The sequence below is a fragment of the Streptomyces changchenzhani genome, assembly GCF_039766235.1.
Classification (GTDB): Bacteria; Actinomycetota; Actinomycetes; order Streptomycetales; family Streptomycetaceae; genus Streptomyces.
Genome location: NZ_JBDHNH010000010.1, coordinates 1 through 113,853, shown reverse-complemented (window position 1 = coordinate 113,853; position 113,853 = coordinate 1). Strand labels below are relative to the sequence as shown.

Below are 113,853 nucleotides of genomic sequence, written 5' to 3'. Positions count from 1 at the left end.
GCCGCCCATGCCCGTGTAGAAGGACCGGCCGCCGTCGTAGTCACGGCACCAGGAGACCGGGTGGTCGGCGCCGTTGGCGCTTGTTCCCGGCTGGTACGTCCCCTCCCGTACTCGGGCCACGGTGTGCACGTCACCGGACGGATTCTTCGTCCAGTTCAGCCACTTGTCGGGCCGCTTCCACTCCAGTGGCAGGCTTTTGGTGGCCGGGTGCTGCCGGTCGCCGATCTCCACGGTCGCACGCTGCGCGGTCGTGGGACCGCCCGCGGCCGGCCGTGCGCCGATCAGACCGGTGAACCAGTCCGAGTACGGCTCGGTGCGCGCCGCGTCGTGGAGCCCGAGGAACCCGCCCCCGGCCTCCATGTAGGTCTCCAGGCCGGCTTCCTGCTCCGGGTCGAGCACATCGCCGCCGCCGGTCAGGAAGACCACGGCATTGAACTTGCCGAGCTTCGCCTGGGTGAAGACGGACGCGTCGTCGGTGGCGTCGACGCGGAAGCGCTGCGCGGCGGGCCCCGACTGGCCGATTTTCTCGATCGCCTCGATGCCAGCGTTGACGATGGGGGACTCCTCGCCGGCCGAGGCGTGGAAGACGAGTACCCGGACATTGGCGCCACCGGGCGGTGACGGCAGGGACAACGTTGTCTTGGGAGGCTCGGGATAGGGCCTGGCGGCGGCTGTGGTGCCGCCGAGCCCCCCGAGCAGGGACGCGGTTACGGCGGAGGCCAACAGGCCCGCCGCCAGAGCGCGTCGAGGCCTTGGCCGTCTGGGCCGCGAATGTGGTGTGCGGAGCATGCGTTCACCCACCCCTCTCAGGTCACAGCAACAGCCGCTGAAACTAGACCCCTTTTCGCGGTCCGCCAATAGATATGACCGGGATCCCGTCAACTTTGTCCTGGGTGTGGATAAACGAAGATCGGCCCGTTACCGTGTGGCGTCCCAGTGGCCACCGTGGTCACTGCGCAAGCCACAGTCTCCGTTCCACAGTGGGGAGTCCGGCATGGACCGACGCAGTTTCAACCGACGCATGCTGGTCGGTGGTGGCGTGGCCGCCGCGACCGGAGTGACATCGTTGTCCGTCGCCGGAATCGCCGAATCGGCCCCGGCCGCGGAGAACCCGCCGCCCACCGCGCCCGCCGGTGGGCAGGTGAAACACCTGAAGATGTACGCCGAGAAGCTCCCCAACGGCCAGATGGGCTACGGCTTCGAAAAGGGCAAGGCGTCGATCCCGGGCCCGATGATCGAGCTGATCGAGGGCGACACCGTACACATCGAGTTCGAGAACACGATGGACGTACCCGCCAGCCTCCATGTCCACGGCGTGGACTACGACGTCGCCAACGACGGCACCAAGCTCAACAAGAGCCATGTGGAGCCGGGCGGTACCCGCACGTACACCTGGCGCACCCATGTCGCAGGCAAGCGCAAGGACGGCACTTGGCGGCCGGGCAGCGCGGGCTACTGGCACTACCACGACCATGTGGTGGGCACGGACCACGGAACGGGCGGCATCCGCAAGGGGCTCTACGGGCCGGTGATCGTGCGCCGCAAGGGCGACATCCTGCCGGACAAGACCTTCACGATCGTCTTCAACGACATGTCGATCAACAACAAGCCCGGACACCAGAGCCCCAACTTCCAGGCCACGGTGGGCGACCGGGTCGAGATCGTGATGATCACGCACGGCGAGTTCTACCACACGTTCCATATCCACGGTCACCGCTGGGCGGACAACCGGACGGGTCTCCTGGAGGGCCCCACCGACCCCAGCCGGGTCATCGACAACAAAATCACCGGACCTGCCGACTCCTTCGGTTTCCAGATGATCGCCGGTGAACACGTGGGCGCCGGCGCCTGGATGTACCACTGCCACGTCCAGAGCCACTCGGACATGGGGATGGCCGGACTGTTCCTCGTGGCCAAGCCGGACGGCACGATCCCCGGCTACGAGCCGCACCACCCGGCGGAGCACGGACACTCCTAGGGGTATCAGTTCCGGGCCTCTCGGGGGTGAACATCCCCGGAACCGCGATGGGTTCTCCCCGCGTATTGAGTCAATACAGGGCAAGGAACGTACTCCCTTGCGAGGCCATCGAATTGGAGGTGCGCCATGTGTCAGCACCAGCCCCCGTGCCCGTCCGCCGACCGCATCGACCGGGGCGCCGCGCGCACCGTCGAGTTCCACCCCGAGCAGGGGTGGAGCCGGCTGTGCAACGGTGCGATCGTTTTCGACGACCTGGGGCAACTCCTGCCCGACGGCCGTGTCTTCCCGCCCGGAGGCCCCGCGCCCCGGCAACTGCTCACGGCGGTCTGAGGAGATGGGTGCGATGAAGGTGACCCGTATCCGTATCGCCAGGACGACAGCCCGTCCGAGGGAGGTGCGCGAGCTCGATCTGCGTACGCCCTCGGGCCGCGTGCTTCCGTACTGACCCGCCACCGCCATCGTTACTGCCACCGGCGAAGGCGATCGTTGATCGGACGTTCAACGGATGTTGATCGCGCCGGGGCAGCGTGTCCGGCATGCCGATCAACATCACTACCGAACACGAACTCTCCTGGCAGGAGACAGCGTTGTGCGCCCAGACCGGGCCCGACTTCTTCTTCCCCGCCCCCGGCAGCTCCACCCGTGAGGCCAAACAGCTCTGCGGGGCGTGCCCGGGGCGGGTGGCCTGCCTGGACTACGCGATGAGGAACGACGAACGGTTCGGCGTCTGGGGTGGTCTCTCCGAGAAGGAGAGACTGCGCCTCAGGCGCGGCCGAGGCTGAGCACCGCCCCTCGCTCCTCCAACTGCCCACGCCCCCTGGCCCCGTCGCGTCACGCCGAGCATTCCGGGTCCGCACCGGCCCGCGTTCGTGGACATGTCCCGGAGACCGCCCGAGGGGATCTCGTCAGGCGCACGCGAACGCCGGACAGGCTGAACATTCCAGCCTGTCCGGCGTTCGATGGACCACGTGCGGGGGACCAGGGGTCCGGGGCGAGCCCCGGATCAGGACGCGGCGGCCGCCCGTGCGGCCATCCGCTCCTTGCGCGCGGCCAGCTTCGCGTCGAGCTTGCTCGCCTCCGCGTCCAGCCCGCCCATGTACAGGCCGAGCTCCTCCTGCGCCTTGAGACCGTCGGGGCCGAGCCCGCCGATGTCCATGACCTTCAGGTAGCGAAGGACCGGCTGCAGTACGTCGTCGTGGTGGATCCGCATGTTGTAGATCTCGCCGATCGCCATCTGGGCGGCGGCGCGCTCGAAGCCGGGCATGCCGTGACCGGGCATCCGGAAGTCGACGACGACATCACGCACGGACTGCATCGTCAGGTCGGGGGCGAGCTCGAAGGCCGCGCCCAGCAGGTTGCGGTAGAAGATCATGTGCAGGTTCTCGTCGGTCGCGATCCGCGCCAGCATGCGGTCGCAGACCGGGTCGCCCGACTGGTGTCCGGTGTTGCGGTGCGAGACGCGCGTCGCGAGCTCCTGGAAGGCCACGTACGCCACCGAGTGCAGCATCGAGTGGCGGTTGTCGGACTCGAAGCCCTCCGCCATGTGCACCATCCGGAACTGCTCCAGCCTGTCCGGGTCGACGGCCCGCGAGGTGAGCAGGTAGTCGCGCATCACAATGCCGTGCCGGCCTTCCTCGGCGGTCCAGCGGTGCACCCAGGTGCCCCAGGCGCCGTTGCGGCCGAAGAGGGAGGCGATCTCGTGGTGATAGCTCGGGAGGTTGTCCTCGGTCAGCAGGTTCACGACGAGCGCGATCTTGCCGATCTCGGTGACCTTGGACTGCTCGGGCTCCCAGGCCTTGCCGTCCTCGAAGAGTCCGGGGAAGTTGCGGCCGTCGGTGAACGGGACGTACTCGTGCGGCATCCAGTCCTTGGCGACCTTGAGATGGCGGTTGAGTTCCTTCTCCACCACCTCCTCCAGTGCGAACAGCAGTCGGGCGTCGTTCCACGCGTCCGAACTGCCGAGTTGGGGAGAGGCGATCGTCACGGGTGCTCCTGGGGACGGGGGCGGGGGATACCTACGGCTTCGTAGGTTACGTGACCGTAGGTTAAGCGCGTCGTAAGAGCTGAGCCAAGTCCAGGATTGTAATGTCCCGTTACGTTAAGTTATGCGTACAGGTCACGGAGGCGTACCGAGAGGCATGTCACGCAGCCTTCCAGCTTCTCGAACTCGCTGATTTCCACCAGAACGGGCTCGTGCCCCAGATCGGCGAGCAACTCGGCCGTCCTCGGCGCGCTCGCCGCCATCAGCAGCTTCCCGCCGCCCAGCAGCACCACGTGCGCCCCCGACTCCTCCGGCACGGGCAGAAAGCGCGGAAACAGTGAGGGGGTGTCCACCAGCGGCTCGTAACCGATGACCGTGCCGTCCGGCAGCGCGGTCACGGCGGACTTCAGGTGCAGCGCCTTGCTCATCGGCACGGCCACCACGCGCGCGCCGAGCGGCTCGAAGGCGGCCCGCAGCTGCAGCACGCCCGCCGCGTTCGTCCGGCCGCCACGCCCGACGTAGACGGTGTCGCCGATCTTGAGGACGTCGCCGCCCTCCAGGGTGCCCGGCTCCCACACCCAGTTCACCGAGCACCCGAGCCGGGCCACCGCCTCCTCCACGCCCGCCGTCTCCGGCCTGCGTGTCTCCGCCCCAGGCCGGGCGATCAGGGCCACATTGCGGTACATCACCACCGCGTCCTCGACGAACACACCGTCCGGGCAGTCGTCGGCCGGATCCACCTCCACGGTCTCCCAGCCGTGGGCGCGCAGCGTCGCGACGTACGCCCCCCATTGCTCGACGGCCAGTTCCTGATCGACGTGACTGCGCCCGATGTGGGTGACGAGCCCTTCGGCCAGGCGCGGGCTCGGGCGGCGGACGAGTGCTTTGCTGCTGGGCACGGCGGACTCTCCATCTCGGATCGGCGACGGGGTAACGGCTGTCGCCCATCATGGACCGTCGTACCCGGGCCTGGCCCGGGCCGGGCCGGGCCGGGAGCAGACGGCCGGCGCGAGGTGCGGGGAGCCGACTGTTGTTCTGGTGACCCGGCTGTTCTGGTCACCCCGCTGTGCTGGCGACCCCGTACCCGCACGGCTCCGTCACTCCCGTTCCGCTGCCGCCCCCATCTCCAGCCGGCGGGTGATGCCGATCGACTCCAGGAACGGCTCGTCGTGGCTCGCCACGATCAGCGCCCCCTCGTACGACTCCAGGGCCTGGGTGAGCCGCCGTACGCTCGCCATGTCCAGGTTGTTCGTCGGCTCGTCGAGCATCAGCAGCTGCGGCGCGGGCTCCGCGAGCAGCAGCGCGGCCAGCGTCGCGCGAAAGCGCTCGCCGCCCGACAGCGTCCCGGCCGGCTGATCGGCCCGCGCCCCCTTGAAGAGGAAGCGGGCGAGCCGCGCCCTGATGGCGTTGTTGGTCGCCGAGGGGGCGAACCGCGCCACATTCTCGGCGACGGTCAGCCGGTCGTCCAGCACATCGAGCCGCTGGGGCAGGAACCGCAGCGGTACGTGCGCCACCGCCTCGCCCGACACCGGCTCCCACTGCCCTGCGATCGTCCGCAGCAGGGTCGTCTTGCCCGACCCGTTGCGCCCGACCAGCGCGATCCGCTCCGGACCGCGCACCTCGAACTCGCCGCCGACCGCGGCTCCGTGGCGCAGTCCGACATCGCGCAGCGTCAGCACCCGGCGGCCCGGATGCACCGTGGTGTACGGCAGCTCGACGCGGATCTCGTCGTCGTCGCGTACCGCGTCCGCCGCGTCGCTCAGCCGGTTCCTGGCCTCGGCCAGCTTCTCGGTGTGCATGATGCGGTGCTTGCCCGCGGACTCCTGCGCGGCTCGCTTGCGGGCACCCATGACGATCTTGGGCTCGCGTTTGTTCTCGAACATCTTCTGCCCGTACCGCTTGCGGCGGGCCAGCTTCACCTGGGCATCGGCCAGTTCCTTCTTCTGTCGGTGTACGTCGGCCTCGGCGACCCGCACCATGCGCTCGGCCGCCTCCTGCTCGACGGCCAGTGCCTCTTCGTACGCCGAGAAGTTCCCGCCGTACCAGTGGACTTCGCCGTCGCGCAGATCGGCGATCTGATCGACCCGCTCCAGGAGTTCACGGTCGTGGCTGACCACGACCATCACGCCCTGCCAGGCCTCGACCGCCGCGTACAGGTGCTGCCGTGCGTGCAGATCGAGATTGTTGGTCGGCTCGTCGAGCAGGAGCACGTCGGGGCGGCTCAGCAGCAGCGCGGCGAATCGCAGCAGCACCGACTCGCCGCCCGACAGCTCCCCGATGGTCCGGTCCAGGCCGATCCCGGTCAGCCCGAGCTGGTCGAGGGTGGCGCGGGCGCGCTCCTCGACGTCCCAGTCGTCGCCGACCGCGGAGAAGTTGGCCTCCGTCGCCTCGCCCGCCTCGATCGCGTGCAGTGCGGCGCGTGCCTCCCGGACGCCCAGCGCCTCGTCGACGCGCAGCGCGGTGTCGAGGACCAGATTCTGCGGCAGGTACCCGATCTCGCCGGACACCTGGATCTTTCCTCCGGTGGGGACGAGTTCACCCGCGGCGAGCCGCAACAGGGTGGATTTTCCCGAGCCGTTGAGCCCGATGAGCCCGGTCCTGCCGGGGCCGACCGTCAGCTGGAAGTCGTCGAACACGGGCGTACCGTCCGGCTGGCCGAAGGAGAGCGCGGTGGCGGTGACAAAGGTGGGGAAGGTAGACACAGGGGCCTCCCGGTTGCTGAGAAAAGATCAGGGGCAACGGGTGGAGACACCGCGAAACAGGTACGACGACACGACAGCGAAAAGGCCCCGGGCGGGGGAGTGGGGACAGCTCAGGCGTCGAGGTCGCACACGGCGCGCACGGACTTGTCGGTCCGTACAGCACGGTGACTCAGAACCTCAGACGCGCAACGTCCCACTCCGATCGACGACAACAGGGCCACCGCCAAAGTACAACGCGGCGGTGAGGGTGCCAAACGATTTAACGCGCGACAGGCTGCGGTACGGCCGGGCGGACGTGCGTACCTCCGGACGTTGTGCCGGACTTCAGGCGGCGTCGCGCAGCAGCTCGGCGAGATCGTGGTCCACGTCGAGATGCAGGTGCTCGCCGCCCACCGGGACGATCTCGTGGGTGCGCTTGAGGAAATGGCGCAGGTCTGAGGTGCGGATGTGGACCATCGCGGTGCCCTCGGCCGCGTGGAACTCCAGCACGGTCCTGCCGTACCCGTAGGGCCGCACCTGTACGTCGCCCACTCCGGCTCGTGCGTCCACGCCTTCTTCCAGCAGCTCGCGGGCGAACGCCCAGGACACCTCGATGCCCTCCAGTGTCGCCGGCGGCGGGAAGCACATGCGCACGGCGAAGGGATCCTCGCGGTCGTACCGCAGGGTCGCGGGAACGGTCTCCATCCGGGGAGTGGACGAGACCAGGCGGGCCTGCACCGCTTGTTCGATCATGATCGCCAATGCCTGCTCCCTCTCATGCGTCCTGTCACAGAGACAGACGACGGAATGCATGATTCCGTGCATGCTCGGGGTGCGTGACCTACGTCACTATTCAGACGGCCAGAGCGCAATTCAGGCCACTTACGTCACTCGCGCCGCTTACGTCACTTCCCGCCGCACGGGCCCGCATGATCGCAGTACGGCTGATTCCCGCTCGCCCCGCATCCGCACAGCATCACCCGCGTCTCGTGCCGGGCACCCTGCGCCGTGTCCACCACCAGCTCGCCGCGGAGCAGCAGTTGGCCCGCCGGATTGCGGCTGACGACGGCCGGATGCTCGCCCGCCTCGGCGGGACCCTCGGGGAACCGGTACTGCAGGGCGCCGGTGGGGCAGCGGCGGACCACTTCGGCGACCAGGTCGGCCGGCCCGCCGTCGGGCTGGATCCACGGGCGTTTCTCCAGGTCGAAGACGTGCGGCAGGCCCCTGATGCACTCCGCCGTGTGCAGGCACCGACCGGGCTCGAAGGTGACGTCGACGAGCCTGCCCGTGTACTGCTTGACCTTCGCGGGCTCCGCGCTCATGGCGGCGCTCCTTCCTGCCGCTCAGTCCGAGACCTGGCTGCGGCTCTGGTAGGCGAGATCGGCGTACTCCGGATCGCGGGCGAGGTATCCGCCGTAGAAGGGGCACACGGCCAGCACCCTCAACCCTGCCGCGCGTGCCGCGTCCAGGGACTCGCGGGCGAGGGCGGAGCCGACGCCACGGCCTTCGTGGGCGGCGCCGACCTCGGTGTGGACGAAGGCGATCAGCTCGGGCGTACGGATGTACTGCGCGATCCCCGCGACGGTGTCCGAGCCGTCCAGCCGGGCCTCGTAGCGGTCCGCCTGCGGGGCGTCGGTGACCGTGACTGTCATGAACAGCTCCTTGCGCGCGTCCGAGGTCCACCGCACCCCACCTTAGGAACGTGCGGTGCGAGGCGCACGCTGGACGGCATGGGAGCGGTGGGCTAGCTTCCAGCGCTATGAGGCCCATGGGGAGTTTGCGACGCGTGATGTCGGCGGGACTGTGCGGGATGGCGGTGACCGCGGCGCTGGTCACGCCGGCCGAGGCACGGACGGACGGATCCGCTGATGCCGCTGGTACCGCCGGTTCCGCCGGTTCCGCGACCGGAGCGAAGCTCGGCTGGCAGCTGACGGACACCGGCACGGACGCACGGTTCAGGGGCCTGGCGGCGGTCAGCAGGAAGACCGCGTGGGTGGCCGGATCGAAGGGCACCGTACTGCGTACGGGAGACGGGGGTCGCAGCTGGCGAAACGTCTCTCCGCCGGGCGCGGGCGAGCTGGAGTTCCGCGACGTCGAGGCGTTCGACGGGCGGCGCGCGGTGGTGCTGGCCATCGGGGAGGGCGAGGCGTCGCGGGTCTTCCGTACGGACGACGGCGGTGCGACCTGGAGCGAGAGCTTCCGCAACACCGACCCGAAGGCGTTCTACGACTGCATCTCCTTCTTCGACAGCCGCCACGGCCTGGCGATGAGTGACCCGGTGGACGGCAAGTACCGCATCCTGTCCACCGGTGACGGCGGCAGGTCGTGGAAGGTGCTGCCGAGCGCGGGCATGCCTGCCGCGCAGCCCGGCGAGGCGGGGTTCGCGGCGAGTGGGCAGTGCCTGGTCAGCTCGGGGTCGCGGGACGTATGGCTGGCCACGGGGGGCGCGGCCACCGCGCGCGTCCTGCATTCCAAGGACCGCGGCCTGACCTGGACCGCCACCGAGTCGACGATTCCCGCCGGCGACCCGGCCAGGGGCGTATTCGGGCTCGCCTTCCGCGACCGCCACCACGGCATCGCGGTCGGCGGCGACTACCGCGCGGGCCAGGCCTCCCCGAAGGCCGCAGCGATCACCGGCGACGCGGGCCGCAGCTGGCACCAGGCCAAGACACCGCCGCCCGCGTACCGCTCGGGGGTGGCCTGGCTTCCCCGTAGCAGGAACGCGGCGCTCGCGGTGGGCCCGGAGGGCACGGATCTGACGACGGACGGGGGGCGCAGCTGGCGGACGATCGACGGCGGGTCCTACGACACGGTCGACTGCACGCAGGACTTCGGCTGCTGGGCGTCGGGGGAGAAGGGCCGCGTAGCCCGCTTCGGGGGGTAGTTCCGCCAGGCTCAGGGGCTCCGCCCCGGACCCCGGTCCTCAATCGCCGGGCAACTTCAGCCCGTCCGGCGTTTGAGGACATGCCCGCAGGGCGTCCCGGGGGTCTGGGGGCTTACCCCCAGTTTCGGGAAGGGGCGGGGTAGGGGACTAGCGCCGCAGGCACCCCGCACCCGCACCCACGCACCCCGCCCCCCACCCAAGGCCCCGCCTACGAGGGCAACTGCTCCCGATACCCGGCCAGTTCCTCCGCCGTCTTCGTCGCCACGAACTCCGTGATCCGGTACACACAGACGCCCGCCACGGTGAAGGGATCCTCCGCCGCGATCCGCTCGACCCGCGACCGGTCGACCCCGACGGCCAGGATCACGCCGCCGTCCCGCGGCACCTTCCGCCCCGAGGCGATGAAGACGCCCGCCGTGTACTGCGCGTCCAGCCATGCGACGTGCGCGTCCAGCAGCTCGTTGACGCGCTCAAGAGGCTCGGTGTAGGTCAATTCAAGTACGAACATGATCGGCAGGTTACCGTTCAGCCCGCTCTAGGGTGGTCGTCACCATGACGACCATAGAAGCCCCCGCCGACGAGGCCGAAGCCCGAGCAATTCAGGACGCACTGCGCACCCGAGTGGTGCTCGACCAGCCGGGGCCCCCGCCCGGCACCGGCCGGGTGACAGGTGTGGATGTCGCGTACGACGACGAGCGTGACGTCGTCGTCGCAGCGGCCGTCGTCCTCGACGCCGCCACGCTCACCGTGCTCGACGAGGCCACCGCCGTCGGCCGGGTCGCCTTCCCGTACGTACCGGGGCTGCTGGCCTTCCGGGAACTGCCGACGGTGCTCGCCGCGCTCGAATCCCTGTCGGCGGACCCCGGCCTGGTGGTCTGCGACGGCTACGGGCTGGCCCACCCGCGCCGCTTCGGCCTGGCCAGCCACCTCGGCGTGGTCACCGGACTCCCGACGATCGGCGTCGCCAAGAACCCCTTCATCTTCCGGTACGAGCAACCGGGCACCCGGCGCGGCGACGCATCACCACTGCTCGACGACAACGAGGAAGTGGGCCGCGCGCTGCGCATCCAGGACGGTGTGAAGCCGGTCTTCGTCTCCGTCGGGCACCGGGTGAGCCTGGACAACGCCTGCGCCCACACCCTGCGCCTGGCCCCCGACTACCGCATCCCGGAGTCCACGCGCAGAGCCGACACCCTGTGCAGGCAGGCCCTGCGCGAGGCAACGGCCTGACCCGGCGGCCCACACCAACCGCCCCTACACCTGACGCACGTCCGCGACCCGGAAGCGGATCCCCGCCCCCTGCAACCGCTCAAGCAGCGCGTCCCCCATCGCCTCCACCGTCGTCACCTGCCCGGACGTCTTGGGCAGGTCGTCGAAGGCGAGGCACAGCACCGACTCCGCGAGCATCTTCGCGGTCTCGTCGTACCCGGGGTCGCCGCCGGACACCTCGGTGAAGACCCGGCGCCCGCCGCCCTCGCCCACGAAGCGCACCGAGAACCAACTCCGGTCCCTGCGCTCGGCGTCGGGCCCCGCGCCCGCCCCGTACCGGCCCATCAGCCAGGCACGCGCGGCCGGTATCTGCGCGATCGCGAACAGGGCGCCCATCGCGGCCACACTCGCGCCCGCTACCGGCAGCCACTTCACCGACGCGTAGTGCCGGTAGCGGAAGTCGGGTCCGTACCGATCGAGCGCGGCCGCCGAGCGGGCCACCACTTGCGGGTCCAGGGTGCTCAGCGGCAGCGCCCAGGTGCCGGTCTCGCGGCTGCGCCGCGGGGTGCCGAACGGCGCCCGCGCCCGCCGGCCCACCAACTGCGGTTCGTGCTGCCGCCGTTCCTTCGCGGCCCGCAGGATCTGCGGGCCGCGACTGAACGCGGTGAGCGCCGAGGCGAAGGTCCCGCCGGAGAACATCGCGCCCGCGCGTACGAACCCGTCGATCCGCAGCGGTACGCCCTCGGGCAGCTGCCGCACCGTGTAGTACACGCCGAGGTCGTGCGGGATCGAGTCGAAGCCGCAGGCGTGCACGATCCGCGCTCCGGTCTCCCGGGCCCGTGCGTCGTACCCGACGTACATCCGGTCGGCGAACTCGGACTCGCCCGACAGGTCCGCGTAGTCCGTCCCCGCCTCGGCGCACGCGGCGACCACGCCCTCGCCGTACCACACGTAGGGGCCGACCGTCGTCGCCAATACCCGGGTGCTCACGGCGAGTTCGCGCAGCGATCCCGGGTCGGACACATCGGCGCGCAGCAGGGGAAGCGTCGCGCAGGCCGGGTCGATCGCGGTGAGCCGCTCGCGCAGCTTCTCCAGCTTCGCTGTGCTGCGCCCCGCCAGCGCCCACCGGCAGTCCCGGGGGGCGTGCCGCGCGAGGTACTCCGCCGTCAGCTCTCCGACGAAGCTTGTCGCCCCGAAGAGCACGATGTCGTATGCGCGACCGTTCGCGCGCCCTGATCCGCCTGGCACTGTCTCGCCCATGCACGCCTCCGCAGTCGGTACCGAGTCACTGTGGGTCGCCGAGGTTAGCGTGATCCGTGAGGAAAAAGAACTAAGCGCTTGCTCGCCCGAAGGGCTTGTGCAGAGTGGAACACGTTCTTAGCATCATTGCTGTTACATCGGTTGTGTCACAGTGCTGGGGGCTTGATGGCAGCGTCAGTGAACGGCCCGCTCGCCGGGGTGCGCGTGGTGGAGCTGGCGGGAATCGGCCCCGGCCCGTTCGCCGCCATGCTCCTCGCCGACCTGGGCGCGGATGTGGTCAGGGTGGACCGGCCGGGCGGCGGAGCCCTGGCCGTCGACCCGGCGTACGACCTCACCAACCGCAACAAGCGCTCGGTCCTCGTCGACCTCAAGTCCGAGGACGGCCCGGCCCGGGTCCTCGACCTGGTCGAGCGCGCGGACATCCTCATCGAGGGCTACCGGCCCGGAGTCGCCGAGCGGCTCGGCGTCGGACCCGATGTGTGCCTGGCCCGCAATCCGAAGCTCGTGTACGGGCGGATGACCGGCTGGGGGCAGGACGGCCCGCTCGCGCAGAGCGCCGGGCACGACATCGCGTACATCGCGGTCACCGGGACCCTCGGCATGTTCGGCAGGCCCGAGGAGCCGCCGACGGTCCCGGCGAACATTGTCGGCGACTACGCGGGCGGCTCGCTCTACCTGGTCGTCGGCGTACTCGCCGCGCTGCGGCACGCCGCTGCGCCCGGCGGCGCGGGACAGGTGGTCGACGCGGCGATCGTGGACGGCGCAGCGCACCTCGCCACGATGATCCACGGAATGGTGGCCGCGGGCGGCTGGCAGGACCGGCGCGGGGCGAACCTGCTCGACGGCGGCTGCCCCTTCTACGGCAACTACGAGACGTCGGACGGCCAGTACATGGCGGTCGGGGCGCTGGAGCAGCAGTTCTACACCGAGTTCGTCCGGCTCCTCGGCATCGAGGACCAGGCCCCGGCGCGCAAGGACATCGCCCGCTGGGACGAGCTGCGCGGCGCGATCGCCGCCCGCTTCAAGGAGCGGACCCGCGAGGAGTGGACAGCGGTCTTCGAGGGCTCGGACGCCTGTGTGGCCCCCGTCCTGTCACTGCGCGAAGCCCCCTCGCACCCGCACCTCGTGGCCCGCTCCACCTTCGTCGAGCACGGCGGGCTCACCCAGCCCGCGCCCGCGCCGCGCTTCTCGGCCACCCCGGGCTCGGTGCGCCTGCCACCCGCGCAGCCGGGCGCGGACACCGCGGAAGTGGCCCGCGACTGGGACGTACCGAGCATCGGCAATTCAGAAAAGCCAGCGTCGGCGCCACAGACACCGACGGACAGGGCCGGCTCCAGGAGGCAGAGTTGAAGCGTCAGATCTTCACCGCGGAGCACGAGGCCTTCAGGGAGACCGTGCGTACCTTCCTGACGAAGGAAGTGACACCGCACCACGAGCAGTGGGAGCAGGACGGCATCGTCAGCCGCGACGCGTGGCTGGCGGCCGGCCGGCAGGGGCTGTTGGGGATCGCCGTGCCCGAGGAGTACGGGGGCGGCGGCAACGCCGACTTCCGCTACAGCGCCGTACTCGCCGAGGAGTTCGTCCGGGCGGGGGCCTCCGGGCTCGCGGTCGGGCTGCACAACGACATCATCGGGCCCTATCTCACCGGGCTCGGCACCGAGGAGCAGAAGCGGCGCTGGCTGCCGGGCTTCTGCAGCGGCGAGACCATCACCGCCATCGCGATGACGGAACCGGGCGCGGGCTCCGACCTTCAGGGCATCCGCACCACCGCACAGGACCGCGGCGACCACTGGCTGCTCAATGGATCCAAGACCTTCATCTCCAACGGCATCCTCGCCGACCTGGTGATCGTCGTGGCCAGGACCACCCCCGATGGCGGGGCCAAGGGCCTGTCCCTCCTTGTCGTCGAGCGCGGCGCGGAGGGCTTCGAGCGCGGTCGCAACCTCGACAAGATCGGCCAGAAGGCCCAGGACACCGCCGAGCTGTTCTTCAACGACGTACGCGTGCCCAAGGAGAACCTGCTCGGCGAGCTCGACGGCGCCTTCATCCACCTCATGACCAACCTCGCGCAGGAGCGGATGGGCATCGCGGTCGCCGGGATCGCCGCCGCCGAGTACCTGCTTGAGATCACCACGCGGTACGTCAAGGAGCGCGAGGCGTTCGGCCGGCCCCTGTCCAAGCTTCAGCACATCCGCTTCGAGATCGCGGAAATGGCCACCGAGTGCGCTGTTACGCGCAGTTTCCTCGACCGCTGCATCGCCGATCACTCGAACGGGGAACTCGACGCGGTACACGCGTCGATGGCCAAGTGGTGGGCCACCGAGCTGCAGAAGCGGGTCGCGGACCGCTGCCTCCAACTGCACGGCGGCTACGGCTATATGACCGAGTACCGCGTCGCCAAGGCATTCACGGACGGCCGCATCCAGACGATCTACGGCGGCACCACCGAGATCATGAAGGAGATCATCGGCCGTTCCCTGCTGGCCTGACCGCCACAACCTCTCATGTACGTCACCCTCGAAAGGCAGTTGTCTTGAGTACCGAAGCGTTCGTGTACGACGCGATCCGCACCCCGCGCGGTCGCGGGAAGGCCAATGGCGCCCTGCACGGCACCAAGCCGATCGACCTCGTCGTCGGTCTGATCCACGAGATCCGCCGCAGGTTCCCCGACCTGGACCCCGCCGCCATCGACGACATCGTGCTCGGCGTCGTGGGGCCGGTCGGCGACCAGGGCTCCGACATCGCGCGGATCGCGGCCATCGCGGCAGGGCTGCCCGACACCGTCGCGGGCGTCCAGGAGAACCGCTTCTGTGCCTCCGGCCTGGAAGCGGTCAACATGGCGGCCATGAAGGTCCGTTCGGGCTGGGAGGACCTGGTCCTCGCGGGCGGCGTGGAGTCCATGTCGCGAGTGCCGATGGCCTCGGACGGCGGCGCCTGGTTCGCCGACCCGATGACCAACTACGAGACCGGCTTCGTCCCGCAGGGCATCGGCGCCGACCTCATCGCCACCATCGAGGGCTTCACCCGCCACGACGTCGACTCCTACGCGGCGCTCTCCCAGGAGCGGGCCGCCGAGGCATGGAAGGACGGCCGCTTCAAGCGCTCCGTCGTCCCCGTCCTGGACCGCAACGGACTCACCGTCCTCGACCACGACGAGCACCTGCGCCCCGGTACGACGGCCGAGTCCCTCGGCGCGCTCAAGCCGTCCTTCGCGATGATCGGCGAGCACGGCGGGTTCGACGCCGTCGCGCTCCAGAAGTACCACTGGGTCGAGAAGATCGACCACGTCCACCACGCGGGCAACTCCTCGGGCATCGTGGACGGCGCGGCCCTGGTCGCCGTCGGCTCGGGCGCGGTCGGCGAGCGATACGGCCTCACACCCCGGGCCCGTATCGTCTCCGCGGCGGTGTCCGGCTCCGAGCCGACCATCATGCTGACGGGCCCCGCGCCCGCCACCCGCAAGGCACTCGCCAAGGCGGGCCTGACGATCGGCGACATCGACCTCGTCGAGATCAACGAGGCCTTCGCGGGCGTCGTCCTGCGCTTCGCCAGGGACATGGACCTCCCGCTGGACAAGATCAACGTCAATGGCGGCGCCATCGCCATGGGGCACCCGCTGGGCGCCACCGGCGCGATGATCCTGGGCACGCTCATCGACGAACTGGAGCGCCGCGACCAGCGCTACGGCCTCGCCACCCTGTGCGTCGGCGGCGGCATGGGCATCGCCACCATCATCGAGCGTCTCTGATCCCGTCCCTTCCCTCACGGAGTAGCCACCACATGAGCGAGTCCACCACCATCCGCTGGGAACAGGACGAGACCGGTGTTGTCACCCTCGTCCTCGACGATCCCAACCAGTCCGCCAACACCATGAACCAGGCCTTCAAGGCCTCCATCGCGGCGATCGCCGACCGCGCGGAGGCCGAGAAGGACTCCATTCGCGGCATCATCTTCACCTCCGCCAAAAAGACCTTCTTCGCGGGCGGCGACCTCAAGGACATGATCAAGGTCGGTCCCGAGCACGCGCAGCAGGCCTTCGACACCGGCACGGCCATCAAGAAGTCCCTGCGCCGTATCGAGACCCTCGGCAGGCCGGTCGTCGCCGCGATCAACGGCGCGGCGCTCGGCGGCGGTTACGAGATCGCGCTGGCCTGCCACCACCGCGTCGCGCTCGACGCCCCGGGATCCAAGATCGGCCTGCCCGAGGTCACCCTCGGTCTGCTCCCGGCGGGCGGCGGAGTCACCCGCACCGTACGGCTGATGGGTATCGCGGACGCCTTGCTGAAGGTCCTCCTGCAGGGCACCCAGTACAACCCGCGGCGCGCCCTGGAGAACGGTCTCGTCCACGAGGTGGCCGCGACCCCCGAGGAGATGCTCGCCAAGGCGCACGCGTTCATCGACGCCAACCCCGAGTCCCAGCAGCCCTGGGACGTCAAGGGGTACAAGATCCCCGGCGGCACCCCCGCCAGCCCGCGCTTCGCCGCGAACCTGCCCGCCTTCCCGGCCAACCTCAGGAAGCAGACCGCGGGCGCCCCCTACCCCGCCCCGCGCAACATCCTGGCGGCGGCCGTCGAGGGCTCCCAGGTCGACTTCGAGACCGCGCTGACCATCGAGGCGCGGTACTTCACCGAGCTGGTCACCGGGCAGATCTCCAAGAACATGATCCAGGCGTTCTTCTTCGACCTGCAGGCCGTCAACGCGGGCGTCAGCCGCCCGCAGGGCATCGAGCCGCGCCCGGTCCGCAAGGTCGCGGTGCTCGGCGCCGGAATGATGGGCGCGGGCATCGCGTACACCTGCGCCCGCGCCGGCATCGACGTCGTACTCAAGGACGTGACGGCCGAAGCCGCGGCCAAGGGCAAGGCGTACTCCGAGAAGCTCCTCGACAAGGCGCTGTCGCGCGGCCGTACGACCGAGGCCAAGCGCGACGAGCTCCTCGCCCGCATCACGCCCACCGCCGACCCCGCCGACCTCGCGGGCTGCGACGCGGTGATCGAGGCGGTCTTCGAGGACACCGCGCTCAAGCACAAGGTGTTCCAGGAGATCCAGCACATCATCGAGCCCGACGCACTGCTCTGCTCCAACACCTCGACGCTGCCCATCACCGGCCTCGCCGAAGGGGTGTCGCGCCCGGTCGACTTCATCGGGCTGCACTTCTTCTCGCCCGTCGACAAGATGCCGCTCGTCGAGATCATCAAGGGCGAGCGCAGCGGCGACGAGGCACTGGCCCGCGCCTTCGACCTGGTGCGCCAGATCAAGAAGACGCCGATCGTGGTGAACGACTCGCGCGGCTTCTTCACCTCGCGCGTGATCGGCCAGTTCATCAACGAGGGTGTGGCGATGGTCGGCGAGGGCATCGAGCCCGCCTCGATCGAGCAGGCCGCGGCCCAGGCCGGCTACCCGGCGAAGGTCCTGTCACTGATGGACGAGCTGACCCTCACCCTGCCGCGCAAGATCCGCAACGAGACGAAGCGGGCGGTCGAGGAGGCGGGCGGCAGCTGGCCGGGGCACCCGTCGGACGTGGTCATCGACCGCATGGTCGACGAGTTCGGGCGCCCCGGACGCAGCGGCGGCGCGGGATTCTACGAGTACGGCGAGGACGGGAAGCGCACGCGGCTGTGGCCGGGCCTGCGGGAGCACTTCACCAAGCCGGGCGTCGAGATCCCCTTCGCCGACATGTTGGAGCGGATGCTGTTCTCCGAGGCGCTGGACACCGTCCGCTGCTTCGAGGAGGGCGTGCTGACCTCGGTCGCCGACGCCAACATCGGCTCCATCATGGGCATCGGCTTCCCCGCCTGGACGGGCGGCGCGATCCAGTACATCAACGGCTACGAGGGCGGCCTGCCCGGCTTCGTAGCACGCGCGCGTGAGCTCACCGAGAAGTACGGCGAGCGCTTCACCCCGCCCGCGCTGCTGCTGGAGAAGGCCGAGCGGGGCGAGAAGTTCAGCGACCCCGACCGGACCTGACCGGCCCGGAGGGCGTACGACGCGGCGGGCGGGGCACTGCCCGCCGCGTCGGGATGGGCCAATGCCCGGTCAGCTGTCTGCCCGGTCAAGTGTCTGCCCGGTCAGGCGACGACCTGGTCCACGAAGCCGTGCACATTGCCGAGCGTGCGGGCGATCTGCTCCTCCGGGGTCAGCGACTCCTCAAGCCGCTTCGCCAGCGCGTTCTTCTTCCTGCCGCGGACATAGAGCGAGCAGGCCAGGTCGGCGCAGACGTAGATGCCGAGCGTGTCGCCGTTGCGCCCTGCCGGGCCCGCCTTACGGGCGCTGAGCAGATCCACGCCGGACCCCGAGTGCGAGGTCACGCAGAAGGAACACAGGCTGGTCCTGAGCAGCGACCGCCGGCTGCCCGGCGCCGCGCGCAGGGTGAGGCCGACGAGTCCGCCCGCCCGCCCGATCACCAGATAGCCGCGGTCGGCCGCACCCGGATCGCGCCAGCCGAGGAAGTCGAGGTGCTCCCAGGGCACGTCGGCGAGATCCCGGGGCAGGTTGATCCGGCGTGCCTCGCCCTTGGAGCAGTTGACGAAGGACGTACGGATTTCTTGTTCGGTGAGCTGTTCCACGGTGCCGGAAACTAGCACGCCGACCAAGTACGTGTCGTACGAATATATGCGGGCGGGGGCGGGGACAGGGGCGGGTGGCGTCCGTGTACCGGCGCCGCTCACTCCGCGACGAAGGCGGCCCGCAGCTCTTCCTTGAGGGACCGCTGGAACGCCGTGACCAGCGCCTGCAGCACCATCGGCTGCATATGGGCCGACAGCGACTTCATCGCCTCCACATGCTCCGGGTCCGACTCGCGCTCCCGGTAGGGCCCCCACACCTCGTCCTTGAAGAGGTGGGTCAGGGCATGGGCCGCCGACCTGGTGTGCTCCAGCAGAATCGTGCGGGCGGCCAGGATCGTCTCGTGCGCGATCGGTACGCCGAGGAGTTGTACGCCGAGGGCCAGCAGCCCGGGGTCGACGTGGAAGGTGTCGGGGGTGTCGGCGCGCCGCAGGACGTTCATCGCGGCGAGCCGGTCGATGTCCCCGTCCGACAGGTGACGCCCGGCCCGGCGCTCCAGCTCCGCGCGGGTCGCGTCCTCGGCCGAGTCGGGGACCCAGGACGCCACCAGGGCGCGGTGGATCGCCAGATCGTGCGCGCTCAGGTCGGGCGGCAGCTGCTCCAGATACCGCTCGATCGCGGCCAGCGTCATGCCGTGGTGCTGGAGCTCCTCGATGAGCGCCAGCCGGGAGAGGTGCGCGGGCCCGTAGTGGCCGACACGGCGAGCGCCGATCGCGGGGGGCGGCAGCAGCCCGCGGGTGCTGTAGAAGCGGATCGTACGCACCGTGACACCGGCCCGTGCGGCCAGCTCGTCAACCGTGAGCGTCTGCTCCTCGGTGTCCGTCGTCATACCTGCGCCTCGCTTCCACTGCTGCTGTCGCTGCCGTGCTCCAATTCAGTGCAACAGTATTGCTGTCTCACCACTGTTGTGAAAGCGTCCGGCCATTCCATGGCGACATTGCATGGCGACCGGAGGCGGTCATGACCACGATCCTGCGACTTCCCGCGGAGCAACGACCTGGGCGGCTGGGGCAAGGGCTCTACGATCACGGAGGGTGATCGCCCCGGAGCTTCGCGGCCTCTCCCGGCCCGCCCGGCCCGGCCCGCCCGTCCCGGTCTCCTGCTCCCGGGGCGGACGAGCCGGTGCGCGAGGTGGTGTCGGCCCGCGCCGTGCGGTCAGCGGCCGCTCGCGATGACCGGGTAGTGGTCACTCAGATTTGTGTACGTGTAGTTCTTGCCCCAGCTGGAGACCGTCCAGGGAGCGCTCTGCTCCTTGATTACGTCGTTCTTCCAGGTGGCCGGCTTGGCGTGGCCCGCCCGGTGCAGGACGTAGTCGAGGTCCTCGCGCGGGTCGTCGGGATAGCGCTCCGCGGCGATCGAGTTGTCCGCCGTGTCGAAGGAGTACGGGTGGCCGGTGCGTGAGTCGGCGGCGGCGAGGCCCGCGTCGCTGAGCATCGAGGCGTACTCGGGGCTGTGCGAGTCGACATTGAAGTCGCCCGCCACAAGGACCTGCTCCGAGGCGGGGATGTTCTTGCCGTCGAGGAAGGTGTCCATCGCCTTGAACTGCCGGCTGCGCATCTGCGCGGCCTCGCCCGCCCCGCAGCCCGGGTCGGTCGACTGCGCGTGCGTGCCGACGACGTGCACCTTGGCGCCGTTCACATTGAGGACGGCGTATACGAAGCCCTTGTTCGAGTACCAGTCGGAACCGCACGCGTCCTTGTAGACGTACTGCTCCTTGCGCACGACCGGCCACTTGCTGAGGATCGTGACGCCGCCGTCCTCGGGCGTCGTGGCGGAGTAGGACCCGCCGGTCATGTCCCAGCCGTTCTTGCTGCGGCCCATCACGGGCGTCTGGTACGGGTACTGCGCGGCGGCATTGCTCTTGAGCGCGTCGGAGGTGCCGTTGTCGAAGGCCTCCTGCACGACCACCACGTCGTTGCCCTGGAAGAAGGAGGCCTCCGGGATCGCCTTCGCCCGGTGGTCCTGGCCCCAGTTGGGGTAGAGGGTCTTGCTGAAAAGAAATGCGTTGTACGACAGGACCTTCAGCGACGGCACGTCGGCCGCGGGTGCCGCCGGTGCCGCGGGTGCCGCCGAGGCGGACGGGCCGGTCGTGGCCAGAGTGACGGCTGCGAGGGCGGTGGCCAGGGCTGCGCCAGGAATACGGCGGAGCGCGGAGTGAGGCACTGGATCTCCCGTTGCTGGTGTGGGGGTTGGACCGGCGCCGCACATCAAATCAGCCAGAGTTACTTCCCGGTAGCCATTGGGCACCATGGAGTCGGCCGCTTGCCTGCGATCAAGCAAACTCTCACCCGGAAGGGCCGGGGAAGGGCCGGGGAAGGGCCGGGAAAGGGGGCCGGGAAGCGCCGGAAAAGGGGCCGGAAAAGCACTGGGACGGCCTCGGAAAGGCAAGGAAACAGGGCTCGGCTCGCCCGGGTGCGGCGGCCCGAGGCTCGCCGGGCCGCCCACGATCGCATACTGGATCACACGCCCGCCGACCCTTGGAGTCACCACATGAAGACCGGTGGACAGGATCCGGCGCCGCCCCCGCCCGGCGGTGTGCTGTGGAGCGTCGCGGGTGACGTGCGCGCGCTGCTGATGCTCCCCGCCGCGCTGACCATGCAGGTCGCGCACCCGGCCGTCGGCGCCGGAGTCGACGAGCACTCCGTCTTCCGTACGGACCCCTGGGGACGCGGGGAGCGATCCGTGCGCTCCGTACAGCTGTGGGTGTACGGGGAAGAGGCGGCCGCCGAAGAGGGCCGCAGGCTCCGGCAGCTGCACAGGAGCATCCAGGGCACCGACGCGCACGGCCGCCGCTATCACGCGCTCGACCCGCACCACTACGCATGGGTCCACGCCACTGGCTTCCCCTGCTACCGGCACTCCCTGCGCTACCTCGCCCGCCCGCTCACCGACGCGCAGGAGCGGCAGCTGTACGCGGAGTGGCTCCAAGTCGGCCGGATCCTCGGCATCAACGACCGGGACATGCCGCAGACCGTCGAGGAGTTCTGGCCGTACTACCGCAAGATGCTCGCCGACGAGATCGAAGCGACCGTGGTCGTACGCGAACTGCTCGCCCCCGACAGCCCGGTGCCCGCACCCGCCCGCGGCCCCCTCCTGGTGCGCCTGCTGCTGCGGGCCCTGTGGCCCGTACTGCTGCCGCCGCTCGCCCGCTTCCGGGCCTTCGTGACCGTCGGCTACCTGCCGCCCGACGCGCGCGAGGCGATCGGTCTGGAGTGGAGCGACGCGCAGGAGCGCAGGCTTCGGCGGTTCAGCCGCATCGTGCGGGTCGTGGTGCCGCTGCTGCCGGAGCGGCTGCGCTATCTGCCCCGGGCCCGGGCGGCGAGGGCACGGTACCGCGCCGCACAGTCGGCGGGGCAGCAGGCGTGAGAGCGCTCTCACGAAGTTGAGTCAGAGAATGCCCTGATTGCTCTCGATCCGTCAAGATTCAGCAATCCGTCAAGACTCGAACGCATGGCGACGACGGGTAGTCCCAACTGCCGTGTGTGTCACAAGTATTGACACTCCCGTTACAGGAGTTTTACGTTCCCTATCATCTGAGAGCGCTCTCAGACGCCCGTTCCTCCACGATTTCGAGGTGCCGTCCATGCCAGCCCCCCGCCTCAGATCGGCCTCCGCGCTGATCCTGGTTTCCGCTCTGGCCGCAGTCGGTCTGGGCTCCGCCGCCACACCGGCGGCAGCCGCCACCATCCCCGTCGGGTCGGGCAGTTACTCCGATGTGCGCCCCGCCGGCACATCGGGCCCCACCACCAACACCGGCGCACCCGTCACACCCAAGCTGACGCCGGCCGCGAAGGACAAGCCGGTGCCCACCAACGACTGGTGGTCCTCCCTCGCCTTCCAGCGCTACGGCGACAACCCGCACTCCACGCCCATGTACGGCCACCCGCTCACCTACCAGGCCACCCGCGGCGGCCTCGAAGTCGGCTACCCGACGAGCCCCGCCATCGTCGGCGACGGCCGCCAGTACGAGTACGCCCACAAGGCCGACCTGACCCTCGGCCTGACCGGGCTCAACTCCCCGGACACCAAGGCCGACGACTGGTCCGACTGGACCGTCACGCCCTACTGGTCCGACGGCACCCGCACCCTGCGGACCACCATCGGCCACGGCATGCCCTACGTGTACGCCAAGGGCTCCGGCGGCAACGCCCAGATCACCACCGCCGCCGCGCCCACCGTCTTCGCCGACCAGGGCAACGTCCTTGGCATCACCGTCGCGGGCCACCACTACGCCCTCTTCGCGCCGACCGGCAGCGACTGGAACGTATCGGGATCCACCGTCACCGCCGGCCTCGGCTCCAAGGACTACTTCTCGCTCGCCGTGCTGCCGTCCACCGACGCCCTCGCGACCTTCAAGAAGTACGCGTTCAGCTTCGTCACCGGTTCCAAGGCGACCTGGAGCTCGGCGGCCGGCACGGTCAAGGCGACGTACGCCCTCACCACCGAGGCCAAGGAGGGCACCGAGAGGGGCACGCTGCAGGCCCTCTACCGCCACCAGTGGCTGCACACCACCGACCCGCTCACCCCGTACACCTACGTATCACCGCGGGGCACGATGAAGGTCCGCGAAGCGGCCTCCTTCAGCACCAGCCAGCGGGCCTCGGGCGTGCTGCCTGCGCTGCCGAAGTCGAGCGGCGTCGAGACGGCCAGACTCAGGGGCTCTCTGAACGAGGTGGCGAACGCCTCCGACCCGTTCTCCGGCGCCACCGACACCTACTGGACCGGCAAGGCGCTGGGCCGCCTCGCCCAACTCGTCCCCGTGGCCGACCAGATCGGTGAGACCGCCACCCGCGACAAGCTGCTCGGGCTCATGAAGGGGCGCCTCCAGGACTGGTTCATAGCGGGCGGCGTCAGCGAGTTCAGCTACGACAAGGACTGGAAGACGCTGACCGGCTACCCGGCGTCGTACGGCAGCGACACCGAGCTCAACGACCACCACTTCCACTACAGCTACTACGTCTACGCGGCCGCGATCGTCGCGCAGTACGACCCGGCCTGGGCCGCCGACTCCGCCTGGGGCGGCATGGTCAAGACCCTGGTCCGCGACGCCGCCAACCCCAGCCGCACCGATGCCGCGTTCCCGTTCCTGCGCGGCTTCGACGTCTACGCCGGGCACAGCTGGGCCTCGGGCCACCAGGGCTTCGCTGCGGGCAACAACCAGGAGTCGTCGTCGGAGTCCACCAACCTCAGCGCGGGACTCGTCCTGTGGGGCGCCGCGACCGGCGACACCTCGCTGCGCGACCTCGGCACGTTCCTGCTGACCACCGAGGCGGAGGCGATCTCGCAGTACTGGTTCGACGCCGACGAGCAGGTCTTCCCGTCCTCCTACGGCCATGACACGGTCGGCATGGTGTGGGGCAGCGGGGCGGCATACGCCACCTGGTGGACCGCCAACCCCGAGGAGATCCACGGCATCAACGCCCTCCCGGTGACGGGCGGTTCGCTGCACCTCGGTCGTAAGAAGGACGCGATCAGGCGCAATATCGCGGAGATGGAACGTGAGAACGGCGGCCCGGCCGTCGAATGGCGCGACATCCTCTGGGAGTTCCAGTCGTTCGCCGACCCGGGAGCGGCGAAGGCCAAGTGGGACGCGGGCCACGCGGGTTACACCCCGGAGCAGGGTGAGTCCAAGGCGCACACCTACCACTGGCTCAGCACGCTCGACACGCTCGGCGCCCCCGACGCGTCGGTGGCCGGTGACATCCCGACCTCCGCGGTCTTCACCAAGGGCACGGTACGGACCTACGCCGCGCACAACCACGGCTCCACGGCCCGCACGGTGACCTTCTCGGACGGCGGCAAGCTCACCGTCCCGGCCCGCTCCACGGCGACCGGCACGGGCACCGGTGGCGGCGACCCGGACCCGGATCCCGATCCGCCCACCGGCAACACCTTCCAGCTGCGCACCGGAGGAGCTCTCACCACCGCCATCGGCACCACGGCGGGCAGCGACACCATCGCCTCCGCGGGCGGCGGCAACTACGACGGCACCCCGCACACCCCGCAGACGTACGAGGTCGAGAATGTCACCGGCGCGCTCAAGGCCGGCGCGTCCACCTCGTTCCGCCTCCAGCTGGATGCGGGCTCCGCGGTCGGTCTCGGCCAGCAGGCCAGGATCAGCTACGACCTCACGGGTGACGGCACCTTCGAACGGACCGAGACCTACAACTACTTCGCGACCGACCCGGTGGCGGGCTGGGAGGAATACGGGCAGGCCCGCGGCCTCAAGTCGGCGACCGGCACACTCGGCGCCCTCAAGGGCGGCATCGTACGCCTGGAGGTCTGGAACGCGATCGGCAACGGAACGGCGAAGATTCTGACCGGCACGGACCGTTCGGCGCTGGTGATCCCCTTCCAGTGAACAACCTTCCGCCACCGGTCCGTTGACCGGTAACACCCACGCGGCGGGTCCCGGCCCTCAGGCCGAGGCCCGCCGCACCAGTTCGGTCGGCATGATCACCGAGGCCGGCGCGACCGACTCTTGGCTGCCTTTCTCGCTCAGCACCCGCATCAGCAGCCTGACCATCAACCGGCCCATGCCTTCGATGTCCTGACGGACCGTCGTCAATGGCGGCTCCGCCGACTCCGCGAGCGGCATCACGTCGTCGAAGCCGACCAGCGCGACATCCTGGGGCACCCGCCGGCCCCGCTCGCGCAGCACCCGCAGGGCGCCCGCGGCCATCAGGTCGTTGGCGGCGAAGACCGCGTCCAACTCCGGTCGGCGTTCGAGGAGTTCCGACATGGCGAGGGCCCCGCTCTCCACGGTGAAGGCGCCCTGCGCGATCAGCGCCGGATCCGCGTCGAGCAGCACATCGCGGTAGCCGTCGATGCGGTCGAGGGCGGAGGTCTGGTCGCGCGGGCCCGCGATGTGCGCGATGTGCTCGCGGCCCAGGGCGACGAGATGGTGCACGGCCTGCCGGGCGCCGCCGCGGTTGTCGCAGTCGACGTACGGGACCGCGCGCTCGGAGTCGGTGCCCGCCCAGCCGGGGCGCCCGCCGAAGACGGTCGGGAGCTTCACTCGGCGGATGACGGCGGGCAGTTCGTCGTCGTTGTGCAGGGAGAAGGCGAGCGCGCCGTCGACATGGCCGCCGCCGAGGTAGCGCGCGATGCGGTCGTAGTCGCCGGGCCCCTCGACCCACAGCAGCACCAGCTGGGAGTCGTGCGCCGTCAGTTCCCTGCTGATCCCGCGCAGCTGCTGCTCGAAGAACGGGTCGGAGAAGATCCGGAACTCCGGCTCGGCGATGATCACGCCCACCGCGCCGTTGCGCCGGGTGACCAGGGAGCGGGCCGCGTGGTTCGGGACGTACCTCAGATCGTCGACGGCCCGGCGGACCTTGTCGACCAGCGGCTGCCGCACCCCGGCGCCACCGTTGACGACGCGGGAGGCCGTGGCGCGGGAGACGCCCGCACGGGCCGCGACAGCTTCCAGAGTGGGGCGGGACCCAGGGGACTGCTCGGGCAAGGCGGACGCTCCTCTGGCTCTTGGCGCGACAGCGGGAGAGGGCTGCCGGATGGCAGGCTACCGGGTCGCACCGATCTTCAGAGAGCGCTTCCAGGAGCCTGGCCGCCCACGGTACGCGGGAGTGCGTACCGCGCGCATAGCGGGTGTGTACGAGGTGTCTACGACGACAACCGCGCCGTCGCCCCTTCTGAAGGGGCGACGGCGCGGTGTCCACCGGTCAGCGGTGGCCGTGCCCGTGACCCTTGCCGTGATCATGGACCGAGTTGGTCGCGGCGATCTTCTTCCACGACTTGGGCTGCGCGGGCTTCGCGTCCGCGCCGCTCGCGCGGGCGATCCGCGCGTCGGCGGCGGCCGGGACGGCCGGCTTCGACGGCTCGTACAGCCAGGTGTCGAAGAGCTCGGCGAGGGGCTTGCCCGAGACCTTCTCCGCGTACTTCACAAAGTCGCCCACATTCGCGTTGCCGTAGGCGTACTTGGCCGTCCAGCCCTTGAGGATCCTGGAGAAGTCCTCTTCGCCGACCTCGTTGCGCAGCGCCTGTACTGCGAGCGCGCCCCGGTCGTACACGGCGATGTCGAACTGCTTGTCCGCACCTGGGTCGCCCGGCTTGACCGTCCAGAAGGGGTCGTCGGCCGCGCGCGTCTCGTAGACATAGTCCGCGAGCTCCTGCGCGGTGCCCTCGCCCTCCTTCTCCGACCACAGCCACTGGCTGTAGCGGGCGAAGCCCTCATTGATCCAGATGTCCTTCCAGCCCTTGACCGAGACGCTGTCGCCGTACCACTGGTGGGCCAGCTCATGGACGACGACCGAGACGTTGGAGCCGTTCGCGAACTGCCGCGGGCTGTAGAACGGCCGGGTCTGCGTCTCCAGTGCGTAGCCGCTGGTCACATTGGGGACGTAACCGCCCAGCGCATTGAAGGGGTAGGGGCCGAAGACCTCGGTGAGCCAGTCGGCGACCTCCCCGGTGCGCTCGATGCTGGTGCGCGCCGCGCCCGCGTTGTCACCGAGGTCCTTGCTGTACGCGTTGAGGACGGGCAGGCCGCTCTCGGTCTTGTCGGTGGTGATGTCGAACTTGCCGACCGCGAGCGTCGCGAGATAACTGGCCTGCGGCTTGTTCGAGCGCCATGCGAAGCGCGTCCAGCCGATCTTCGAGCTCTGCGACTGGAGTACGCCGTTGCTGATCGCCTGGGTGCCGTCCGGCACCGAGACCGACACGTCGTACGTCGCCTTGTCCAGCGGGTGGTCGTTGCTCGGGAACCACCACACGGCCGAGTCGGGCTCCTGGGCGGCGACACCGCCGTCCGGGGTGCGGTGCCACGCCGTGTAGCCGCCGATCTTGAGCTCGGAGGGCTTTCCGGCATAACGGACGACGACGACAAGTGTCTTGTTCTTCTCCACCGGCGACGCAGGGGTGACGACCAGTTCCTGGTCGCCCTCCTTGAGATACGTCGCCTTCTTGCCGTTGACCCGGACCTCGCTCACTTTGAGACCGAAGTCGAGGTTGAAGCGGGAGAGGTTCTGCTTGGTGGTGGCGAGGATCGTCGCCGTACCCTCAAGCAGGTCCGTCTTGGGCTGGTACTTCAGGCGCAGGTCGTAGTGGGAAACGTCGTATCCGCCGTTGCCGCTGGCCGGGTAATAGGGGTCGCCGATACCCGGGGCGCCCGGAGTGCTGTGTTCTCCGGGGGGAAGTCCCCCAGCCCCCCTTGTTGCGGCCGATGCCGGGATCGTCAGGAGCAAAGAGGCAGCGAGTGCGCTCGGGGCGATGAGTCTGCGGTGCACGGATGCTCCAAGTGGTCAGTCCGAAGGATCAGTTCGCACTCTATTCAGCCCTCCTGTCACCAGTCATGTCCATGGTCGGTCCTGTCACCTGACTGCCATGTGGCCGACATGTCACCTCTCGACCGGTTAGGGGGTGTGTGGTCGTCCCACTGTCCACTGCTGCCCTCTTTTGCACGGCAGTTGACCGGAGTACCTTCCGGCCATGCCGATACCTGCGCGGGGCACCCGAATGAAGTGGCACAGACTCATACCGGTGGCCGCGGCCGCCATGATGGCCGTACTGATCTCCCCGGCGGGCGCCCAGGGCGCCGCGGCCGGGCCCAAGGAGAGCAAACCCGTCTACTCCTACGACGACGCGATACGCGAGTCCGTGTGGGTGGACACCAGGATCGACGGCGACTCGGACGGGAAGACCGACCGGGTCGCCGTCGACATCGTCCGGCCCAGGGAACCCGCTCAGCAGGGCCGTAAAATACCGGTGATCATGGACGCCAGCCCGTACTACGCATGCTGCGGGCGCGGCAACGAGAGCCAGAAGAAGACGTACGACGCGAACGGCAAGCCGGTCCAGTTCCCGCTTTACTACGACAACTACTTCGTGCCCCGCGGCTACGGCTTTGTCGCCGTCGACCTCGCCGGAACCAACCGCTCCGACGGCTGCGTCGATGTCGGAGGCCGCTCCGACGTCCAGTCCGCCAAGGCCGTCGTCGACTGGCTGAACGGGCGCGGCAAGGCGTACACCACCCGCACCGGCGGCGCGCCCGCCAAGGCCGGCTGGACCAACGGCAACACCGGGATGATCGGCAAGAGTTACGACGGCACCGTCGCCAACGGCGTCGCGGCGACCGGCGTCGAGGGCCTCAAGACCATCGTCCCGATCGGCGCCATCTCCTCGTGGTACGACTACTACTTCGCCCAGGGCGCCCCGCTCTACGACAGCGGCCCCGAGTGGCTGTCGGACTACGTGGAGAGCCCCGAGGCCCGGACGCGCTGCAAAGCCGTCCAGCAGAAGCTGATCGACGAGGCGCCGCGCACCGGTGACTGGACCCCGCTGTGGAGCGAGCGCAACCATGTGCCGGACGCGGACAAGGTCGAGGCGTCCGTCTTCGTCGTCCACGGCATGCAGGACCTCAACGTCCGCACCAAGCACTTCGGCCAGTGGTGGGACGCGCTCGCCGACGAGGGCGTGGACCGCAAGATCTGGCTGTCGCAGACCGGTCACGTCGATCCTTTCGACTTCCGCCGCGGAGACTGGGTCAAGACCCTGCACCGCTGGTTCGACCATGAACTCCTGGGCTACGACAACGGCATCGACCGCGAGCCGATGGCCGACATCGAACGCGCCCCCGGCCAGTGGTCCACCGACAAGGTCTGGCCGCCCCGCTCCACCGACGCCACCACCGTGCGCCCCGGCAAGGGCGCCGCGCCCGGCGTCGGCACCCTCGGCCTCAAGCGCGCCAAGCCCGGCGCCACCGAGACCTTCACCGACGACCCCAGCCTGAGCGAGACCGACTGGGCCGCGCAGATCGACCGCTCCACCCCGAACAAGGCCGGATTCACCACCAAGCCGCTCACCCGCGACCTGCGGCTGTCGGGATCCTCCAAGGTGACGGTCACCGCGACGCCCTCCACGTCGACCACCCACCTCTCCGCGGTCCTCGTCGACCTCGGCCCCGACACCATCCGCGACTACGCCGCCGCGGGCGAGGGCATCAGCACCCTCCCCGAGCGCACCTGCTGGGGCCCGAGCACCGCCGGTGACAGCTCCTGCTTCAAGGAGACCGCGGCCAAGACCGCGGACGTCGACTACACCGTCTTCAGCCGCGGCTGGGCCGACCTGGGCACCTACGCCGACCCGGGCAAGGGCCGCCCCCTCACGCCCGGCAAGCAGTACACGATCACCCTGGACCTCGCCGCGAGCGACCATGTCGTCCCGGCCGGCCACCGGCTCGCGCTGATCGTCGGCGGCACCGACGCCGGGCTCATCGACCCGCCGTCCACCACCCCGACCCTGGGCATCGACCTGCACCGTACGGGTGCCAAGCTCCCGTTCGTCGGCGGCGACAAGGCATTCGCCCGCGCCACCGCGGGCTCAGGCGCGCACACTTCGTCCGGCGCACTCCTCGACGGCGTCGCCGAACCGCGTTCCATCCGTCCCATCCCGGGAGGCACCCGCTGATGCTCGCCGGAATCCGCGCCCTGGCGCTCGGCGTCACAGCCGTGGCCCTCGCGGCCCCGCTCCTCGCGGCGCCCGCACAGGCCACGCCCGCACCACCCCGAACCGGGTTCGAGAACAGCGATGGCGCGCGCTGGACCACCCAGCCCGAGGAGCAGAAGTTCCTGGCGGCCGTCGACCGCGGGAGCGAGCGCGTCACGATGTCGGCGATCGGCGCCACGAAGCAGGGCCGCCCGCTCCAGCTTGTACGCATCGGCACGCACCGCACCCCCAACACCGCGCTGCTGATCTGCTCCCAGCACGGCGACGAACCCTCCGGCCGCGAAGCCTGTCTGACGCGGGTGCGGGACCTCGCGTACGCCAAGGACAAGCAGACCCGCGACTTCCTCAAGCGCACCACGGTCCTTGTCATCCCCACCGCCAACCCCGACGGCCGCGCCGCCGACACCCGCGGCAACTCCGACGGGGTCGATATCAACAGGGACCACATCGCCCTGCGCACCGCCGAGGGCCGCGCCATGGCTGCAGTCCTGCGGGACCACCGCCCGGACGTCGTGTACGACCTGCACGAGTACGGCGCGACCGTGCCGTACTACGACAAGGACCTGCTGGCGCTGTGGCCACGCAACCTCAACACCGACGACCGGGTGCACGCGGAGGCCCGCACGCTCTCGGAGTCATATGTGCGGCCCGGCGCGGAGGACGCCGGATTCAGCACCGGCATCTACGGGATCTGGACCGACCCGGTGACGGGGGAACCGGTCAAGCAGGTGGCGGGCGACGGCCAGGAGCGCATCCTGCGCAACACGGCGGGCGCCAAGCACTCCGTGGGGCTCCTGGTGGAGACCCGCGTCGACGCCCTCACCGACGCGGAGAAGAAGGACCCGGCCCTCAACAACCGGCGCCGCGTCGACTCCCAACTGGCAGCCCTCGACGGTGCGTTCACCTTCGTCGGGCAGCGGCGTGGCCGGATCGAGACAGCCACGAGCCTGGCGCGGCTGGCGGGCTACGCCGACCGCGGTCCCGTGTACCTCGGCGGCGCCGACAATGACCCGGCCGAGCCCGCCGAGATCATCCAGGACCCGCCCTGCGGCTACCGGCTCACAGAGGCGCAGTACGCGGACGTCAAGGATGAACTCGCTCTGCACGGTGTCGTGTCGGAGCGTGACGGCCCGGGTGCGTTCGTATCGTTGCGTCAGAGTCTGCGTGACCTGGTCGTATCGCTGCTCGACGAGCGCGCGGCGTATCACCTCGCTATCGGTCGGCCCGACACTCGCTGTTAGTCAGTTGTGATGTGCAGCACCTGTGCTACGGGGTAGCGGTGACTGAAACGATCCCCTGTGAGAGGTACCGCCTGTGACGCACGACGAACCACATACGAGTGATGCGGGGAAGGCGGAAGTACCTGTCCACCTTCCCGGCAGCCCTCATTTCACCCCGGCTCCCCAGACCGACCGCATCGTGTTCGGCGTCACCGCCGCCTTCACGGTGGCTTTCGTGGTCTGGGGCGCCGTGGCGACCGAGCAGCTGGAAAGCGTCTCGGGCAAGCTCCTGAAGGGATTGATGCACAACGGCGGTTGGGCCTTCATGCTCGCCGCCTCCGGCTTCGTCGTCTTCGCGCTGTGGCTCGCCATCAGCCGCTACGGGAAGATCACCCTCGGCGAGGAGGGGGAGAAGCCCGAGTTCCGCACGGTGTCCTGGGTCGCGATGATGTTCAGCGCCGGTATGGGCATCGGCCTGATGTTCTTCGGCGTCAGCGAGCCTCTCTCGCACCTCAGCTCGCCCCCGCCCGGCACCGACCCCGCCACTTCGGCGGAGGCCATGCAGACGGCGATGGCCACCACCCTGTTCCACTGGACGCTCCACCCGTGGGCGATCTACGCGGTGGTCGGTCTCGCCATCGCGTACAGCACTTTCCGGCGTCGCAGGCGCCAGACGATCAGCGCGGTCTTCACCCCGCTCATCGGCGAGAAGCACGCCAACGGCGGTGTGGGCAGGGCGATCGACATCCTCGCGATCTTCGCCACGCTCTTCGGCTCCGCCGCCTCGCTGGGCCTCGGCGCCCTGCAGATCGGCAGTGGAGTCCAGGAGCTGGACTGGAAGAAGACGGTGGGCACCGGCCTGCTCGTCACGATCATCGCCGTGCTCACCATCGCATTCGTCGGCTCCGCCGTCACCGGTGTGGAGAAGGGCATCCAGTGGCTGTCCAATATCAATATGGTGCTGGCCGGACTGCTGATCCTGTTCGTCTTCGTCGTGGGCCCGACCATCTTCATCCTCGACCTGCTGCCGACCTCCCTGGGCGCGTATCTGGGTGATCTGCCGCAACTCATCGGACGGACCGAGGCGACCGGCAACAAGGACGTAGCGGACTGGCTGGGCAGCTGGACGGTCTTCTACTGGGCCTGGTGGATCTCCTGGACGCCCTTCGTCGGCATGTTCATCGCCAGGATCAGCCGCGGCCGTACGATCCGTCAGTTCGTCGGCGGAGTCATCCTGGTGCCGAGCACCGTCAGCCTGCTGTGGTTCGCCGTCTTCGGCGGCACGGCCATGAAGCTGCAGGAAGCCGGAAAGCTCACCGACGAGACGACCTCCGAGGGCCAGCTCTTCGGCGTACTCCAGGAGTACCCCATCGCCACCGCGACGAGCCTGCTCGTCATGATCCTGGTGGGCATCTTCTTCGTCTCGGGCGCCGACGCGGCCTCCATCGTGATGGGCACGCTCTCGCAGAAGGGCTCCTTCGAGCCCAGCAAACTCGTGGTCATCTTCTGGGGTGTGCTCACGGGCGCGGTCGCGGCCGTGATGCTGCTCATCGGCGACGGCGAGAGCAACGCACTGGCCGGACTGCAGAATCTGACGATCCTCGTAGCGGCGCCATTCGCCGTCGTGATGATCGGCATGTGCTTCGCGCTGATGCGTGACCTGCACAGGGACCCGCTGATCGTGCGGGGCGAGAAGGGCGTGGAAGCCATCGAGACGGCCGTGATCGCGGGCCATGAGCAGTACGACGGTGACTTCGAGCTCCAGATCGGCCCGGGCACCGGCGACACCAACGGCGAAACAGGCACGAACGGGGAAGAGGAGCACGCAGGGCGCTCCTGAGACGGTGGCCGCCGACCGTGCGGTGCCGCTCGCGCGGCGCGGCCGGCGGCCCCGCCCGCTCCCGCCTTTCCTCAGCCCGCGGCCAGCCGTGCCGCATCCCGCGCGCAGCCCCACGCGACGGTGATTCCCGCGCCCCCGTGCCCGTAGTTGTGCACGCACAGCGCCCCGGAAGGCAACCGCTCCGCCGCCAGCCGCACCCCGCCCGTGCGCACCGGACGCAGCCCGACGCGATGCTCCAGGATCCGGGCGTCCGCCACCTCGGGCCTGACCCGGGAACAGCGCTCCACGATCGCCCGCGCGACCGCCGGATCGGGGTCCGTGTCCCAGTTGTCCTCCTGGGCGGTGCCGCCGAGGATCAGACCGTACGGCTGCGGAAAGAGATACACCGACTCCGCGCCGTGCGTGGCCGCCACGTACCACGTGTCGACACCCGGATTCTCGACCACCACCAACTGGCCGCGCACCGAAGCCATTTCGAGGTCCGGCACCAACTCGCGCGCCCCGAGGCCGGTGCAATTGACGACGACGGGACCCGCCTCGTCGAGGCGCGTGACGGCGCGCCGCTCCAGCACACCCCCGGCCGCCTCCAACCGCCTGCGCAGATACCGCAGATGCGCGGGCATGTCGATCAGGGGGAGCGAGGCCCGCAGACCGTACGGATCCTCCCGCAGCCCCGGTACTTCGGCGGCCCACGGCCCGAGACCGGCCAGTGCGGTGTCCGCCATGACCCCCGCCGTCAGCCGCACACCCGTCTCGTCGGGGGAGCGCGCCAGTTGCTCGTACACCCGCAGTGAGGCTAGCGACCAGGCGCCCACCCGCTCCTCGGGCTCGATGCGATACGGCCACCACAGCGCACCCGCCACCGCGGACGTCGTCGCGTCCACCGGCTCCCTGCTCCACACCCGTACCTGAGTGCCACTTTCCGCGAGAGTCACGGCCGTCGTCAGCCCGATCACTCCGCCGCCCACCACGATCACTTCGCTGCTCATGGACGGACCCTAGGGGGTGTCCGGTCGATCTCCGGTCGAACTCCGGGGGACGGACGCCGACGGAATGTGTGATGCCGCGCTCACCACACGTCATCCGTGGGGATACTCAGGACATGTCTGTCGAGTACGCGACCTTCGGGCTGGCTCCTGCGATGCGCGCCGGGGGAGTCCTCAGCAACGGCGCCTACCAAGTACACCGTGAATTCATGGACTTCGTCGTCGACGGCCGACCCCTGCTGTACCGGCTCTCCGACCTCGACGCCGTCTCCCCGCTCGCCTCCGACGTACCGCCCGCCATCTTCACCGAGCATGTGCGCAGCCTGCTGCTCGAAGCGGACGCACCGCTGGCCGGCGGCCGGTACATCATCTACGGCTGCCCCGAGTGCGAGGGCCTGGAGTGCGGAGCGGTCACCGCCGTCATCGAACGGGCGGGGAAGGACTTCGTCTGGCGCGACTTCGCCTGGCAGACGAGCGAGACCGCCGACCTGGAGATGAACGGCTACCACGGGATAGGCCCCTTCCGCTTCGACGGCGAGCAGTACCGCGCCGCACTGGAGCGGCTGGCGACCGGCGCCGACGAGCCGCCCGCCCGCCGCCGAGTCCTGCTGATCGGCGCCCGCGTCGCGGTCCTCGCCAAGCTCGCCGCGGCCCTGCGCATCATCAACATCGGCGCGGACATCACCCATGACGCGGCGCACGCCCCCGACGAGGAGCTGCGGGAGTACGGAGCGGTGGCCTTCGGGCAGTCGGTCGACGACGAGGAGCGTACGGCCGTGCAGGCCGCCTTCGCGCGGGCCGGTGCGGACGTCGCCTACGTCGACGGGCTGGCGCCCATCATCCCGCTGCTCGTCGCCCAGATCGAGCAGGCCCTGGACCGCAGCCCACTGGAGCAGCGCCGCCTGACCCGGCTGGTCGCCGTCGAGGGCGAGGCGGGTGTGGAGGTCACCTCGACCTGCCGGGTGCAGCTGATCTCGTACCGCCTGGACCGCCTGCACCGGACCCACACTCATGACGTGTTCGACGACATGCTGGAGCCGGGCAAGCACCGGATCGTCCTTGACGAGCAGGCGACGAAGGGGCGGTCCTTCATCGTGGCGCGCACGATGGGAGGCGTGCTCGTCGCCCCCATGGTGCGCTGAGCCCCAAGGGCCGTTCGATAGGATCCGTGGCCTGATGACTGCAACTCTCGTCGCCAAAGATCTCGCCGCGGGCCACGGCGACCGCTCACTCTTCTCCGGCCTCGACCTGGTCGTCGCACCCGGCGACGTGATCGGTCTCGTCGGAGTCAACGGCGCGGGCAAATCCACCCTGCTGCGCCTCCTCGCCGGGCTCGACACCCCCGAGGACGGCGAGCTGAGGCTCTCGCCGCCCACCGCCACCGTCGGCCACCTCCCGCAGGAGCCCGAACGGCGCGAGGGCGAGACGGTACGGGCCTTCCTCGCCCGGCGTACGGGAGTCGCCGCCGCGCAGCTCGCGCTGGACGAGGCGACACAGGCACTCGTCGACGAGACGCCGGGCGCGGACGACGCGTACTCCACCAGCCTGGAGCGCTGGCTGGACCTCGGCGCCGCGGACCTCGACGAGCGGGCCGAGGAGGTCACTGCCTCGCTCGGTCTGACCGTCGGCCTCGACCGGCCGATGTCCGAGCTCTCCGGCGGCCAGGCCGCCCGCGCGGGCCTCGCCTCGCTGCTGCTGTCGCGCTACGACGTCTTCCTGCTCGACGAGCCGACCAACGACCTCGACCTGGACGGCCTGGAGCGGCTTGAGCGCTTCGTCGCCGGACTGCGCGCCGGAACCGTCGTCATCAGCCACGACCGCGAGTTCCTCACCCGCACGGTCACCAAGGTCCTGGAGCTCGACCTCGCCCAGCAGCAGATCACGCTCTACGGCGGCGGCTACTCGGCGTATCTCGAAGAGCGGGAGACGGCCCGCAGGCACGCCCGCGAGGGGTACGAGGAGTACGCCGACAAGAAGGCGGGTCTCGAAGCGCGCGGCCACATGCAGCGCTCCTGGATGGACAAGGGCGTCAAGAACGCCCGCCGCAAGGCGACCGACAGCGACAAGCTCGGCCGCAACGCCCGCAGCGAGGCCAGCGAGAAGCAGGCGGCGAAGGCCCGCCAGACCCAGCGCATGATCGAGCGCCTGGACACGGTCGATGAGCCCCGCAAGGAGTGGGAGCTGCACATGGAGATCGCGACGGCGCCGCGCTCCGGGGCGGTCGTGGCGACCCTGCGGGAAGCCGAGGTGCGCCGCGGCGATTTCACCTTCGGCCCGGCGTCACTGCAGATCGACTGGGCGGACCGGGTCGCGATCACCGGAGCCAACGGCGCGGGCAAGTCCACACTGCTCGCCGTCCTGCTCGGCAGGCTGACGCCGGACGCGGGATACGCGACGCTCGGCCCCGGGGTGGTGGTCGGCGAGGTCGACCAGGCCCGTGGCCTCTTCTACGGCACGGAGACACTCCTGGCCGCGTTCTGTGCGGCGGTCCCGGACACCGAACCGGCGGAGGTACGTACTCTGCTGGCCAAGTTCGGCCTCCGTGCGGACCACGTCCTGCGCCCCGCCACGACGCTCTCACCGGGGGAGCGGACCCGGGCTGCGCTGGCGCTGCTGCAGGGCCGGGGCGTGAATCTGCTGGTCCTGGACGAGCCGACGAACCATCTGGACCTGGTGGCGATCGAGCAGCTGGAGTCGGCGCTCGACACGTACGAGGGCACGCTGCTGCTGGTCACGCACGACCGCCGGATGCTGGACGCGGTCCGCACGACGCGGCGCGTCGAGGTGACGGACGGCAAGGTGCACGAGCACTGAGGGGTGGGGTGGGGGGCGGGTGCCTGCGGCGCTGTCCCCTACCCGCCCCTTCGCTGTGACATTTGGCAGCTGCCGCCGCGTGGCGAGGGAAGCCCCCGGAACCCCGGACGCCCTTCGGGCGTGTCTTCAATCGCCGGACGGGCTGAATTTGCGCCGCATCCGGAAACTTTCAGCCCGTCCGGCGATTGAGGACCGGGGTCTGGGGCGGAGCCTCAGTCACGGGAAGGGGCGGGTAGGGGACAAGCCCCGCGCACCCGCACCCGCTCCCGCCTCAGCCCCGCTTCGGGTCCGTAAGCCCTGCCTTGCGCAACGCATCCGCCATCGCGCTGTTCGCCGGAGCAGGCGCCGGACGGCCACCTCCACCGCCGCCACCTCCACCGCTCCCGCCCCCACGCTGCTGCGGCCGCCCCTGCCGCTGCTGCGGCGCCCGGCCACCCGAGCCACCGCCCGAGCCGGCCGAGCCACGCTCACGCTTCTGGCCGCCACCACCACCACCACCGCCACCGCCGCCCGGCTGCGACGCATCGTCGTCCAGCCGCAGCGTCAGCGAGATCCGCTTGCGCGGAATGTCCACGTCCATGACCTTGACCTTGACGACGTCGCCGGACTTGACGATGTCCCGCGGGTCCTTGACGAAGGTCTTGGACAGCGCAGACACATGGACCAGACCGTCCTGATGGACGCCGACGTCCACAAACGCACCGAACGCCGCGACGTTCGTGACGACACCTTCGAGCACCATCCCGGGCACCAGGTCGCCGAGCTTCTCGACGCCCTCCTTGAAGGTCGCCGTCTTGAACGCGGGCCGCGGGTCGCGACCCGGCTTCTCCAGCTCCCGCAGGATGTCCGTGACCGTGGGCAGCCCGAACTTCTCGTTCGCATAGTCGGCCGGCTTCAGCGACCGCAGCACCGGCGCGTTGCCGATGAGCGTGCCGACCCCGCTGCCCGCGCTCTTCACCATCGCCCGCACCACGGGGTACGCCTCGGGGTGCACGCTCGACGCGTCGAGCGGGTCGTCGCCCCCTTGGATCCGCAGGAAGCCCGCGCACTGCTCGTACGCCTTGGGGCCGAGCCGTGCCACGTCCTTGAGACCCTTGCGGGACCGGAACGGGCCGTTGGCGTCCCGGTGCGAGACGATGTTCTCGGCGAGCCCGGACCCGATGCCCGAGACCCGCGAAAGCAGCGGTGCGGACGCGGTGTTGACGTCGACGCCCACCCCGTTCACACAGTCCTCGACGACCGCGTCGAGCGAGCGCGACAGCTTCACCTCGGACAGGTCGTGCTGGTACTGGCCGACACCGATCGACTTGGGGTCGATCTTGACGAGCTCGGCCAGCGGATCCTGGAGCCGGCGCGCGATCGACACCGCGCCCCGGATCGTGACATCGAGGTCCGGCAGCTCCTGCGAGGCGAAGGCGGACGCCGAGTACACGGACGCGCCGGCCTCCGAGACCATCACCTTCGTCAGGTTCAACTCCGGGTGCTTTTCGCACAGTTCACCGGCGAGCTTGTCGGTCTCGCGGGACGCCGTGCCATTGCCGATCGCGATCAGCTCGACATTGTGGTCCTTGGAGATGCGCGCCAGCTTGGCGAGCGATTCGTCCCACCTGTTCTGCGGGACGTGCGGGTGGATCACGTCCTGCGCGACGACCTTGCCGGTCGCGTCCACGACGGCGACCTTCACGCCGGTACGGAAACCGGGGTCGAGTCCGAGCGTGGCGCGGGTGCCCGCGGGGGCCGCGAGGAGCAGGTCACGAAGGTTCGCCGCGAAGACCTTGACCGCGTCGTCCTCGGCGGCCGTGCGCAGCCGCAGCCGCAGGTCGATCCCGAGGTGCACCAGGATCCGGGTCCGCCACGCCCAGCGCACGGTCTCGCCGAGCCACTTGTCGCCGGGGCGGCCCTGGTTGGTGATCCCGAAGCGGTGGGCGACCATGGCCTCGTACGCGGAAGGACCGGGCTCGTCGGACGGCTCCTCCGGCTCCAGGACCAGGTCGAGCACGTCCTCCTTCTCGCCCCTGAGCATGGCCAGTACCCGGTGCGAGGGCAGCGCGGTGAAGGGCTCGGCGAAGTCGAAGTAGTCGGCGAACTTGGCGCCCGCCTCCTCCTTGCCCGCCCGGACCTTGGCGGCCAGCCGGCCCCGCGACCACATGCGCTCGCGGACCTCGCCGATCAGGTCGGCATCCTCGGAGAAGCGCTCGGTGAGCATCGCCCGCGCGCCCTCCAGCGCGGCGGCGGGGTCCGCGACGCCCTTGTCGGCGTCCACGAACGTGGCGGCCACGGCCAGTGGATCGCGGCCCGGGTCGCCGAGCAGGCCCAGGGCCAGCGGCTCCAGGCCCGCCTCACGCGCGATCTGTGCCTTCGTCCTGCGCTTGGGCTTGAACGGCAGGTAGATGTCTTCCAGCCGGGCCTTGGTGTCGGCGGCCCTGATCCGTGCCTCAAGGGCCTGGTCCAGCTTGCCCTGTTCGCGTACGGACTCCAGGACCGCGGCCCGTCGCTCCTCCAGCTCGCGCAGATACCGCAGCCGCTCCTCAAGGGTGCGCAGCTGCGCATCGTCGAGCTCCTCGGTCGCTTCCTTGCGGTAACGAGCGATGAACGGCACGGTCGAACCGCCGTCGAGCAACTCGACGGCGGCCCTGACCTGCCGCTCCTTTACGCCGAGTTCCTCGGCGATACTGCCTTCGATGGACGTCGTCACGATGTTCCCGACTCGCCTTCTCCCGCGGGCTGTGCCTGAGCCTGCATTGTGCAGGGTTGTCGGGTCCGCTGTCGCGCGCCCACCGGCCGATCAGGCCCGGCGCCCTCCGCGCGAAGCGGTGCTCGACGCACCGCCGAACAGCTTGGCGACCAGCCGGAACGGCAGTGTCACTACCGTGGCGATGGCTGAGCCGACCGTACGGAATACGTCTCCTATCGCACGCAGCATGTTGTACCTCCTGATGTCTCGGTGTCTCGTTCTCGACATCAGTACGGGTTGCCGTGATATCCGCGTGCAAACTTCGCGGACCGGGCCTGCCCCATCACCGGGGCCATGGGCGGTCAGCCGTTCAGATCGGCGGGGAAGGCGCCCGCCCCGAGCGCGGCTCCGAGGAAGACGCGCCCCACCTCGGTGAGCCGCTCGACGCCTGCCGCGCCCAGGTGCTCGTACGGCGCCGCGTCGAGCCGGTCCGTCGTTTCCTCCAGCTCCTGCCGCAGCTGTACGCCGGCCTCGGTCAGGGCGCCTTCGCCGTCCAGCAGCCCGCGCTCCCGCAGCCGTCCGGACGCCGCGTCCCAGTCCGTCCGGCGCCAGCCGCGGGTGGCCAGGACCCAGCGGGGAGACATGCCCTTGCCTGTGGCGGTATGGCTGACCAGCGCCTCCAGCGGGTCGAGCCCGGCGCCGAGCAGCGCGGTCAGGTGGCCGTCGCCGCGGTGCTCGCGCAGCAGCGTCGCGGCGTGCCAGTACGCGAGGTGGGGCTGCTCGGGCACCGGCAGATCGGCGTGCGCGGCGTACAGCGGGCGGGCGTGCCGGGTGCACGCCTCGGTGGCGCGCAGGGCGAGCCCGGCCGCCTCCGCCATCAGGTCGGAGGCCACGGCCTGCGCGCCGAGCAGCCGCCGCAGGGTGCTGTCGGCGGCGCGCAGCCGCGCCGCGAGCACGGTCTCGGGCGAGGCGGTCCGCCACACCTCGGGGACGTGGCGGGCGACGAGCTCATGGCTGAAGTTGTAGAAGGTGGCGGTGATCACGCCGGGCCCGACCGCGCCCATGGCGGCGGCGCGGCCCGCGAAATAGGCGGCGTTGTTGTCCTCGACGCCCACTCCGGCGAGCTCCTTGGCGAAGTCCGGGGAGAAGTACACCGTCGAGTGCAGCGGATTGAGGGCGTTGTGGCAGCGGCGGCCGGCGCGCGCGGGCAGAGAGGTCATACCCGTACGTTACCGACTGGTCGGTACGCTTGGAAGTGGTGGGCCCGCATGGCAGTAAAGGTGGGGTACTCGTCATTGCGGACAGCGACCAACTGACCGCCACCACCCACCCGACCAGCCCAGGAGAAGGACCCCATGACGCAGATCGCCATCCCGCTCTTCGACCGCTTCACCGCGCTGGACGCCGTCGGCCCGTACGAGATCCTCTGCCGCCTGCCGGACGCCGAGGTGGTCTTCGTCGCCGAGCGGACCGGTCCTGTGCCCAACGACAGGGGCCAGCTCGCGCTGGTCGCGACCCATACGTTCGCCGACGTCACGAGCCCCGACATCGTCGTCGTGCCGGGCGGCCCGGGTCAGTCGGACCAGATGGAGAACGAGACGCTGCTCGGCTGGCTGCGCGCCGTCGACGCCACCACCACCTGGACGACCTCGGTCTGTACGGGCTCGCTGCTGCTCGCCGCGGCCGGACTGCTCACCGGCCGCCGGGCCACCTCGCACTGGCTGGCCCTCGACGGCCTGAAGGCCCTGGGTGTCGAGCCGACCGGGGAGCGGGTCGTCATCGACGGCAAGTACGTCACCGCCGCGGGGGTCTCGTCCGGCATCGACATGGGGCTCACCCTGAGCGGCAGGATCGCGGGCGACCGGCATGCCCAGAGCGTGCAGCTGCTGGTTGAGTACGATCCCCAGCCGCCCTACGACGCCGGATCGCCCGACAAGGCGCCGGCCGATCTGGTCGCGGAGTGGCGGGAGCGGAGCCGCTTCAACCTCCAGTAGTCCAGGTGAAGCGGGGCGTGCGGCGCTCCAGGAAGGCGGCGACCCCCTCCGCGGTGTCGCCGCTGCCGCGCGCCTGCCCAGCCCAGTGGGGGGCACGGTCGGCCCGGCCCGCGACGAACTCCTTCGCGGCGGCCTGGGTGAGCTGCGAGCGCGAGGCCAGCACCCGGGTGAACTCGGCGACCCGCTTGTCGAGCTGCCCGGCGGGCAGCACCTCGTCGACAAGACCGGTGCGCAGCGCCCGCTCGGTGTCGATCAACTCGGCTGAGAACAGCAGGTACTTGGCGGCCGACGGCCCCACCAGGGCCGCGAGCCGCCGGGTGGACGACGCGGGGTAGACGATCCCGAGCCTCGCGGGAGTGACGCCGAAGGACGCGCCCTGCTCGGCGAACCGCAGATCGCAGGCCGCGGCGAGCTGGCAGCCCCCGCCCACGCAGTAGCCGCGTACGGCGGCGAGCGTCGGCTTGGGAAAGGCGGCCAGGGCGTCCTCGGCCCGTACCGCGAGATCCTGCGGGGCGTCATCGGGCAACCGGCCGTCCCCGGAGTCCGCGCGCAGTGAGGAGATGTCCGCACCGGCGCAGAAGGTGTCCCCAGCCCCGGTCAGCACCAGCGCCCGTACCTCCGGGTCATCGGCGAACCGCTCAAGCAGTCCGGGCAGCGTGCGCCACATCCGCGCGGTCATGGCATTGCGCTTGGCCGCATTGCTGATGACGACGGTGGCGACCCCGTCCATGACGCTGTGCTTCAGATGCGGCTCCATTGGCCGGATGCTATCCGGACCGTACGAACCTATGATCGATGAGGAGCCGAGAAGTGGACGCAGCTGTCTGAGGAGTGGTCATGGCCGGTCCGACAGGTGAGGGCAGGAAGCTCAAGCGCAGCTTCGGCTGGCTGACGCTGCTCGGGGTGATTCTGGTACTCGGAGGTCTTGTCGGCCTTGTGTACACGGGCGTCGCCACGCTGACGTCGATGCTTCTCTTCGGCTGGCTGCTGCTGATCGGCGGCCTCGTGGGGTTGCTGCAGGCGGTCCAGTCGCGCGGCTCGAACTTCTTCTGGCTCGGCGTGGTGGTCGCCGCGCTGAACCTCGCGGCGGGCATCGTCGTCATCCGGCACCCCGAGGGCACGGCGGAGGCGCTGACGATGTTCGCCGCGCTGCTGTTCCTGACCGGCGGTGTCTTCCGGCTGGCCGGCTCCGTGGTGGTGCGCGGCCCGCAGTTCGGCTGGACGCTCGTGCAGGGCGCCTTCGGTGTGCTGCTTGGTCTGCTGGTGCTCTTCGACTGGCCGCACAGCAGTCGCTACGTCCTGGGCTGCTTCTTCTCGCTCGCGCTGCTCTTCGACGGGCTCGGCCTGGTCGCGATCGGCACGGGTGGCCGCCGGATCGTCACCATGGTCTCGGACAGCATGACTTCGGACGCCGCGGTCCCGGACACCACGAAGATGGCGCCGGAGACCACGGAGAAGCCGGAGGCGCACGGGGAGCATGCACCGACTGCATCATCAGAAGGTCAGGAACGGTCGCAGAACTGACGATCCCGCAAGCGCACCGGTCACATTCTGTCGATTGCTGCTGACTTGTGTTCAGATCCCCGGTCCGGACCAGCTCGTTCCCAACACTCGAAGCGTGGTGACGAGCGAACAGGGTTCCACCGACCATGCCCCGGCAGTCTCGATTGCCCCGGCCGGATACGAAGGGGTCTGGAGGTTCACGGCCCCGGCGGTCGACGTATCGGTTCCCCAGGCCCGACACGCCGTCCGCGATCTGCTGAACCGTCAAGGTGTCCCGGTCCGCGACGAGTTGGTGCAGGGACTGCTGCTCATCGTCTCCGAGCTGGTCACCAACTCCGTACGGCACGCGGCACTGCTCTCGCCCGAGCTGGCCGTCGAGGTCGCGATCGGCACGGAGTGGATCAGGGTGTCCGTGGAGGACAACCACCCCTACCGGCCCAAGGCCCTGGAGCGGGACTACGCGCAGACCGGCGGGCGGGGGCTGCTGCTCGTACGGGAGATCACCCTGGAGGCCGGCGGAGTGTGCGATATGGAGCACACCGCGAGCGGCGGCAAGGTCATCCGGGTCGCCCTGCCGCTGGCGGGGCCGTTCACCAGCCCGCCGCCGGCCCCGTCAGCTCTCTGACCGCCGGGCGCGCGGCGTCCAGCACGGTGTGGAACCACGCGGAGAACGGGGCCTTCGCGTGCCGCTCGGCCAGCTCGTCCACGGTGACGAACGCCGTCTCGCCGACCTCCTGCGGGTCGGGCCGCAGCGGAGCCTGTGCCATGCCGACGAAGAGGTGGTTGTACTCCTGCTCGACCAGGCCCGAGTCGGGGTCCGGGTGGTTGTAGCGGACGGTGCCGGCCTCGGCGAGCAGCGACGGGGAGATGCCCAGCTCCTCGTGCGTACGCCGGGCGGCCGCGGCGAACGGCGACTCCCCGGGGTAGGGGTGCCCGCAGCAGGTGTTGGACCAGACGCCGGGGGAGTGGTACTTGCCGAGCGCGCGGCGCTGGATCAGCAGCCGGCCCGCCTCGTCGAAGAGGAAGACGGAGAAAGCGCGGTGCAGCCGGCCGGGAGCCTGATGGGCGGAGAGCTTCTCCGCGGTGCCGATGGTATTGCCGTCCTCGTCGACCAGCTCAAGCAAGATCTCTTCCACTGTGCCGTTCGGCGAGCTGTTCGCCGCGGTGACTGGTGTGCTCGGCATAACCATCCTTCGCTTCGATTCCCGGCCTCAAGTCTGCCGCACAAAAGCGTCTTGTCCGTACTTCGACGGCTTGCCGCATGTCTGCCCCCGCCGCGCGCACGCGGCGGGGGCAGACATGTGCGTCAGACTCCGAAGGCCGTCGGGTAGTGGATCGTGCCCTGCGCGACCGGCGCCGAATCATCGAGCACCAGGGCCATCATGGCCTCGTCGGGCACGTCGAAGCCGGGACGGATCTCGTACGCCGAAGCGCGCCCGAAGCCGAACTTCGGGTAGTACTCCGGGTGCCCGAGCACCAGGCCGAGCCGCTCGCCACGCGCGCGTGCCGCGTCGAGCACCGCCCTGACGACCGCAGCTCCCGCGCCCCGGCGCTGATGCCCGGGGGCCACCGCGAGCGCCAGGGCGGGGGCGTCCCCGACGCGGACCCGCCGGGCGCCAGCAGCCGCCCCCAGGTGCGCAAGGCGGTGTCGAAGCCGATGCTGTACACGGAGCTCTCCGCCCACACCAGGTCGAACGACCCGTCGGCGTAGGGGAGTTCACCCATGTCGGCCTGCTCGGTACGGACCGCTCCGCCGAGCCCGCGACCCTCGGCGGACTGCCGGTTCAGTGGCAGAGCTTCGCCTCGTGCTCGGCGTGACCGCTTGGCTCCAGCTGGAAGGTGCAGTGCTCCACGTCGAAGTGATCCCCGAGGCAGCCCTGCAGGGAGTGCAGCATCTTCTCGTGCCCCACCGAGTCGAGGGCGTCCTGGCTGACGACGACATGGGCGGACAGCACCGGCATCCCGGAGGTGATCGTCCAGGCGTGCAGATCGTGTACGTCCTCCACCCCGGGCAGCTCCACTATGTGCGCGCGCACCTCGCCCATGTCCACGCCCTGGGGTGCGGCCTCCAGCAGAACCGTCAGCGTCTCGCGCAGCAGCTTCCAGGTGCGCGGCACGATCATCAGGCCGATCACCAGGGAGGCGATGGGGTCGGCGGCCTGCCAGCCCGTCGTCAGGATGATGACGGCCGAAATCAGCACGGCCACCGAGCCCAGTGTGTCCGCGACCACCTCCAGGAAGGCGCCCCGCACATTGAGGCTTTCCTTCTGCCCCTTGACCAGCAGGGAGAGGGAGATCATGTTGGCGACGAGGCCGACCAGGGCGAAGACGATCGCCGTCCCGCTCTTGGTCTCGGCCGGGGTGATGAACCGCCCGATGGCCTCGAAGAGCAGGAAACCGCCGACCCCGAGCAGCAGTAGACAGTTGGCCAGCGCCGCGAGGATCTCCGCCCTGGCGTAGCCGAAGGTGGCGTTCTTGGTGGCCGGGCGGTTGGCGAAGTAGATCGCGAGGAGGGCCATCGTCAGCCCGAGTGCGTCCGTCGCCATATGGGCCGCGTCCGCCACCAGGGCAAGCGAGTTGGAGACAAGACCGCCGATGATCTCGACCGTCATCACGGTCAGCGTGATGCCCAGCGCGATGCGCAGCCGTCCCTTGTAGGCGGCGGCCGCGGTGCCCGTGGGCGGTGGTCCGTGAGTGTGCCCGTGATCGTGCCCAGCCCCCATGAGGGACGCCTCCCCGGATCCGTGAATGGTCTGACCGGGGCCAGTGAACTACGGGCGGGGGGTAGTGGCAACACGAGACTGAACACCGTTGTCATGTGCTCTGACCTGCGGAAATGACCGCAGGTCAGAGCCCTGACAAGATCAGTTCCGGCCCGCGTCCGCGTGGTGAAGCAGCCAGCCCTCCCACGCGGACTCGACCATCTCGCGCACCCCGGTCCTGGCCGTCCAGCCAAGCTCCTTGGCGATCAGCTCCGAGGACGCGACGGCCCGCGCGGCGTCACCCGGCCGCCGCGCCTCGATCACCGGCGGCTGGGCGAAACCGGTGACCTCGCTCACCAGATCGGCGAGCTCACGCACCGAGACACCCTCACCGCGGCCGATGTTCACCGTGAGATCCCCGACACCGTCCCGCGCGGTCAGCGACCGCGCGACGGACAGATGGGCGTCGGCGAGATCGGCGACATGAATGTAGTCACGTACACAGGTGCCGTCCGGCGTCGGATAGTCGTCCCCGAAGATCCGCATGGGCTCGCCGCGGGTGATCCGGTCGAAGAACATCGGGATGATGTTGTACACACCGATGTCCGCCAGCTCCGGCTTCGCAGCGCCCGCCACATTGAAGTACCGCAGACAGGCGGTCGAGAAGCCGTGCGCCCGCCCCGCGGCCCTGACCAGCCATTCTCCGGCCAGCTTGGTCTCGCCGTACGGATTGATCGGGTTGCACGGGGTGTCCTCCGAGATGAGCTCCGCCTCGGGCACGCCGTACACGGCGGCGGTGGAGGAGAAGAGGAAGCGCCGCACCCCGGCCGCCACGACGGCCTCCAACAGCACGGTCAGGCCGTACACATTCTCCCGGTAGTAGACCAGCGGCTGCTCGACGGACTCCCCGACCTGCTTCTTAGCCGCGAGATGCAGCACACCGGTGACGGCGTGCTCGGCGAGCGTACGGTCGAGCAGCTCACGGTCGAGCACCGAACCGCGCACCAGCGGCACCTCTGGGGGCAGTCTGTCGGCGATGCCGGACGAGACGTCGTCGAGTACGACGACCTGCTCACCCGCCGCCACCATGGTTCGCGCCACATGCGCCCCGATATAACCCGCACCACCTGTGATCAGCCATGTCATATCGCTCACCCTAGGGCCTGTGCGGGACAGGCCCCGGGTGGTGGTCGGCGGGAACACGGTTTGTCGGCCGGGGCATTGATCGACCAAGATGATCGCAGCGGGTTGCCCGCGCCCCGTGCCCGCCCGATCGGGGCGTGAACGGGCGGTGAATTCTCGCTTCCGTTCATCCGATAGCCTCTGCCGACATGTCTCCTGCCCGTGACCGGGTCGGAATCTCGCATGCCGCCCAGGTCAGTTCCAAGGAGTGAGTCCGTCTGTCGACCGCCATCCTCATCGGCCCGCCGGTACCCGGATCGCCGCTCGAAGGCGACCTGCGGTCGCTGGGTTTCGATGTACGGTCCGCCGCCGACGCGGATGAGACAGCTCAGCTGCTCGACGCGACGCCCGCCGGTGAGCGCATCGCGCTCGTCGACCCGCGCTTCGTCGGCCACGTCCACTCCCTGCGCCTCGCGCTGACCGACCCCCGCTTCCCCGCAGCCGCGGCCCCCGGCGCGCTGACCGCGCAGCCCGAGGCCCGCGCCGCACTGCTCCGCGCCGTGCGCACCGCACCGGCGGGGACCGACGCCGTCGCCGCCGCACTCGACGCCGACGGCACCACCGTGCAGCGGCCCGAGCTCGGCTCGCTGATCGCGGCCGTCCCCACGGGCGACGCCGAACGCGACCAGGCCCGCGCCGCAGTCGCCGCCGTCGACGAGGAGGCCGTACGGCTGCGTACCGCGGTGAAGTCCCGCGACGGCTTCTTCACCACCTTCTGCATCAGCCCGTACTCGCGCTACCTCGCCCGCTGGTGCGCCCGCCGGGGCTTCACCCCGAACCAGGTCACCACCGCCTCGCTGATCACCGCGCTGATCGCGGCGGGCTGCGCGGCGACCGGCACCCGCGGCGGATACATCGCGGCCGGTGTGCTCCTCCTCTTCTCCTTCGTCCTGGACTGCACCGACGGGCAGCTCGCCCGCTACTCGCTGCAGTACTCGACGCTGGGCGCCTGGCTCGACGCGACCTTCGACCGGGCCAAGGAGTACGCGTACTACGCGGGCCTGGCGCTCGGCGCGGCCCGTGGCGGGGACGACGTATGGGCGCTGGCGCTCGGCGCGATGGTGCTCCAGATCACCCGCCATGTCGTGGACTTCTCCTTCAACGAGGCGAACCACGACGCGCAGTCCAATACGAGCCCCACCGCGGCCCTCTCCGACCGGCTCGACAGCCGTGGCTGGACGGTCTGGGTGCGGCGGATGATCGTGCTGCCGATCGGTGAGCGCTGGGCGATGATCGCCGTGCTGACCGCGGTGACCACGCCCAGGATCGTCTTCTACGCGCTGCTCGTCGGCTGCGCCCTCGCCGCTCTCTACACGACCGCCGGCCGTGTCCTGCGCTCGCTGACCCGCAAGGCGCGCCGCACCGACCGGGCCGCCCGCGCGCTCGCCGAACTCGCCGACAGCGGGCCGCTCGCCCAGGGCGTGGCAGCCGCCACCAAGGGCGCGGTGCGCCGGCTCCCCACCTACGTCCCCCTGGCGATCGCCGTGCTCGGCGGCGCGGCCGTGGTCGCGACCGCCGCCTGCGCCCCCTTCGGCGGGCTCTGGCCCGCCGTGGCCGCCCTGGCGTACGTCGTCACCTCGGGCCTCGCGGTCGGGCGGCCCCTCAAGGGCCCCCTCGACTGGCTCGTCCCGCCGGTGTTCAGGGCCGCCGAGTACTGCACCGTCCTGGTGCTGGCGGCCCGGTCCGACGCGGACGGGGCACTGCCCGCGGCCTTCGGCCTCGTCGCGGCGGTCGCCTACCATCACTACGACACGGTGTATCGCATTCGCGGCGGCACCGGCGCGCCGCCCCAGTGGCTGGTGCGGGCCATCGGCGGCCATGAAGGCCGGACCCTGGTGGTGGCCGTGCTCGCCGCCGCGCTCTCGACGCAGAACGCACACTTCACCGTGGCGCTGACGGCCCTTGCTGTGGCCGTGGCGCTGGTGGTGCTCGCGGAGTCCATCCGATTCTGGGTGTCCTCCGGAGCGCCCGCGGTACACGACGAAGGAGAACTCGCATGATCGGCCTCGTACTGGCTGCCGGCGCCGGACGGCGCCTGCGTCCCTACACCGACACGCTTCCGAAGGCCCTCGTGCCCGTGGGCCCTGAAGGGCAGGGCGAGGACATCACGATCCTCGACCTGACGCTGGCCAACTTTGCCGAGGTCGGGCTGACCGAGGTCGCGATCGTCGTCGGCTACCGCAAGGAAGCCGTGTACGCACGCAAGGAGGAGTTCGAGGCGAAGTACAACCTCAAGCTCACCCTCGTCGACAACGACAAGGCCGAGGAGTGGAACAACGCCTACTCCCTGTGGTGCGCCCGCGACATCATCAAGCAGGGTGTGATCCTCGCCAACGGCGACACCGTGCACCCGGTCTCCGTCGAGAAGACCCTGCTCGCCGCCCGCGGCAAGGGCCAGAAGATCATCCTCGCCCTCGACACGGTGAAGAACCTCGCCGACGAGGAGATGAAGGTCATCACCGACGGCGACCAGGGCGTGCGGCGCATCACCAAGCTGATGGACCCGGCCACCGCGACAGGTGAGTACATCGGTGTCACTCTCATCGAGCCCGAGGCCGCCGAGGAACTCGCCGACGCGCTGAAGACGACTTTCGAGCGGGACCCCGACCTCTACTACGAGGACGGCTACCAGGAGCTCGTGAACCGCGGGTTCACCGTGGACGTGGCCCCCATCGGCGAAGTGACGTGGGTGGAGATCGACAACCACGCCGACCTCGCGAGGGGCCGGGAGATCGCGTGCCAGTACTGACCCGGCTCATCCCGTCCCCGGTCGTCGTCGACATCAGCCGCGGCGCCATGGACGACCTGGCCGGCCTGCTGGCCGACCAGCGGATCTCCGCCTCCGGCAAGCTCGCCATCGCCACCAGCGGCGGCTCCGGCCTTGCCCTGCGCGACAGGCTCGCGCCGGTCCTGCCGGGTGCGGACTGGTACGCCATCGCGGACGGGACCATCGACTCCGCCGTCAAGCTCGCCGACGACATCAAGGGCAAGCGGTACGACGCCGTGGTCGGCCTCGGCGGCGGGAAGATCATCGACGTCGCGAAGTACGCCGCGGCGCGGGTCGGGCTGCCGATGGTCGCCGTCGCGACGAACCTCGCCCACGACGGGATCTGCTCGCCGGTGTCCATCCTGGACAACGACAACGGCCGTGGCTCCTACGGCGTCCCCATGCCCATCGCCATGGTCATCGACCTCGACGTGATCCGGGACGCCCCGGTCCGCTTCGTGCGCTCGGGCATCGGCGACGCCATCTCCAACATCTCGGCCATCGCGGACTGGGAGCTGTCCCACCGCGTCACCGGCGAGCAGATCGACGGACTGGCCGCCGCCATGGCCCGTACTGCCGGAGAGGCCGTGCTGCGCCACCCCGGCGGCGTCGGCACCGACGAGTTCCTCACGGTCCTCGCCGAGTCCCTCGTACTGTCCGGCATCGCCATGTCGATCAGCGGCGACAGCCGCCCGTCGTCGGGTGCCTGTCACGAGATCAGCCATGCCTTCGACCTGCTGTACCCCAAGCGGGCCGCGAGCCATGGCGAGCAGGTCGGCCTCGGTGCGGCCTTCGCGATGCACCTGCGCGGGGCCGAAGAGGACTCCGCTCTCTTCGCCGCCGTACTGCGCAGGCACGGCCTGCCGGTGCTCCCCGAGGAGATCGGCTTCACCGTCGACGAGTTCGTCCAGGCCGTCGAGTACGCACCGCAGACCCGCCCGGGACGCTTCACGATCCTGGAGCACCTCAACCTGTCCGCAGACCAGATCAAGGACGCTTACGCCGACTATGCAAAAGCCATCGGTAGCTGAACTCCGCCCGGTCGTGCACCCTCCGGGCGTCAAGGACCGGCGGAGCGGCGAGCACTGGGGAGGCCGGCTCTACATGCGCGAGGTCTCCCTGCGCGTCGACCGGCACCTGGTGAACACGCGGATCACCCCCAACCAGCTGACCTACGTGATGACCCTCGCCGCCGCCCTCGCCGCCCCGGTCCTCTTGGTGCCCGGCATCTGGGGCGCCGTGCTCGGCGTGGTGATGGCCCAGCTCTATCTGCTGCTCGACTGCGTCGACGGTGAGGTCGCGCGCTGGAAGAAGCAGTATTCGATGGTCGGGGTCTATGTGGACCGTGTCGCGGCCTATGTGCTGGACGCGGCGGTCCTGGTCGGCTTTGGTCTGCGCGCCTCCGACATCTGGGGGTCGGGGCGGATCGACTGGCTGTGGGCCTTTCTCGGCACCCTCGCCGCCCTCGGCGCCATCATGATCAAGTCGGAGACCGACCTCGTCGGTGTCGCCCGTCACCAGCAGGGCATGCCTCCGGTCAAGGAGACGGCGTCCGAACCGCGTACCTCCGGCATGGCGCTGGCCCGCAAGGCCGCCGGAGCGCTGAAGTTCCACCGGCTGGTCATGGGGATCGAGGCAACCCTGCTGATCCTTCTCCTGGCGATCCTCGACACGGTCAGGCACGACATGTTCTTCTCCCGGCTCGGTGTCGCCGTGCTGGCAGGCATCGCGCTCCTGCAGTCGGTGCTCCATCTCGTGTCCATCCTCGCGTCGAGCAGGCTCAAGTGAGTACGCCGGTGAAGGTCGGCGCGGTGATCATCACCATGGGCAACCGCCCCGACGAGCTGCGTGCCCTCCTGGACTCGGTGGCCAAGCAGGACGGCGACCGCGTCGAGGCCGTCGTGGTCGGCAACGGCGCACCCGTGCCGGACATCCCCGCAGGCATACGGACCGTCGAGCTGCCCGAGAACCTGGGCATTCCCGGCGGCCGCAACGTCGGCATCGAGGCGTTCGGCCCGTCAGGCGCCGACGTAGACGTGCTGCTCTTCCTCGACGACGACGGTCTGCTGCCGAACAACGACACGGCCGAGCTGTGCCGCCAGGCGTTCGCCGCCGACCCGGAGCTGGGCATCATCAGCTTCCGGATCGCCGACCCGGAAACCGGGGAGACGCAGCGGCGCCACGTGCCGCGGCTGCGCGCCGCGGACCCGATGCGCTCCTCTCGCGTGACGACCTTCCTCGGCGGCGCCAACGCCGTACGCACGAAGGTGTTCGCCGAGGTCGGCGGGTTGCCCGACGAGTTCTTCTATGCCCATGAGGAGACCGATCTGGCCTGGCGGGCGCTCGACGCCGGCTGGATGATCGACTACCGCTCGGACATGGTCCTGTACCACCCGACGACCGCGCCGTCCCGGCACGCCGTCTACCACCGGATGGTGGCCCGCAACCGGGTCTGGCTGGCGCGCCGCAATCTGCCCGCCCCCCTGGTCCCCGTCTACCTCGGCGTGTGGCTGCTGCTCACGCTGGCGCGGCGGCCCTCGCGACCCGCGCTCAAGGCATGGTTCGGCGGTTTCAAGGAAGGGTGGACGACTCCCGCGGGACCCCGCCGTCCGATGAAGTGGCGTACCGTCTGGCGCCTGACCCGGCTGGGACGACCTCCTGTCGTCTGACAAGCTCGGGTCTGAAAGCATTGGGCGTACGCGGACTGCCGCCAGAGCCTGCGCCCCCACTGCCTGCGCATCTTGAACACGAAAGTTTCAACTTGTGAGTGAGACAACCCAAGACGGAGCGGTCGCGACAAGCGCCCCGCCGTCTCCCGACGACGGACTTACCCCGGCGCAGCTCGCCGTCAAGTACGGCCTGTCGGTGAGCGGCGCCCGACCCGGGCTGATGGATTACATCCGGCAGCTCTGGGGCAGGCGGCACTTCATCATCGCCTTCTCCCAGGCGAAGCTGACCGCCCAGTACAGCCAGGCCAAGCTCGGCCAGCTGTGGCAGGTAGCCACCCCCCTGCTGAACGCGCTCGTGTACTACCTCGTCTTCGGCATCCTGCTGGATTCCAAGCGAGGTATCGAGCACGACGTCTTCGTCCCGTTCCTGGTGACGGGCGTCTTCGTGTTCACCTTCACCCAGAGCTCGGTGATGGCCGGCGTCCGGGCCATCTCCGGGAACCTCGGGCTGGTCAGAGCGCTGCACTTCCCGCGAGCCTCGCTGCCCATCTCGTTCGCCCTGCAGCAGCTCCAGCAGCTGCTGTTCTCGATGATCGTGCTGCTGATCATCGTGGTCGCGTTCGGCAGCTACCCCTCGCTGTCCTGGCTGCTGATCCTGCCCGCGCTCGCCCTGCAGTTCGTCTTCAACATCGGTCTGGCCCTCATCATGGCCAGGCTGGGCAGCAAGACGCCCGACCTGGCGCAGCTGATGCCCTTCGTGATGCGTACGTGGATGTACGCGTCCGGGGTGATGTTCAGCATCCCGATCATGCTCGCCGACAAGGACGTACCGCCCTGGGTCACGGACGCGCTCCAGTGGAACCCGGCTGCCGTCTACATGGACCTCATCCGCTTCGCCCTGATCGACGGGTACGGCCGTGGCAACCTGCCCCCGCACGTGTGGCCGGTCGCGCTGGGCTGGGCGATCGTCCTCGGCGCCGTGGGCTTTGTGTACTTCTGGAAGGCTGAGGAGCGCTACGGCCGTGGCTGATGACTCGAACGACAACAATCCGGCACGCATCCCCACGGTCATCGCCGACGATGTGCACATCGTGTACCGCGTCAACGGCGGAGGCGGCGGGCGGGGCAGCGCCACGGCGGCGCTCAGCCGCATGGTGCGCCGCGGAAAGCGTGAATCGCCCGGTGTGCGCAAGGTGCACGCGGTACGCGGTGTCTCCTTCACCTCCTACCGCGGCGAGGCGATCGGCCTGATCGGGTCGAACGGCTCGGGCAAGTCCACCCTGCTGCGGGCCATCGCGGGCCTGCTCCCCACCGAGCAGGGCAAGGTCTATACGGACGGCCAGCCCTCGCTGCTCGGCGTGAACGCCGCCCTGATGAACGACCTGACCGGTGAGCGCAACGTCATCCTCGGCGGCCTGGCCATGGGCATGACGCGCGAGGAGGTGCGTGAGCGATACGACCAGATCGTCGACTTCTCCGGGATCAACGAGAAGGGCGACTTCATCACGCTGCCGATGCGCACGTACTCCTCCGGCATGGCGGCGAGGCTCCGCTTCTCGATCGCCGCGGCCAAGGACCACGACGTACTGATGATCGACGAGGCGCTCGCCACCGGCGACCGCAAGTTCCAGATCCGCTCCGAGCAGCGCATCCGCGAGCTCCGAAAGGAGGCCGGCACGGTCTTCCTGGTCAGTCACAGCAACAAGTCGATCAGGGACACCTGCGACCGAGTGCTGTGGCTGGAGAAGGGCGAGCTGCTCATGGACGGCCCCACGGACGAGGTCATCAAGGCGTACGAGAAGGAGACCGGCCGCTAGGGATGCCCGGTCGGTCTCCCAGCACGGCAGTGAGCCCCCGCCGGACGCGTCCGGCGGGGGCTCACTGCCGTGCATACGGCTCAAGGCCATCGGGCGCGGTTGCATCGGCTTCGCCCTCTTTCGGCCAGGCCTGTTCCGCACCGCCTTCTGCAGTCCCCGCTTCAGGGTCAGGGCGAGGGGGCGACGGGTGGGCCGGGGTGACTTGCGCCGGTCCCGAGCCCGAATGTCGGGCTTTTGCCCTGCTCACGGGCGTGCTGGACGCCCTGGCCGACGCGGGTCGGCTCTCCGCGCGCAATCGGCCGGCCTCGGAGGCCGCCGCGTGGGTGGGTGTGCCCCACGGGCTGTCACCGCTGATGCTCGACGGCCCGATGCGCCGACTGCCCGAGGCCGCGCGCGAAGGGGTGATCGAGCGCACCCTGGCCGTGGTGGTCGCGGGAATCGGCGCCCCGTAACGCCCTGGAATCGTCAACTCCGGCCCGCTTGAGGAAGGTTGGGGCTGATCGGTGCGGTCTTGTAATGCGCGCGACACCCCGACATGGTGCTGAGCGTTGTACAACGTAAGCTGTAACGGTGCTGATTCGCGGCAAGTGGGGCGATACCTCCTCGGGCCCCGGCCGAGGGGTGGTCCGCCACTCGCGAGGACCGGCGGCGTGTCCGAAAAGGGATGTATTGGATCGGCAGTGTAGAACGGGAGCTGTGACGGCAATGGCTATGGAATCTCTCCGGCTCCGAGAAGCCTCCGCCGTTCCCACGCCCGGCAGCCCGCGATGACCGGAGTCAGGCAGGGGCGTCCCGACGCCCACACGCGTGCCACGCTCTCCAAGGCCGCCGACGAGAACTTCCCGGTGGCCCCCTTCTTCCTGCCGCGTGCCTGGCGCGACGACCTGATGGCCGTGTACGGCTACGCACGCCTGGTGGACGACATCGGCGACGGCGATCTCGCACCGGGCGGCGCCGACGCCCGCCTGCTGGGCCTCGATCCCGCGCAGGCCGACGACCGCCTGACGATGCTCGACGCCTTCGAGGCCGACCTGCACCGCGTCTTCGCCCCGGCCGGAGACGCCCCGCGCCACCCGCTGCTGCGCGCGCTGGGCCCCACCGTGCGGCGCTGCGGCCTCACCCCCGAGCCCTTCCTCGGCCTCATCGAGGCCAACCGGCAGGACCAGGTGGTGCGGCGCTACGCGACGTACGACGAGCTCCTCGCGTACTGCGAACTGTCCGCCAACCCCGTCGGCCGACTGGTCCTCGCGATCACCGGAACCGCGAGCCCCGAGCGCATCCGCCACTCGGACGCGATCTGTACCGCGCTGCAGATCGTCGAACATCTCCAGGACGTCAGCGAGGACCTCGGCCGCGACCGGATCTACCTCCCTGCCGACGACATGGCACGATTCCACGTAACCGAGGCCGACCTGGCCGCCGTGAGCGCCGGCGCATCGGTGCGCGCGCTGGTCGCATTCGAAGCAGAACGCGCCGGGCGCCTCCTGAATGAAGGCACCCCACTGGTGGGTAGCGTCCACGGCAGACTCAAGCTGCTGCTCGCCGGTTTCGTGGCCGGCGGACGTGCCGCCCTCACGGCGGTCGCGGCCGCCGGTTATGACGTACTGCCCGGACCACCCAAGCCCACCAAGCTCAGCCTGCTGCGCGCAGTGGGAGCTGTCTGGCGATGAAACCGAAGAGAGGGGTGAGCCGGACCATGGAGGGAACCGCACAGGTGTCCGCACCGGTACTCGCCGCATACAGCTACTGCGAGGCCGTGACGGGACAGCAGGCGCGCAATTTCGCATACGGCATCCGCCTGCTGCCCACGGACAAGCGGCACGCGATGTCGGCGCTCTACGCATTCTCGCGGCGCGTCGACGACATCGGCGACGGTGTCCTCGCGCCCGAGGTCAAGCAGGTACGGCTCGAAGACACCCGGGCGCTGCTCGGGCGCGTCAGGGCCGACGCCGTCGACGAGGACGACACCGACCCCGTCGCGGTGGCGCTCGCCGACGCCGCGCGGCGGTTCCCGCTCCCGCTCGGCGGCCTCGACGAGCTCATTGACGGCGTCCTCATGGACGTACGCGGCGAGACCTACGAGACCTGGGACGACCTCAAGGTCTACTGCCGGTGCGTCGCGGGCGCCATCGGGCGGCTCTCGCTGGGCGTGTTCGGCCCGCAGACCGGCGCACACGGGGCGGAACGCGCCCCCGAGTACGCCGACACACTCGGCCTCGCCCTCCAGCTCACCAACATCCTCAGGGACGTACGCGAGGACGCGGACAACGGGCGCACCTACCTGCCCGCCGACGACCTCGCCAAGTTCGGCTGCTCCGCCGGTTTCCACAGCTCGACGCCGCCCGAGGGGTCCGACTTCGCGGGCCTCATCCACTTCGAGGTCCGGCGGGCCCGCGCCCTGTTCGCCGAGGGCTACCGGCTGCTGCCGCTGCTCGACCGGCGCAGCGGAGCCTGTGTCGCGGCCATGGCCGGCATCTACCGGCGGCTCCTCGACCGCATCGAGCGCGACCCCGAGGCCGTGCTGCGCGGCCGGGTCTCGCTGCCCGGACGCGAGAAGGCGTACGTCGCGGTGCGTGGCCTCTCCGGCCTCGACGCCAGAAACGTTTCGCGGCAGACCGCCAGGAGGCGTGTCTGATGTGCGGCGATGCAGTTAGAGGGACGAATGAGCACAACCAGCGCGCAACCTTGCCGTGGGCTGACGCGTCCCTGACTGCAATGGCCCGCCATCAGTGCATCGCCGGCGCGGCCCGAGGGGAGGGCGTATGACAGGCAGCAGGCCGACCGCGCCCGCGGGGACGCCGGCGCACGCGGTCGTCGTCGGCGGCGGCCTCGCCGGTGTCACGGCGGCGCTCCAGCTCGCCGACGCCGGAATGCGCGTGACGCTGATCGAGGGCCGCCCGCGTCTGGGCGGCCTCGCCTTCTCCTTCCGCCGCGGCGAGCTCACCGTCGACAACGGCCAGCATGTCTATCTGCGCTGCTGCACCGCCTACCGGTGGTTCCTCGACCGCGTCGAAGGAGCCGCACTGGCCCCGCTGCAACGACGCCTCGACGTGCCTGTGCTGGACGTCGGCCGGGCCTCAGGACCCCGGCTCGGCCGCCTGCGCCGCACCGACCTGCCCGTACCGCTGCACCTGGCCGCAGGCCTCGCCACATATCCGCACCTCTCCCTCGCCGAACGCGCGAGCGTGGGCCGCGCCGCCCTCGCCCTCAAGCGGCTCGACCCGGCCGATCCGGCGCTGGACGGCGTGGACTTCGCGACCTGGCTCGGCCGCCACGGCCAGTCGAAGCGGGCCATCGAGGCCCTCTGGGACCTGGTCGGTGTCGCCACGCTCAACGCGCGGGCGGCGGACGCCTCGATGGGGCTCGCCGCGATGGTCTTCAAGACCGGGCTGCTCTCCGAGCCCGGCGCCGCCGACATCGGCTGGTCGCACGTACCGCTGGGCGACCTGCACGACACACTCGCCCGCAAGGCACTCGACTCCGCGGGCGTACGCACCGAGCTGCGCACCAAGGTGGGCGCCGTCTCCCGCACCGGCGACGGCCGTTGGACCGTCGAGGCGGAGGGCGAGCAACTGGAGGCCGACACCGTCGTGCTCGCCGTACCCCAGCACGAGACCCACGCGCTGCTGCCCGACGGCGCACTCGACGACCCCGGCAAGCTGCTGGACATCGACACCGCGCCGATCCTCAACATCCATGTGGTGTACGACCGCAAGGTGCTGCGCCGGCCCTTCTTCGCCGCGCTCGGCACCCCCGTCCAATGGGTCTTCGACCGCACGGACGCCTCGGGCCTGCGCGGCGGCGGACAGTATCTCGCCCTGTCGCAGTCCGCCGCCCAGGACGAGATCGACGAGCCGGTCGCCGTCCTGCGCGCCCGGTACCTCCCCGAACTGGAGCGACTGCTGCCCGCCGCCCGCGGCGCCGGCGTACGCGACTTCTTCGTCACCCGGGAGCGGACAGCGACGTTCGCCCCCACCCCCGGCGTCGGACGGCTGCGCCCCGGCGCGCGTACCCACGCGCCCGGCCTCTATCTGGCCGGCGCGTGGACCGACACCGGATGGCCCGCAACCATGGAGAGCGCCGTGCGCAGCGGCTTCAGCGCCGCGGGCGCTGCGCTCTCCGAACTCGGCCGCCCCCATGTACATCCGCTCCAGGAGGCGGCATGAGCATTGGCATTGGAACAAGAGGAGAGCCTGTGACCCCGGTGAATCCGGCTGGCACCACCACGGTGGACATCGCCGCGCTTCTGGAGCGCGGCCGCACCCTGTCCACGCCGGTGCTGAAGGCCGCCGTGGACCGGCTCGCGCCGCCCATGGACACCGTCGCGGCCTACCACTTCGGGTGGATCGACGCGGAGGGCAGGCCCGCCGACGGTGACGGCGGCAAGGCCGTGCGCCCCGCGCTCGCCCTGCTCTCCGCGGAGGCCGCGGGCGCGACGCCCGAGACCGGTGTGCCCGGCGCCGTGGCGGTGGAGCTCGTACACAACTTCTCGCTGCTGCACGACGACCTGATGGACGGCGACGAGCAGCGCCGCCACCGCGACACCGTGTGGAAGGTGCACGGCCCGGCCCAGGCGATCCTCGTCGGCGACGCGCTCTTCGCGCTCGCCAACGAGGTGCTCCTTGAGATCGGCACCGTCGAGGCGGGGCGCGCGACACGCCGGCTCACCACCGCGACCCGCAAGCTGATCGACGGCCAGGCGCAGGACATCTCCTTCGAGCACCGCGAGCGGGTCACCGTCGAGGAATGCCTGGAGATGGAGGGCAACAAGACGGGCGCCCTGCTTGCCTGCGCCGTGTCCATCGGCGCGGTACTCGGCGGCGCCGACGACAGGACGGCCGACACCCTGGAGGCGTACGGCTACCACCTGGGTCTCGCCTTCCAGGCCGTCGACGACCTGCTCGGCATCTGGGGCGACCCGTCGGCCACCGGCAAGCAGACCTGGAGCGACCTGCGTCAGCGCAAGAAATCCCTGCCGGTCGTCGCCGCGCTCGCCGCGGGCGGCCCGGCCTCCGAACAGCTCGGCGAGCTGCTCGCCGCCGACGCCAAGAGCAACGACTTCGACAGCTTCTCCGAGGCGGAGTTCGCCACCAGGGCGGCTCTGATCGAAGAGGCCGGCGGCCGCGAGTGGACCTCCCAGGAGGCCCGCAGGCAGCACGCCGTCGCGATCGAGGCGCTCGACGGCGTCGACATGCCGCACCAGGTACGGGCGCAGCTCACCGCGCTCGCGGACTTCGTCGTCGTACGGAAGAGATGATGACCACCCGGCTCATAACCGCTCTCTCCGGGGCCTAGCCTCCCGGACCCCCAGCACAGCAGAGGACCAACTGCAACGGAGGGGAAGCCATGACAGCGACGACCGACGGAAGCACCGAGGCCATGGGGCCCCGGGCAGCCGCGGCCAGCCACACCACCGAACCCGCCGCCGCCGCGGACGTCCTTGACGCCGCGCGGCGGGCCACGGATCGGGCGGTCGAGCATCTGCTCGCCGCGCAGGACGCCCAGGGCTGGTGGAAGGGCGACCTCGAAACCAACGTGACCATGGACGCCGAGGATCTGCTGCTCCGTCAGTTCCTCGGTATCCAGGACGAGAAGACCGTCCAGGCCGCCGCGCTGTTCATCCGCGGCGAGCAGCGCGAGGACGGCACCTGGGCCACCTTCCACGGCGGTCCCGGCGAGCTCTCCACGACCATCGAGGCGTACGTCGCCCTGCGGCTGGCCGGTGACTTGCCGGACGATCCGCACATGGCGCGCGCCGCCGCCTGGGTCAGGCAGCACGGCGGCATCGCCGCGAGCCGGGTCTTCACCCGGATCTGGCTGGCCCTCTTCGGCTGGTGGAAGTGGGACGACCTGCCCGAGCTGCCGCCCGAGCTGATCCTGCTGCCCAAGTGGGTGCCGCTCAACATCTATGACTTCGGCTGCTGGGCCCGGCAGACCATCGTGCCGCTGACGGTCGTCTCCGCGAAGCGCCCGGTGCGGGCCGCGCCGTTCGCGCTCGACGAACTGCACACCAATCCGCAGGTGCCCAATCCGCCCAGGCGCCTTGCGCCGCCCACCAGTTGGGACGGCGCGTTCCAGCGGCTCGACAGGGCCCTGCACATCTATCACCGGTTCGCTCCGCGGCTGCTGCGCGGAGCCGCGATGAAGAGCGCGGCGCGCTGGATCGTCGAGCGGCAGGAGAACGACGGCTGCTGGGGCGGCATCCAGCCGCCCGCCGTCTACTCGTTGATCGCGCTGCACCTCCTCGGATACGACCTGGACCACCCGGTGATGCGCGCCGGCCTGGAGTCCCTCGACCGGTTCGCCGTATGGCGCGAGGACGGCGCCCGCATGGTCGAGGCCTGTCAGTCACCGGTGTGGGACACCTGCCTGGCCACCATCGGGCTCGCCGACGCGGGCGTGGGCGCCGGTCATCCGGCGCTCGTCAAGGCGGCCGACTGGATGATGACCGAGCAGATCGTGCGGCCCGGCGACTGGGCCGTGCGCAGGCCCGGCCTTGAGCCGGGCGGCTGGGCGTTCGAGTTCCACAACGACAACTACCCGGACATCGACGACACCGCGGAAGTCATCCTCGCGCTGCGCCGCGTCGCCCACCCGGACCGTGCGCGCATGGAAGCGACGATCGAGCGCGGGGTCCGCTGGATCCTCGGGATGCAGTCCAAGAACGGCGCCTGGGGGGCCTTCGACGCGGACAACACCAGCGCGTTCCCCAACCGGCTGCCCTTCTGCGACTTCGGCGAGGTCATCGACCCGCCGTCCGCCGATGTCACCGCGCACGTGGTGGAGATGCTGGCCATCGAGGGACAGGCGCACCATCCGGGCACCAGGCGAGGCATCGAATGGCTGCTCGCCAACCAGGAGACGAACGGCTCCTGGTTCGGCCGCTGGGGCGTCAACTACGTATACGGGACAGGGTCGGTGGTGCCGGCGCTGACCGCTGCCGGACTGCCTGACGCGCACCCCGCGATCCGGCGCGCCGTCAGCTGGCTCGAATCCGTCCAGAACGACGACGGAGGATGGGGCGAGGACCTCCGTTCGTACCGGGAGAGGCAGTGGGCCGGGCGCGGCGTATCAACCGCGTCGCAGACCGCCTGGGCGCTGCTCGCGCTGCTCGCGGCGGGGGAGCGGGAGGGCAAGTCCGTCGAGCGGGCCGTCGCCTGGCTCGCCGAGACCCAGCGCGAGGACGGGTCCTGGGACGAGCCGTATTTCACCGGCACCGGTTTCCCCTGGGACTTCTCCATCAATTACAACCTCTACCGGCAGGTCTTCCCGCTCACCGCTCTCGGGCGGTACGTCCACGGGGAGCCCACCTTCTGCGACCTGCGCGAGGGGGGCCGATGACCGGCCCCGGCGCGCCCCACGGCCCCACACCCCTGCTGATCGCCTGCGCGCTGGGCATCGAGAGGTTCGCCCTGCGCGGCGGCGACCGCAGGGGCGCGCCGGGGCCCGTGACCGTGCTCCGTACGGGCATGGGGCCCCGGGCGGCGGAAGCGGCCGTCACCCGGATGCTCGGCGGCTCCCAGGACCGGGGCACGGCCGTCATCGCGTCGGGCTTCTGCGCCGGCCTCGCCCCGGGGATGCGCCCCGGGGACCTGATCGTCGCCGAGGAAACCCGCGACTTTCGCGGCAGCACGCCCTGCACGGGCCACGAGCTGCTCGCGGAGGCACTGGCCAGAGCGGTGCCCGGGCGCACCGTACACACCGGCCCGCTGACCGGCTCCGACCATGTCGTACGTGGCGTGGAGCGGGCCGAGCTGCGGGCCACGGGAGCGATCGCGGTGGACATGGAATCCGCCGCGACGCTGTGGAGCGCTCTGCGCGCGGGGCCGCGCCCGGTTGCGGCCGTACGAGTGGTCGTGGACGCTCCAGAGCATGAGCTCGTCCGCATTGGGACGGTTCGGGGTGGAATATCAGCCTTTCGAGTTCTCCGCGCCGTCCTACCGGCTTTTCATGAATGGCACCGTTCTTTGCTGCTCCCCAGGAGGTGAGCTAGATGGCCATGCCGCTCCGTCAGACCATCAGGGTCGGGACGTACCTCTTTGAACAAAAGCTCCGCAAGCGAGAGAAGTTCCCGCTCATCGTTGAGCTCGAACCGCTCTACGCGTGCAACCTTGCATGCGAGGGCTGCGGAAAGATCCAGCACCCGGCGGGGGTGCTGAAGCAGCGTATGCCCGTGGCCCAGGCCGTGGGCGCGGTGCTGGAATCCGGCGCCCCGATGGTCTCCATCGCGGGTGGCGAACCGCTGATGCACCCTCAGATCGACGAGATCGTGCGGCAGCTGGTGGCGAAGAAGAAGTACGTCTTCCTCTGCACCAACGCGGTACTGCTGCGCAAGAAGATCAAGAAGTTCACGCCTTCGCCCTACTTCGCCTTCGCGGTGCACATCGACGGGCTGCGCGAGCGGCACGACGAATCCGTGGCGAAGGAAGGCGTGTTCGACGAGGCGGTGGAGGCGATCAAGGAGGCCAAGAGGCTCGGCTTCCGGGTCACCACCAACTCCACCTTCTTCAACACCGACACCCCCCAGAACATCATCGAGGTCCTCAACTACCTCAATGACGACCTGCACGTGGACGAGATGATGATCTCGCCCGCGTATGCCTACGAGAAGGCCCCGGACCAGGAGCACTTCCTCGGCGTGGAGCAGACCCGCGAACTGTTCAAGAAAGCCTTCGCGGGCGGCAACCGGCGGCGCTGGCGGCTGAACCATTCGCCGCTCTTCCTGGACTTCCTGGAGGGCAAGGTGGACTTCCCGTGCACGGCGTGGGCGATCCCCAACTACTCGCTCTTCGGATGGCAGCGGCCCTGCTACCTGATGAGCGACGGATACGTCCCCACGTACCGGGAGCTCGTCGACGACACCGACTGGAGCAAGTACGGCCGCGGCAAGGACCCGCGGTGCGCCAACTGCATGGCGCACTGCGGCTACGAGCCGACGGCCGTCCTCGCCACCATGGGCTCGCTCAAGGAGTCCCTGCGTGCGGTGCGTGAGACCGTCTCGGGAAACCGCGGGTGACGTGATGACCGTTGGAGAGCCTGTTGTACTGGGGCTCCCCGAGCTGCCGGCCCGGCCGCTGGCGGTGCGCCGCATTTCGCGGCGCATCCAGGTCGGGTCGGTGGCGGTCGGCGGGGATGCGCCGGTTTCGGTGCAGTCGATGACGACGACGCGGACGTCCGACATTGGGGCGACGCTGCAGCAGATTGCGGAGTTGACGGCTTCGGGTTGTCAGATTGTGCGGGTGGCGTGTCCGACGCAGGATGATGCGGATGCGTTGTCGACGATCGCGAGTAAGTCGCAGATTCCGGTGATCGCGGACATTCATTTCCAGCCGAAGTATGTGTTCGCGGCGATTGATGCCGGGTGTGCGGCGGTGCGGGTGAATCCGGGCAATATCAAGCAGTTCGACGACAAGGTCAAGGAGATCGCGAAGGCGGCCTCGGCGACGGGTACGCCGATCCGTATTGGTGTCAATGCGGGGTCGTTGGATGCGCGGTTGATGGCGAAGTACGGCAAGGCGACGCCGGAGGCTCTGGTGGAGTCGGCGTTGTGGGAGGCGTCGTTGTTCGAGGAGCACGGGTTCGGCGACATCAAGATCTCGGTGAAGCACAATGACCCGGTGGTGATGGTCAATGCGTACCGGCTGCTGGCGGCGAAGTCGGATTATCCGCTGCATCTGGGTGTGACGGAGGCGGGTCCGGCGTTCCAGGGGACGATCAAGTCGGCGGTGGCTTTCGGTGCGCTGTTGAGTGAGGGCATCGGGGACACGATCCGGGTGTCGTTGTCGGCGCCTCCGGTCGAGGAGGTGAAGGTCGGGCTGCAGATTCTGGAGTCGTTGAATCTCAAGCAGCGGCGGCTTGAGATTGTGTCGTGTCCTTCGTGCGGGCGGGCGCAGGTGGATGTGTACAAGCTGGCTGATCAGGTCGCTGCGGGTCTGGACGGCCTGGAGGTGCCGCTGCGGGTGGCGGTGATGGGCTGTGTGGTCAATGGTCCCGGTGAGGCGCGTGAGGCCGATCTGGGGGTGGCTTCGGGTAATGGCAAGGGGCAGATTTTCGTCAAGGGCGAGATCATCAAGACGGTCCCCGAGTCGAAGATCGTCGAGACCCTCATCGAAGAGGCCATGAAGATCGCCGAACAGATGGAGAAGGACGGCATCGCGTCGGGAGAGCCCGCCGTCACGGTGAGCTGAAGAGGATCAGAGAGGCAGGGGGACCGAGCGTGACGATCTTGGAAGACATCCGGGGACCGCGCGACCTGAAGGCGCTGACAGAGGACGAAATCCGCCGACTCGCGGCTGAAATCCGCGAGTTCCTGGTCCACGCGGTGGCCAGAACGGGTGGGCATCTCGGGCCCAACCTCGGGGTGGTGGAGCTCTCCATCGCCCTGCACCGGGTCTTCGAATCGCCCGCCGACCGCGTCCTGTGGGACACCGGCCACCAGAGCTACGTACACAAACTGCTCACCGGCAGGCAGGACTTCTCGAAGCTGCGCAGCAAGGGGGGACTCTCCGGCTACCCGTCCAGGGAGGAGTCCGAGCACGACGTCATCGAGAACTCCCACGCGTCGACCGTCCTCGGCTGGGCCGACGGGCTCGCCAAGGCCAACCAGGTGCTCGGCAGGACCGACCATATCGTCGCCGTCATCGGGGACGGGGCACTCACCGGGGGAATGGCCTGGGAGGCGCTCAACAACATCGCCGCCGCCAAGGACCGCCCGCTGATCATCGTCGTCAACGACAACGAGCGCTCGTACGGGCCGACCATCGGCGGCCTGGCCAACCACCTCGCCACGCTCCGCACGACCGACGGGTACGAGCGGTTCCTCGCCTGGGGCAAGAGCGTGCTCCAGCACACCCCCGTCGTCGGACAGCCCCTCTACGAGTCGCTGCACGGTGCGAAGAAGGGCTTCAAGGACGCCTTCGCCCCGCAGGGCATGTTCGAGGACCTCGGGCTGAAGTACGTCGGGCCGATCGACGGGCACGACCACGCCGCCGTCGAGTCGGCGCTGCGCCGGGCCAAACGTTTCCACGGGCCCGTGCTCGTGCACTGCCTGACCGAGAAGGGCCGCGGATACGTCGCCGCCGAGCAGGACGAGGCCGACCGTTTTCACACGGTCGGCGCGATGGACCCGCTGACCTGCGAGCCCCTGGCGCCGTCCAACGGGCCTTCCTGGACCTCGGTGTTCGGCGAGGAGATCGCGAAGATCGCGGCCGAGCGGCCGGACGTGGTCGCGATCACCGCGGCCATGCTGCATCCCGTCGGGCTGACCCGGTTCGCGCAGGAGTTCCCCGACCGGATCTGGGACGTCGGCATCGCCGAGCAGCATGCCGCGGTCTCCGCCGCCGGACTGGCCACCGGCGGGCTGCACCCCGTCGTGGCCGTCTACGCGACCTTCCTCAACCGCGCCTTCGACCAGCTGCTGATGGACGTGGCCCTGCACAGGTGCGGGGTGACGTTCGTGCTCGACCGGGCCGGTGTCACCGGCGTCGACGGGCCCTCGCACAACGGCATGTGGGACATGTCGATCCTCCAGGTCGTGCCCGGCCTGCGGATCGCCGCGCCCCGCGACGCCGTCCAGCTCCGCGCCCAGCTGCGCGAAGCCGTCGACGTCGACGACGCCCCGACCGTGGTGCGCTTCCCCAAGGAGTCGGTGGGCCCGGCGATCGAGGCGATCGACCGGGTGGGCGGCATGGATGTGCTGCATCGGGCCGACGAGCCCGAGGTGCTGCTCGTCTGCGTCGGAGTCATGGCGCCCGTCTGCCTCCAGGCGGCCGACCTGCTGAAGGGCCGCGGCATCGGCTGCACCGTCGTCGACCCGCGCTGGGTCAAGCCCGTCGACGAACAGCTCGCCCCACTCGCCCGGCGCCACCGCCTCGTCGCGGTCGTCGAGGACAACAGCCGCAGTGGCGGCGTCGGTTCGGCCGTCGGGCAGTCGCTGCGCGACGCGGGAGTGGACGTGCCGCTGCGGACGTACGGCATCCCCGAGCAGTTCCTCGCGCACGCCAAACGCGGCGAGGTGCTGGCCGACATCGGGCTCACCCCCGTCGAGATCGCGGGACACATCAGCGCCACCCTGGTGGCCAAGGAGGCCTCAGTGGTGAACTCATTGGTGAAGGAGAGCGGTCAATGAAGGACGGCGGGCCCAAAGGGTTCGACCTGGCGAAGCTTCTCGCCGAGCGCGGCGCCGAACGGTACGAGCTGCACGCACGGCACCTGAACCACCAACTGCCGCGCATGCTGCACACCATCGGCTTCGACAAGGTCTACGAGCGGGCCGAGGGCGCGTACTTCTGGGACGCGGACGGCAACGACTACCTCGACATGCTCGCGGGCTTCGGCGTGATGGGACTCGGCCGGCACCACCCGGTCGTACGCAAGGCGCTGCACGACGTGCTCGACGCCTCGCTCGCCGACCTGACGCGCTTCGACTGCCAGCCGCTGCCCGGACTGCTCGCCGAGAAGCTGCTCACGCACAGCCCGCATCTGGACCGGGTGTTCTTCGGCAACAGCGGCACCGAGGCCGTCGAGACCGCGCTGAAGTTCGCCCGGTACGCCACGGGGAAACCCAGGATCCTCTACTGCACGCACGCCTTCCACGGCCTGACGACCGGCTCGCTGTCGGTCAACGGCGAGGCGGGCTTCCGCGACGGCTTCGCGCCCCTGCTGCCCGACACCGCCATCGAGCTCGGCGACCTCGCGGCCCTGGAGCGGGAGCTGAAGCGCGGCGACGTCGCGGGCTTCGTCGTCGAGCCGATCCAGGGCAAGGGCGTGCACGCGTCCCCGCCCGGGTTCCTGCTCGCCGCCCAGCAGCTGCTCCGCCGGCACAAGGCGCTGCTGATCGCCGACGAGGTCCAGACGGGCCTGGGCAGGACGGGTGACTTCTACGCGTACCAGAATGAGGAGGGCGTCGAGCCGGACCTGCTGTGCGTCGCCAAGGCACTCTCCGGCGGTTATGTGCCGGTGGGGGCCACGCTGGGCAAGGACTGGATCTTCAAGAAGGTCTACTCGTCGATGGACCGGGTGCTCGTCCACTCGGCCAGCTTCGGCTCCAACGCCCAGGCGATGGCGGCGGGGCTCGCCGTTCTGTCGGTGATGGAGGACGAGGAGACCGTCGCGAACGCCCGGCGCGTCGGTGATCTGCTGCGGGAGCGGCTGGCCGCACTGATCGACCGCTACGAGCTGCTGCACGACGTACGCGGCCGGGGCCTGATGATCGGCATCGAGTTCGGCCGGCCGACCTCGCTGAAGCTGCGCAGCCGCTGGACGATGCTGCAAGCGGCCCGCAAGGGGCTTTTCGCGCAGATGGTCGTCGTACCCCTGCTCCAGAAGCACCGCATTCTGACCCAGGTCTCCGGCGACCACCTCGAAGTCATCAAGCTCATTCCGCCGTTGACCGTGGGGGAGAAGGAGGTCGACCGGTTCGTCGACGCCTTCACCGCGGTCATGGACGACGCGCACAGCGGCGGCGGCCTGATGTGGGACTTCGGCAGGACACTGGTGAAACAGGCGGTCGCCAACCGGTAGCCGGGGACGGGAAGCCCGCGCTTTTGCCTCAGGGGTAAGAAATTTGCCTCTGAGGCAATGGGTCTGGCTCAATGGACAGCATGACCCCCCGCCTCGAAGACGAGGCGCCCGACGGGCTGCCGTCGGTCGCCCCGCGACTGCGCGACCTGCGCCGGCACAGTGGCCTCACCCTGGAGGCCGCCGCCCGGCGCGCCGGGCTCTCGCCCGCGCACCTGTCCCGCCTGGAGACCGGACACCGCCAGCCGTCGCTGCCGATGCTGCTCACCCTGGCCCGTATTTACGGTACGACGGTCTCCGCGCTGCTCGGCGAGAGTGCGCCCGACCGCGACGCGGTGCTGCGGGCCGGCGAGGCGCAGGCCACGGAGGCCGGCGGGTGGACGTACCACCGGGCGGGCGGCTCCGGGCGCGCCATGCAGGCGCTGCGGGTGCATGTCCCGCACGGCGCACAGGGCGACCTGGTGCGCGTACACCCGGGTGAGGAGTGGCTGTATGTCCTGTCGGGGCAGCTGCGGCTGGCCCTCGGCGAGAGCGTGCATCTGCTGGCTGCCGGGGACAGCGCGCACTTCGACTCGCTGACCCCGCACCGCATCGCCGCCACCCACGCGGACGGGGTCGATCTTCTGTTCGTCCATACGCTGCTGCAGAGCGCCGCCGCCGGGCTCTGCCTACCTCAGGAGATCTGACATGCCGGACGAAACGATCGATGAGAAGGCCATCGACGAGAAGGCCGACGACGAGCAGGCCGGCGAAGAGGCGGGTGTGAGGCCCGCCAAGCGCGGCATCGTCGAGGACAAGTTCCCCAGGGGGCTGATGATCCGGCTCTTCGTGTACGTGGTCGCCGGTCACCTCTTCGCGGCCTTCGTCTATCTGCTCTTCACGCTCGGCGCCGAGCGCTGACCGAGTCGAGCGCCGACCGAAGCGGAGCAGCGAAGCGCTCAGCCCGCGTCGAGCAGCCGCAGCCGCAGCCGCTCGCGCGTCTCGGGGGAGACGCTCAGGCCCTCCGCGAGGTAACGCTCGGTGCCGCCCCAGACCTCCTCGATGGTCTCGAAGGCGGCGTCGAGGTACTCGGCGCGGGCCTCGAAGAGCGGGCTGAGCAGCTCCATGACCTCGGGGGACATCCCGACGGGGGAGTTGTCGCTGCGGCTGACCTTGTAGCGGCGGTGCAGGTCGTTCGACTTGAGGTAGTCGGCCACGATGGCCTCGCGCTCGACACCGACCGCCAGCAGCGACACCGCTATCGAGAGCCCCGCGCGGTCCTTGCCGGCCGCGCAGTGCATCAGGGCCGGGACGCTGTCCTCGGCCAGTGCGTGCAGCACCCGGCTGTGCTCGCCGGTGCGCTCCTTGATGATCTCGCGGTACGTGTCGGACATCCGGCCCGCGGCCTTGCCGTCCGCGAGGATCTCGCGCAGCTCGTCGAGGTCGCCGTCGCGGACCATCTTCCAGAACACGGCGCCGTCGGCCGGGTCGGTCAGTGGCAGGTTCACATTGCGTACGCCCGCCAGCTCGACGTCCGGGCCCTCCAGCTTCTGGTCCGCCTCATTGCGGAAGTCGAAGATCGTGTGGAGGCCGAGTGAGTCGAGGAACACCGCGTCGGCGGCGGTGGCGTGCGCCAGGTGCCCGCTGCGGAAGAGCACACCGTGCCGCACCCGCCGGCCGTCCACGGTCGGCAGGCCACCCACATCACGGAAGTTGCGCACTCCGGCAAGGTCGGGCTCTGTCGACGGGACCTGCGGCAGCTGCTGCGTCACGGTGGCTCCTGAAGTGTCTGCCGTCGGCGTTGCTCGCCGATCTGGGCACCATTCGACGATACGACATGAGTACTTGAGGCAATCGTCGTCTCGGCCGTGCCCGCCCGGGGAAGTGGTGGTGACGGCACTGGTCGGCCGCGACCAGACCCACCTGGAACGGTCCGGCGTCCGGCAGCGGACCCTGGTCGTCGACTGCGCCGGAGTGCGGATCACCGACTTCGGGATCGCGCCGGACGAGCGTGACGCGCTGGTGGAGGAAGGGCGCCGGGCGGCAGGCGAATTCGTACAACGGTGGCGCGCTTCGGGAGGTGTCTAGTACTTCGGGCGAATCGGTCTATTTGTGGGTAACACCCCTTGTGAGTAAGGGGGATTGCGGGCCTGCTGGTGAGCAGGATCATATTCGTGACGGTGTGTGGCGAAGCCGTGAAGCCGAATACCAGGTCGTGGGCGGGGCGTGGAGATCCGTAGTCCACGGAGTGTGACGACAATTCCCCGTGGGACCGCCGCAGGGCGATGACCAGCCATGGCCGATTGTCCCGATCGGCTTGTTCGGGGGCGCCTCGTCGGCTTACGGTCACCGTCAATCCGGGTGGATCGCCGAATCCTGCCACCGCCCGGAAACCCCACAACACTCACGTGTGGCAGGAGCGGGGGACCCAGGTAGTACGCCGGTATCCGGAATTCCGGACCGGCTCGGGGTTAAGTCGCGCATTCGCGTGGCCGGGCATCTCCAGTCCGAACCCGACAGCTCACCTCGTAGGCGCCGGAGAGGAAATTCGCCATGCCCGCAAAGGGTAAGCACCGCCGCCCGAGGTCCAACTCGATCACCCGTGGATTCGTCGCCGCGGGAACGGGCGGAGCCGCACTCGCGCTTCCGTTCATCGCTGCCACCGGTGCCAACGCGGCGGAGAACGCCGCACCGGCAACCGCCCCCGCCGTGGCTCCCGAGAAGGCCGCGCCCGCCGCTGCCGCCTCGCAGATCTCGCAGCAGAAGCAGCAGCCGAAGAAGACCGGTAGCAAGACGTACGCCGTGGTCTCCGGCGACTACCTGTCGAAGATCGCCGAGACGCAGAACGTGCGCGGCGGCTGGCAGAAGCTCTACGAGGACAACCGGTCGACCGTCGGCGACAACCCCGGGCTGATCATGCCGGGCATGAAGCTCAGCATCGGCGCGAAGGCGGCAGGCGCCGCCCCGTCGTCCGCGGCCCAGTCGTCGGCCAAGGCCGCCGCACCCGCAGCGCAGCCGAAGTCGCCCTCCTCGCAGTCCTCCTCCTCCGCGAGCCAGCCCGAGAAGTCCGAGTCGGCGGGCACCGCCTCCACGGCGGCGTCCTCCTCCGGCTTCACCGCGCCGGTCTCCGCGGGCGTCACCACCCCCTACCGCGCCTCCGGCGGCAGCTGGTCCAGCGGCTACCACACGGGCGTCGACTTCTCCGCGTCCAGCGGCACCTCGGTCAAGGCCGTCGGCGCAGGCACCGTCGTCTCCGCGGGCTGGAGCGGCTCGTACGGCAACGAGGTCGTCATCAAGCACAACGACGGCCGCTACTCGCAGTACGCCCACCTGTCCTCGCTGTCCGTCTCGTCCGGCCAGAGCGTCACCGGCGGCACGCAGATCGGTCTCTCCGGCAGCACCGGCAACTCCACAGGACCGCACCTGCACTTCGAGATCAGGACCGGCCCGAGCTACGGTTCCGACATAGACCCGCTGGGCTACCTGCGCGGCCACGGCGTCTCCGTCTGACGCACGTCCCCTCTTCGGGCACCGGGCATCGCCTTCCTTACGCCCCCTTCCGCGCCGCACGCCGGCCCGGAAGGGGGCGTACGTGTTGACCGGGGTCGATCAGGCGTATTCCGGGGTTGACCCAAACTTGACCGGTGTCCTTTCTCACCGGCGTCAACCCCTCCCTACGGTGGCGTAGGTCACTTGGTCCAGTGGAGGATTGGCCGACGTGGGAGACGATGCGAGATCATTCAGGGCAGGGACCGTAGGGTCGTACGCGGCGATCGGGGACAGCTTCACGGAGGGGGTCGGAGACCCCGGACCCGGCGGTGCGTACATCGGCTGGGCGGACCGGCTGGCCGTTCTCCTCGACGATCGTGTCCCCGAGCACACATTCCGCTATGCCAACCTCGCCGTGCGCGGCCGGCTCCTCGATCAGATCGTGGCCGAGCAGGTTCCGCGGGCGATGGAGCTGGCGCCCGACCTGGTGAGTTTCTGCGCGGGCGGCAATGACATCCTCCGGCCCGGGAGCGATCCCGACGACGTGGCCCAGCGCTACGAGCGGGCCGTCGCCGACCTCACCGGCAGGGTCGGCACCGTCCTGGTGACGACCGGCTTCGACACCCGGCACATGCCGGTGCTGCGCCATCTGCGGGGCAAGATCGCGACGTTCACGGCGCATGTACGGTCCATCGCCGACACATACGACTGCCCGGTGCTCGACCTGTGGTCGCTCAAGTCCGTCCAGGACATGCACGCCTGGGACACCGACCGGCTGCACCTGTCCCCGGAAGGCCACACCCGGGTCGCCCTGCGCGCCGGCCAGGTGCTCGGCCTCGACGTACCGGCCGACCCGGACCAGGAGTGGCCGCCGCAGGTGCCGCGCGGCGCGATGGGCGCTCGCCGGGACGACATCCAGTGGGCGCGCGAGCACCTGGTGCCGTGGATCGGCCGACGGTTGCGCGGCGAGTCCTCGGGGGACCACGCCGCGGCGAAGCGGCCCGATCTGCTTCCGCTGTGAACTCCGACCTGACGACCTGACGACCTGACGCCCTGACCCGCTCTCCCGAGCCCGAGCCCGAGCCGGGTCAGGTCCTGGCGGGCAGCAGACCGCTCGGCGTGATCGGGTCGGTGTTGCCCTCGGTCGTACAGGCGTGGGCGCCCGCCAGCGCGCCGAGGCGGGCACACTCGTCGGGGTCGTGCCCGGCCAGCCGCCCGTACAGGAAACCGCAGACGTACGCGTCCCCCGCGCCGTTGGAGTCCACCACGGGACCGGGCACCGGCGTGGCCGGGACCGGCCGCGGGGTGCGGCTGCCGCCCCGCGTCATCAGGTACGAGCCGCCCGCGCCCGCCGTGGCGACCACCGTCTCGGCGCGGCCCTCGCGCAGGATCTCGCGCATCACGTCGGCGATACGCTCACCCGCGCCCGCCGCGCTGAGGAAGACCAGGTCGGAGCGGAGCGCGAACTCCCGGTGGTGGTCGCTGAGTCCGTCCCAGTCGTGCAGATCGGTCGAGACGGGTACGCCGAGCTCCTCGATGTCGTCCAGGAGGTGGCGGGAGAAATCCATGATGGACAGATGCACATGCCGGGCCCGCCGCAGGTGCGGCAGGTAGAAGGAGCGCGGCATCCGCAGATCACCCGGGTCGCGGGCGTCGTAGAACGACATGCGGCGGCCCGTCGAGGCGTCGACCACGTTCACCGCGCGGCGGGTGCCCGCCGGTGAGATCAGCGGCTCGAAGTCGACGTCACCCTTGGTGAGCCGCTCACGGACCTGCTCACCGATCCTGTCGTCACCGATGAAGTCGATGAACTTCACGCCGAGTCCCAGGGCACGACAGCCCACGGCGACATTGCCGCCGGTGTGCCCCGGCCACTCGCGGATGGGCGGCACCCCGAGGGAATCGGCGAGCGGCACCGGCAGCGAGTCGACGCGCACCACCGTGTCCACGCCGCTGCCGCCGACGACCAGGACGTCGTACCGCGCGGGGCCCGTCTGCTCCTCGTGCTGGGGCTGTTGGTGCGACAAGGCATCCCCTTTCGTGTCCCCCCGAACCTCAGTATGGCCGTAAGGAGATGGGGCAGGGCGGGAGTGGCGTCACTCGTCCGGCGGTGGTCGGTGCTGGGATGGCCCTTCGACTCCGGAAGGAACACCCCCATGCCCGTACGTACGTCATCGGCCCCGACCGCGCCGCCCGCCGGCTCGAACGTGATCAGGTCGTTCGCGGCGGCCGTGCTGGCCGGCGGGCTGCTGGCCACCGGCGCGGCGCCTGCCACCGCCGCGGCCGCCGCACCGCTCTCCGCCCCCGCGCCCGCCGCGGCCACCGTCACGGTCGCCGGTGAGGGCAGCGCGGCGGCCACCCCCGACCTGGCCGTCGTCACCGCGGGCGTCGAGGTCACGAAGCCCACCGCCAAGGCGGCCATGGCCGGCCAGTCCGCCGCCGCGCAGAAGCTGCTCGACGCCGTACGGAAGCAGGGCGTCGCCGACCGCGACGTACAGACCACGGGCATCTCCCTGAACCCCGTCCACCGTTACGAGGACGGCGCCTCCAAGCTGACCGGCTATCAGGCGGGCCAGACCTTCACCGTCAAGGTCCGCGACATCAACAAGACCGGCGCGCTCCTGAAGGCCGTCACGGACGCGACGGGCGACGACGGCCGGATCAACGGCGTCGTCTTCGACGTCTCCGACCCGGCGGCCCTGCGCGCGGCGGCCCGCGAGGCCGCCTACGGGGACGCGAGGAACAAGGCCGAACAGTACGCGCGGCTGAGCGGACGCGAGCTGGGCAGGCTCGTCTCGCTGACCGAGGGAGCGGGCGGACAGCACAGCCCCCTCGCGATGCAGCCGGGTGCCCTGGCGGACGCGAAGGTGCCGGTGGCGCCGGGCGAGATCCAGGAACAGGTGACCGTCACGGTCGTATACGAGCTGGACTGATCCCGAACGGGCATGAGCGCTCCTGAAGTGGGCTGATCCGACGGGCCTTCAGCGGATGGCGGCCGTCAGAGCCGTTCGATCGATGCCCAGTTCGCGGGCCAGCGCGTCATCGGTCCACTCCAGCACGGCGGTACGGGAGAGCGCCCCCGGGTACGACGTCATCTGGACGGCGAGACCGTCCAGCAGGGCGGTCAGCCGCCAGACCGTGGACACCGGGTCCTCGCACCGGAACTCCCCGCTCGCCATGCCCTGCGCGATGACCTCGACCAGCGCCGCTTTCCACTGCTGGTCGAGGTCGCCGGCCACCTCGCGGAGCACGGGCTCGCGCAGCGCGGCGGCCCAGCCCTCTATCCAGAGCTTCCATCCTTTGGCGACCCCGGTCGGCGCGTACCAGCGGACGGCGGCGCTCAGCCTGCGGACGGCGGTGGTACGACGGCCCAACAGCTTGCGCAGTTGGGCGAGATCACCCTCGGCGGCGTATCTGAAGGCCGCGGCGACGAGCTTCTCCTTGGTCGAGAAGTGGTAGAGCACCAGCGCGTTGCTCACGCCGAGAGCCGAGGCGACATCGGCGATGCGCACGGCGCTCACACCCCGCGCCTCGATCTGCTGGACGGCGGCACGCAGTATGTCCTTGCGCCGTTCCACCACACTCAATCGGACTCTTGCCACCCGGTAACCGTACACACGGGGCCGGCTGACCAGGGCGGGAACGGTGATCTTGGCGAGTGGGGCAAAGGCGCCGCAGCGGTCCACGCGACGCGGTGGCCCACGGGATAGCGTGCGCGGCATGGGCGATGTGTACGTATGGGTGGCAGACGTGGACGCCCGGCCGGAGGAAGCCGCGGGGCTGGCCGGCCGGGCCATGGACTGGCTGGAGGAGCAGGGCGTCGTCCAGAGCGAGTTGACGCAGTGCCTGCTCGGGGACGAGCTGGGCAGGGCGCCGGGGCCGTGCGCCGCGCGCGCCGTCGCCGGTGACGAGGTCGTGGATGTGCTGACGTCCGGCGTCGGGATGGAGATCGAGCGCCGTGTCTATGTGTGCGTCGACCTGTGGACCGCCACCTGCCCGCACTGCGGCGCCACGACCGAACAGCCCGACAGCGGAGCCGAGATGTGGAGCGACACCTGGTCGCCGCTGCTCGATGCCCTGTACGCCTGGTTCGGCGGCACGGGGCCCGGCCGGGCGGCCTGTGTGCGCTGCGGGGAACAGGCCGATTTCCTCGACTGGAAGATCGACCCGCCCATCGCGGTCGCCCATCTGGGACTCATCTTCTGGAACTGGCCGCCGCTGGCCGGGCCCTTCCTCGCGGAACTCTCAGCGGTCCTCGACGGGCACCGGCTGGTGACCGCCAGGACTGGGGTCTGACCGACGGTGTCACTAGCCCCCTTGCGTCCGCTACCGGTACCAGCCGTAGCGTTCCGCGATGACCGGCAGCCGGTCGGCGACGATGGCGTGGGCCGCCGCACGCGGTGTGCTTCCCTCGGCCTCGGCGCGTGCCAGGACCTGGTCGATCAGGGCGCGCATCGAGCGGCGGGTGTACGCGAACGCCTCGGCCGCGTCGGCCCCGATGTCGCCGAAGAGGGTCCACCACCACCAGGCGTTCGTCCCGGAGTTGACGACGACGTCCGGCAGGACGACGATCCCGCGCGCCGCGAGCAGCACCTCGGCGTCGGGCAGCACCGGCATGTTGGCCGCCTCCACGATCCAGCGAGCGGTCACACGGTGCTGGTTGCCGGCATCGACGGCGTACGACACGGCCGCCGGGACCAGGACCTCCGCGTCGGCGGCCAGCCAGGCGTCGGCGGGCAGCTGCCGGTCGCCGGGGCGCAGCGCGGAGCGGTCCACGGCCCCGTACGCGTCGCGGGCGGCGAGCAGCGCTTCGACGTCCAGTCCCCGCTCGTTGGCGATGGTGCCCAGCACATCGGCGACGGCGACGACGCTCAGCCCGGCGCGGGACAGGAAGCGCGCGGTGGCCCCGCCCATGGTGCCCAGGCCCTGCACGGAGACACGAGTCCCGCGGTGGCCGACCCCGGCGCGGTCCAGCGCCGCGAGCACGGACTCGGCGACCCCGCAGCCGCCGACCAACTCGTCGAGACCGATGCCGTCGACCTCGACGGCGAAGGCGTCGGTGAGCCGCCGACGAGCCGCCTTCTCGTCGTCGAGCAGCGGATAGACGGCCTGGACGCAGGAGACAAGACCGGCCTCGACGGCGGCCCTGTCGACGATGTCCTGGGTCAGGCCAAGGTCCTCGCCGGTGGTCCAGCAGCTCTCGATGTGCGGACGCATGGCCCGCAGGTATCGCACCAGGACGTCGTACGCCTCCGGGTCCCTCGGGTCGCAGTCGATGCCGCCCTTGGCGCCGCCCAGCGGGATGTAGCGGCCCTCCGGGTTGTAGTGCAGGGCTTCCTTCATCGTCATGCCACGGGCCAGTCCGGCGACCTCGTCGAGCGTGCAGCCCGCGCGCATCCGCAGACCACCGCTGGAGACACCGCGCACGAGCCGGTCGACGACCAGGAATCCCCGCCGCCCCGTGACGTGGTCGGTCCAGCTCAGCGAGATCAGGGGGGCGCGCATGCGGTGGTCTCCTCCGGAACGGTGCCGACGGCCCTGCCGGACCTCAACTGAACCGTCGGTCAGTATCTGGACCCGGCGGCGCCCCGTCAATCGCGATCCCGGCCCGGGTACGCGGCGCCGGGCGCGGGCGGTGCCGGCCCTGGGCGGCGTCGCGCACCCGGCCCGCTGCCCCGGAAGGAGCAGCGCGCCCGTCCGGCGGCCCGACGCGGCTCGGCGGAGCCGTCCACCGGGTCGCCCGGTCCTGTAACCGCTCCCGTAACGAGCCTGTTCCTGCGCTGTCGTACCGGCCGCACATAATGGAAGAGACACTGAGCTTCTGGAGGTCCTGTGACCGGCGCCGACCAACTGCAATCGCTGCGCTCCCGGGCGCGTGCGCTGAGGACCGCCGCCTTCGGCGCCGATCCGGCGGGGGAGCGCATGGAGCGCATCCGCCGCTCCCCGAACTTCGTGGACGGCGTCTTCCAGAACCCGGTGGGCGCACGGACCAGGCCGTCCGGATCAATGGTCGAATTCGCGAAGATCTACTTCCGTAAGGAGCAGCGGCTCCGCAGGGCCCCGTCGGGCCCCGTGCCCGTCCACGCCACCACCCTCGCGGACCTCGCCGCACCGCCCGCCACGGGGCTGCGCCTCACCTGGATGGGGCACTCAAGCGTGCTCGCCGAGATCGACGGCCGCCGGGTGCTGTTCGACCCGGTCTGGGGCAACCGCTGCTCCCCCTTCGCCTTCGCCGGACCCAAGCGGCTGCACCCCGTCCCGGTGGCGATCGCCTCGCTCGGCCCGGTCGACGTCGTGGTGATCTCCCACGACCACTACGACCACCTCGACATGCCCACGATCCGCGCCCTCGCGGGCACCCGTACGGTCTTCGCGGTGCCGCTCGGAGTCGGCGCCCACCTGGAGCGCTGGGGTGTGCCCGCCGAGCGGGTGCACGAGCTGGACTGGAACGAGACCGCCAAGGTGGCCGGCCTCGGCCTGACCGCGACCCCGGCCCGCCACTTCTGCGGCCGCGGACTGCGCAATCAGCAGCACACCCTCTGGGCGTCCTGGGCCGTCGCGGGCCCGGAGCACCGGATCTATCACAGCGGCGACACGGGCTACTTCCCCGGTTTCAAGGACATCGGGGCGGAGCACGGGCCCTTCGACGCGACGATGATCCAGATCGGCGCGTACAGCGAGTACTGGCCCGACATCCACATGACCCCCGCCGAGGGCGTCCGGGCCCACCTCGACCTCCAGGGCGGCCCGTCGAGCGCCCCGATGCTGCCGATCCACTGGGGCACGTTCAACCTCGCCCCGCACCCGTGGTCCGAGCCGGGCGAGGGCACCCTCACGGCCGCCGGTGAAGCGGGCGTCCGGCTCGCCCTGCCGCACCCCGGACTGCCGTTCGAACCCGCGGCGGAGACTGTTCCCGCCGAGCCGTGGTGGCGCTCGGTCGCCGTGCCGCCCGTCCAGGGATGGCCCGCCCGGCCGCCCGTGGTTTCTGCCCTTGAAAAATTCGTGGCGTCGGCTCGTGAAGACCGCGCGGCGGAAGCCGGAGAAGACCTCGTCGCTGAGCGCTGATGTGGCTGGTGTCGACGCCGTAGATAGGGGTGCGGTTCGAAGGCCGGGGCCCAGGTGTCGAGGTGGGGCCACATGGCTGTGCTGCGCTCCTGATTGACCCGGTCGTACTGCCGCATGATGGGGTCCCGCTGCCATTGGGCCATATGCCGGGCGATCAAGATGTACCCCTCGGGTTTCCGGGCCATGAGCCAGGACGTACGGGCCGCGCTGCCGCGCCCCCCCAGTCGGTGCACCGACGCGCTGGTGAAAGCCGAGCGGACCTCAAGGGCGCCTGGCACCGGGGCTGACGAACACGATCTCGCCGCAGCTCAGGAATTCGATACGCAGGGCCGGCAAAAGACCCCTGAGTCACTCGCGAAGACGCTGGTCACAGCTGCTCGTTGAGGACATCGACCAACGCAGGCGCCCGTAGCGCGCGACGGCGAGCTCGCCGTACCTCGTGGCGACGGCGCGGCGCCGCACGAGACGGTTGACCCCGCACCCGACGGCCTGTGTCCGAGCGACGTGCCTCGGACAGCCAACATTCCCGGGTGTCACGAACACGACGCTCTTGCCCGCCGTCGCCCCGGCTGCGGCGCTCCACCGGCACTCGGCTCTCGGCGTGCGAGCTCCTGGCGGAGGACGGAGTATGAAGCCGATGAGCGGAGTGTCAGTGACCAAGGAAGATGCCATGCCGGGCACGAACGATGCCCTGATCGTGCTGAGCAGTGTCAATAAGCACTTCGGTGCGCTGCATGTGCTCCAGGACATCAATCTGACCGTCGCCCGTGGCGAGGTTGTCGTCGTCATCGGGCCGTCCGGGGGCGGGAAGTCCACACTGTGCCGCGCCATCAACCGTTTGGAGGCCATCGACTCGGGCGAGATCGCCATCGACGGCAAGCCGCTGCCGGCGGAGGGCCGTGAGCTGGCCAAACTGCGGGCCGACGTGGGCATGGTCTTTCAGTCCTTCAACCTCTTCGCGCACAAGACCGTGCTGCAGAACGTGACGCTGGGCCAGCTCAAGGTCCGCAAGATGGGCAAGGAGGCGGCCGAGGAGCGGGCACGCTCGCTGCTCGACCGGGTGGGTGTCGCCTCCCAGGCGGACAAGTACCCCGCGCAGCTCTCCGGCGGCCAGCAGCAGCGCGTGGCGATCGCCAGAGCGCTGGCCATGGAACCGAAGGTCATGCTCTTCGACGAGCCGACATCGGCGCTCGACCCCGAGATGATCAACGAGGTGCTGGAGGTCATGCAGCAGCTCGCCCGTGACGGCATGACGATGGTCGTCGTCACTCACGAGATGGGATTCGCCCGTTCGGCCGCCAACCGTGTGGTCTTCATGGCGGACGGCCGGATCGTGGAAGAGACGACGCCCGACCAGTTCTTCAACCACCCGCGCAGCGACCGCGCCAAGGACTTCCTGTCGAAGATTCTTCACCACTGAGCCGGCCCCCGCGGGAACCAGTCCCGCTCCGTTCGCAGAGCCCCCCACTTCAATCCCTAAGGATGAACATCGTGAACGTTCGCAAGGTCACCGCCGCGGCCACCGCTGCGCTCGCGCTGTCCCTGACCGCTACGGCCTGCGGGTCCGACGGCGGCAAGGACAGTGATTCTGGCAGCAGCGACAAGATCACCATCGGCATCAAGTTCGACCAGCCGGGCATCGGCCTGAAGACCCCGGACGGCAAGTACACGGGCTTTGACGTCGAGGTGGCGACCTATGTGGCGAAGGAACTCGGCCACAAGGCCGGCGACATCGAGTGGAAGGAGGCCAAGAGCGCCGACCGCGAGACGCTGCTCCAGCGCGGCGACGTCGACTTCATCGCGGCGTCCTACTCGATCAACGAAGAGCGTCAGAAGAAGGTCGACTTCGCCGGCCCCTACCTCCTCGCGCACCAGGACATCCTGGTCCGTTCGGACGACGACTCCGTCAAGAAGCCCGCGGACCTGAACAACAAGAAACTCTGCTCGGTCACCGGGTCAACCTCCGCGCAGAACGTCAAGACGAAGCTCGCGCCGAAGGCGCAGCTGCAGGAGTACGGCGGCTACTCGGAGTGCCTGACCGGCCTGGAGAACAAGGTCATCGACGCACTGACCACCGACGACTCGATCCTCGCCGGCTACGCCGCGCAGGATGAGTTCAAGGGCAAGTTCAAGCTGGGCGGCTTCAAGCTGAGCAACGAGAACTACGGCATCGGCGTCAAGAAGGGCAGCGACCTCAAGGGCAAGATCAACACCGCCCTGGAGAAGATGGTCTCGGACGGCTCCTGGGACGAGTACGTCAAGAACACCTTCGGCCCGGCCAACTACAAGAACGAGCCTGCCCCGAAGATCGGCGTCGTCGTCAGCTGAAACAGGTCACTGACTGGCGCGCCGCCCGTCGTCGCGGCGCGCCACGCACTCCACACACGCGGAAATGTGGGAGATCGTGTTCGACTTTCTTGAGGGTTACAACCTGCTGGGGGCCTTCTGGGTGACGGTGCAGCTCACCGTCTACTCCGCCATCGGCTCGCTGGTCTGGGGAACACTTCTGGCTGCCATGCGGGTCAGCCCGGTGCCCCTGATGCGCGGCTTCGGCACCGGCTATGTCAACGTGGTGCGGAACATCCCCCTGACGGTGATCATCGTCTTCACTTCACTCGGCCTCTTCCAGACACTCGGCGTCAGCCTGGGCGCGGACGACTTCGGGACGATCAACTTCAGGCTCGCCGTACTCGGCTTCATCGCCTACACCGCCGCGTTCGTCTGCGAGGCGCTGCGGTCCGGCATCAACACGGTGCCCGTCGGTCAGACGGAGGCGGCGCGTGCCATCGGCCTGAGCTTTCCCCAGGTGCTGTCGCTCATCGTCCTTCCGCAGGCATTCCGCTCCGTGGTGGGTCCGCTGGCGAACGTGCTGATCGCACTGACCAAGAACACTACGGTGGCCGCCGCGATCGGTGTCGCCGAGGCTGCGGCGCTGATGCGGGAAATGATCGAGAACGAGGCTCAGCTCATTCTCATCTCCGCCATCTTCGCCTTCGGATTCATCTGCCTCACCCTCCCGACCGGACTGTTCCTCGGCTGGGTGAGCAAGAAGGTGGCGGTGAGGCGATGACGTCCGTCCTGTACGACGTCCCGGGGCCACGGGCCAAGCGGCGCAATGTCCTGTTCACGCTGGTGTTCCTGGCCTGCGGCGTAGCGGTGGGCTGGTGGGTGATCCGTAGTCTCGCCGACAAGAACCAGCTCGAATGGGTCAAGTGGGAGCCGTTCTTCACCGACTCCCGTGCCTGGACGACGTACATCCTGCCGGGGCTCGAGAACACCCTCATCGCCGCGGCCCTCGCCATGGTCATCGCGCTGCCCCTCGGAGCGCTCTTCGGTATCGCGCGGCTTTCCGACCACTGGTGGGTACGTGGTGCGGCCGGCACCGTCGTGGAGTTCTTCCGCGCCATCCCGGTGCTGATCCTGATGCTCTTCGCCAACGCGGCGTACTCCGAGTTCACCGACATCAGTCCCAACAGCCGGCCGCTGTACGCCGTAGTCACCGGTCTGGTTCTCTACAACGCCTCGGTACTTGCCGAGGTGGTGCGGGCCGGAATCCTGTCCCTGCCCAGCGGCCAGACCGACGCGGCCAAGGCGATCGGCATGCGTAAGGGCCAGACCATGCGGTACGTGCTGCTGCCGCAGTCGGTCACCGTGATGCTGCCTGCGATCGTCGGTCAGCTGGTGGTCATCGTGAAGGACACCGCGCTCGGTGGCGCGCTGCTCGGCTTCTCCGAGCTGCTGGCATCGGTCCGACCGATGAGCGCGAACTACGGTGCGAACACCATCGCCAGTTTCACCGTCGTCGCCGTGATCTTCGTCCTGCTGAACTTCCTGCTCACCACGTTCGCGAGTTGGCTGGAGGGCAGGCTGCGGCGCGGCAAGAAGTCCACCGGCGCGGTGCTCGGCGTCAACGCGGTCGCGGAGCTGGCGACGCCGGGTGAGCACGTCGTCCCGGGCGGGCTCGGTGGATCGGGCGGCGGACCGGCAGACGATACGAAGCGGCGAAGCGATGGGGCGAGGTGAGGGTCGATTTCGTGCCGGGATGCGCTGATGGCCGTCCAGCGGGGGGCAAGCGGCTCACCTTCGACCTGACGGACCCTGACCACGTGCCCCGGCCGCCCGTCATCACCGGCGAACCGGAGGCCGCGCCCGCCGTTAAGGGCCGACGCCGGGGGCGTCCGGAAAGCCCTCGGGATATCGGTCTGCAGTGCGAGACGTCATACCAGAGCAGGACGCTGCGTGGGCAAGTTTGGCAACTGCCCGTCGATCATGAAAGGTTGCCGACTACTGTGAGTGTCCGGTGATCAACATGGGGCCACATCGCCCGAGTTGAACCCAGTCCGACTCCAGCCCGATTCTTGGCCGACCGAGGTCTCGAACGGACGCAGCACGCCGATGCCTGGGGCCCCACGTACCAAGGACGCTTATGTCTCAACTTCGAGCACCCGCAGCGCGCGCAGACCGCCGCGAAGGCGGGCGGCACGGACGGCCGGGCCCCCGGCCCCACCCCGCGCAGTCGACGCCCGAAGTCCATATACGTTCCCAGCTCCTGCGCGCCGCGGTGCTGCCCGCCGTCGTCGTCGCGCTGAGCGGCGGCGCGGCGGTGCTCTTCACCCTGCGCTCCACCGCCACCGAGCCGACGCGGAACTTATGGGTGACGCTCGCCGCGGCCGCCGCCCTGGCCGTCGTCTCGCTGGCGGCGGCCGTCGTGGGCGCCGACCGCGCCGCCAAGTCCGTGCTCGACCGCTGCAACGCCCTGCGCAGAGCCAGCGCGCGCGGCCAGGCCGACCTGCGCGCGGTGGTGGAGCAGCTGCGCCGGGGCGAGGGCCCGCCGGCCCGCCGTAAGCCGCCGACCGGCAACCAGGGCGGTGACGAGTTCGACCTGCTGGCCCTGGAGCTGGGGCGGGCGCACGAGTCCGCCGTGGGCGCCGTCGTACAGGCGGCGCAGCTGTCCAGCAGCGCGGGCACCGACCAGAAGGTCGAAGTCTTCGTCAATCTGGCCCGCCGTCTCCAGTCGCTAGTGCACCGCGAGATCCAGCTGCTCGACGAGCTGGAGAACGAGGTCGAGGACCCCGAGCTGCTCAAGGGCCTCTTCCACGTCGACCACCTGGCCACCCGCATCCGCAGGCACGCCGAGAACCTGGCGGTCCTCGGCGGTGCGATCTCCCGGCGTCAGTGGAGCAACCCCGTCACCATGACGGAGGTGCTGCGCTCCTCGATCGCCGAGGTCGAGCAGTATTCGCGGGTCAAGCTGGTGCCACCGGTCGACGGCACCCTGCGCGGCCACGCGGTCGCCGACGTTATCCACCTCCTCGCGGAGCTCGTCGAGAACGCCACGGTGTTCTCCGCGCCGCACACCACGGTGCTGCTGCGCGCCCAGCGCGTCACCTCGGGTCTTGCCATCGAGGTCGAGGACCGGGGGCTCGGCATGTCCCTCACCGAGCAGAACAAGATGAACGCCCTGCTCTGCGACCCGGACCAGGTCAACGTCGGCCATCTTCTCCAGGACGGGCGCATCGGCCTCTTCGTCGTCTCCGCGCTGGCCCGCAGGCACGGCATCAACGTCCGGCTCCAGGCCAATATCTACGGCGGTGTCCAGGCCGTACTCGTTCTGCCGCAGGCGCTGCTCGGCACCGGCGACGAGGGCAGTCTGGGCAGGCCGGAGACGACCGCGCACCGCCAGACCCCGCCTACCCCCGCCGCCGCGCCCACGGCTGCCCCCGCGCATGCTGCCCCGGCCCCCGCCCCCACGGGCAGCGCCCCGCCGTTGCCGGTACGAGGCGAGCAGGCGGACCGGTCCACCCCGGCCGCCGCCCGTCCGGGCACCGGCCGGAGCAGACAGGACGTACGCAACGGCCAGGACGTCCAGACCGCGCCGACGGTTCAGATCGCTCCGACGGCGCGGACCGGCCGGAACGGCCATGCGGACCCCGCGGATCGCGACGCCCTGTCCGACCCGCCCGCCGAACCCACCGCGCACTCCCTGACCCAGCCGCGCGCGAACGGATATGTGCGCGGCAGCACGAGCCGCCCCCTCCTGCCCAGGCGCCGCAGCCAGGAACACCTGGCGCCGCAGCTCAGGGACGCTCCCGCCGTGCGCGAGGAAGAGGAATACCCCGCCATCCACGACCCCGGTCTGATGGCGGCCTTCCAGCGGGGCATCGGCCTGGCGGAGGCCCAGCCGGACCCGTACCTGGAGTCGCTGACGCAGCCCCGGGCGCCGGAGGCGTCCCAGCTGCTCCCGCCCTTCGAGTCATTTCCCTAGCCGTTCCCGAACACGCCCACGGCCACGCCCTCTCGACAGGAGGGCGACGCGGGCTGACGCCTGCCTGCCGTCCTGCTCCGCCCCCGCCCTGCCCCGCCCCTGTCCCGCAGTACCTCCAAGGAGTAGATGCACCATGGCGAGCGATGCGCCGACCGGCCAAGTATCCGATCTCGACTGGCTGTTGAGCGGCTTGGTCCAGCGTGTTCCCTTCACGCGCCACGCGGTCCTGCTCTCCGCCGACGGCCTGGTGAAGTCCGTGCACGGCCTCGACACCGACAGCGCCGACCACATGGCCGCCCTGGCATCCGGCCTGTACTCACTCGGCCGCAGCGCCGGCGCCCGCTTCGGCGACGGCGGCGAGGTGCGCCAGGTGGTGGTGGAGCTCGACTCCACCCTCCTCTTCGTCTCCACCGCGGGTTCCGGCACCTGTCTGGCGGTGCTCGCGGGCCGCGAGGCGGACGCGGCGGTGCTGGGCTACGAAATGGCGATGCTGGTCAAGAGCGTCCGGCCGTACCTGATGACACCGGCGAGGCAGCGGGCAGGCGTACCTGGCGCCTCGGGGCGCTGAGCGTGCCGACCCCGCAGGACGGGCCCTGGCTCGACGACGCGGCGGGCCGGCTGATCCGCCCGTACACGGTGATCGACGGCCGCACCCGTCCCACGGCCACCCTCGATCTGCTGTCCATGGTGCTGGCGACGGGTGCGGCGGCCCCGCCGCACCTCGGCCCCGAGCACCTGCAGGCACTGGACCTGTGCGAGAGACCCACCTCGGTGGCGGAGATCGCGGCGTACCTGAAGCTCCCCGCCGTCGTCACCAAGGTGCTGCTTTCCGACCTGCTGGACTGCGGGGCGATCACCACCCACGCGCCCAGCTACGACGACCAACCCACCGACCTCTCCCTGCTGGAGGCAGTCCTCGATGGCCTACGACGACGGCTCTGATCTGTTTCCCACCGCTCTCAAGATTCTTGTGGCCGGCGGGTTCGGGGTCGGAAAGACGACCTTCGTGGGGGCGGTCAGCGAGATCGCACCGCTGAGTACCGAAGAACTGCTCACCCAGGTGAGCGTGGGTACCGACAGTCTGGAGGGCATCGAGGACAAGACCAGTACGACCGTCGCCATGGACTTCGGCCGGATGACCCTCGACGAACACCATGTGCTCTACCTCTTCGGCACACCCGGCCAGGAACGTTTCTGGTTCATGTGGGACGAGCTCTCCAAAGGAGCGCTCGGCGCGGTTGTGCTCACCGACACCCGCCGCCTCCAGGACTGCTTCTCGGCCCTGGACTTCTTCGAGCGGCGCGGCATCGAATTCGTGGTCGCCGTCAATGAGTTCGACGGCGCCCACCGGTACGAACCGGACGAGGTACGGGCCGCGCTGGACCTCAGGCAGGAGACCCCTGTGGTGATCTGCGACGCCCGAATCGCCAGCTCCGGGATCCGGACGCTGGTCACCCTGGTCCGGCACCTGCTCACCCTCACCCCGGCCTCGCCGAGCTACGGAGCGTCCACATGACGTACGACAGGATCGGTCATCTGCTGCTCACCCCCGTCGACCGGGAGGCGCCCGCCCGCGTGCGGCGGCTCCTCCAACTGGGCATCGGAGACCGGGCCGTACCGGCCTTCGACACCTTCGCCGACCGGCTTGCTGAGGTGACCGGAGCCCCGTACTCGATGGTCAACTTCATCGACGAGAACCGGCAGTTCTTCGCCGGTCTGCACACCCCGACCGGTACGCACACCGGTACCGACCTGGGGGCGGTCGCCGCGGCGGGCAAGATCGGCCGGTTCCTTGCCCGCGACCACGGCTACTGCCCGTACGTCGTGGCCCGGCGCAAGGCGCTCGTCCTGGAGGACGTCTGCGACTATCCGCGGTTCGCGGGCAATCCGGTGGTCGACGAGATCGGCATCCGTTCCTACATGGGTGCGCCGCTCATCGACCGGACCGGCCTGGTGCTCGGCACGATCTGTGTCGTCGACACCGAGCCCCGGCGGTGGGGGCGGGCCGGTCTGGAGACGATCAAAGCGATGGCCGCCGAGTTGGTCGAACAGATCCACCGGGGCGAGGACGGGCTCTTCTGAACGGCCCGTATTGAAGGGTGAACGGCCTGTGCCGAAGGGCCACTTCGGATCAGCCCCGCTGCTCCAGTACATCGACCGCGAGTTCGCGTACGACCGACTCGTCGACCTCAACGCCGAGCCCGGGGGAGTCGGGGACCCGCGCCGTCCCCTTCTCGACGACGACCGTCCCCGCCGCGTACGGCGAGCCGATGAACTGACGGCCGTTGAGGTCGACGGGGGAGTCGATCCCGTACGCGGCGAACAGGTGCAGCGAGGCGGCGAGACCCAGGTCGGAGTCGGTGAGCCCCGACCCCATCAGCTCGACCCCGCAGTCCTCGGCCAGCGCGCACAGCCGCCGGGACAGGGTGAGCCCACCGCTGCGCTGCACCTTGGCGATGGCGACGTCCACCGCTTCCAGACGTACGAACGTGGCGAGGTCGCTGGGGTGGCGCAGGCTCTCATCGAGCGCGACCGGCACCGGCGACGACTCGCGCAGCCGCCGCAGACCCGCGATGTCATTGGCGGGCAGCGGCTGCTCGAACGCGGTGATGCCCAGCTCGTGCAGACGCCGGGCCATCCGCAGCGCGGCGGGCACGGTGTACGCCTGGTTCGCGTCGACCCAGATCGGCGCGCCCGCCGGCGCGTGCTCGCGCACGGCGGCGACCACCGCGGTGTCGGTGTCCTCGTCGTGCAGCCCGATCTTGACTTTGAAGGCGCGGTGGCCCGCGTCCCCGCCCTCGGTGACGCTGTCGGCCACCTCGGCGGGGGACTGACCGGAGACGACCCAGCCAAGCTCGATCGTCTCGCGCCTGCGCTGCCCCCACAGCACCCCGAGCGGTACGCCGGCCGCCCGGCCGAGTAGGTCGTGCAGGGCGACGTCCACCGCGCTCTTCGCGAGCGGCGCGCCGATGGAGAACCCGCGGTTGACGGCCCGGTCGAAGGCGGCGTCGACGGCGTCCAGGTTCCAGGCGGAGGTGCCGATGACGGCGGGCGCCAGATAGCGGTCGATGGTCGTGACGATGGACTCGGCGGTTTCGTACGTCCAGGCGGGGATGGGGGTGGCCTCGCCCCAGCCGTGCACCCCGTCCGCGCTCACCTTCACCAGGATCCGGATCGATGGCCGGCCCGCGACGGCGACCGAGCCGCCGGACACCCCGAAGGAGCGGTGGGTGGGCAGGGCGACCGCGAAGGTCTGGACGCGCTCGATCCGCAGACCGGAGAGACCGGGGGTCATCAAAGGGTCCTGTCTGTCCGGAGGGCGGGTGGCATCGTGCTGGCGCGCAGGACGACCTCGCCGGCGACCCGCTGCACACGCGAGCGCGCGCCGTGCGGCTCACGCAGGGCCAGAGCGATGGCGTGGCGCCCCGTCAGGGTCAGGGGGAGGGCGACGGTGGTCAGTGGCGGGGAGAGCTCGCGGACGAGCGGGATGTCGTCGAAGCCGGCCAGCGAGACATCCTCGGGGACGCGCAGGCCATGGGCGCGGAAGGCCGCCAGAGCCCCGACGGCCATCACGTCGGTGACGGCGAAGACACAGGTGGGTCTCGCGCCGCGGGCCAGGAGCTCGACGGTGGCCGCGTGGCCGCCGTCGCGGGTGAAGGCCCCCTCCACGACATGGGTGAGGGGGACACCGGCTGCTGCGAGGCCCTCTCGGAAGCCCGCGAGCCGGTCGGCGACGGTGGTCAGCGAGGGCGGCCCGGTGAGTACCGCGAAGTCCCGGTGGCCGAGGCCGAGGAGGGCGCGGGCGAGCGCGGCGGCGCCCTCGCGGTTCTCCGGCAGCACGGTGTCGACGCGCAGGCTCCGGTGCCTGCTGACGACCGCGACCCGGCCGCCGCCGCGTGTGTACGGGTCGAGCTCGGCGTGCAGAGAGCGCTCCCACTCCCGGTCCTCGAAGCCGGATCCGATCAGCAGGATGGCACGGGCGCGCTGGGCGCGGAGCATGGAGACGTAGGCGACCTCGCGGGCCGGTTCGCGGAAGGTGCTGGCGAGCATCACCAGGAGGTCCCGCTCGGCGGCCGCCCGCATCACGCCGCTCGCGATCGCGGCGAAGTAGGGGTCGCTGACATCGTGGCAGATGACGCCGACGGTGTTGTTGGAGGCGCCTGCGAGGGCCTGAGCATGGGCGTTGGGGATGTAGCCGAGCCGGTCCGCGGCGGCGCGGACCCGGACGCGCAGGTCCTCGCGGACGGTGGTGGTGCCGCTGAGCGCCCTGGACGCCGTGGCCAGCGAGACCCCGGCGGTACGGGCGACGGCCTCCAGCGTCACATGGGCCGGTGCTTCCCTCTCACACAACTCGACCCCCTTCAGGGTGCGGTGGTGGCAGGGCCCCGAAACTTCGGGACGACCTATTGACCGTACGTACAGCCAGTCATTAGCGTGGCGACACCTTACCAGAAAGCGCTTTCTGAAAGCGCTTCCCGGTTCAGCTCTTCGCAACTGCCTGAAGATTGCAGGGGAGTTCACAGTGAGTCAGAGCGTCATGCCGACAACGACGCCCAAAGTGGCAGGAGTTGCGCCCAGAGAGAGACCGGGGACCGGGGAGAGACTGCGCGCGGTGGCCGAGCAGAGCTGGCGGCCGGTCGTTCTCCTGCTGGTCTGTCTGGGCGCCTGGTGGGTGATCGCCGAGGCCGAACTGGTGGAGGCGTACCTCGTCCCCTCGCCCGGCGCGACTCTCGATGTGCTGATGGACAAGGGCAGTTACCTCGCGGAGCACACCTGGGTGACCACCTACGAGACGCTGCTCGGCTTTCTGATCGCCGGCGCCGTCGGGGTGTTCGCGGCGGTGGTGATGGTCTACTCGTCGACCGTCGAGAAGACGCTCTATCCGATTCTGCTGTTCGCCCAGGTCGTACCGAAGATCGCGATCGCGCCGCTGTTCGTGGTCTGGCTCGGGTTCGGTATCGCGCCGAAGATCCTCATCGCCGTACTGATCGCCTTCTTCCCCATCGTGATCTCCATGGTGACCGGCCTCAAGGCGGTCGATCCCGAAATGCTGCAACTGTCCTCCACGATGGGCGCCAGTCCCTGGCAGACCTTCGTCAAGATCCGCTTCCCCGCCTCGCTGCCCCATCTCTTCTCCGGACTCAAGGTGGCCGTCACACTCGCCGTGACCGGCGCTGTCGTCGGCGAATTCGTCGGCGCCAACGAGGGACTCGGCTATGTGATCCTCCAGGCCAACGGGAACCTCGACACCCCGATGCTCTTCGCCGGGCTGATCGTCATGTCGATGATCGGCGTCGTCCTGTTCGTGCTGGTCGAGATCGCCGAGAAGCTGCTGCTCCCGTGGCACGCCAGCCGCCGGGACGCCTCCGTCACCACCGCGTACTGAGTCACCACCCAGCAGGTGTTTTGAGCGCACCCACGCACGGACGAATCCACGTACGAACACTCCGAGAGGGCCGGCTCCATGCATGCGCGCAGACTTCTGATCGGGCTCGTACCGCTGATGCTGGTCGCCACGGCGGCCTGCGGAGACGACGGCGCCGGCACCAGCACGAGCGACTCGGGCAAGAAACTCGACAAGGTCACGCTGACACTCAACTGGTACCCGTACGGCGAACACGCGCCGTTCTACTACGGCAAGCAGAAGAAGATCTTCGAGAAGCACGGCATCGATCTGACGATCCGGGCCGGCCAGGGCTCGCAGAAGACCGTGCAGGCGACCGCCGCCGGCCAGAGCGACTTCGGCTGGGCGGACACCCCCGCCGTGCTCGCCGGGGTCGATCAGGGCATCAAGGTGAAGAGCCTCGGCGTCTTCCTCCAGACCACGCCCGCCTCGGTGCAGTTCTTCTCGGCGCAGGGCGTCCGTACGCCCGCGGACCTCAAGGGCAAGACCATCGCCGGGACGGCCGGGGACGCGCTCTCCAAGACCTTCCCGAGCTTCCTCAAGAAGAACGGCCTCTCGGAGTCCGACGTCAAGGTCCAGAACACCGACCCGGCAGGCAAGATCGCCGCAGTCATCTCGGGCAAGACCGACGCACTGCTCGGCTACGCCAGCGACCAGGGCCCGACCATGCAGGCCAAGGCCAAGAAGGACGTCGGCTACCTGCGCTTCTCCGAGCACGGACTCAACTTCTACTCCAACGGCCTCATCGCCGGGCAGAAGAGCCTGACCGGGAGCAGGGCCGCCGTCGCCAAGCGCATGGTGAAGGCCGTCAGCGAGTCGTGGACGGCGGCCGAGAAGGCGCCCGGCCCCGCGGTCGCGTCGATGGACGGCGCATCGGAGCAACTGCCGCCCAAAGCCGTGCTGTCGGAGCAGTTCAAGACCACCCTGTCGCTACTGCACACCGAGGCGACCGAGGGCAAGGCGCCGGGCGTCAACACCGAGGCCGACTGGCAGCAGACCATCGACGTATTCGCCGAGGCCGGGATGGTCAAGAACCCCAAGGACGTGTCGGAGTACTGGGATGCCACCACGGCCCTGAAGGGATGACGATGGCCAGGGACTCGACGCTCCGGGAGCCCGCAGTGAGTACAGCCAAGGACGGCACTGGCAAGAACACCTCAGCCGGTGTGGGCACCACCGCGGCGGTCCGCCTTCAGGATGTGGCTGTGCGGTTCCGTACGAAGGACAGGGACGTCACCGCGCTGCGCGAGGTGTCGCTCGATGTCGCGATGGGCGAATTCGTGGCGATCGTCGGACCGTCCGGCTGCGGCAAGTCGACCCTGCTCAAACTGGTCGCGGGGCTGCTCAAGCCCTCGTCGGGCCAGGTCAGGCTCCGCGACGAGCAGGTGAAGGGACCACGCCACGACATCGGCTACGTCTTCCAGCGCGCCGCACTCCTTGAGTGGCGGTCCGCTCGGCGCAACATCCTCCTCCAGGCGGAGATGCGCAAAATGCCGGCCCCGCAGGCCCGCCGGCGGGTCGACGAACTGATCGAGATGACCGGCCTCGGCGGATTCGAGGACGCCTACCCGCACGAGCTGTCCGGCGGCATGCAGCAGCGGGTGGCGCTGTGCCGCGCGCTGCTGCACGAGCCGCCCGTGCTGCTCATGGACGAGCCGTTCGGCGCGCTCGACGCGCTCACCCGCGAGCAGATGAACATGGAGCTCAACCGCATCTGGCGGGAGACCGGCACCACAGTCCTCCTTGTCACCCACTCCATCTCGGAGGCGGTGTATCTGGCGGACCGGGTGGTGGTGATGAGCGCCCGGCCCGGCACCATCACCGAGATCGTCGAGGTCGGTCTGCCCGCCGAGCGGGACTACGCGCAGACCGTGGTGCGCCCGGAGTTCCGGGACGCCACGACGCACATCCGCGGCCTGCTGGGCGCGGCCACCGCGGAGGACTGACCCGCGCGCGGGTCGGCGGTGGGCGCCTTCGCCCCGGCTCTCACTCCAGTGAGAAGGCGTCCGCCAGGGTGTTGATCTGGGCGGTCAGGAGGGTCGCGCCGTCGTTGCCCATGCCGGCGAATTGCCCGGCCACTTCGAGGCTGACCGTGCCGTGCAGCTGGGCCCAGGCGAGCACGGCGCCCGCCAGCGCCTGCCCCGCGATCCCGGCCTGCCCGGCCCCGCTCTCCCCGGCCCCGGCCTGCCCGGCCTCGGCCTCCTGCACGTACTCGGCCACCCAGCCCGCTACGGCCTCGTCCGACCGCGCCCAGTCGGTCGTCTGACGTACGACGGGCAGCACGGAGGCGCCGGGCGCCGCCCCGGCGAAGACGGGCAGGAACGGCCCGAGCACGGCCCGCGCCCGGTCGAGGGTGTCGCCGGGAGCGACATACCCCGGGACCGGGGTGCCCTGGATCAGCAGATAGCGGTGCGGCTGCGCGAGGGCCCACGCGCGGTAGGCGCGCGCGAGCACGTGCAGGCGCTGCCTGGGGGCCTTCGGCGGCGTACCGGCGACGGCTGCTGCTCCGACGGCCGTGGCGGCATCGTCGTACGCGTCCCTGATCAGCGCGTTCAGGAGATCGTCACGGCTCGCGAAGTAGCGGTAGAGCGCCGGACCCGACAGCCCCATCTCCTTGGCGATCCGGGTGAGGGCGAGCGCGCCGACACCGCCGTCGGCAAGCTGGCGCAGGGCGGCGTCCTTGATCTCGGTGCGCGTCTGCTCGCGGTACCTGGCACGGGGACCTTGCGGGGCTTGGACCATGACGGCTCTTTCGTTATGGGGAATCGCGTTGGTTACGGACGATAACACCGCCATGAACACCTCTTGTTATGGACGATCGCAACGGTTACTGTCTATAACAGAAGTGAGAGTGAATAACGGCGAAGGAGTAGGACCATGACAATCGGAAATAGCCTTCAGGTGGTTCTCGGCGCAGGACCGGCCGGCACGGCGCTCGCCCGGGAACTGGCCCACCGCGGCCACCCTGTCGACCTGGTGAACCGCAGCGGCGACGGACCCGCCATCGAGGGCGTACGGCGCCGCGCCGCCGACGTCGCCACACCGGACGGCGCCCGCGCCGCGGTCGAGGGCGCGGCGGTCGTCTACCACTGCGTGAATGTCGCCTATCACCTGGCGGTCGAGGTCATGCCCCGGGTCCAGGAGGCGGTCGTAGCAGCGGTGGAGGCGGTCGGCGCGCGACTCGTCGTCCTCGACACGCTGTATCCGTACGGCGAGACCCACGGCGCGGTGATGACCGAGGACTCGCCGTGGAACGCCACCAGCAGCAAGGGCCGCATGCGGGCCGACCTGGACGAGCGATACCTGGCGGCCCACAGCGAGGGGCGGATCCGGGTGGTGCTGGGCCGGTCGGCCGACTTCGTCGGACCCGGTGTCCTCAACTCCTCCCTCGGCGGCGCGGTCTTCCCCGGCGCGCTCACCGGCGGAGAGGTGCCCGCCCTGGGCAACATCGAACTGCCGCACAGCTACACGTACATCGGCGATGTCGCCACCGGCCTGGCCACCCTCGGCGAGAACCCGGACGGCGACGGCCGTGTCTGGCACCTGCCCACCGCGCCTGCCCTGACCACCCGCGAGATCCTCACCATGATCGAGCAGCGGGTCGGCCGTCCGCTGAATATCGTCGTCATCGACGAGCTGCGCCCGTTCGGCCCGTTCGACGCGGTGTTCGTGGACGCGTACGCCGAGATGTTTTACCAGCACACCGAGGCGCAGATCGTGGACTCGACGGCCATCGCGAAGGCGTACGGGCTGACACCTACGCCGCTCGCCGACACCCTGGACGCGACGCTCGCCTGGTACAGGGACCTGCTCGCCGGCAAGTGACGGGCATGGAGATGAGCGGGGGCGAGCCACGGCCCCGGGAACGCGCAATACCGGGACCGGCGGCACCACCTCGCTTCGCCCGTGGCTCAGTACCGCAGCCGGGACAGGTACCGATAGCTGCTCAGCGCGGTCGCGAACGGGTCGGCCGGCGCGTCGTGCTCGACCAGCCACTGTGTGACGCCGCCGCGCCGCGCGTCGTCGAACATCGCCGGGAAGTCGAGAACCCCCGAACCCACGTCCGCGAAGTCCCCGTTGGGGGCCATGTCCTTGACATGCAGGGCGGGGAATCGGCGGGGATGCCCGACGAACAGCCGGGCCGGATCGGCGCCGCCCTTCGTCGCCCAGTACACATCCAGCTCGAAGCCCACCAGCTCCGGATCGGTCTCGGTGAGCAGGATGTCGTACAGATTCACCCCGTCCACCACCACATGGTCACTGCCGTGGTTGTGGAAGAGCACCTTCATCCCCAGCTTGCGCGCCGCGAGCCCGGCCCGGTTGAACTGCCGTGCCGCTTCCCGGAATCCGGCCGGGCTGTGGAGCGATCCCGGCAGGCTCGGTACGACGATCCACTTCCCACCGAGGGTGCGGACTTCGTCGAGTGCCCGGGGCAGGCCGCTGCCCGAGACGACGTCGTACCCGACATGTTCGAGTACCGCCTTGAGCCGTGTCTCGTCGAGCATCCGCCGGATGTCCACCGCGCTGTGCCCGTGCCGGCCGCTGACCCCGACCGTGGCGTAACCCATCTCCGCGAGCCGGACCAGCGTCCCCTTGAAGTCCTGCGCCAGGGGTGTGCGCATGGTGTAGAGGTGCATGCCGATGCCCGACGGCGGTATCCGCCGCCGGGCATCGGCCGCGTCGACGGCCTGCGCGGGGCTGCTCAGCCCGGCCGCCGTGGCGATCCCGACGGCCGCGCCGAGGAATGAGCGTCGTGTGCCGTTCACTGCTGCCACCTCCCTCAACTCACGTTGATCCGGACAGCGCCGGAGGTCGTGTCGCCCTTGTCGTCGGTCACGGTCAGATGCGCGGTGTACGCCCCCTTGCGGGCGTAGGTGTGCTCGGCGGCCGGGCCCTCCGTGCCCGTGGGCTTGACGTTGTCGCCGTAGTCCCAGTGGTAGGAGGCGACGGTGCGGCCCGCGGCCGGCTTGACCTTGCCGGTGAGCTTCACCGCGAGCGGGGCGGTGCCACCGGTCGGGGCGGCGGTGACGGAGACCGTCGTGCCGCCCTCCTTCTCCACGCCCGGACCGTTGAAGTGCAGCCAGTCGACGGCGAACAGGTCGGGCTTGTCCGCGGACCACTGGGGGTTGCTGAACACGGCGTACAGCTTCATGCTCGCGCCGGGATCGGCCAGCTTGACGGTCGGCGATACGACATTGCCCCAGGCGCCCGTGTTCGGGACGCTCACCTTGCCGAGCAGTCGGCCGGTCAGGGATCCCGCGCGGAATTCGACGTCTCCGCCGAGACCGCCGGACGCGGCGCCCACTGTGACCGAGTCGATGCCCTTGAGATTCACCGGATCGAAGGCGACCCAGTCACCGTGCTCGATCTCGGTCAGCCGCTTGCCGCCCGAGGAGTCCGCGCGGGCGGTGACCACGGCGCCGTCGTGCGCGCCGCCCGTCGTGGTGAAGTGCTCGGCCTCGCGCAGCGCCGGGCGCAGCGTCAGCGACGTGGAGCCGGTCAGGGCCGGGACGCCACCGGGGCCGCCCTTGTCCGCGTACTGCGCGGTGATCCCGTAGTACAGATTCTGTCCGGGACCGTGGCTATCACCGGCGTCGGTCACGATCTCGCCCGTGCAGCCGGTGTAGTTGTCGAGCGGGTGCAGATGACTGTCGTGGCCGAGCTGGGACTGAACGACCACTCGCGAGCAGTCGATCTTCTTGCCGTCCTCCGGGTCCTTCACCTTGACGGTGAAGGGAATGGTGTCGCCGAAGCTGAACATCCCACCGTTCGGGGGCTGTTGGATGGTCACGACGGGCCGGGTGTTGCCCACGGTGATCTCCTGCACGGTGAGCCCGGTCAGCTTGTCGGGCGCGGTGACCGTGAGGCGGGCGGTGAAGCGGCCCTTGGTGCGGTACATGTGGGACGGGTTGGCCTCGGTGGAGTCGGTGCTGCCGTTGCCGTCGAAGTCCCAGGCGTACGTCACCGGCTTGCCGCCCGGCAGCCCGGACCCGGCGCTGGAGAACTTCACGGTCAGCGGCGAAGGACCGCTGTCCGGGCTCGCCGTGACCTTGGCGTCGGGGAGCCGGCCGTCCGCGACGTAGTCGATGCGGTAGATGCCCGCGCCCTCGTTGCTGCCGCCACGGCCGGTGCCGCTGCCAAGACCGAAGTCGATGACGTACATCGCGCCGTCGGGACCGAAGTCGGCATCGAAAGGCTGGTTCCACTTCATGTCGCCGAACACGCCGTTGATCGACTGGAGTTCACCCGCCTTGGCGGGCGGGAAGCGCGGGTCCGTGAACGTCTGGTCCTTCTGCTGGAAGGAGAAGGCCTTGAACCACTGCCGCGTCAGCTCGTAGTTCAGCCACTTCCCCTCGAAGTACTCGGGGAACTTGGTGCGGTAGGGGTTGGCCGGGTCGTAGTCGTAGACGGGACCGCTCATCGGCCCGCCGCCACCCGTGCCGACCTCGGGGAACTCGGCCGACGCGGAGTAGCCGTGCCAGACCGTGGCGGGCTGGGCGGGCGGCAGCTCACGCAGCCCGGTGTTGTTTGGCGAGTCGTTGACCAGGGCGCCGCAGTCGAATTTCGCACCCGAGGTCTGGGTCGCGAAGTCGTATTCGTTGAAAGGGGTGTTGTTGCCGATGCAGTACGGCCAGCCGAAGTTGCCCGCCTTGGTGACACGGGTGTACTCGACGGTCCCCTCGGGCCCCCGGTCGGGCTTCGCCTGGCGTGCGTCGGGCCCGTAGTCGGCGACCATCAGCGCGCCGCTCAGCGGGTCGGTGGTGATCCGGAACGGGTTGCGCATACCCATCGCGTAGATCTCGGGCCGCGTCTTGTCCGTACCCGGCGCGAAGAGATTGCCCTCAGGGACGGTGTACGTACCGTCCGTCTGCGGGGCGATGCGCAGTACCTTGCCGCGCAGGTCGTTGGTGTTGCCGGAGGTGCCTTGGGCGTCCCAGGCGCGGCGCCCCTCGCGCTCGTCGACCGGCGCGAAGCCGTCGGAGGCGAACGGGTCGGTGTTGTCGCCGGTCCCGACGTACAGGTTGCCCGCCTTGTCGAAGGTGATCGACCCGGCCATGTGGGAGTTGGCCCGGCCCTCACCGCGCAGGGTCGGGATGGTCAGGAGCCGCTTCTCGGTGGCGGGGTCGACGGTGTTGCCGCTGACCGTGAAGCGCGAGAGGTTCAGCCGTTTCTCCGTCTTGTCGGAGTGCAGCAGATACAGCCAGTTGTTCTTGGCGAAGCCCGGGTCGAGAGTGAGCCCGAGCAGCCCGTCGGACTGGCTCGTCATCTCCGGGGTGTACGCCAGGTCCAGCGCGGTGGTGACCTTGAGCGTCGTCTGGTCGATGACCTTCAGCTTGCCGGTGCGCTGGGCGAAGAAGACCCGCCGGTCGGGTGCCACGGCCAGCTCGAAGGGGTCGGCGAGGTCGTTCGTCGCCAGCGGGGTGCGCTGGAAGGCACCGGTCTTGGTGGCGGTGCAGTCACCGGGCTTGTTGCCCGCGGCCCACTGGATGCCACCGAGGATGTGCTGGAGGAAGTCCTTCTCCTGGAAAGCCGACTTGGCGTGCCCGCCGGCGGTGAACCAGGAGCGTCCGCCGTCGTAGTTCTGGCACCAGGACCACGGGTGATCAACACCTTCGTCCAGCCCGGTGACGCCGTCGCGCACCTTGATCTGCGCCAGGGTGTGCACCTTGCCGGTCGGATTGGTGCGCCAGTTGTACCACTCCTCGGAGCGCTCCCAGAGCTCCGGAAGGCCCTTGGTGGAGGGGTGCGCCTGGTCGAGGACCTTGACCCTGCCTGTCTGTACCTCGGGGTGCTTGTCGAAGATCGCGCCGACCAGGCCCTCGTACCAGCCCCAGTCGCGCTCACTCGCCGACGCGGCGTGCAGACCGACCCAGCCGCCACCCCCGCGTACGAACTTCTGCAGGGCGGCCCGCTGCTCCGCGTTCAGCAAGTCACCTTTCTCCGGCGTGGAGTTGGTGTTGTTGAAGACGATGGCTTGGAAGCGGGAGAGGTTGCTGTCCGTGAAGGCGGTGGCGTCGTCACTGGCCTCGACCTCGAAACCGTTCTCGCTGCCGAGCTTCTTGATCGCTTCGATGCCTGCGGGTATGGAGTCGTGGGCGAAGTTTGTGACCTTGGAAAAGACCAGGACGCGGAAAGGCGCCGCTTGGGCGGGGGGTGGCAGGGCCACGCCGAGTCCGAGAATCAGCGCGAGCAGCGATCCGAGGACGGTGAGAGGGAGTAGCAGTCTTCGTGCGGGATGGCTCATGGGGCGCTCCCGGGTGCTGGTGAGGCGGCTACGGGCGGTAGAAAGCGCTTTCTGAAGTGCGTCGCTCAGCGTAGGTTCCCGCCAACACAGGGGTCAATGGGTCGGCAGAGGACCGGTGTTACGAGGATTCCCACGGGCCGGGGTCCGGACAGAGCTTCAGTTCGGGAAGGGGCGGAGCGGGGAAGGAGAAGCTGCGCCGGGTGCGCCGGCCGGCTGGGCTGGATTGTCAGTGCCACGGCGTACGGTCGTCAGCAAGCTGAAATTCGCTCTCTCCCGCCAGAATGGAGACCGCCGATGGTGACCGCCGACGACGTACGCAGGATCGCGCTCTCACTGCCCGACGGGGCGGAGAAGCTCGCCTGGGGCATGCCCACCTTCCGGGTGGGCGGAAAGATTTTCGCCGCGCTCGGCGACGACGACAGCTCCATGGGGATCAAGTGCCCCAAGGAGGAGCGGGCCGAGCTGATCAACGCGGAGCCGGCGAAGTTCTTCCTCCGCGAGGGCCACGACGACAACTACGCCTGGCTGCGGGTGCGGCTCGCGGCGCTGGAGGACGAGCAGGAGTTGTCCGCGATCCTGCTCGACTCCTGGCGCCAGGCCGCCCCGCGCAAGCTGCTCGACGCCCACCCGGAGCTGGGCGGGGCGGTCACCGGCTAGAGCCGGCGTTCAACGGGCGTTCAACGGGCGTTCAACGGGCGTCCGACGGGACTGGACGGGAGCCCGACGGGCCTCGCGCTCGCCGCGAGGAAGCCGTCGATGCGCTCGCGCAGCGCCCGCGCGTCCAGGCCGTGCGCGGCGTCGTGCTCCTCGACCGCGCCGTAGCGCCGCAGCTCGCGTCGGCCGACCCCCAGCCCGAGGACCCGGTGCGGCACATCGGCGAGCGCGTCATTCGCGGCTGCCGTCGACGTACCCGCCAGGTACGGCTCGACGATCACCACATCGGTGTGCCCCGTCGCCCGCAGCGCCACCGCGTCGAAGGGCCGCACGGTCGTCGCGTACAGGACGGTGACATCGAGCCCCTCGGTGGCCGCGAGCACGTTGTCGAGCATCGGCCCGACGGCGACGACCACACCGGAGCCGCCCTCCCGCACCGTGAGGAACCCTGCCCCGGTGACCGCCCGCGCCCGCTCGTTCGCCTGCATCGACAGCCGTACGTACACCCGGTCATTCCCGGCGGCGGCCTGCCGCAGCAGCGTCTCGGCCTCGTCCGGGTGCCCCGGCACATGGACGGTCCAGCCGTCGAGCGTGTCGAGAAGTGCCACATCACCCGGCGACATATGGGTGAAGCCGTACGCGGGCCAGTCGTACGACGCCCCGATGCTGACCAGGACCCCGCCCGTGCCCTGGTGCCCGAAGTCCAGCTTCACCTGTTCGAAGGGCCGCTCCACCAGGAAGCTGGCGAAGGTGTGCACGATCGGCCGCATCCCGGAGAGGGCGAGCCCGGCGCCCGCCCCGATCAGCAGTTGCTCGCGGATCCCGACATTGATCACCCGGTCCGGGTGTTTGCGCTGTGCCTGCTGGAAACCGTCCCTGCTGATGTCGGCGAGGACCACGGCAAGCCGGGGATCTTCGTCGAGCAGCTCCGACGTGGTGGTGATGAACCGGTCCCGCATGGTGTCCATGAGCGGATTCCTTCCGTGCTTCGGCATGTCTGGGCGGTACGTCTGTGCTCATCAGCGCGTTAGCGCGTCAGCTTTTCGGCTCGACCCGGGCGACCACCGCGTGAGGCCGTCCCGGGTGCGGCGCGGTGAAGGCGGCGTACAGCGCCTCGTGGTCCCGGCCGTCCACCGTGGCGGCCGACCAGCCGGCCGCCTCGAAGCGTGAGGCGATGCCGCCGGGCCAGCCGAGGCTGGCGGAGGAGTTGTCGATCACGAGGGTGTGCAGTCGCTCAAGTCCGGCGGGCCCCGCGTACGCGATGGCCTCGTGGTTGCTGCCCTCGTCCAGCTCGGCGTCGCCGATCAGCACCCACACCCGCGGCTCGGTGAGTCCCTGGGCCCGCAGTCCGAGCGCCGTTCCGACGGCCAGCGGAAGCCCGTGCCCGAGCGACCCGCTGCCGATCTCGGCGCCCGGCACGAGCGTGCGGTCGGGATGGTGCCCGAGTATCGACGCGTACGCCCCGAATCCGGGCAGCAGCTCTTCGTTCAGGAAGCCCTTGGCGGCGAGCACCGCGTAGTACGCCATGGGTCCGTGCCCTTTGGACAGCAGGAAGCGGTCCCGCTCCGGCAGATCGACCGTCGCGGGCGATACCCGCAGCACCCGGTCGTAGAGGACCCAGAGGCTGTCCAGGGTGGAGGTCGCCGCTGGACCGTGCTTTTCGTCGCCCGTCATCAGGGCCATGAGCCGGTTCAGGTCCCGGTAGCCGTGGACCGTCGGGGTGGCTGTGTTTGTCATGCGACTCACCGTGCGACGTCAAGCGCACTTGAGGTCAAGCAGGGAAATGCGAAAAGGGGTTCGTGACCATCGGCCGAAGTGCGGTATCGTTCTCAAGCGCGTTCAGCCGGGGGGAAACCCCAGGCCAGGCGGGCACCGGGACGTGGCGCAGCTTGGTAGCGCACTTGACTGGGGGTCAAGGGGTCGCAGGTTCAAATCCTGTCGTCCCGACAGCGATGTCGGAAATTTCCGCAGCTCAGGGGCCATCCTCGGATGGCCCCTGAGGCGTTTCCGGGGACGTCGCAGCGCATTTGGCGGCCGGCTGCCCGGATCCCACCGGGCGCGTTCTACGCGCGGGTCCCGGCGTGAGCGGGGTCGACGGCGTGCCGCAGCGGCTCGTTGCTGACCAGGCGGCGGAGCTCGTCGCGGACCAGCTCGCCCAGGCGTGCCCGTTCGGACCCCATGGCGCCGGCCAGGTGCGGGGTGAGGACGACATTGGGCAGCGTGAACAGCGGCGACTCGGGCCCCGGGGGTTCGGGCCACGTCACGTCTAGGACAGCGGTGAGATCGGGCCTGCGGCGCAGGACATCGATGGCCGCGGGTTCGTCCAGCAGCGCCCCGCGAGCCGTGTTGATCACCGTTGCTCCCTGCCTGAGCAGGGAAAGCAGCCGGTCGCCGACCAGGGCCTCGGTCTCCGGCAGCAGGGGCGCATGGAGGCTGACGACCTCGCAGGTGGCGAAGAGTTCGTCCGTGTCGACGAGCCGTACGCCCAACTCCTGCGCGCCCGCGGCGTCGAGCGTGGGGTCGGCGGCCAGCACCTCGATGCCGAAGCTCCGCAGGTGGGCCGCGACGAGGCGGCCGATCTGGCCCAGGCCCAGCAGACCCACCCGCGAGCCGTACGCGCCGGGGACGGGCGGATCGTGCGGAAAGCTCCGGCTGTCCCTGACCTCGCGGGAGATGCGATGCACCTGCTTGAGCCCCAACAGGATCTGGGCCAAGGTGAATTGCGCGACCGGTACGGCGTTGGCGGCCGCCGCGGACACGATGGGGATCCGCCGGGCCCAGAACTCCGGCGTCGTCAGGTGCCGCACCGAGCCCCCGGCCACCAGCACCGCCCGCAGCCGGGGGGCGTGGCCGAGCAGCTCGGCGTCGAGGACCGGCGCTCCCCATCCGGAGATCAGGACGTCGACCTCGCTCAACACGTCCAGTTGGTCGGCGAGTTGGGCGCGAGTGAGCGGCGGGCCCTGCCACTGGGCGAGGTCGCCGATCTCCTTCAGGACGGCTGCCGGATAGACGTCGGCCCTGCGCCCCTCCTCCATCACGAGCAGTGCGGTCGGAGCCTGTGCTGCTTCAGCCATCTTTTCCGGTCCCTTGCATGTCTGTGCCGACTCGCTGCCGTGCGCTGCGATCGCACGATACGTCGGATGTGTTCAGCCGTACGACGCACCCTCGGTCCAAGCCGATGCCCAAATTTCCGCAGTCATCCGACTATTGACCCTCGTCCAGCCGAGACGTTAGCGTCCCCGGCAAGCGCTTTCTAGATTTGTGAACGCTGTTCATACAGGCGACCGGGAGAAGCCATGCGGAAATCAAAGTTGATCGGTGCGGGGCTCCTCGTGTCCTCGTTGGTCCTGACGGGCTGCTCGTCGGGACCCGTCGGGTCGAACGCCAAGCAGGACCCGGACGCCACCCTCGAACTGTGGACCAGAACCACGCCGGGCGGGCCCGGCGAGAAGGCGACGCTCAAGCTCGTCGCCGGTTTTGAGAAGGCCACCGGCAAGAAGATCAAGGTCACGGCGATCTTCGACGACTTCGAGACCAAGCTCCAGCAGCGTGCCGCCCAGAAGAACCTTCCCGACATCGTCCTCAACGACGTCACACAACTGGGGGCGATGCACAGCCAGGGCCTGGTCAGGGAGATCGACCTGAAGAAGATCAAGAGCAGTGGGGACATAGCCCCGCAGGGCCTCGCGTCCGGCAAGGGTCCTGACGCCAAGCAGTACGGCATTCCCTACTCCGCCCAGGCGGGCGCGCTGCTGATCCGCAAGGACTGGCGCGAGAAGCTCGGCCTGAAGGTCCCGGCCGACTGGGACGACTTCGCGGCGATGGCCAAGAAGTTCACCACCGGTGACCCCGACGGCAACGGGAAGAGCGACACCCACGGGCTGGCCGCCCCGCTGTCCACCAAGCGCGGCTATGCCTCCTGGTACTTCTCCAACTTCCTCTGGGCCGCGGGCGGCGACTTCATCACCGAGGTCGGCCGGGGTACGTACAAGCCCTCGATGACCACACCGCAGTCCGTCGAGGCCGTCCAGTGGTTCCGCGACCTCGGCTGCAAGGACAAGACCATCCAGCCCGGCGCCGTCACCATGGACTCCCCGCCGACCAACGAGACGTTCGAGGCCGGAAAGACCGGCATGTTCGTCGTCGGCCCCTACCTCATGCCCCGCTTCGACGAGACCCTCGGCAAGGACAAGTACGAGGTCGTCCCCATGCCCAAGGGCCCGATGGACTCCACGGTGCTCGCCGAGGGCGGCGCCGTCTATCTGATGGCCGGCTCGGAGAACCAGGCGGGCCAGGACGCCTTCGCCGACTTCGCGGTCTCCGTCGACGGCCAGAAGCTCGGCATGGAGGGTGAGACGGGCTACATCGTGCAGCTCCCCGTCAACAGGAAGGTCGACGTCTCCGAGGTCCGTTCGGACCCCCGCTGGAAGACGTACGCCGAGATCTACGAGTCCTCCGCCCGCTACGCGCCGTCCATCCCGAACTGGACCCCCGTGCGGCAGAGCACCGCCGACACCATCAACGCCCTGGTGGCCGACTGCGGCCTCGACACCAAGGCGGAACTCAAGGAGCTGGACGGCAAGCTCAAGGGCATCCTCGACGAGCAGGGGATCGCCGCGTCATGAGCGTCCACCAGGTGAAGCCGTCCGAGGCAGGAACGGTCGACGCGGTGGGTGCGGCCGGTACGGAGAGCGTCACCGGCCGGACCGCGCCACGGGCCGGTGCCCCCTCGGCCAAGGCCGGCAGGCCGCGCCGCAGCCGCAGAGGAGGCCGGTGGTGGACGCCCTGGCTGTTCCTGGCCCCGGCGCTGATTCTCTTCCTCTACTTCAAGTTCATCCCCATGGGCAACGCGGTCATCATGTCCTTCCAGGACGTGCAGCCCTACCTGGGCAACCAGTGGGTCGGCGGCAGCAACTACGCCACGATCCTCGCCTCGGACGGCTTCCGCGAGGCCGCCTGGCACACCGTGGTCCTCGCCGTCGGACAGACCGCGGGCTGTATCCTCCTCGGGCTCGCGCTCGCCCTGCTCATGGAGGGGCAGAGCCGCCGGCTCAGCTTCATCCGCTCCGCGGCCTTCCTGCCGGTCGTGGTGCCGATCGCGGTGGTCGCCGAGCTCTGGCGGATCATGTACCACCCCACCGGCGACGGCATGATGAACTCCCTCATCGGCCTGCTGGGATTCGGCCCCTCGGGATTCATCAACGACCCGGACACATCAATGGCCTCGATCATGCTCACCGGCATCTGGCGGGGTGCGCCCTACGACATGATGATCTTCCTCGCGGGCCTCTCCAGTGTCGACCGCGGCCTGTACGAGGCCGCGAAGGTCGACGGCGCCTCCAGGTTCCAGCGCGTACGCCACGTCACCGTGCCGGGACTGCGGTCGGTCTTCTCGATCCTGTTCGTCCTCGCCGCCATCCGCGGCCTGCGGGTCTTCACCGAGGTCTTCCTGCTCACCAACGGCGGCCCCGACGGCTCCACCGAAGTCGTCATGACGCTCATCTACAAGCTGGGCCTCGAACAGAACCGGCTGGGAGTCGGCGCGGCCGGCGCGGTCCTGCTGTTCTCCGCGACGTTCGTACTGACCGTCGGCGTCCACCTGTTCCGACGGAGGGGAAACGCATGAGCGCGCCGACCGAGACCGCGCTGGGGCTGACCGAGAGCAGGAGCGCGGGCAGCCGCGTACTCAAGGCGCTCACCTACGCCCTTGTCCTGCTCCTTTTCGCCGGGCCGCTGCTGGCCCTGCTCGTCGGAGCGTTCAACCACGTCAAGGACCCCACGCAGCTGAGCATCATTCCCTCCGGCGCCACCCTGGACAACTTCAGGGTGGCCTTCGACGAGGGCGTACTGAAGTACCTGATGAACTCGTTCTTCGTGGTCGGCTTCGGACTGCTGCTCCAGGTCGCGGTGTCCGTCCTGGCGGGCTACGCGCTGGCCAGGAAGGTCTTTCCCGGGATGACGGTGGTGTTCGTCGCCATCCTCGCGACGCTGATGCTGCCGGAGGAGATCCTGGCCATCCCGCTGTCGCTGATCCTCGCCGACCTGCCTGTGGTGCATTTCAACCTCATCGGGACCCTCGCCGGGATGATCGTGCCGCTGGGCGCCTGGGCCTTCTCCATCCTGGTCATGACCGAGTTCATGAAGGACGTGCCCCGCGAGCTGGAGGAGGCCGCCCGCATCGACGGCGCGGGCGACCTGCGCATCTTCGCCCAGATCATCCTGCCGATGTGCAAGCCCGCCCTCGGCGTCATCGGGGTCTTCGGCTTCACCATGATCTGGGACCAGTACCTGCTGCCGCTGCTCGTGGCGACGAACTCCTCCTCGTACACGCTGCCGCTGGCCCTGCGCACCCTGCGCATCGACCCCGCCGTCACACCGGGCGTGGTGATGGCCGCGTCGCTGCTGGCGCTGCTGCCGTCCGTGGTCGTCTTCCTCTTCTTCCAGCGCTCCTTCGTGCACGGCCTGACCTCCGGCGCACTCAAGGGCTGAGGCACCACACCGCGCCCCCGCCGCATCGCGCCCCCGCCACATCGCGACGACAGGATGAGATGACGACATGACGACAAAGGAACGACGCCTGTGAGCGCGAGCACCGACAGCACCTGGTTCACCACCGACCGGCTCGGCATGTTCATCCACTGGGGGCTGTACGCACTCCCCGCCCGGCACGAATGGGTCAAGAACCGGGAGCGGCTGACCGACGACCAGTACCAGGTCTACTTCGACCACTTCGACCCCGACCGCTACGACCCGGCCGAGTGGGCCCGTACGGCAAAAGCAGCCGGTATGCGCTATGTCGTCCTCACCACCAAGCACCACGACGGCTTCTGCCTCTGGGACAGCGCGCTCACCGACTACAAGGTCACCAAGACCCCGCACGGCCGCGACCTGATCGGCCCCTTCGTCGACGCCTGCCGGGCCGAGGGCCTCAAAGTCGGCTTCTACTACTCGCTGATCGACTGGCACCACCCCGCGTTCCCCGTCGACGGCACCCACCCACGACGCGACGACGCGGCGTACATCGAGGCCGCCGCCGACCGTGACATCCGCGACTATCAGGAGTATCTCCACGGCCAGGTACGGGAGTTGCTCACCACCTACGGGACCATCGACTATCTCTTCTTCGACTTCTCCTACGCGGGCCGCGACGAGTGGTGGGGCGGCAAGGGACCCGACGACTGGGACTCGCACCGGCTGCTCGCACTCGTACGCGAACTCCAGCCCGGCATCCTGGTCAACGACCGCACCGGCATCCCCGGGGACTTCATCACCCCCGAGCAGTACCAGCCGTCGGGGCCGATGACCGACGGCGGCCGCCCGGTGCTATGGGAGGCGTGCCAGACCCTGAACGGCAGTTGGGGTTACGACCGCGACAACCTCGACCACAAGAGCGCCGAGTTGCTCGTACGCATGCTGGTCGACGGCGTGTCCAAGGACGGCAACCTGCTCCTGAACGTCGGACCCACCGGCCGCGGCGACATCGACCCCCACGCCACCGCCGTACTCGCGGACCTCGGCCGGTGGATGGACCTGCACGAACGATCGGTGCGCGGCTGCGGCCCCGCCGAGTGGACCGCGCCGCCCGACTGCCGGTACACCCAGCGCGGCGACCGGCTCTATCTGCACCTGTTTGCCTGGCCGCTGCGCCACATCCATCTGCCCGGACTCGCCGGACGGGTCCGCTACGCGCAGCTGCTGAACGACGCGTCGGAGATCGTCCGGGTCCAGGTGGACCCCGACCTGCCCGCCCAGAACACCCGCATGGGCGGCCAGGCCCCCGGCACCCTGACCCTGCAACTCCCGGTCCAGCGCCCCGATACCCCCGTCCCGGTCATCGAGCTCTTCCTCGCGCCCCGGTCCGACCGGGCACTCGGCGCCTGAGCTCTCCGTACAACGTGCGGCCCTTCCGTACGACACCCGCACGACCGATCCAGCCCTGATCCAGCCCTGATCCAGCCCTGATCCAGCACTGTGGAGGCACCATGCAACGTCGTACGTTCCTCACCGGCACCGCCCTGGGAGCAGCTCTGATGGCCCTGCCCGCCACCGCGCGGGGTGTTGGCGCCGCCCCGGCGGGACGGGCCGCGGTGGCCGTCGACTCGCTGACCGCCCTGCAGACCGCGATCAACAGCGCGGCACCCGGCGCCGTGATCACCCTCGCCAACGGTACCTACACCGTGCCCAACGACAAGCCGATCAACGTCAAGGGCAAGCACGGTACGGACACCCAGCCCATCACCGTCACCGCCCAGTCCCGCGGCGGTGTCATCCTGCGCGGCCAGCGCAGCTTCGTCTTCGCCGACTCCGACAACGTCACCATCAGCGGCTTCTCGTTCCGGCAGAGCACCACACTGGAAATCCCGGCGAACTGCGCGAAGATCCGGCTCACCCGCAACGACTTCCAGCTGGCCGACGTCGAGGGGCTGCACTGGGTGATGGTGCGCGCCGACTTCAGCAAGGTCGACCGCAACCACTTCCACGGCAAGTCCACACTGGGCATCTTCCTCGGGATCGAGGGGGCCGGCACCGAGGGCATGGCCCAGCAGGTCCAGGTGTTCAAGAACTACTTCTCCGACCACTCCTTCGCCGGGGCCAACGGCGGCGAGCCGATCCGCCTGGGAGTCAGCGGGCGCGCGCTCACCAGCGCCAAGGCAGTCGTCGAACTCAACCTGTTCGAGCGGGCCAACGGTGACCCGGAGGCCATCTCGGTCAAGTCCTCGGGCAACACCATCCGCTACAACACCATCCGCGACAGCCTCGGCGGCATCGTCCTGCGGCACGGCAACGGCTCCACCGTCGACAGCAACTGGATCGTCAACGGCCAGGAAGGTGTACGCATCTACGGCAACGACCACAAGATCGTCAACAACTACCTGGCCGGACTGTCCGGGCGGGCCCTGGTCGTCGGCAGCGGTTCGGCCCGTGACCATGTCCCCGGTGAGTCCGTCGAGGCCCGGCGCGGCAACGACGCGGCCGACCGCGTGCTCATCGCGCACAACACGCTCCTGAACAACGCGGGCAGTCTCTCGGGCGAGACGCGCGCGCACGAACCCCGCGATGTCGTCATCGCGGACAACCTGCTGGTCGGCCGCTCGGGCGACCTGGTGGCGATGGGGGCCACGGTCCGCTTCACCTGGCAGAGCAACATCCTGTTCGGCGCCGCAGCCAATGGCAACATCCCGGCCGGGACCTTCACCCGCACCGACCCGAAGCTGGTGACCGGCTCCGACGGCATGGCCCGGCTGTCGGCGACCAGCCCCGCGATAGGCGCCGCCACCCTGAGGCAGCCGCCCGTCACCCTCGACATCGAGGGCCACCCGCGCGGTACGAGCCGGGACATCGGCTGCGACGAGTACGCGACCGCAGCACCCGTGTACCGGCCCCTGACGCCGGCCGACGTAGGCCCGAACGCCCCGTAATCTCCGGCCGATCAACGGCCGGGACGCCCCGTCCAGCGCCCCCGCAGGCGCTGGACGGGTAGGGCGTCCTACGGCGCGATTCCCTCAGCGGGTGCTCATCGGGCGCTCAGCGATGGGGCGCGCGATCCATTGAGCGATCCCGCCGCCCCCAGCCCCTGCTCGGCCAGCCACCAGAGCTGCTCCTGGGCCTGGGAGCCCCGGCCGCCCGCGTGGTCGCCGAACTCCCAGACCCGGATGTCCTTGGTGTCGTTCGCGTACGCGTTGAACGCGGCGAACACGGTGGACGGCGGACAGATGGGGTCCATCAGACCGACGCTGAACAGCGCGGGCGCCGTAGCCCGCACGGCGAAGTGGACACCGTCGAAGTAGGACAGCGTACGGAAGGCGGCCTCCGGGTCGGCCCGCTTGTGGGCACCCAGGTAGTGGGCAATCTCCGGATACGGTCCCTCCGCCGCGGTCTGCGCCCCGCGCCGGAAGTGGCACAGGAACGGCACATCGACGAGCGCGGCGGCGACGCCGTCCCCCAGAAGTCCGGCGGTGGACAGGGCCAGTCCGCCGCCCTGGCTGCCGCCGTAGACGACGATACGCTCCGGGTCGACGGCCGGATGCTCCTTCAGCGCGTCGACGGCACGTACGCAGTCGGTCATCAACCGCCGGTAGTAGTGGGCCCGGTGGTCGTCTATGCCGCGTGTCATGAAGCCGCGCACATACTGGGTGCCGACGGCCGGATCGGGGTCGGGGGTGTCGTGCCCCTGACCGCGGCTGTCGACGATCAGGTGGGCATAACCGGCGGCGCTGAACAGCAGCCCCTCGGTGTACAGGCCGCGCCCGCCGCCGTAGCCGAGGTAGTTCACCACGGCGGGCAGCGGCCCTGCGGCGCCGCGCGGCAGCAGGAGCCAGGCGGCGACGGGCTGGCCGCCCCAGCCGGGGAAGCGCACATCGTAGACATCGACGGTGTTCAGCAGGGACGCCCGCACCGGCTCGTACCGTGCGGGTCCGTCCGAGGCGGCGCGGGCGGTGGACAGGGTGCTGGTCCAGAAGGCGTCGAAGCCCTCCGGTTCGACCAACATGGGCCGGTAGTCACGCAGTTGGTCGAGCGGCATGTCGGTCAGAGGCATGGAGTGGTGCTCTCCCTAAGGGGAATCGAGGGACGGGAACGGTGGCGACGGTGAAGATCGTCGCCACAGAAGTCGATTCGCTCCGCCGGGTGCCTGTCAAGGGATCTGGCTGCAGAGTCTCGTCGCGAGACCCTCATATGCTGGGCCGCATGAGGCGGACTTCCTTTGCGAACTGGCCATGCTCGATCGCCCGCACCATGGACCTGCTCGGCGACTGGTGGACGCCGATGGTCCTGCGAGAGGCGTTCTACGGCATCAAGAGGTTCGACACGTTCCAACAGGAACTCGGAATCGCGCGGAACACCCTGACCGACCGATTGCGGCGGCTGGTGGACGAAGGACTGCTGGAGAAACGGCCGTACCAGCAGCAACCGGTGCGTTACGACTACGTGCTCACCGAGAAGGGCCGGGACTTCTTCGGCGTACTCGCCGCGATGAACCAGTGGGGCGACCGCTGGCTGTCCGGCGAGGAGGGCCCGCCGGTCGTCTTCCACCACGACCCGTGCGGTCACGACAGCCACGCCGAAGTGGTGTGCGCCGCCTGCAAGGAACCCATGACATCCGAGGACACCCGCCCGCTCCTGGGCCCCGGATACCCGCCCCGCCTGGCCGAACGCCCCGACGTACAGCGTCGGTTCAACAACCTCGACCCTCTTGACGAGTAAGTCCATCTAAGCAACTCTCGTGGTCATGGAGTGGACCGGCGTACGTTATGCGGACAAACCGACGGTCGAGGTGCGGGCCTGGATCGACGCCCCACCGGAGCGGGTGTGGAAGCTGGTATCCGACATCGGGCTCATGCCGGAGCTGAGCGCCGAACTGCAGTCGGTGCGGTGGCTGGACGGTGTGACGGGCCCGTTCCTCGGCGCCCGGTTCGTCGGCCGCAACAAGCACGAATCGCTGGGGGAGTGGACGACCACTTCGCACCTCGTGGAGTACGAGCCGGAACGGCTGCTCGCCTGGGCGGTCGAGGATCCCGAACACCCCACCGCGACCTGGCGGTTCAGCCTCGAACCGGACAAGGGCGGCACGGAGCTCCGCCAGTGGATGCGGATGGGCCCGGCTCGCTCCGGCATCTCCTTCGCCATCGACCGTATGCCCGCCAAGGAACAGAAGATCATCTTCGTGCGGCTGCGGGAGATCGAGCACAGCATCACCACCACTCTCGACACGATCAAGAAGCTGGCAGAGACACAGACACAGACACAGACATCGGCATCGGCAGACAAGACGGAAAGGCCGGAAGCGTGATGCGTACGTCAACGACGGTCGAGGCATCTTCGGGCAACTGGCGCGAGACGGTCGACTTCGTCACCGAGGCCGAGAAGCTCGGACTGGACATCTGCTGGGTGGCCGAGGCCTGGGGCTCGGAGGCCCCGTCACCGCTCGGGTTCCTGGCCGCGCGCACCGACCGCATGCTGCTCGGCTCCGGGATCATCCAGCTCGCCACCCGCACACCGGCCGCCATCGCGCGGGCGGCGATCACTCTCTCGCAGATCTCCGAGGGCCGCTTCCTCCTCGGCCTGGGCCCGTCCGGTCCACAAGTGATCGAGGGCCTGCACGGTGTCCCGTTCGCCCGGCCGCTGTCGCGGATGCGGGAGACCGTGGAGATCGTGCGGCAGGCGGTCGCCGGCGAGAAGATCTCGTACGCCGGAAAGGAATTCACCGTCCCCCTGCCCGGCGGCGACGCGAAGCCCATGCGCCTGTCGATGCGCGCCGAGTACGACCTCCCCATCTATCTGGCCACCCTCTCGCCCAAGATGCTGCGGCTGACCGGTGAGATCGCGGATGGCTGGCTGGGCACCAGCTTTGTTCCCGAGGGGGCGAAGGCGGCGTACTTCGACCACCTCGACGCGGGCCTGACCGCGTCCGGCCGCACTCGCGCGGACCTTGATGTATGTCAGGGCGCGGAGGTCGCCTTCGCGGACGACGAGGACACGCTGCGGGTGATGCTGGCCGGCCGGAAGAAGGAGCTCGCCTTCAGCCTGGGCGGCATGGGTTCCGCCACGACGAACTACTACAACAGTGCCTACAGCCGACAGGGCTGGGCCGAGATCACCGCCGAGGTGTACGAGCGCTGGCAGGCCGGCGACCGGGAAGGCGCGGCGGGACTTGTCACCGACGAGATGGTGCTGGCCACCACGCTCATCGGTACCGAGGACATGGTGCGCGAGCGACTGCGGGTCTGGCGCGCCGCCGGGGTGGACACGGTCCGCCTCTATCCCGCGGGCGACACCCTCGACGCCCGCCTCACCACACTCGGCAGGGCGCTCGACCTGGTCCGCGAGATCGACGCAGGAAGTCATGGCTGCTGAGCCCCCGGTCCCGGTTCGATCCGGGAATCCCGAGGATTCCGTACGGGTGGAGCGACGGGGGCCCGTATATACGGTGATCCTCTCCCGGCCCGAGGTACGAGGCGCGGTGGACGGCCCGACCGGGGAAGCTCTGTGCCTGGCCAACAGAGTCGTCCCGGTCGGGCGGGAACGCACGGCCGCCGAGGAGCTCGCCGCCGAACTCGCGCGCTTCCCGCAGACCTGCCTCCGCCAGAACCGGTTGGCGCTCCTGGAGCAGCAGGGACTGACGGAGGAGGAGGCCCTCGCCAACGAGTGGCGGCACGGCATGGTCTCGCTCGCTGCCGACACCCGCGAGGGCGCGGCACGGTTCGTCGCGGGCGTCGGGCGGGGCGGCTCGTTCACGTTTGACTGACCGGGGGGCTGATCCGTACAGTTCTCCGAGTTGCCCCGGAGCCGAAACGGTTCCGCAGCAGCCACTTGAGCCGTGCAAGCGGCAACCCAAACACAGCACGACTTCCCACTCGGGATGATTTCGGTATGCCGGAATTGATTCCACAGGCTCGATTGTGAGCCGCCCGGGAAATCCGCTAGAGTTCGGGACGTCGGAACGGCCCAACAGCCGGAAAGACAAACCCCGCCGACGGGGAATCGGGCACGAAAGCGTCTGGTAGAGTCGGAAACACGAAATACCGAAGGGAAGCGCCCGGAGGGCCCCGTGAAAAGGGACCAAAGGAAGCGTCCGTTCCTTGAGAACTCAACAGCGTGCCAAAAGTCAACGCCAAATGTTGATACCCCGGCCCATCCTTTGCGGGTGGGTTGGTGGTTCCTTTGAAAAGACCCGGACGGCCCTTTTGCTTCGGCAGGGGGTGCGGCCGGGCAACACTAGCGAGGACGCTGTGGACATCACGCCTTATTCCGGCTGTGGTGTCCCGCTCGTCGTGTGTGTCTCCCGATTACGGGAAAACATTCACGGAGTGTTTGATCCTGGCTCAGGACGAACGCTGGCGGCGTGCTTAACACATGCAAGTCGAACGATGAAGCCTTTCGGGGTGATTAGTGGCGAACGGGTGAGTAACACTGGGCAATCTGCCCTTCACTTCGGGACAAGCCCGGAAACGGGGTCTAATACCGGATAATACTTCCTGCCTCATGGGGGGGAAGTTGAAAGCTCCGGCGGTGAAGGATGAGCCCGCGGCCTATCAGCTAGTTGGTGGGGTAATGGCCTACCAAGGCGACGACGGGTAGCCGGCCTGAAGAGGGCGACCGGCCACACTGGGACTGAGACACGGCCCAGACTCCTACGGGAGGCAGCAGTGGGGAATATTGCACAATGGGCGAAAGCCTGATGCAGCGACGCCGCGTGAGGGATGACGGCCTTCGGGTTGTAAACCTCTTTCAGCAGGGAAGAAGCGCAAGTGACGGTACCTGCAGAAGAAGCACCGGCTAACTACGTGCCAGCAGCCGCGGTAATACGTAGGGTGCGAGCGTTGTCCGGAATTATTGGGCGTAAAGAGCTCGTAGGCGGCTTGTCACGTCGGTTGTGAAAGCCCGGGGCTTAACCCCGGGTCTGCAGTCGATACGGGCAGGCTAGAGTGTGGTAGGGGAGATCGGAATTCCTGGTGTAGCGGTGAAATGCGCAGATATCAGGAGGAACACCGGTGGCGAAGGCGGATCTCTGGGCCATTACTGACGCTGAGGAGCGAAAGCGTGGGGAGCGAACAGGATTAGATACCCTGGTAGTCCACGCCGTAAACGTTGGGAACTAGGTGTTGGCGACATTCCACGTCGTCGGTGCCGCAGCTAACGCATTAAGTTCCCCGCCTGGGGAGTACGGCCGCAAGGCTAAAACTCAAAGGAATTGACGGGGGCCCGCACAAGCAGCGGAGCATGTGGCTTAATTCGACGCAACGCGAAGAACCTTACCAAGGCTTGACATACACCGGAAAGCATCAGAGATGGTGCCCCCCTTGTGGTCGGTGTACAGGTGGTGCATGGCTGTCGTCAGCTCGTGTCGTGAGATGTTGGGTTAAGTCCCGCAACGAGCGCAACCCCTGTCCTGTGTTGCCAGCATGCCTTTCGGGGTGATGGGGACTCACAGGAGACCGCCGGGGTCAACTCGGAGGAAGGTGGGGACGACGTCAAGTCATCATGCCCCTTATGTCTTGGGCTGCACACGTGCTACAATGGTCGGTACAATGAGCTGCGATACCGCAAGGTGGAGCGA

103 protein-coding genes, 1 tRNA gene, 1 rRNA gene, 1 pseudogene and 1 riboswitch (1 of these 107 only partly in view) are annotated in these 113,853 nt (G+C 69.6%); of the genes and pseudogenes, 70 read left to right on the top strand and 36 right to left on the bottom strand.

Annotated elements, in window-relative coordinates:
* Positions 1–726, bottom strand: partial view of a ThuA domain-containing protein gene (locus ABCR94_RS28990; RefSeq protein WP_521978137.1) — the beginning only. It extends 1,704 nt beyond the left edge of the window; the window shows 726 of its 2,430 coding nt (coding positions 1–726); the start codon lies at positions 724–726; its stop codon lies beyond the left edge, outside the window.
* 268 nt (positions 727–994) lie between these two features.
* Between ABCR94_RS28990 and ABCR94_RS28985 the strand changes: the two genes are divergently transcribed.
* The 3 genes from ABCR94_RS28985 to ABCR94_RS28975 all read left to right on the top strand — a co-directional run bounded on the left by ABCR94_RS28985 (position 995) and on the right by ABCR94_RS28975 (position 2,760).
* Positions 995–1,978, top strand: a complete 984-nt coding sequence (locus tag ABCR94_RS28985; protein WP_347123284.1) for a multicopper oxidase domain-containing protein — start codon at positions 995–997, stop codon at positions 1,976–1,978.
* Positions 1,979–2,104: 126 nt separating this feature from the next.
* Positions 2,105–2,308, top strand: coding sequence for a DUF5999 family protein (locus ABCR94_RS28980; RefSeq protein WP_347123282.1), 204 nt, complete (start codon positions 2,105–2,107; stop codon positions 2,306–2,308).
* A gap of 206 nt (positions 2,309–2,514) precedes the next feature.
* The gene (locus ABCR94_RS28975; protein WP_283518062.1) at positions 2,515–2,760 is read left to right on the top strand and encodes a WhiB family transcriptional regulator; all 246 of its coding nucleotides are present in this window, start codon (positions 2,515–2,517) and stop codon (positions 2,758–2,760) included.
* A gap of 221 nt (positions 2,761–2,981) precedes the next feature.
* Here ABCR94_RS28975 and ABCR94_RS28970 read toward each other — a convergent pair whose 3' ends face one another.
* The 6 genes from ABCR94_RS28970 to ABCR94_RS28945 form a co-directional block, all read right to left on the bottom strand.
* On the bottom strand, positions 2,982–3,962 hold the full coding sequence (locus ABCR94_RS28970; protein WP_347123279.1) for an acyl-ACP desaturase: 981 nt from the start codon (positions 3,960–3,962) through the stop codon (positions 2,982–2,984).
* 119 nt (positions 3,963–4,081) lie between these two features.
* A complete protein-coding gene (gene ddaH, locus ABCR94_RS28965) occupies positions 4,082–4,858 on the bottom strand; it encodes a dimethylargininase (RefSeq protein WP_347123277.1) in 777 nt (258 codons plus the stop codon).
* Between the two features lie 198 nt (positions 4,859–5,056).
* Positions 5,057–6,661, bottom strand: a complete 1,605-nt coding sequence (locus tag ABCR94_RS28960) for an ABC-F family ATP-binding cassette domain-containing protein (RefSeq protein ID WP_347123275.1) — start codon at positions 6,659–6,661, stop codon at positions 5,057–5,059.
* Positions 6,662–6,985: 324 nt separating this feature from the next.
* Positions 6,986–7,402, bottom strand: coding sequence for a spore wall synthesis regulator SsgD (gene ssgD / locus ABCR94_RS28955; RefSeq protein WP_347123273.1), 417 nt, complete (start codon positions 7,400–7,402; stop codon positions 6,986–6,988).
* A gap of 143 nt (positions 7,403–7,545) precedes the next feature.
* Positions 7,546–7,962 carry a (4Fe-4S)-binding protein gene (locus tag ABCR94_RS28950; RefSeq protein ID WP_347123271.1) on the bottom strand — a complete coding sequence of 139 codons (417 nt, stop codon included), beginning with the start codon at positions 7,960–7,962 and terminating at the stop codon, positions 7,546–7,548.
* Positions 7,963–7,983: 21 nt separating this feature from the next.
* Complete coding sequence (locus tag ABCR94_RS28945; protein ID WP_347123269.1) at positions 7,984–8,292, bottom strand: GNAT family N-acetyltransferase; 309 nt, start codon at positions 8,290–8,292, stop codon at positions 7,984–7,986.
* 107 nt (positions 8,293–8,399) lie between these two features.
* Here ABCR94_RS28945 and ABCR94_RS28940 point away from each other — a divergent pair, with 107 nt between their 5' ends.
* Positions 8,400–9,524, top strand: coding sequence for a WD40/YVTN/BNR-like repeat-containing protein (locus ABCR94_RS28940; RefSeq protein WP_521978056.1), 1,125 nt, complete (start codon positions 8,400–8,402; stop codon positions 9,522–9,524).
* 208 nt (positions 9,525–9,732) lie between these two features.
* On the opposite strand, the gene ABCR94_RS28935 is transcribed toward ABCR94_RS28940, so the two are convergent.
* Positions 9,733–10,032, bottom strand: coding sequence for a YciI family protein (locus tag ABCR94_RS28935; RefSeq protein ID WP_347123267.1), 300 nt, complete (start codon positions 10,030–10,032; stop codon positions 9,733–9,735).
* A gap of 44 nt (positions 10,033–10,076) precedes the next feature.
* Between ABCR94_RS28935 and ABCR94_RS28930 the strand changes: the two genes are divergently transcribed.
* Positions 10,077–10,754 carry an endonuclease V gene (locus tag ABCR94_RS28930; protein ID WP_347123265.1) on the top strand — a complete coding sequence of 226 codons (678 nt, stop codon included), beginning with the start codon at positions 10,077–10,079 and terminating at the stop codon, positions 10,752–10,754.
* Positions 10,755–10,778: 24 nt separating this feature from the next.
* On the opposite strand, the gene ABCR94_RS28925 is transcribed toward ABCR94_RS28930, so the two are convergent.
* On the bottom strand, positions 10,779–11,993 hold the full coding sequence (locus ABCR94_RS28925; RefSeq protein ID WP_347123264.1) for a saccharopine dehydrogenase family protein: 1,215 nt from the start codon (positions 11,991–11,993) through the stop codon (positions 10,779–10,781).
* Positions 11,994–12,158: 165 nt separating this feature from the next.
* Between ABCR94_RS28925 and ABCR94_RS28920 the strand changes: the two genes are divergently transcribed.
* From ABCR94_RS28920 to ABCR94_RS28905, 4 genes are read left to right on the top strand one after another with little or no spacing between them, the layout of a single operon-like run.
* Positions 12,159–13,343, top strand: coding sequence for a CaiB/BaiF CoA transferase family protein (locus ABCR94_RS28920; RefSeq protein ID WP_347123262.1), 1,185 nt, complete (start codon positions 12,159–12,161; stop codon positions 13,341–13,343).
* Entirely contained in the window at positions 13,340–14,482 is a 1,143-nt protein-coding gene (locus ABCR94_RS28915; RefSeq protein WP_347123261.1) for an acyl-CoA dehydrogenase family protein, read from the top strand. Before ABCR94_RS28920 ends, ABCR94_RS28915 begins: the two co-directional genes overlap by 4 nt.
* A gap of 44 nt (positions 14,483–14,526) precedes the next feature.
* On the top strand, positions 14,527–15,741 hold the full coding sequence (locus ABCR94_RS28910) for an acetyl-CoA C-acetyltransferase (RefSeq protein ID WP_347123260.1): 1,215 nt from the start codon (positions 14,527–14,529) through the stop codon (positions 15,739–15,741).
* Positions 15,742–15,773: 32 nt separating this feature from the next.
* Complete coding sequence (locus ABCR94_RS28905; RefSeq protein ID WP_347123259.1) at positions 15,774–17,957, top strand: 3-hydroxyacyl-CoA dehydrogenase NAD-binding domain-containing protein; 2,184 nt, start codon at positions 15,774–15,776, stop codon at positions 17,955–17,957.
* Positions 17,958–18,058: 101 nt separating this feature from the next.
* Here ABCR94_RS28905 and ABCR94_RS28900 read toward each other — a convergent pair whose 3' ends face one another.
* The 3 genes from ABCR94_RS28900 to sph all read right to left on the bottom strand — a co-directional run bounded on the left by ABCR94_RS28900 (position 18,059) and on the right by sph (position 20,717).
* The gene (locus ABCR94_RS28900; RefSeq protein ID WP_347123258.1) at positions 18,059–18,556 is read right to left on the bottom strand and encodes an FBP domain-containing protein; all 498 of its coding nucleotides are present in this window, start codon (positions 18,554–18,556) and stop codon (positions 18,059–18,061) included.
* Between the two features lie 98 nt (positions 18,557–18,654).
* Positions 18,655–19,383: a MerR family transcriptional regulator gene (locus ABCR94_RS28895; protein ID WP_347123257.1), complete on the bottom strand. Its 729-nt coding sequence runs from the start codon at positions 19,381–19,383 to the stop codon at positions 18,655–18,657.
* A gap of 326 nt (positions 19,384–19,709) precedes the next feature.
* Positions 19,710–20,717 (bottom strand): sphingomyelin phosphodiesterase, encoded by a 1,008-nt coding sequence (gene sph, locus ABCR94_RS28890; RefSeq protein ID WP_347123255.1) that lies wholly within the window; start codon positions 20,715–20,717, stop codon positions 19,710–19,712.
* 327 nt (positions 20,718–21,044) lie between these two features.
* Here sph and ABCR94_RS28885 point away from each other — a divergent pair, with 327 nt between their 5' ends.
* Both ABCR94_RS28885 and ABCR94_RS28880 read left to right on the top strand, forming a co-directional pair.
* Entirely contained in the window at positions 21,045–21,920 is an 876-nt protein-coding gene (locus ABCR94_RS28885) for an oxygenase MpaB family protein (protein ID WP_347123253.1), read from the top strand.
* Positions 21,921–22,137: 217 nt separating this feature from the next.
* On the top strand, positions 22,138–24,915 hold the full coding sequence (locus ABCR94_RS28880) for a glycosyl hydrolase (RefSeq protein WP_347123252.1): 2,778 nt from the start codon (positions 22,138–22,140) through the stop codon (positions 24,913–24,915).
* A gap of 57 nt (positions 24,916–24,972) precedes the next feature.
* Here ABCR94_RS28880 and ABCR94_RS28875 read toward each other — a convergent pair whose 3' ends face one another.
* The gene (locus ABCR94_RS28875) at positions 24,973–26,016 is read right to left on the bottom strand and encodes a LacI family DNA-binding transcriptional regulator (protein ID WP_347123250.1); all 1,044 of its coding nucleotides are present in this window, start codon (positions 26,014–26,016) and stop codon (positions 24,973–24,975) included.
* Between the two features lie 217 nt (positions 26,017–26,233).
* Positions 26,234–27,793 carry a M1 family metallopeptidase gene (locus ABCR94_RS28870; protein ID WP_347123248.1) on the bottom strand — a complete coding sequence of 520 codons (1,560 nt, stop codon included), beginning with the start codon at positions 27,791–27,793 and terminating at the stop codon, positions 26,234–26,236.
* A 229-nt stretch (positions 27,794–28,022) separates the two neighbouring features.
* On the opposite strand from ABCR94_RS28870, the gene ABCR94_RS28865 reads away from it, so the two are divergent.
* The 3 genes from ABCR94_RS28865 (at position 28,023) to ABCR94_RS28855 (ending at position 33,071) form a co-directional block, all read left to right on the top strand.
* Positions 28,023–29,972: a Xaa-Pro dipeptidyl-peptidase gene (locus tag ABCR94_RS28865; RefSeq protein WP_347123246.1), complete on the top strand. Its 1,950-nt coding sequence runs from the start codon at positions 28,023–28,025 to the stop codon at positions 29,970–29,972.
* Positions 29,972–31,252, top strand: a complete 1,281-nt coding sequence (locus ABCR94_RS28860; protein WP_347123245.1) for a M14 family metallopeptidase — start codon at positions 29,972–29,974, stop codon at positions 31,250–31,252. The genes ABCR94_RS28865 and ABCR94_RS28860 overlap by 1 nt, the downstream gene beginning before the upstream one ends.
* A 73-nt stretch (positions 31,253–31,325) precedes the next feature.
* Positions 31,326–33,071 (top strand): BCCT family transporter, encoded by a 1,746-nt coding sequence (locus ABCR94_RS28855; RefSeq protein ID WP_347123243.1) that lies wholly within the window; start codon positions 31,326–31,328, stop codon positions 33,069–33,071.
* A gap of 71 nt (positions 33,072–33,142) precedes the next feature.
* Here ABCR94_RS28855 and ABCR94_RS28850 read toward each other — a convergent pair whose 3' ends face one another.
* Complete coding sequence (locus ABCR94_RS28850; RefSeq protein WP_347123242.1) at positions 33,143–34,060, bottom strand: FAD-dependent oxidoreductase; 918 nt, start codon at positions 34,058–34,060, stop codon at positions 33,143–33,145.
* Between the two features lie 113 nt (positions 34,061–34,173).
* Here ABCR94_RS28850 and ABCR94_RS28845 point away from each other — a divergent pair, with 113 nt between their 5' ends.
* Both ABCR94_RS28845 and ABCR94_RS28840 read left to right on the top strand, forming a co-directional pair.
* The gene (locus ABCR94_RS28845; protein ID WP_347123240.1) at positions 34,174–35,199 is read left to right on the top strand and encodes an oxidoreductase; all 1,026 of its coding nucleotides are present in this window, start codon (positions 34,174–34,176) and stop codon (positions 35,197–35,199) included.
* A gap of 34 nt (positions 35,200–35,233) precedes the next feature.
* On the top strand, positions 35,234–36,871 hold the full coding sequence (locus tag ABCR94_RS28840) for an ABC-F family ATP-binding cassette domain-containing protein (protein ID WP_347123238.1): 1,638 nt from the start codon (positions 35,234–35,236) through the stop codon (positions 36,869–36,871).
* A gap of 271 nt (positions 36,872–37,142) precedes the next feature.
* Here ABCR94_RS28840 and ABCR94_RS28835 read toward each other — a convergent pair whose 3' ends face one another.
* The 3 genes from ABCR94_RS28835 to ABCR94_RS28825 form a co-directional block, all read right to left on the bottom strand.
* On the bottom strand, positions 37,143–39,566 hold the full coding sequence (locus ABCR94_RS28835) for a Tex family protein (RefSeq protein ID WP_347123237.1): 2,424 nt from the start codon (positions 39,564–39,566) through the stop codon (positions 37,143–37,145).
* A 90-nt stretch (positions 39,567–39,656) separates the two neighbouring features.
* A complete protein-coding gene (locus tag ABCR94_RS28830) occupies positions 39,657–39,794 on the bottom strand; it encodes an LPFR motif small protein (protein ID WP_347123235.1) in 138 nt (45 codons plus the stop codon).
* 113 nt (positions 39,795–39,907) lie between these two features.
* Positions 39,908–40,765: an SCO6745 family protein gene (locus tag ABCR94_RS28825; protein ID WP_347123234.1), complete on the bottom strand. Its 858-nt coding sequence runs from the start codon at positions 40,763–40,765 to the stop codon at positions 39,908–39,910.
* A gap of 135 nt (positions 40,766–40,900) precedes the next feature.
* Between ABCR94_RS28825 and ABCR94_RS28820 the strand changes: the two genes are divergently transcribed.
* Positions 40,901–41,539 carry a DJ-1/PfpI family protein gene (locus tag ABCR94_RS28820; protein ID WP_347123232.1) on the top strand — a complete coding sequence of 213 codons (639 nt, stop codon included), beginning with the start codon at positions 40,901–40,903 and terminating at the stop codon, positions 41,537–41,539.
* Here the strand turns inward: ABCR94_RS28820 and ABCR94_RS28815 are convergent.
* Positions 41,526–42,296 carry an enoyl-CoA hydratase/isomerase family protein gene (locus ABCR94_RS28815; protein ID WP_347123230.1) on the bottom strand — a complete coding sequence of 257 codons (771 nt, stop codon included), beginning with the start codon at positions 42,294–42,296 and terminating at the stop codon, positions 41,526–41,528. The two genes, ABCR94_RS28820 and ABCR94_RS28815, sit on opposite strands and share 14 nt — an antisense overlap.
* An 80-nt stretch (positions 42,297–42,376) precedes the next feature.
* Here ABCR94_RS28815 and ABCR94_RS28810 point away from each other — a divergent pair, with 80 nt between their 5' ends.
* Together ABCR94_RS28810 and ABCR94_RS28805 are read left to right on the top strand one after the other, a co-directional pair.
* Positions 42,377–43,063 (top strand): HdeD family acid-resistance protein, encoded by a 687-nt coding sequence (locus ABCR94_RS28810; RefSeq protein WP_347123229.1) that lies wholly within the window; start codon positions 42,377–42,379, stop codon positions 43,061–43,063.
* Positions 43,064–43,160: 97 nt separating this feature from the next.
* Entirely contained in the window at positions 43,161–43,667 is a 507-nt protein-coding gene (locus tag ABCR94_RS28805; protein ID WP_347123597.1) for an ATP-binding protein, read from the top strand.
* On the opposite strand, the gene idi is transcribed toward ABCR94_RS28805, so the two are convergent.
* The 4 genes and pseudogenes from idi to galE form a co-directional block, all read right to left on the bottom strand.
* A complete protein-coding gene (idi, locus tag ABCR94_RS28800) occupies positions 43,633–44,226 on the bottom strand; it encodes an isopentenyl-diphosphate Delta-isomerase (RefSeq protein WP_347123228.1) in 594 nt (197 codons plus the stop codon). The two genes, ABCR94_RS28805 and idi, sit on opposite strands and share 35 nt — an antisense overlap.
* Positions 44,227–44,348: 122 nt before the next feature.
* A pseudogene (locus tag ABCR94_RS28795) lies at positions 44,349–44,836 on the bottom strand (bifunctional class I SAM-dependent methyltransferase/N-acetyltransferase).
* Positions 44,827–45,765, bottom strand: a complete 939-nt coding sequence (locus ABCR94_RS28790; protein WP_347123226.1) for a cation diffusion facilitator family transporter — start codon at positions 45,763–45,765, stop codon at positions 44,827–44,829. Before ABCR94_RS28790 ends, ABCR94_RS28795 begins: the two are co-directional and overlap by 10 nt.
* Positions 45,766–45,906: 141 nt before the next feature.
* Positions 45,907–46,890, bottom strand: a complete 984-nt coding sequence (gene galE / locus ABCR94_RS28785; RefSeq protein ID WP_347123224.1) for a UDP-glucose 4-epimerase GalE — start codon at positions 46,888–46,890, stop codon at positions 45,907–45,909.
* Between the two features lie 254 nt (positions 46,891–47,144).
* Between galE and ABCR94_RS28780 the strand changes: the two genes are divergently transcribed.
* The 20 genes from ABCR94_RS28780 (at position 47,145) to ABCR94_RS28685 (ending at position 68,597) form a co-directional block, all read left to right on the top strand.
* Entirely contained in the window at positions 47,145–48,926 is a 1,782-nt protein-coding gene (locus tag ABCR94_RS28780) for a DUF5941 domain-containing protein (protein WP_347123595.1), read from the top strand.
* Positions 48,923–49,675 carry a phosphocholine cytidylyltransferase family protein gene (locus ABCR94_RS28775; RefSeq protein WP_347123223.1) on the top strand — a complete coding sequence of 251 codons (753 nt, stop codon included), beginning with the start codon at positions 48,923–48,925 and terminating at the stop codon, positions 49,673–49,675. Before ABCR94_RS28780 ends, ABCR94_RS28775 begins: the two co-directional genes overlap by 4 nt.
* On the top strand, positions 49,663–50,724 hold the full coding sequence (locus ABCR94_RS28770; RefSeq protein WP_347123221.1) for an iron-containing alcohol dehydrogenase family protein: 1,062 nt from the start codon (positions 49,663–49,665) through the stop codon (positions 50,722–50,724). The genes ABCR94_RS28775 and ABCR94_RS28770 overlap by 13 nt, the downstream gene beginning before the upstream one ends.
* Positions 50,702–51,481 carry a CDP-alcohol phosphatidyltransferase family protein gene (locus tag ABCR94_RS28765; protein WP_347123220.1) on the top strand — a complete coding sequence of 260 codons (780 nt, stop codon included), beginning with the start codon at positions 50,702–50,704 and terminating at the stop codon, positions 51,479–51,481. The genes ABCR94_RS28770 and ABCR94_RS28765 overlap by 23 nt, the downstream gene beginning before the upstream one ends.
* A 35-nt stretch (positions 51,482–51,516) precedes the next feature.
* Positions 51,517–52,362, top strand: coding sequence for a glycosyltransferase family 2 protein (locus ABCR94_RS28760; protein ID WP_521978134.1), 846 nt, complete (start codon positions 51,517–51,519; stop codon positions 52,360–52,362).
* Between the two features lie 94 nt (positions 52,363–52,456).
* Positions 52,457–53,392, top strand: a complete 936-nt coding sequence (locus tag ABCR94_RS28755) for an ABC transporter permease (RefSeq protein ID WP_347123217.1) — start codon at positions 52,457–52,459, stop codon at positions 53,390–53,392.
* The gene (locus ABCR94_RS28750; RefSeq protein WP_347123216.1) at positions 53,385–54,179 is read left to right on the top strand and encodes an ABC transporter ATP-binding protein; all 795 of its coding nucleotides are present in this window, start codon (positions 53,385–53,387) and stop codon (positions 54,177–54,179) included. Before ABCR94_RS28755 ends, ABCR94_RS28750 begins: the two co-directional genes overlap by 8 nt.
* A gap of 251 nt (positions 54,180–54,430) precedes the next feature.
* Positions 54,431–54,631, top strand: coding sequence for a hypothetical protein (locus tag ABCR94_RS28745; protein ID WP_347123214.1), 201 nt, complete (start codon positions 54,431–54,433; stop codon positions 54,629–54,631).
* Positions 54,632–54,946: 315 nt separating this feature from the next.
* Complete coding sequence (hpnC, locus tag ABCR94_RS28740) at positions 54,947–55,849, top strand: squalene synthase HpnC (RefSeq protein ID WP_347123212.1); 903 nt, start codon at positions 54,947–54,949, stop codon at positions 55,847–55,849.
* 26 nt (positions 55,850–55,875) lie between these two features.
* A complete protein-coding gene (hpnD, locus tag ABCR94_RS28735; protein ID WP_347123210.1) occupies positions 55,876–56,814 on the top strand; it encodes a presqualene diphosphate synthase HpnD in 939 nt (312 codons plus the stop codon).
* Between the two features lie 127 nt (positions 56,815–56,941).
* On the top strand, positions 56,942–58,345 hold the full coding sequence (hpnE, locus tag ABCR94_RS28730) for a hydroxysqualene dehydroxylase HpnE (RefSeq protein WP_347123209.1): 1,404 nt from the start codon (positions 56,942–56,944) through the stop codon (positions 58,343–58,345).
* Positions 58,342–59,436, top strand: coding sequence for a polyprenyl synthetase family protein (locus ABCR94_RS28725; RefSeq protein WP_347123207.1), 1,095 nt, complete (start codon positions 58,342–58,344; stop codon positions 59,434–59,436). The genes hpnE and ABCR94_RS28725 overlap by 4 nt, the downstream gene beginning before the upstream one ends.
* A gap of 89 nt (positions 59,437–59,525) precedes the next feature.
* On the top strand, positions 59,526–61,520 hold the full coding sequence (gene shc, locus ABCR94_RS28720; RefSeq protein ID WP_347123205.1) for a squalene--hopene cyclase: 1,995 nt from the start codon (positions 59,526–59,528) through the stop codon (positions 61,518–61,520).
* Positions 61,517–62,167, top strand: coding sequence for a phosphorylase family protein (locus tag ABCR94_RS28715; RefSeq protein WP_347123204.1), 651 nt, complete (start codon positions 61,517–61,519; stop codon positions 62,165–62,167). The genes shc and ABCR94_RS28715 overlap by 4 nt, the downstream gene beginning before the upstream one ends.
* Positions 62,168–62,172: 5 nt before the next feature.
* Positions 62,173–63,195, top strand: a complete 1,023-nt coding sequence (gene hpnH / locus ABCR94_RS28710) for an adenosyl-hopene transferase HpnH (protein ID WP_347123203.1) — start codon at positions 62,173–62,175, stop codon at positions 63,193–63,195.
* 4 nt (positions 63,196–63,199) lie between these two features.
* Entirely contained in the window at positions 63,200–64,366 is a 1,167-nt protein-coding gene (ispG, locus tag ABCR94_RS28705) for a flavodoxin-dependent (E)-4-hydroxy-3-methylbut-2-enyl-diphosphate synthase (protein WP_347123201.1), read from the top strand.
* Between the two features lie 29 nt (positions 64,367–64,395).
* Positions 64,396–66,306, top strand: a complete 1,911-nt coding sequence (gene dxs, locus ABCR94_RS28700; protein ID WP_347123199.1) for a 1-deoxy-D-xylulose-5-phosphate synthase — start codon at positions 64,396–64,398, stop codon at positions 66,304–66,306.
* Positions 66,303–67,700 (top strand): aspartate aminotransferase family protein, encoded by a 1,398-nt coding sequence (locus ABCR94_RS28695; protein WP_347123197.1) that lies wholly within the window; start codon positions 66,303–66,305, stop codon positions 67,698–67,700. Before dxs ends, ABCR94_RS28695 begins: the two co-directional genes overlap by 4 nt.
* 71 nt (positions 67,701–67,771) lie before the next feature.
* Complete coding sequence (locus tag ABCR94_RS28690; RefSeq protein ID WP_347123195.1) at positions 67,772–68,383, top strand: helix-turn-helix domain-containing protein; 612 nt, start codon at positions 67,772–67,774, stop codon at positions 68,381–68,383.
* Position 68,384: 1 nt separating this feature from the next.
* Positions 68,385–68,597, top strand: coding sequence for a DUF6126 family protein (locus tag ABCR94_RS28685; RefSeq protein WP_347123193.1), 213 nt, complete (start codon positions 68,385–68,387; stop codon positions 68,595–68,597).
* A gap of 38 nt (positions 68,598–68,635) precedes the next feature.
* Here the strand turns inward: ABCR94_RS28685 and ABCR94_RS28680 are convergent, their stop codons facing one another.
* A complete protein-coding gene (locus ABCR94_RS28680; RefSeq protein WP_347123192.1) occupies positions 68,636–69,448 on the bottom strand; it encodes a tyrosine-protein phosphatase in 813 nt (270 codons plus the stop codon).
* A gap of 118 nt (positions 69,449–69,566) precedes the next feature.
* On the opposite strand from ABCR94_RS28680, the gene ABCR94_RS28675 reads away from it, so the two are divergent.
* The 3 genes from ABCR94_RS28675 to ABCR94_RS28665 all read left to right on the top strand — a co-directional run bounded on the left by ABCR94_RS28675 (position 69,567) and on the right by ABCR94_RS28665 (position 72,186).
* Positions 69,567–69,764, top strand: coding sequence for a hypothetical protein (locus ABCR94_RS28675; protein WP_347123190.1), 198 nt, complete (start codon positions 69,567–69,569; stop codon positions 69,762–69,764).
* Positions 69,765–70,049: 285 nt separating this feature from the next.
* Positions 70,050–70,226, top strand: a riboswitch (cyclic di-AMP (ydaO/yuaA leader).
* A gap of 3 nt (positions 70,227–70,229) precedes the next feature.
* Positions 70,230–71,186, top strand: a complete 957-nt coding sequence (locus ABCR94_RS28670; protein ID WP_347123188.1) for a M23 family metallopeptidase — start codon at positions 70,230–70,232, stop codon at positions 71,184–71,186.
* 208 nt (positions 71,187–71,394) lie between these two features.
* Positions 71,395–72,186, top strand: a complete 792-nt coding sequence (locus ABCR94_RS28665) for an SGNH/GDSL hydrolase family protein (RefSeq protein WP_347123187.1) — start codon at positions 71,395–71,397, stop codon at positions 72,184–72,186.
* A gap of 67 nt (positions 72,187–72,253) precedes the next feature.
* Here the strand turns inward: ABCR94_RS28665 and ABCR94_RS28660 are convergent, their stop codons facing one another.
* Positions 72,254–73,135 carry a carbohydrate kinase family protein gene (locus ABCR94_RS28660; RefSeq protein WP_347123593.1) on the bottom strand — a complete coding sequence of 294 codons (882 nt, stop codon included), beginning with the start codon at positions 73,133–73,135 and terminating at the stop codon, positions 72,254–72,256.
* A gap of 186 nt (positions 73,136–73,321) precedes the next feature.
* Here ABCR94_RS28660 and ABCR94_RS28655 point away from each other — a divergent pair, with 186 nt between their 5' ends.
* Positions 73,322–74,098: an SIMPL domain-containing protein gene (locus tag ABCR94_RS28655; RefSeq protein ID WP_347123186.1), complete on the top strand. Its 777-nt coding sequence runs from the start codon at positions 73,322–73,324 to the stop codon at positions 74,096–74,098.
* 48 nt (positions 74,099–74,146) lie between these two features.
* On the opposite strand, the gene ABCR94_RS28650 is transcribed toward ABCR94_RS28655, so the two are convergent.
* On the bottom strand, positions 74,147–74,767 hold the full coding sequence (locus ABCR94_RS28650) for a TetR/AcrR family transcriptional regulator (RefSeq protein ID WP_347123184.1): 621 nt from the start codon (positions 74,765–74,767) through the stop codon (positions 74,147–74,149).
* Positions 74,768–74,885: 118 nt separating this feature from the next.
* Between ABCR94_RS28650 and ABCR94_RS28645 the strand changes: the two genes are divergently transcribed.
* The gene (locus ABCR94_RS28645; protein ID WP_347123182.1) at positions 74,886–75,461 is read left to right on the top strand and encodes a hypothetical protein; all 576 of its coding nucleotides are present in this window, start codon (positions 74,886–74,888) and stop codon (positions 75,459–75,461) included.
* A 30-nt stretch (positions 75,462–75,491) separates the two neighbouring features.
* On the opposite strand, the gene ABCR94_RS28640 is transcribed toward ABCR94_RS28645, so the two are convergent.
* On the bottom strand, positions 75,492–76,670 hold the full coding sequence (locus ABCR94_RS28640; protein WP_347123181.1) for a Glu/Leu/Phe/Val dehydrogenase dimerization domain-containing protein: 1,179 nt from the start codon (positions 76,668–76,670) through the stop codon (positions 75,492–75,494).
* Between the two features lie 327 nt (positions 76,671–76,997).
* Between ABCR94_RS28640 and ABCR94_RS28635 the strand changes: the two genes are divergently transcribed.
* The 10 genes from ABCR94_RS28635 (at position 76,998) to ABCR94_RS28590 (ending at position 86,577) form a co-directional block, all read left to right on the top strand.
* Positions 76,998–78,230, top strand: a complete 1,233-nt coding sequence (locus ABCR94_RS28635; protein ID WP_347123180.1) for an MBL fold metallo-hydrolase — start codon at positions 76,998–77,000, stop codon at positions 78,228–78,230.
* 637 nt (positions 78,231–78,867) lie between these two features.
* The gene (locus ABCR94_RS28630; protein ID WP_347123179.1) at positions 78,868–79,650 is read left to right on the top strand and encodes an amino acid ABC transporter ATP-binding protein; all 783 of its coding nucleotides are present in this window, start codon (positions 78,868–78,870) and stop codon (positions 79,648–79,650) included.
* A 71-nt stretch (positions 79,651–79,721) separates the two neighbouring features.
* Positions 79,722–80,558 carry a glutamate ABC transporter substrate-binding protein gene (locus ABCR94_RS28625; RefSeq protein ID WP_347123178.1) on the top strand — a complete coding sequence of 279 codons (837 nt, stop codon included), beginning with the start codon at positions 79,722–79,724 and terminating at the stop codon, positions 80,556–80,558.
* A 76-nt stretch (positions 80,559–80,634) separates the two neighbouring features.
* Entirely contained in the window at positions 80,635–81,300 is a 666-nt protein-coding gene (locus ABCR94_RS28620; protein ID WP_347123592.1) for an amino acid ABC transporter permease, read from the top strand.
* Positions 81,297–82,253 (top strand): amino acid ABC transporter permease, encoded by a 957-nt coding sequence (locus ABCR94_RS28615; protein WP_347123177.1) that lies wholly within the window; start codon positions 81,297–81,299, stop codon positions 82,251–82,253. Before ABCR94_RS28620 ends, ABCR94_RS28615 begins: the two co-directional genes overlap by 4 nt.
* 403 nt (positions 82,254–82,656) lie before the next feature.
* Positions 82,657–84,495, top strand: coding sequence for a sensor histidine kinase (locus tag ABCR94_RS28610; protein ID WP_347123176.1), 1,839 nt, complete (start codon positions 82,657–82,659; stop codon positions 84,493–84,495).
* A 133-nt stretch (positions 84,496–84,628) separates the two neighbouring features.
* Positions 84,629–85,063 carry a roadblock/LC7 domain-containing protein gene (locus ABCR94_RS28605; protein ID WP_347123174.1) on the top strand — a complete coding sequence of 145 codons (435 nt, stop codon included), beginning with the start codon at positions 84,629–84,631 and terminating at the stop codon, positions 85,061–85,063.
* A 2-nt stretch (positions 85,064–85,065) separates the two neighbouring features.
* Positions 85,066–85,437 (top strand): DUF742 domain-containing protein, encoded by a 372-nt coding sequence (locus ABCR94_RS28600; RefSeq protein WP_347123172.1) that lies wholly within the window; start codon positions 85,066–85,068, stop codon positions 85,435–85,437.
* Positions 85,415–86,011 carry a GTP-binding protein gene (locus tag ABCR94_RS28595; RefSeq protein WP_347123171.1) on the top strand — a complete coding sequence of 199 codons (597 nt, stop codon included), beginning with the start codon at positions 85,415–85,417 and terminating at the stop codon, positions 86,009–86,011. Before ABCR94_RS28600 ends, ABCR94_RS28595 begins: the two co-directional genes overlap by 23 nt.
* Positions 86,008–86,577: a GAF domain-containing protein gene (locus ABCR94_RS28590; RefSeq protein WP_347123170.1), complete on the top strand. Its 570-nt coding sequence runs from the start codon at positions 86,008–86,010 to the stop codon at positions 86,575–86,577. Before ABCR94_RS28595 ends, ABCR94_RS28590 begins: the two co-directional genes overlap by 4 nt.
* Positions 86,578–86,626: 49 nt before the next feature.
* Here the strand turns inward: ABCR94_RS28590 and ABCR94_RS28585 are convergent, their stop codons facing one another.
* Both ABCR94_RS28585 and ABCR94_RS28580 read right to left on the bottom strand, forming a co-directional pair.
* A complete protein-coding gene (locus ABCR94_RS28585) occupies positions 86,627–87,790 on the bottom strand; it encodes a mandelate racemase/muconate lactonizing enzyme family protein (protein ID WP_347123169.1) in 1,164 nt (387 codons plus the stop codon).
* Positions 87,790–88,818: a LacI family DNA-binding transcriptional regulator gene (locus tag ABCR94_RS28580; protein ID WP_347123590.1), complete on the bottom strand. Its 1,029-nt coding sequence runs from the start codon at positions 88,816–88,818 to the stop codon at positions 87,790–87,792. The genes ABCR94_RS28585 and ABCR94_RS28580 overlap by 1 nt, the downstream gene beginning before the upstream one ends.
* Before the next feature lie 214 nt (positions 88,819–89,032).
* Between ABCR94_RS28580 and ABCR94_RS28575 the strand changes: the two genes are divergently transcribed.
* The 3 genes from ABCR94_RS28575 to ABCR94_RS28565 all read left to right on the top strand — a co-directional run bounded on the left by ABCR94_RS28575 (position 89,033) and on the right by ABCR94_RS28565 (position 91,845).
* The gene (locus tag ABCR94_RS28575) at positions 89,033–89,881 is read left to right on the top strand and encodes an ABC transporter permease (RefSeq protein WP_347123168.1); all 849 of its coding nucleotides are present in this window, start codon (positions 89,033–89,035) and stop codon (positions 89,879–89,881) included.
* 78 nt (positions 89,882–89,959) lie between these two features.
* Positions 89,960–90,985, top strand: coding sequence for an ABC transporter substrate-binding protein (locus tag ABCR94_RS28570; RefSeq protein WP_347123167.1), 1,026 nt, complete (start codon positions 89,960–89,962; stop codon positions 90,983–90,985).
* Entirely contained in the window at positions 90,982–91,845 is an 864-nt protein-coding gene (locus ABCR94_RS28565; protein WP_347123166.1) for an ABC transporter ATP-binding protein, read from the top strand. Before ABCR94_RS28570 ends, ABCR94_RS28565 begins: the two co-directional genes overlap by 4 nt.
* Positions 91,846–91,885: 40 nt before the next feature.
* Here the strand turns inward: ABCR94_RS28565 and ABCR94_RS28560 are convergent, their stop codons facing one another.
* Entirely contained in the window at positions 91,886–92,641 is a 756-nt protein-coding gene (locus ABCR94_RS28560) for a TetR/AcrR family transcriptional regulator (RefSeq protein ID WP_347123165.1), read from the bottom strand.
* Positions 92,642–92,776: 135 nt separating this feature from the next.
* Between ABCR94_RS28560 and ABCR94_RS28555 the strand changes: the two genes are divergently transcribed.
* On the top strand, positions 92,777–93,724 hold the full coding sequence (locus ABCR94_RS28555; protein ID WP_347123164.1) for an NAD-dependent epimerase/dehydratase family protein: 948 nt from the start codon (positions 92,777–92,779) through the stop codon (positions 93,722–93,724).
* Between the two features lie 86 nt (positions 93,725–93,810).
* On the opposite strand, the gene ABCR94_RS28550 is transcribed toward ABCR94_RS28555, so the two are convergent.
* A complete protein-coding gene (locus ABCR94_RS28550) occupies positions 93,811–94,536 on the bottom strand; it encodes a sugar phosphate isomerase/epimerase family protein (protein ID WP_347123588.1) in 726 nt (241 codons plus the stop codon).
* Between the two features lie 143 nt (positions 94,537–94,679).
* Positions 94,680–98,144, bottom strand: a complete 3,465-nt coding sequence (locus tag ABCR94_RS28545) for a ThuA domain-containing protein (RefSeq protein WP_347123163.1) — start codon at positions 98,142–98,144, stop codon at positions 94,680–94,682.
* Between the two features lie 294 nt (positions 98,145–98,438).
* On the opposite strand from ABCR94_RS28545, the gene ABCR94_RS28540 reads away from it, so the two are divergent.
* Positions 98,439–98,801: an MmcQ/YjbR family DNA-binding protein gene (locus ABCR94_RS28540; RefSeq protein ID WP_347123162.1), complete on the top strand. Its 363-nt coding sequence runs from the start codon at positions 98,439–98,441 to the stop codon at positions 98,799–98,801.
* Between the two features lie 20 nt (positions 98,802–98,821).
* Here the strand turns inward: ABCR94_RS28540 and ABCR94_RS28535 are convergent, their stop codons facing one another.
* Both ABCR94_RS28535 and ABCR94_RS28530 read right to left on the bottom strand, forming a co-directional pair.
* Complete coding sequence (locus tag ABCR94_RS28535) at positions 98,822–99,766, bottom strand: transketolase family protein (RefSeq protein WP_347123161.1); 945 nt, start codon at positions 99,764–99,766, stop codon at positions 98,822–98,824.
* 67 nt (positions 99,767–99,833) lie between these two features.
* Positions 99,834–100,535, bottom strand: a complete 702-nt coding sequence (locus ABCR94_RS28530; RefSeq protein WP_347123159.1) for a thiamine pyrophosphate-binding protein — start codon at positions 100,533–100,535, stop codon at positions 99,834–99,836.
* A 136-nt stretch (positions 100,536–100,671) separates the two neighbouring features.
* Between ABCR94_RS28530 and ABCR94_RS28525 the strand changes: the two genes are divergently transcribed.
* Positions 100,672–100,745: transfer RNA gene (locus ABCR94_RS28525), tRNA-Pro, on the top strand.
* Positions 100,746–100,861: 116 nt separating this feature from the next.
* On the opposite strand, the gene ABCR94_RS28520 is transcribed toward ABCR94_RS28525, so the two are convergent.
* Positions 100,862–101,872: a hydroxyacid dehydrogenase gene (locus ABCR94_RS28520; RefSeq protein ID WP_347123158.1), complete on the bottom strand. Its 1,011-nt coding sequence runs from the start codon at positions 101,870–101,872 to the stop codon at positions 100,862–100,864.
* 222 nt (positions 101,873–102,094) lie between these two features.
* Here ABCR94_RS28520 and ABCR94_RS28515 point away from each other — a divergent pair, with 222 nt between their 5' ends.
* The 5 genes from ABCR94_RS28515 to ABCR94_RS28495 all read left to right on the top strand — a co-directional run bounded on the left by ABCR94_RS28515 (position 102,095) and on the right by ABCR94_RS28495 (position 108,217).
* On the top strand, positions 102,095–103,423 hold the full coding sequence (locus tag ABCR94_RS28515) for an ABC transporter substrate-binding protein (RefSeq protein ID WP_347123157.1): 1,329 nt from the start codon (positions 102,095–102,097) through the stop codon (positions 103,421–103,423).
* Positions 103,420–104,424, top strand: a complete 1,005-nt coding sequence (locus tag ABCR94_RS28510; protein WP_347123156.1) for a carbohydrate ABC transporter permease — start codon at positions 103,420–103,422, stop codon at positions 104,422–104,424. Before ABCR94_RS28515 ends, ABCR94_RS28510 begins: the two co-directional genes overlap by 4 nt.
* Positions 104,421–105,287, top strand: coding sequence for a carbohydrate ABC transporter permease (locus ABCR94_RS28505; protein ID WP_347123155.1), 867 nt, complete (start codon positions 104,421–104,423; stop codon positions 105,285–105,287). Before ABCR94_RS28510 ends, ABCR94_RS28505 begins: the two co-directional genes overlap by 4 nt.
* Before the next feature lie 90 nt (positions 105,288–105,377).
* On the top strand, positions 105,378–106,679 hold the full coding sequence (locus ABCR94_RS28500) for an alpha-L-fucosidase (protein ID WP_347123153.1): 1,302 nt from the start codon (positions 105,378–105,380) through the stop codon (positions 106,677–106,679).
* Between the two features lie 101 nt (positions 106,680–106,780).
* Positions 106,781–108,217: a polysaccharide lyase 6 family protein gene (locus tag ABCR94_RS28495; RefSeq protein WP_347123152.1), complete on the top strand. Its 1,437-nt coding sequence runs from the start codon at positions 106,781–106,783 to the stop codon at positions 108,215–108,217.
* A gap of 95 nt (positions 108,218–108,312) precedes the next feature.
* On the opposite strand, the gene ABCR94_RS28490 is transcribed toward ABCR94_RS28495, so the two are convergent.
* The gene (locus ABCR94_RS28490) at positions 108,313–109,335 is read right to left on the bottom strand and encodes an acetylxylan esterase (RefSeq protein ID WP_347123150.1); all 1,023 of its coding nucleotides are present in this window, start codon (positions 109,333–109,335) and stop codon (positions 108,313–108,315) included.
* 149 nt (positions 109,336–109,484) lie between these two features.
* Between ABCR94_RS28490 and ABCR94_RS28485 the strand changes: the two genes are divergently transcribed.
* From ABCR94_RS28485 to ABCR94_RS28465, 5 genes are all read left to right on the top strand, one after another.
* Positions 109,485–110,000 carry a winged helix-turn-helix transcriptional regulator gene (locus ABCR94_RS28485; protein WP_347123149.1) on the top strand — a complete coding sequence of 172 codons (516 nt, stop codon included), beginning with the start codon at positions 109,485–109,487 and terminating at the stop codon, positions 109,998–110,000.
* A 25-nt stretch (positions 110,001–110,025) separates the two neighbouring features.
* On the top strand, positions 110,026–110,586 hold the full coding sequence (locus ABCR94_RS28480; protein ID WP_347123147.1) for an SRPBCC family protein: 561 nt from the start codon (positions 110,026–110,028) through the stop codon (positions 110,584–110,586).
* A complete protein-coding gene (locus ABCR94_RS28475) occupies positions 110,586–111,650 on the top strand; it encodes an LLM class flavin-dependent oxidoreductase (RefSeq protein ID WP_347123145.1) in 1,065 nt (354 codons plus the stop codon). The genes ABCR94_RS28480 and ABCR94_RS28475 overlap by 1 nt, the downstream gene beginning before the upstream one ends.
* Positions 111,640–112,041, top strand: a complete 402-nt coding sequence (locus ABCR94_RS28470) for a Clp protease/crotonase-like domain-containing protein (protein WP_521978024.1) — start codon at positions 111,640–111,642, stop codon at positions 112,039–112,041. The genes ABCR94_RS28475 and ABCR94_RS28470 overlap by 11 nt, the downstream gene beginning before the upstream one ends.
* A 554-nt stretch (positions 112,042–112,595) precedes the next feature.
* Positions 112,596–113,853 (top strand): 16S ribosomal RNA (locus tag ABCR94_RS28465); the annotation flags it as partial.

Excerpts from the sequence above, each read along its gene's own strand:
- ABCR94_RS28985 (WP_347123284.1), top strand. The coding sequence starts at position 995 with ATGGACCGACGCAGTTTCAACCGACGCATGCTGGTCGGTGGTGGCGTG.
- ABCR94_RS28980 (WP_347123282.1), top strand. The coding sequence starts at position 2,105 with ATGTGTCAGCACCAGCCCCCGTGCCCGTCCGCCGACCGCATCGACCGG.
- ABCR94_RS28975 (WP_283518062.1), top strand. The coding sequence starts at position 2,515 with ATGCCGATCAACATCACTACCGAACACGAACTCTCCTGGCAGGAGACA.
- ABCR94_RS28950 (WP_347123271.1), bottom strand. The coding sequence starts at position 7,962 with ATGAGCGCGGAGCCCGCGAAGGTCAAGCAGTACACGGGCAGGCTCGTC.
- ABCR94_RS28945 (WP_347123269.1), bottom strand. The coding sequence starts at position 8,292 with ATGACAGTCACGGTCACCGACGCCCCGCAGGCGGACCGCTACGAGGCC.
- ABCR94_RS28940 (WP_521978056.1), top strand. The coding sequence starts at position 8,400 with ATGAGGCCCATGGGGAGTTTGCGACGCGTGATGTCGGCGGGACTGTGC.
- ABCR94_RS28935 (WP_347123267.1), bottom strand. The coding sequence starts at position 10,032 with ATGTTCGTACTTGAATTGACCTACACCGAGCCTCTTGAGCGCGTCAAC.
- ABCR94_RS28930 (WP_347123265.1), top strand. The coding sequence starts at position 10,077 with ATGACGACCATAGAAGCCCCCGCCGACGAGGCCGAAGCCCGAGCAATT.
- ABCR94_RS28925 (WP_347123264.1), bottom strand. The coding sequence starts at position 11,993 with ATGGGCGAGACAGTGCCAGGCGGATCAGGGCGCGCGAACGGTCGCGCA.
- ABCR94_RS28920 (WP_347123262.1), top strand. The coding sequence starts at position 12,159 with ATGGCAGCGTCAGTGAACGGCCCGCTCGCCGGGGTGCGCGTGGTGGAG.
- ABCR94_RS28905 (WP_347123259.1), top strand. The coding sequence starts at position 15,774 with ATGAGCGAGTCCACCACCATCCGCTGGGAACAGGACGAGACCGGTGTT.
- ABCR94_RS28895 (WP_347123257.1), bottom strand. The coding sequence starts at position 19,383 with ATGACGACGGACACCGAGGAGCAGACGCTCACGGTTGACGAGCTGGCC.
- ABCR94_RS28885 (WP_347123253.1), top strand. The coding sequence starts at position 21,045 with ATGAAGACCGGTGGACAGGATCCGGCGCCGCCCCCGCCCGGCGGTGTG.
- ABCR94_RS28880 (WP_347123252.1), top strand. The coding sequence starts at position 22,138 with ATGCCAGCCCCCCGCCTCAGATCGGCCTCCGCGCTGATCCTGGTTTCC.
- ABCR94_RS28865 (WP_347123246.1), top strand. The coding sequence starts at position 28,023 with ATGAAGTGGCACAGACTCATACCGGTGGCCGCGGCCGCCATGATGGCC.
- ABCR94_RS28860 (WP_347123245.1), top strand. The coding sequence starts at position 29,972 with ATGCTCGCCGGAATCCGCGCCCTGGCGCTCGGCGTCACAGCCGTGGCC.
- ABCR94_RS28850 (WP_347123242.1), bottom strand. The coding sequence starts at position 34,060 with ATGAGCAGCGAAGTGATCGTGGTGGGCGGCGGAGTGATCGGGCTGACG.
- ABCR94_RS28845 (WP_347123240.1), top strand. The coding sequence starts at position 34,174 with ATGTCTGTCGAGTACGCGACCTTCGGGCTGGCTCCTGCGATGCGCGCC.
- ABCR94_RS28840 (WP_347123238.1), top strand. The coding sequence starts at position 35,234 with ATGACTGCAACTCTCGTCGCCAAAGATCTCGCCGCGGGCCACGGCGAC.
- ABCR94_RS28830 (WP_347123235.1), bottom strand. The coding sequence starts at position 39,794 with ATGCTGCGTGCGATAGGAGACGTATTCCGTACGGTCGGCTCAGCCATC.
- ABCR94_RS28825 (WP_347123234.1), bottom strand. The coding sequence starts at position 40,765 with ATGACCTCTCTGCCCGCGCGCGCCGGCCGCCGCTGCCACAACGCCCTC.
- ABCR94_RS28820 (WP_347123232.1), top strand. The coding sequence starts at position 40,901 with ATGACGCAGATCGCCATCCCGCTCTTCGACCGCTTCACCGCGCTGGAC.
- ABCR94_RS28815 (WP_347123230.1), bottom strand. The coding sequence starts at position 42,296 with ATGGAGCCGCATCTGAAGCACAGCGTCATGGACGGGGTCGCCACCGTC.
- ABCR94_RS28810 (WP_347123229.1), top strand. The coding sequence starts at position 42,377 with ATGGCCGGTCCGACAGGTGAGGGCAGGAAGCTCAAGCGCAGCTTCGGC.
- idi (WP_347123228.1), bottom strand. The coding sequence starts at position 44,226 with ATGCCGAGCACACCAGTCACCGCGGCGAACAGCTCGCCGAACGGCACA.
- ABCR94_RS28790 (WP_347123226.1), bottom strand. The coding sequence starts at position 45,765 with ATGGGGGCTGGGCACGATCACGGGCACACTCACGGACCACCGCCCACG.
- galE (WP_347123224.1), bottom strand. The coding sequence starts at position 46,890 with ATGACATGGCTGATCACAGGTGGTGCGGGTTATATCGGGGCGCATGTG.
- ABCR94_RS28775 (WP_347123223.1), top strand. The coding sequence starts at position 48,923 with ATGATCGGCCTCGTACTGGCTGCCGGCGCCGGACGGCGCCTGCGTCCC.
- ABCR94_RS28765 (WP_347123220.1), top strand. The coding sequence starts at position 50,702 with ATGCAAAAGCCATCGGTAGCTGAACTCCGCCCGGTCGTGCACCCTCCG.
- ABCR94_RS28760 (WP_521978134.1), top strand. The coding sequence starts at position 51,517 with ATGGGCAACCGCCCCGACGAGCTGCGTGCCCTCCTGGACTCGGTGGCC.
- hpnC (WP_347123212.1), top strand. The coding sequence starts at position 54,947 with ATGACCGGAGTCAGGCAGGGGCGTCCCGACGCCCACACGCGTGCCACG.
- hpnD (WP_347123210.1), top strand. The coding sequence starts at position 55,876 with ATGGAGGGAACCGCACAGGTGTCCGCACCGGTACTCGCCGCATACAGC.
- hpnE (WP_347123209.1), top strand. The coding sequence starts at position 56,942 with ATGACAGGCAGCAGGCCGACCGCGCCCGCGGGGACGCCGGCGCACGCG.
- ABCR94_RS28725 (WP_347123207.1), top strand. The coding sequence starts at position 58,342 with ATGAGCATTGGCATTGGAACAAGAGGAGAGCCTGTGACCCCGGTGAAT.
- shc (WP_347123205.1), top strand. The coding sequence starts at position 59,526 with ATGACAGCGACGACCGACGGAAGCACCGAGGCCATGGGGCCCCGGGCA.
- ABCR94_RS28715 (WP_347123204.1), top strand. The coding sequence starts at position 61,517 with ATGACCGGCCCCGGCGCGCCCCACGGCCCCACACCCCTGCTGATCGCC.
- hpnH (WP_347123203.1), top strand. The coding sequence starts at position 62,173 with ATGGCCATGCCGCTCCGTCAGACCATCAGGGTCGGGACGTACCTCTTT.
- ispG (WP_347123201.1), top strand. The coding sequence starts at position 63,200 with ATGACCGTTGGAGAGCCTGTTGTACTGGGGCTCCCCGAGCTGCCGGCC.
- ABCR94_RS28695 (WP_347123197.1), top strand. The coding sequence starts at position 66,303 with ATGAAGGACGGCGGGCCCAAAGGGTTCGACCTGGCGAAGCTTCTCGCC.
- ABCR94_RS28690 (WP_347123195.1), top strand. The coding sequence starts at position 67,772 with ATGGACAGCATGACCCCCCGCCTCGAAGACGAGGCGCCCGACGGGCTG.
- ABCR94_RS28685 (WP_347123193.1), top strand. The coding sequence starts at position 68,385 with ATGCCGGACGAAACGATCGATGAGAAGGCCATCGACGAGAAGGCCGAC.
- ABCR94_RS28670 (WP_347123188.1), top strand. The coding sequence starts at position 70,230 with ATGCCCGCAAAGGGTAAGCACCGCCGCCCGAGGTCCAACTCGATCACC.
- ABCR94_RS28655 (WP_347123186.1), top strand. The coding sequence starts at position 73,322 with ATGCCCGTACGTACGTCATCGGCCCCGACCGCGCCGCCCGCCGGCTCG.
- ABCR94_RS28645 (WP_347123182.1), top strand. The coding sequence starts at position 74,886 with ATGGGCGATGTGTACGTATGGGTGGCAGACGTGGACGCCCGGCCGGAG.
- ABCR94_RS28640 (WP_347123181.1), bottom strand. The coding sequence starts at position 76,670 with ATGCGCGCCCCCCTGATCTCGCTGAGCTGGACCGACCACGTCACGGGG.
- ABCR94_RS28630 (WP_347123179.1), top strand. The coding sequence starts at position 78,868 with ATGAGCGGAGTGTCAGTGACCAAGGAAGATGCCATGCCGGGCACGAAC.
- ABCR94_RS28615 (WP_347123177.1), top strand. The coding sequence starts at position 81,297 with ATGACGTCCGTCCTGTACGACGTCCCGGGGCCACGGGCCAAGCGGCGC.
- ABCR94_RS28610 (WP_347123176.1), top strand. The coding sequence starts at position 82,657 with ATGTCTCAACTTCGAGCACCCGCAGCGCGCGCAGACCGCCGCGAAGGC.
- ABCR94_RS28605 (WP_347123174.1), top strand. The coding sequence starts at position 84,629 with ATGGCGAGCGATGCGCCGACCGGCCAAGTATCCGATCTCGACTGGCTG.
- ABCR94_RS28595 (WP_347123171.1), top strand. The coding sequence starts at position 85,415 with ATGGCCTACGACGACGGCTCTGATCTGTTTCCCACCGCTCTCAAGATT.
- ABCR94_RS28590 (WP_347123170.1), top strand. The coding sequence starts at position 86,008 with ATGACGTACGACAGGATCGGTCATCTGCTGCTCACCCCCGTCGACCGG.
- ABCR94_RS28585 (WP_347123169.1), bottom strand. The coding sequence starts at position 87,790 with ATGACCCCCGGTCTCTCCGGTCTGCGGATCGAGCGCGTCCAGACCTTC.
- ABCR94_RS28575 (WP_347123168.1), top strand. The coding sequence starts at position 89,033 with ATGCCGACAACGACGCCCAAAGTGGCAGGAGTTGCGCCCAGAGAGAGA.
- ABCR94_RS28570 (WP_347123167.1), top strand. The coding sequence starts at position 89,960 with ATGCATGCGCGCAGACTTCTGATCGGGCTCGTACCGCTGATGCTGGTC.
- ABCR94_RS28565 (WP_347123166.1), top strand. The coding sequence starts at position 90,982 with ATGACGATGGCCAGGGACTCGACGCTCCGGGAGCCCGCAGTGAGTACA.
- ABCR94_RS28560 (WP_347123165.1), bottom strand. The coding sequence starts at position 92,641 with ATGGTCCAAGCCCCGCAAGGTCCCCGTGCCAGGTACCGCGAGCAGACG.
- ABCR94_RS28555 (WP_347123164.1), top strand. The coding sequence starts at position 92,777 with ATGACAATCGGAAATAGCCTTCAGGTGGTTCTCGGCGCAGGACCGGCC.
- ABCR94_RS28550 (WP_347123588.1), bottom strand. The coding sequence starts at position 94,536 with ATGCACCTCTACACCATGCGCACACCCCTGGCGCAGGACTTCAAGGGG.
- ABCR94_RS28545 (WP_347123163.1), bottom strand. The coding sequence starts at position 98,144 with ATGAGCCATCCCGCACGAAGACTGCTACTCCCTCTCACCGTCCTCGGA.
- ABCR94_RS28540 (WP_347123162.1), top strand. The coding sequence starts at position 98,439 with ATGGTGACCGCCGACGACGTACGCAGGATCGCGCTCTCACTGCCCGAC.
- ABCR94_RS28535 (WP_347123161.1), bottom strand. The coding sequence starts at position 99,766 with ATGGACACCATGCGGGACCGGTTCATCACCACCACGTCGGAGCTGCTC.
- ABCR94_RS28530 (WP_347123159.1), bottom strand. The coding sequence starts at position 100,535 with ATGACAAACACAGCCACCCCGACGGTCCACGGCTACCGGGACCTGAAC.
- ABCR94_RS28520 (WP_347123158.1), bottom strand. The coding sequence starts at position 101,872 with ATGGCTGAAGCAGCACAGGCTCCGACCGCACTGCTCGTGATGGAGGAG.
- ABCR94_RS28515 (WP_347123157.1), top strand. The coding sequence starts at position 102,095 with ATGCGGAAATCAAAGTTGATCGGTGCGGGGCTCCTCGTGTCCTCGTTG.
- ABCR94_RS28510 (WP_347123156.1), top strand. The coding sequence starts at position 103,420 with ATGAGCGTCCACCAGGTGAAGCCGTCCGAGGCAGGAACGGTCGACGCG.
- ABCR94_RS28505 (WP_347123155.1), top strand. The coding sequence starts at position 104,421 with ATGAGCGCGCCGACCGAGACCGCGCTGGGGCTGACCGAGAGCAGGAGC.
- ABCR94_RS28495 (WP_347123152.1), top strand. The coding sequence starts at position 106,781 with ATGCAACGTCGTACGTTCCTCACCGGCACCGCCCTGGGAGCAGCTCTG.
- ABCR94_RS28490 (WP_347123150.1), bottom strand. The coding sequence starts at position 109,335 with ATGCCTCTGACCGACATGCCGCTCGACCAACTGCGTGACTACCGGCCC.
- ABCR94_RS28485 (WP_347123149.1), top strand. The coding sequence starts at position 109,485 with ATGAGGCGGACTTCCTTTGCGAACTGGCCATGCTCGATCGCCCGCACC.
- ABCR94_RS28480 (WP_347123147.1), top strand. The coding sequence starts at position 110,026 with ATGGAGTGGACCGGCGTACGTTATGCGGACAAACCGACGGTCGAGGTG.
- ABCR94_RS28475 (WP_347123145.1), top strand. The coding sequence starts at position 110,586 with ATGCGTACGTCAACGACGGTCGAGGCATCTTCGGGCAACTGGCGCGAG.
- ABCR94_RS28470 (WP_521978024.1), top strand. The coding sequence starts at position 111,640 with ATGGCTGCTGAGCCCCCGGTCCCGGTTCGATCCGGGAATCCCGAGGAT.